Genomic DNA, 115343 nt, shown 5'->3' with positions numbered 1-115343 from the left:
ATTAAAAAAGCACAAGGATATGGTGCAGATATTTTTGGGTTTGGCGATAAACTACATTTATCAGATCCAAAGGTTTTTAAAAAATATGAGAAAAACTGGAATGACCAATTTCAAAAAGCTAAAGTGAAAATTGATGTTGATGTCCAAATAAATAATGTAGGTATGAGAAAAAAAGCTTATCCATTTTAGAAAAGAAGGGAATGCTAATGAATCGAAAATTATCAATTGGTGCCTACCAATTCTTTAGTATTATATTTTTATTTGAAATGGGGAGCGCTACATTAGTAGGGATTGCATCCGGTGCAATGCAGGATGCTTGGATTAGTGTTTTAACAGCTTTGGTTACTGGATGCTTACTATTATGTGTTTACATTAAATTATTTGATCTGTATCCCGAGTTACCATTTACGATATATATTCAATCTATTTTAGGGAAGTTTGCAGGCAAATTACTAGCAATGGTTTATATTCTCTATTTTATTTATATTGGAGCACGAGTGCTTAGAGACTTTGAAGAATTACTAGTGATTACACTCTACAACGCGTCCTCTCTTATTTCAATCGGTATATTATTTATGTTTTTATGTATGTATGCAGTCTTTAAAGGTTTTGAAGTATTCGGTAGAGTATGTGAGTTTCTGTTTATCGTAATCCTCTTCATAATGATATCAATAATTGGTTTTGAAGTAATTGCAGGAATAATAAAGACTGATAATCTAAGACCCGTACTAGAGACGGGGTGGAAAACCATAATAAAAGAAGCGTACCCTTTGACTGTTACATTTCCATTTGGTGAAATGATTGTATTTACAATGATTTTACCTTATTTAAGGAAACCGGATTATGCATGGAAGGTCGGCATTCCTGGACTAATTTTTGCAGGTCTGGTTTTAACATTATTAACAATGCTTAATATTTGTGTTTTAGGAGCAAATACTTTGGTGAGAGCTACTTATCCTATCTTAACTGCAATTAGTTATATCAATATTGCTGATTTTATTCAAAGACTCGATTCAGTCGTTGTCATTGTTATTGCTGTAGGGGGATTTATTAAGATAACGGTTTTCTTCTTTTGTGCAATCATTGGAGCGGCAGATTTATTTAAAGTGAAAAAATCGGATACACTTACATATCCAATTGCAGTAATCATAGTAATTTGTTCCGTATGGATGGCACCTGATTATTTAGAGCACTATAAAGAAGGGCTTGACATTGTGCCTTACTATTTACATATACCTTTACAAATCGTTATTCCTACTGTTCTGTTGGTCATTGCAGTCATCCAAAAAAAAGCAAAAACAAAAACAAAAGAGAATGCAGCATAGAAGCTCTAACTGCATTCTCTTTCGTTTTAATTAGAAGTATTTTGATTTTGTTCTTGATTTCGTTTCTTTTTTAGTTTTTTCATATACTGTAGGACGATTTTGGCAACGCCGAATGGAACAGTAAAGAAGAAAATTAATACATAATCTTCACCTACTAGTTCAGTTTTGCTTAGCATTATATTCGTTAATAAGTGAGGAAATTCATTCCCATTATATAAGTCGATTCCTTCCAATAAGCACATCTCTAGTATAAATAAACATAGAAATACCCAAAACACCTTCAATGCTAAGCACCCCATTTATAATAACTAATTACAATTATTTTGGTATATGGTGGCAGTGATTATACGAAAAGTTGGGGAAACTTCAATAAAAGTCTATGAGATTTTTATCCGAAAATTCTGTATATAATTAAAGAGGTGAGTTAATTGATCCAAATATTTAGCCATAGTCGGCTAGTTTGTCGATTGTTAGTATTAACTATTTATTTTATACTGCCTAAGTTACTTAAAGCTGAGTCTATAAAACCGTAAAGGTTGAAAATTGGTTAATCAAAAATGGAATAAAAAAGAGACAGAATTAAAAGGCGATTACATCTTTTATTTCTGTCTTTTTATTTAAATTTATATTTATAAACTAGCAATCTTTAAAAGGTTTAAGCTAAATAATTAAAGTGCTGATTTATTATTTGAATTTTGTTTGTATAAAATCGATTTACGTCTTTTTTGGATCCAATAGCCAATTGATACTAATATGACCCACGGAACACCAATTTTCCAAGCGGAGTTCCAATCCGGTGAAAATGCCATTGTAATTAAGATACCACTAAGTAGTAGTATTCCGATCCACTGAAGAAACGGAAAGAGCGGTGCTTTAACTGGTAATGGCTCTTTATAATGAAGGTGAACGGTTTTTCTAAAACGAAGATGACTAATTAAAATCATAAGCCATACTAAAATGCCACCAAAGATTGAGATACCAAATAATTTGTTAAATGTATCTGGGTAGTACATAGACAATACAGTTGCGATTAATACACCTGCACTTGAAATGAAAATTGCCGTTACTGGCGTACCATTTTTAGATAATTTACCGAATGATTTTGGAGCATAATCTCCACGAGATAAGGAGAATAACATACGTGATGTTAAGTATAAATTAGTATTCATACTGGATAGTGCAGCGGTTAAGATAACAAAATTCATAATGCCAGCCGCATATCTCACACCAGAACTCTCAAAGACTTTTACAAACGGTGATCCAGAAACCTCATGGGCACCTGCTTGCATCCAAGGAATAACAGCAACTATGATTCCTAACGATAGGATATAGAATAAAAACAAACGTAGAACCATGCTCTTCATTGCTTTAGGAATAGCTGTTTTTGGATCTTTAGATTCCCCTGCTGTTACAGCGACAATCTCTACACCATAAAAACTAAAGATTGCCATAAGTACTGCCATCCAAACACCTTTAAATCCATTAGGTAGGAACCCATGCTGATCGGTATAATGGTGAAATCCTACAGAGTGTGAATGTCCAATTCCAAATAGGAGCGAAACACCAAAAACGATGAATAGTACAATCGCAACGACTTTAATCATTGCAAACCAATACTCGATTTGACCAAAGTTGGAAACAGACCTGCTGTTCACAAGGACTAAAGCAATACCAAATCCAAGTGTCCATAACCAAACAGGAATACTTGGGAACCAATACTGCATGTACAGTCCAACCGCAACAGCTTCTCCACCAATTGCAATTACTTGTGCCGCCCAATATGTGTAGCGAATTAGGAAACCTGCCCAAGGATTTAAATACATCTCTGCATAAGTACCGAATGAACCGGCTGTTGGGTGCACAACTGCCATTTCAGATAAACTAAACATCATTATGACTGCTATGAATGCAGCGATAATATAACTTAGAATAACCCCAGGTCCAGCGTATCCGATTGCAATGCCACTTCCCATAAATAAACCGGTACCAATTGCTCCACCAATCCCAATCATGGTCAACTGTCTACTTGTAAGCGAACGACTTAGTCCTCCTTCTCGTTCAATTACAGTTTTGTTTTCATTCATATTGTTTCGCCACCTTTCTTGAATTGTTTTCTATAAGATAACGTCCAATCAACACTTTTTCCGGCAATCAACATACTAAAAAGCGTGAGGAAAGTTTGCTGTAAACCTTCTCCGATTAAGGAACACAAAAGGACAATTCCATTTATAACCATCATCGTTTTTCCAATAGAAAAATTGGAGAATTTTCTATTGATTACTACACTTGCTATATCAAGTCCTCCAGTTGTACCACCTGCTAAAATCACGATCCCAATCCCGATTCCGGACAAAATCCCACTGAGTATACATCCTATAAACGGAAGATGCGGACCTGGTAGTGAGGAGAAGAGAGTTAAGAAGAATGATAAACTACACATTCCGAGTAAACTAAACAATGCAAATGGTACTCCAACTGCTCGGTATCCAATTAAAAATAGTGGTATGTTTAATAAAAAGTAAAGAATCCCTAGTGGAATAGGTATGAATTTAACAAGCAACATACAAATACCACCAAGTCCAGGAGCCACAATTCCATTTGGCACCTGGAAAAAATAATAGGTAAGTGCGACCAAAATTGTTCCGACAATTACCAGAATTGATTTTTTGAAATATAGTTTTTTGTCAGCTTTTCCTAATTGCATAAGCAATTTCCTCAATCGCGCGTACAACTTCATCTTCTGTATTGTAGAAATGAGGAGCCACGCGCAAAACGTCATTTCGGGCAGAGACAATTATTTTTTTTGTTTTTAAGTATTGCTCAACGACGTTAGCTTGTTGCACTCGAATGGCAGTGTTACTACCTTTTATTGATAAATCTGTTGGGCTAACAACGGTCAATCCGAGTGAATGCGCTGTTTCAATTGCAACAGTAGATAAGTAAGATAGATAATCCTGAATGGCTGGAACACCAATTTGATTTAATAAAGAAATTCCTGCTTCAGCTGCATAAGCGTTTATCATCATTGGAGTTCCAGTATCAAATCTCCTTGTCCCTTCCGCATAATCGAGAAGATGCTGATCAAAAGCAAATGGATTTACTCGACTAAACCAACCAGTCGTTGGGGGGTGGAGAGACTCTGCTAACTCTTTTCTTACATATAAAAAGCTAATCCCAGGTATACCTAGTAAAAACTTTTGTGCGCCAGTTGCGAGTGCATCAACTCCCATTTCCTTTACATCGATTGGAACACTTCCGGCAGATTGATAGGCATCGACAAATAGTAGTGATCCATTCGTTTTGGTAATGTTTGATATAGCTTTGATATCCTGAATAAACCCATTATAATAAGATACATGTGGCACAGATGTAATAAGTGTGTTTGTATCCACTGCTTTTTCATATTGTTCGATTTGAATTTGATGAAGGTTTTCATTTAAAAACGTGACGTTTGCGCCACGTGGTACTTGTGATAGCCAAACGTGACCAATGCAGGGGAAATCAATATCGGTTGTAACAACTTTATTTCGACTTCCAGTAAAATCTAACGAAGCTGCAAATGATGAAGCGGCATCAGATACGCTAGATAACACCGCAATCTCATCAGGAGAAGCATTTATTAAAGTAGCAAAGGCGACTTTTGCTTCATATACTTTGTCCATCCATCCTTCCCAGTCCATACCTTTTTCGGTCCAGCTTGTAAGGTAAGATTGAATACTTTCCTTCACTGGTAATGAGATTGCACTTTGGGAACAACTTGATAAATGAATTGTTTCAGATAAGGTCGGAAAAAAAGAACGTTTCTCTAAAAATGGGCTAGTCATATTAAATTCATCCTTTCACTGTTTTGATAGCGTTTTCATTATTTGATACATAATTAATTTGAGGTGACATATGAATCATCAATCCTTATGGTTTGAACAAGGCGAATGGACAGCAGCACCTTTTATTAAAGTAGGTAAAGAACTGTCATTCTCACGTGAAGTCGTATTATTCCAACAAGATGAACATCATCCATTTGTTTATCTAGTCCTTGAAGGGCGCATTCGTATTTACTTGTTATCATCTAATGGAGCCGAGCGCCATTTATATATCGTAGGCTCTGGTAATATAATTGGAGAATCAAACGTATGGGCAGATGAAGCATATGGATATAACGCTTCTACCTCGTCAATCGCACGTGTCCTTCAAATACCAAAAGCAACGTTTCGCGATATCGTTATGAGTGAGCCAGAGCTCATTCTTAAAACGCTAAGATCGCTAAGTAATAAACAATCAGCTCTACTTCTTCAAACGAGGTTAATGAGTTTTTCAGATGTAGGGGAGCGTGTCTTAACAATGCTGCGCCAATTAGCATCCTCATATGGTAAGGAAACACCTAAGGGTATAACAATTACGATTCCATTCACTCACCAAGAACTAGCTTATGTAATTGGTTCATCACGTGTAAGCGTGTCCTATGTTATGAATGAATTATGTGAAAAAGGATTCATTGAGAAACAAAATGGGCGATACACACTGTTGTCCTAAAGAGCAGCATCTGTTTCTTGTTCTAACTTAATGATAAAAAAACTGGTTCCTTTCGTCTGTCAAATACTTTACAAAATTTCTAATTTTTATAAATTTTCTGTAAATTAAACATATAAATAGTCGAACAGAGTAGGTAGCTTGAATTAGTTTGGGATGACCCTTTGCTTATAGGTGATCACTAATAACTGAACTTTAAAGTAATAGATATATTGAGTTCTAAGGTTGATTTAATTGACTAAGAAACTTACCGTTTTAGCTCTTATAGAGTAATTGGAGTAATACTGGTAAGCAAATGAGCGGTTTCATTATTGGTTTGCGTTAACTTACAAAATAAGATAGTATTATACTAATAGCGCATAGAAGCTGGTCTTAAGACTTGCTTCTTTTTTATTAACATATTGAATCTTTACAAATGGAGGACTACATAAAATGTTAGATATTAAAGCAATTAAGGAAATTCTTCCTCATCGTTACCCATTTTTATTAGTAGATCGTATTATTGAGCACGAAGAAGGTAAACGTGCGATTGGTATTAAAAATGTAACTGCTAACGAAGAGTTTTTTAACGGTCATTTCCCTGATTATCCTGTAATGCCAGGGGTACTAATTGTAGAAGCCCTTGCACAAGTTGGAGGAGTTGCGGCTTTAAGCCTTGAGCAAAATAAAGGAAAACTAGCATTATTTGCTGGTATCGATAATTGCCGCTTTAAAAGACAAGTAGTACCTGGTGATCAGCTAAGACTAGAGGTTGAACTAGTGAAAATGCGTGGACCAATTGGTAAAGGTAAAGCAGTAGCAACAGTTGACGGACAAATAGCTTGTGAAGCTGAACTTACATTTGCACTTAAATAAATAGAGTGAATAAAAAAGAAGCCTATTTCCTGAAAAAATAGGCTTTCTTTTATTCTTAAGAGAAGGGCGAAATTCACTTTTACTTTAAGTGGGGTTTTGCATTATCTTATGATTTCTTCTCTAAGTGTCTCTAAATATGACTCTTTGTCGTCCCTATAAAATAAATTATATGTGTCAAATGGAATCATTTTATCATCTGTCGTTACAAAATGAACACACGATTTTTTTACGCTACGAACATCTAAATCATAATTATCTTGGAATTTCATAATTAATACTCGAAATACATTTTCATATCCCATTCCACTTGGTAAAATAACTTTCGGTAAACAACATAGTAGATCCTTTAAGCCTTGAAATCCACTTTGAGGGGAGTGATTTAAACTAAATAATTTGAAAACCTTGTTTCGTAGCTCTTCATCGCTCTCGAAAACTATTGTATTCCTTTCACCCTCAAGTAGTACATTCTTATCAATGATACTAGTTAAAGGGGTAATTTTACCGCCCATTTTTAAAGCATAGCCCATTGCTAGACTATCAGGGTGACAAGGGACTGGAATAATATCATTTTCAGAATAAAATTCACTTTGTTTAATAATCTCTTGGCGAACTTCACTCAGTGTTAAGCGTTCAGTTGATGGATCATAATTTTCCGTTCTACCAGCGTGTTGAATAGGTTGGAATGTTACACCACGTACACATTTTTGCTCCGTGCCCCATTTAATAATTTTACCGATTTCATGATCATTTAAGCCCTTTTTTAGGACAGCAACCAGTGTTGTACTAATATTATATTTATTTAAATGGTTAATAGCTTTTTGTCGCACCTCTCGTAAATCGCGCCCTCGTAGCTCAAGAAGTGTTTCCTCTTCAAAACTATCAAACTGAAGATAGATTTCAAAGCCAGGCTTGTAACTTGCGAGTCTTTTTACAAAGGCTTCATCAGTGGCAATTCTAATTCCGTTTGTATTGACCATTAGGTGTTTAATGCTTCGCTTTTTTGCCTCATCCAGTATTTCAAAAAATTGAGGGTGGATTGTCGGTTCACCACCGGAGATTTGAACTACATCTGCTTCTTTTTCGTTTTTAATGATTGTATCAAACATCCGTTTAATGGTTTCTAGATCTTTCCAAGTAGTTCGTTTAGGGGAACTTTCTGCATAACAAATTGGACATTGCAAATTACATACATCTGTTATTTCAACAATACTTAAACAACTATGTTGTTCATGATCCGGGCAAAGACCACAATCGTATGGGCAACCGTATTTAATTGGAGTATTCCATCGATGAGGCATTTCACTTGGTTTAATAAATTCCCTACATAATTGATAATAAGGGATATCTGTAGAAATTAAGACTTTCTCCATTCCGTGGTGCATGCAGCGTTTTAACATATAAACGCAATCATTTTCATATATAATTTTTGCTTCTACTTTTCGTAAGCATTTACTACAAATGGATAATGTAAAATCACTGTACGTATACGGACGATTCGGCACGATAATTTCTCCTTCTCTGATAGAAAAAATAAATAGCGTAATACAATACGCCTAATAAACAAGTTAGTTGAATACTGCTAATTTCTCCATATGGCTTGATTGTTGGTTTTAACCACTCAATGAAAAACCTATAAAGAAAATATGAGCTGGAAAATAGAGCGAAATGAAAACCTTCATAAGGTTTTTTTCTAAAAATGTATTTTATAACGAACAGTAGACAGCATAAAAAGGCAATGTCATAAAGTGACGTTGGGTGACGTTTTATTCCATCACCTAAATCAATCCCAAATACACTTGAAGTAGGAATCCCATATGTATCATCATTTATTCCGGTTAAAAAGCAACCAATTCTTCCAATGCACATTGCCAGACAAAGTGGAAGGACCATATCATCTCCGGTTGAACGTGTTTGGTTACAAAGCTTTTTACTTAATTCGACTCCAATGATCCCACCAAGTAACCCTCCGACAATGGTTTTACCTTGAAATATTCCTAATAGACCATGACTATTAATGCTATGTAATAATTTGGGGATGTCCTGTAGTGAAGCGACAATCAGACTACCCAAAAGGGAACCTAGAATTGCTCCTATTAGTACATAAACAGTTTTTTCTTCACTAATTGTTTCCTTTCGGCGGAACTTAATATATATTCTAAATCCTATAAAAAAGGCTAAACTTTCAAAAACTCGATGTGGGTGAAGTTCCATGCCAAAAAGCGGGATCATTACAGGGGTGTTTATAGTATCACTTCCTTTTTTATTTCAAAAGTTTTATTGTCATGTTGCTAACCCTATGATACTATTTTTCTGAATGTTCTACTATCATATATTTATAGGTAGTGTAAATTGGGGAGGGGGGAATCAGATTGTCAGCTAAACGTGATTTTCATCCAGTTGCTGATTTTTTTAAAGGGATTTTTCTTGGGATCCTCACTTCATTCAGTGGGATCCTTGTTACTATAGTGGGAATCGATTTATTAAAATTTTCCATCGCGGCTGGAATAGTTGTTGCTATACCACTTCTAATAGGTATTTCTTGTTGGGGAGTCTCAAAAAGAAAGTTCTTGGCAATAGGGTTTTTCATGTCTCTGCCAATTGTGTTCTTTATATTTTATTCGATTTGTGGAACCTTTTTTTATAATCTTTAATAATGAAATCCAAATAAAAAAACATGCTTATACCCAAAGCATGTTTTTTACTGTTTTATTATCTGTATTAATTAAATCGATTTTCGCCATTCTATTGCTTTTCGCTCAATTTCCTTCACAAAAGCATCTTTTCCGTCCATATATCCATAAATATCTTTTGAAAATTTTTCAGCAAGCTGCGCTTTTAATTCTCCATATGCTTTCATCACATCCTCATGTGCTCTTAAAAAAGCAGGAACCGCAATATGACGCTCAATTTCTTTTTCATTATCAAACTGATACATATGCATTTGATGGGTACGATTCTCGCCACCTTTTCGGAAGTATCTTCTACCTGGAAGACCGAACTCACCAAGTCCCTCATAACCAATTTTAGCCAATTGGTCATTATACAAGTCTATGTTTTCTATGTTTTTAACGACAGGTAATATATCAATAATCGGTTTAGCCTTTAAATTTGGAACTGATGTACTACCAATGTGGTGAATCTCAATAAGCTCATCTTTTAAGATTTCACGTATACGGTTAGCTTCTATTTGAAATAAGTTTTTCCAATTTTCATCATGGTTTTTGACAATTACGTTCATTCCAGTATTTGTGCCCATAATATAACCTCCAATTAATAGAAAATGGGATTATCTCTATACAATAATCCCATTTTCCCTTCATATTAAACACCTAACAAATCAACAAGCTCATCCATAGACAACTCTGTAATCCACTGTTCGCTCGTTATGATTGTATCGTTAAGTGATTGTTTCCGTTGTAGCATTTCATCAATTTTTTCTTCTAGTGTTCCGATTGTTACAAATTTATGGACTTGAACGAACTTTGTTTGTCCAATTCTGTACGCTCGGTCAGTCGCTTGGTTTTCAACTGCTGGATTCCACCAACGGTCAAAGTGCATTACGTGATTTGCTGCTGTTAAGTTTAGTCCTGTTCCACCAGCCTTGAGTGACAGAATAAACACTTTTACCTCACCGTTTTGGAACCGAGAAATCATATTATCACGCGCTGTTTTAGGTACGCTACCGTTTAAGAATAATACTTCTTCACCAAATTTTGCTTGGATTGCCTCTTTTAGCATATCACCCATTCTCACATATTGAGTAAAGATTAGACAGCTTTCTTTTTGTTCAAGGATTGGGTCTATTAATTCGAATAGTCGTTCAACTTTACTTGATCTCTCTTCGAATTCAACAAGCTGTGATTCCTTTAAGAATAAAGAAGGGTGATCACAGATTTGTTTTAATTTATTTAGCATCCATAAAATACGGCCTCGACGTTCAATACCAGTTAATGTATCGATTTGTTTTAAGCTGTCTTGAACAACTTGTTCGTATAATGCCGCTTGTTCAACAGATAACGGGCAAAGCATCTTTTGTTCTTGTTTTGGTGGGAGATTTAATGCCACGTCTTCGTCTTGCTTTGTACGTCTTAGTAAAAAAGGCGAAATTAAACGATGAACAGCATTTATCTTTTCTTCATCTCGGTCCTTCTCAATAGGATTTACATAATTGCTAGCGAAACGGTTTAGTGAACCAAGATATCCTCTATTTATAAAATCAAATATTGTCCAAAGCTCTGTTAAGCGGTTTTCCATTGGAGTACCAGTAAGAGCAATCCGGTGCTCAGATTTTAATCCACGAACTGCACGAGACTGCTTTGTCGCTGGATTTTTTATGTTTTGAGCTTCATCAAGAATGATACTTTTCCAAACATATTGCTTTAGGTCTTCATAATCTAACACGCTTAAAGCATAGGAGGTGATGACAATGTCGACATCTCTCATTATTGAAAATAAATCTTCACCTTTTAAACGGTTACCTCCATAGTGAACATGAACAGTTAAATCAGGATAAAATAATTCAATTTCGCGTTTCCAATTGTTGATAACAGAAGTAGGGCAGACAATCAATGATGCTCCTCGTTTTTCTTCGTTTTCTTTACGATAAGCCAAATAAGAGATCGATTGAATTGTTTTACCAAGCCCCATATCGTCAGCTAGTAGTGCACCAAATCCCATATTTTTCAAATGAACTAACCATTCGAACCCTTTTTGCTGATATGCTCGTAATGTTGCTTGCAGACCATGAGGAACATTAAGCTCAGGAACTTCTGAAATGGATGTTAAACGTTTAGTTAATTCTCGGAATACATCATCTACTTCAATTTCAACTTCAGCAAAAGGTGAGTTATCGTCCTCAGGTTTTTCAGTCCCTTGTAGTAGCTCATGTTGAAGAACTTCGTGAAATCTAAGTCCTTGCTTTTCAGCCTTTACCATCATTTTCTTCATACGTGCAATAAAAGCAGGGTCAAGTGCAATCCACTGACCATTAAATTGAATTAAACGTCTTTGATTTTCAACGAATTGCTGGAATTGTTGTTCTGAAAGCTCCATCCCATTTGTAGAGATTCGCCAGTTGAAGTCAACTAATGTTTCCATATTGAAAAATGAATTTCCAGCAGGTTTACCTTTTACACTTGCTTTTAAAGTCATCTTATTTTGTTTTAAAGCTTGCCACCAGCTTGGTAAAAGAACCTGAATATTTGCGGAAAGTACTTTTTCACTATCCTCTGTTAAAAATGTCCAAGCTTCTTGTTCACTTAAAATTTCTTTTGGCTTATGATCATCGATTAAGTTTGGTGCTAATAATCCTACTCCTTGGAACGTTCGATCTAAATACTCAGCATAAGATGAATGCTTTTTATGTAATGATTCATGCCCGTTATATTCATAAGGTTTTATAGTTTTTCGCTCATCAATTAAATAGGTACGTAAATTCCAGTCATCATGTTCACTCATTGGCTCTTCAAGTACTAATCGAATTGAAAATGGAACATCATCGTCTCTTAGCCCGATTTTCACATGCCAATCGTCTTCATCAATACTATGTGTGAGTTGCTGTTTTATATAACTTGGGTTGTGATATAAGCCCCTAGCAATATCCCAGCGTTTAGACTGTAAAGTTTCTATTTCAAACTGCTGTTTAATTGCAGAAGAAACCAATTCCTGTAAAGTTGGTTCTAATTGTTCAAATCCATCAATTTTCCATAGCTCTTCGCCAGTCTGATAATGAGCAAAACTTGGAGAAACGTGCCCCTCATTAAAATCGTCGTATAAACGTGAGATGACGGAATGAAACTCATTTGCTTCATCTAAATATGTAATCTCTACTAATGAGTTTTCTTGGTGTTCTCTAAAAAAAGTAAGTGCTTCGATTGGAGTTAAAAGAATTCCTTCAATCTGACCGACCCGGGTCGGCTGCAATAATGTCCCATAATATGAAGGTTCATGCCATTGAAACACTAGATGCTTCCATGCGGTTACCGGTAAAATGACACCGTGACTTTGCATTCCATAAATGAGTAAGCCTTTTCGCTCGACCCATTTTACGGCAATACTAAGATTTGCTAGTCGCTTCATTGACTAATTTTCCTTTCTTTAATTCCTCTTGAAGTGCACGTAAACGAATAAATTGAGATTCAACATACTGAATATAATCTTCCCACTCATTCATACGCTTTAATTTTTTATAATTTGTTTTTAGTTTTTTTAAATATCGAACAGCTATTTTATAGTTTGCTCGGCCTTTTAACTCAATGTAATAAAGGACTAAGTGATGGTATATAGGTAATACAGATTGAGGGGAGTACTTATGTACTTCCTGAAGGTCATGTTTATCAATGTAATCAGGATTGTAAGAATATAAGTGCATTTGCAGCTCAGCCCATCGTTTGTATTCACGATTATGCATTAAATAATCAGTGTACTGCATCACACTATATGGAAGTAATGCTTGATAAACTACTTCTAGTCCGGCCGTTTCATTAGTGTAAAAACTATTGTACTCATAATTAGTAAGGAAATGTTTCGCAAAAGTAGTTTTTGCATATTCATCATCGCCATTTTTTAAAAAGAGTAAAAGCATCTCGTAATACAATGGCAAAAATAATGTTAGCCGATCTGTTTCATTGTTTTTTCGAAGACTTTCGATCCAGTAAGTAAAGCAATAGAGAGTACGTTCATTATTACTGTATTGCTTTATAATGGACAGCATTGCTTCATCTTCTTTTAATAAATAATATAGATGAGCTTTTCCTAAATCTGCATAATAATTGTCCTCAACCTTTGATAATGTTTCTAAATCCTTATATAAAATCTTAGGACTATTTAATAGCTCTTTATATACATGACGAAAAGAGTTATATCGAGGAACTAAACAAAGGTTTCTTTCTAATAAAAGAGCCTGCAACTGCTCACGCAGTACTTCTTCGTACTGAGTAGACACGGAACCACCAGTTAAATTATGTAATTGTCTACTTACTGCGTCAATTTGATTTTCTAGCATTGTCATTTCGCGCGGTAAATGCGCATTGTCGTAAACTGTACTTTGAATTTCGATTTGTCCGACCATTTTATTCATTGTAAAAATTGACGCAAGTAACTGATATTGTAGCTTTTCCTTTTCTTGACGTGGTTGTTGATTCAATAATCCATGATAAAACCGTTCATATAATGGATATACAAAATAAACATCTTGGTAAAATGATGTTCTTTGCTGTTCTATATACTCCTTATACTTTTGCTCAAATAAAGCCACTGTCTCTTTCGGTCGATCCTGCTCAAACATACTCATTTGATCTAGCAGTTGACGACCAGTCATGATATTCGGGATACTTTTTAAAGAAGACTGCTTAAACTTCCTCATAATATCTCCGACTAAAGAAAATGAAGCGGCAGCATAGCAAAGAAGGGCAATTTGATGTTGGCATGGAGGAGCTTCGTAGCAATCACATCCATTTTGATCATGGTTTTCAATATGTAGAATTGGTAAATGAATTTGATCCCCTTCTTCGACAACACCAACTAGGCGACCTTCGCGAACCGAAACATTATATACTTGACCTAGTCGATACAACTGCAGGCCAGTTTCAACAAGCTCTGCGTCCCTCGTATTTTGAGGAGAAAGCTTTGAAAAAAGTGAATATGAAAGTTCATAAATAATATCTTTGCTTAAATCACGCTGAAGCATTCGATGCCTCCTTACTCGAAACATTCTTATTGGTAATTATACCCTAAACAAATACGATACACATAGCCGAAAAGGGAAAAAATGAAAGTTGATATAGATTGGTACGATTAAGATTTTGAAATCATAAATAAAAAGAGTGGATGGTAATTAAAATCTAGAACGTAAATAAAAGGTATAAATCGCAATTAAGCTACGGGAACGCAAATAAAAAGTGAGAATCGCAAATAAATTCAGGAAACGCAAATAAAAAGTGAGAATCGCAATTAGAATTCGGGAATCACAAATAAAAAGTGAGAATCGCAAATAAAATTCGGGAATCGCAATTAAAATCCTGAAATCGCAAATAAAAACCATCAAATCAAATAAATTCAACAAATAAATCGCACTTATATGTAAAATCCTCATAGTTTCAACTAAAATCTATAAAAACATACCTATATTTAAAGTAAAAAACGTAACAGGAATGGGCAAGTGTGTAATCCAATTTTAATATGCAAAGAAAATACTAATATTATAAAATATTAATATATTAGACAATTAAAAAAAGCTCCCTGAATGGGGAGCTTTTCGTCTGTTATGAATAAAAAACAATTACTTACATATACACAATTGTTTTTGACTAACTAGAGAGGTGAAGGGTTTGAAAAAAGGTTTTATTAGTTTAATTGTTTTAGTACTTATGTTTAGTATGTTTAAAGATGTATTTGCGGAAACAAAAGCTGCAGACAAATGGGTTGTAACGCTAAAACCTACAGATTTGACGATTCAGACTGAAACTGGAGGAACAACTGGAGGCGCAACAACTGGAGGAACAACCGGAGAAGCAACTGGAGGAACAACCGGAGAAGCAACTGGAGGAACAACCGGAGGCGCAACAACTGGAGGAACAACCGGAGGCGCAACAACTGGAGGAACAACCGGTGGCGCAACAACTGGAGAAACAACCAGCGGCGCAACAACTGGAGAAACAACTGGTAGTGCAACAACAGGAGGAACAACCGGTGGCGCAACAACTGAAGAAACAACTGGTAGTGCAACAACAGGAGGAACAACTGGTAGTGCAACAACAGGAGGAACAACTGGAGAAGCAACTGACGCAACAACTACAATAACAATACCAGCAAACGTTAAGTTAAAAATAGATAAAGAGGAGAATGACCTTTACTATGTTACCTATAATGGGAATGCTGGGACTATTTTGAAAAGTGCGGTCCGAAATGCAACTCCATGGGAAATCTACCCAACGGCGAAAGTATTTAAAGTAACAAACGATACACCTCTATTATTAAGTGAAAATGGTAAATTAGTGAATAGAGGAACAGTTAAAGCAAGTACGGTTTTTAGTAAAACAGGTGAGAAGGATCATTATTTAATGATCCAATATTCTAATCAAACTGCTTATATTGATAAAAATAAAACAACTCCTTTACCAAATGGGACCTTGCCTGTAATCAGTATCGTGACACAGCCTGTTAAAATTACGGCGGGTGTTGCAGTGCGAAATACTAAAATTGTTTTACCGCGCGATCCGAAACCAACAATGGTTAACATACCTGCTAAACAAAAAATAGTAATTGATTCGGCATATTCTTCTTACTATGTCGTTAAAGTTGGAGGACTTAAGGGTCTAATCCCTAAAGCGGATATTTCGTTAAAAACATATAACTATGTTGACCCAAATGGTGATTACTCATATGAAGAATTGACAGCGGATTTACAGGAACTGAATGCTTGGTATCCTGGATTTACTAAAGTTGAAACAATTGGTAAATCGGTAGATGGTAGAAATTTATATGCGTTTAAGCTAGGGACTGGAAAATCTGAAATTAGTATAAATGGTTCGCATCATGCTCGTGAGCATATGACAACAAATGTAATAATGGAAATGCTTGATCAATACGCTAATGCGTATGAAAAAAATACGAAAATTTCTGGTTTTGATGTAAGAAAAACATTATCTCAAACGTCTATTTATTTTGTACCTATGGTTAATCCTGATGGTGTAATGCTTGTACAAAAAGGTGCGAGCAGTGCAAAGAATCCAAATCAGGTCATTAAATTAAATAATGGTAGCAAGAATTTTAAAGCTTGGAAGGCAAATGTACGTGGTGTAGATTTAAATCGTCAATATCCAGCTGGGTGGAGTACAATTTCTGGTAATAAGTCAAAGCCCGGCCCTGATAACTATAAAGGTACTAAGGCTTTAAGTGAACCAGAAGCTAAAGCTTTATATGATTTCACTAATAAACATTCATTCAAAAATACAGTTGCATACCACTCATCAGGAAATATTATTTTCTGGCATTATAATCAAACAGGAACTCAAATGGCTAGAGATAAGGCAATTGCTACAAAATTATCAAAACAAACAGGGTATAGTTTGGTCGCTCCTGCCAAAGGTGGAGGCGGTGGATATAAAGACTGGTATGTTGCTGCAAAAAAACGACCAGGATTTACTATTGAAATTTCTCCTTATGTAGGGAACAAACCAGTACCAAATAGTTACTTTAGTAGTATTATGAAGAAAAACTTACCAGTTGGTTTAATACTTGCTAACGAAAAGTAAAAAATCACATTTTTTATAATAAAATTACTAAATTTAATTAATCTTCGTGCACAATTTGTTTTTCATTTCATTTTATGTTAAGATAGGAACATACTTAATAAGAAATTGGTTAATTCAATTCATGTGTTAAAAGGGACGAATTTTCATCCTGTTCTAATGTGTGTATTTTTTCTTAACAATACTCATTAAGTGTAAAAAAACAGGTATATATGGAGGTTCGTACAATGAACACAGGTACAGTTAAATGGTTTAACGCAGAAAAAGGTTTCGGATTCATCGCTGTTGAAGGTGGAGACGATGTATTCGTACATTTCTCAGCTATCCAAGGCGACGGTTTCAAATCTCTTGAAGAAGGCCAAAAAGTAAGCTTTGAGATCACTCAAGGTAACCGTGGCGCTCAAGCTGAAAACGTAGTTAAATTATAATTTTCACTTCTGAGTGAGTAAAAGGCTGCTAACTTTTTTGTTAGCAGTCTTTTTTTGTTTAGAGAAGTGGTAATGGCGTCGGTTGCAAATAAAAAGTTCACAATCGTAAATAAATTATTTAAAAAATGCAAATCTGAAAAAAATATTAAAACTGAAAATATTTTCCATTTTTTCTATTATAATTGTATTAAATCAACAAATGGTATTAAAACTGGTAAGTACAATAGTAAATCTTACCGAAAAAACACGAAAGGTGGACTCGAAACTATATATTTTATTTTGATCAATTGGTCCTCCTAGGTATTCATGAAAGTATCTAATACGTACGAAAATCAAAAAAAAGAGCTTAAAGTAAGCTCCTTTTCCTAAATAAATCTTTATTTTAATGCTGAATCAATTAATTCGGTTGCTTCAAGCTGCGATATGCCTTTAATTAAGCTAAGTTCACCAACAAACATGCGTTTAGCCATGTCTAGCATTTCTCTTTCACTAGGATTTAAAGGTTTCTCCCTACTTTGAAGTGTTAGATCACGTACCACTTGAGCACCAGCGAGTAATTCGCCAGATTTTAATTTTTTCATGTTTGAATCATATTTTTGTTTCCAAGATAAGGAATCGTCGGGAAGACCATTTGAAAAGTCATCTAATACATTACTTAAATGTTCTTTGTCTTCGACTAAACGAATTTTCGTATTTGACACTTTCCCTTGAGGGACCATCAATTTTAAATTGCTGGATGGTATGTTAATTATATAGTACTGTTGTGTTACACCTTGTATAACTTTCTCTTCGATGGAATCAATTACTGCAGCTCCCTGCATTGGGTAAATAATTTGATCGCCAATTTTGAACAATGTACCCACCTCCGAAAATTCTTATAACTTAAGTATAACATTAATAAATGAAATATCAAAATTTATATGATAACATCTGTAAAATAAAACTGTCAATAATTTTATGTATATTTTTTTACTTTTTTGGGGAAAAGATGAACATGTCATATGGTCGTGGACATAATATGAAGAAAGAGACTGTCGAAAGGAGGTTAGGTTACTAATGAATTTTCGTGTAGTTATTTTTATCGTTACAGTACTTACTTTTTTTACAACGACCACCGGATGTAGCCAACAAGAGCAAAGAGAGCTAGAGAAGCTCCCAGATGGCGTATTACTAGCAGCATCTGAGCTTTCTTATGAAGCATTTCTAAGTAAAGAAATAGGCAAAAGCTTAAGAGAACATAAAGGGATTGCTGATCCATTACTTACCCAAGTTCATAAGAATCTTAGCGATTATAAGCTTGTTTCCATTACATCTGGTAATATTGGATTTTCTGCAATAGCATTAAAAAATAAAAAAAATAATAGTTTACTATTTGCTTTCAGTGGATTAAAGAAAATCAATATACAAGATATATATCAAAGATTAGTTGAATTTGAAACTCCTGAGAATGGTTCACCAGTTGTCGTAGATCAACAAGCTCAGCAAGCATATGCCTGGGTTACATCAATATTAAATAAAAAAGAGAACAATCATTCAAGTGTATATGTTACTGGTCATTCCTTTGGAGGTTATTTGGCTCAATTTGTAGGTTATCAGCTTAAGAATGATAAAAAATTGAAAAATCATCTATTTGTACAGGGCGTTACATTTAACTCATTAGGTGTACTATTAGATGATGGTTCGAAAAAACTTCATGCAAAGTCACAAAAAGTCCAAAAAACGTTTAAACCACTGTTTACAAATTACATTGTAAAGGGTGATCCATTGGACTATGCCAATAAAACCTTCTTTAAACAAATAACTGGGTACTCACTCCAGCATCTCGGTAATGTCAAATATATTACAGTTGATGAGAATTATAAAACGTCTTTAACTGCTTTAGAAAAAACTACAGATTTATGGACAAAAGCAAGATTATTGAAACCTTTGTACCCATATCATGATTTAGTTGAGTTTGAGGGTGCGTTTTGGAAATAATACAGAGAAGTTTAAAAGCTACTATCAACAGATAGTAGCTTTTATTGAATTATTTATTTATATTGTATGTCATCTCTTAGTGATTCTACCTTTGTTAGGGCTTGATCTATGTCTGCCTCGCTTACGCCGAAGTGAGCTAGTGCATCATGGAGATGGGTTGCAATTGCATTAAAATGTTCAGGTTGAATATTCATTCCTTCGTGAGCTTTTGACATAGATTTACCAGTGTAATTTTTAGGTCCACCTAAAGCGAAACTAATAAACTTCGTTTGATGACGACGTTGCTTGTCCATATCCGTTTGATCAAAGAAATGATTAACTGTTTCATCTTTTAGTACTAATTCATCGTAAAAATAATCAACTACTTTTCCAACTGTTTCTTCTCCACCATATTTTTCATAAAGAGTTTGTTCCATTTAGTAGCTTCCTTTCAAAATAAGATATAAGTAGAGTCCCCAAAATTACATGGAAATATTACAATTTATAGCTGAATATTTAACGATTAGGTCATGATCTGAAAATACATTTGTTAAACAATTATGTTTCTTATCATTAAGTTTTTATATGTAAGCCTAATCAATCCGTAAACAAATTGATTAGACCATGATAGATTCAACCACCTATGCATAACTGGATTTTACTTTGTAGAAAGTTTTAAACTGTGTACGAAGTATTATGTGTAATCGTTAGAATGAATATTTTTGTATATTTATATAAAATAAATTAATGGTAGTTGAATTTAATAAATAATTAATGCTCCTATTGAGACTTAGCTCATACTCTTTCAACTATTTCTTTTAAGTGACTGTATTGTTTTTATTAATATCTTTAGATGTTAATGCAAGTGTATTATTGATTAATGTGTTGTCTTCAATATCATAAGGAGGCGCACCGATGCCACCGTTAGTTGTGTCAATTCCAACTCTTTTAATTTTGGATGTTATTTTGTTCCCTTTAACTACTGCCCCTTTAATTTGAGTAGGAGAATCTTTCCATGCGTCACGACCGATTTGAATTATTGGATGATCCGCAGAAGTTGTTACACTATCATTTATTGTATTGTTAAAAAAGGCAAAGCTTGTTGCATTATTTACTAAAATAATATTACCAGATACAGATTTATCAAAGTCGAATGTTGAACTTGATATAGTAACATTTGGATATCCATTGTCGTTATCAAGTATAACAGTACTATTTTTAAACTGTCCCTGGTTAATAGTTACTTTTCCAGGATAGAAATTTATCTTTCCATTTGTAACAATTAGATTGTTATAGTTTCCAGAAGCTAATCGAGATTCAGTAGTATTATTAAATGTAACATTCGAGTATACATTCGAAGCGAGTCCATTGCCACTTAGACCATTGTTTCCTTCTAGATAAATAGTACTCAACGTTATTGGTTTGTCTCCCCATATAGCAAAACCATGTAATTCTGAATCTTGTCCAGAAGATGTAAGAGAAATATTGGATGCGTTTATGCCATTTTCAACAGTCTGAGTAAAGCTGACATCTGAATCAACACCAACGAGACCATCTACAATTATATTTTCTCCACCGTCAAAAACTGCTCCACTTTTTGTTAGTTTGTTATTTGTAAAAGTAATATTAGAAGAGCCGTCAGAACTTACAAATGATGAATTGTCAAAGGTGTTATTGGAAGCAGAAACGCCACCCCAGCTAGTTGAAGCAAAAGCAGCATTAGGACCAAAGTAGTTATTATTTGCTATCGCATGGCCACCATAAGAGAGTACCATATGAATTTTATTATTTAAAAATTCATTTCCGCTTATCTCCGTATTTATACCCGGGTAAAATCCAGGCTCTAAATCAACTCCACTTCCAGGAGCGACTCCACTTATATCGTGAATTTTATTATTTAGTATTTTGACGCCATCTGTACCTACTAAACTTATACCTTGTCTACGGTTATTACCTATATTGCAATTTTGTATCAGTAAATTTTCTGTAACTGCAACAGACATCATTTGAACACCAACATTTGCTGTACTAGTAGCATTAAAAACAGCACGCCATTTAACTGCTTCATCTGGAATCTTAGAATATCCAAATGATGAATTGAAATCTTGATCTTTATCAGTTTTAACTAAACTTCCATCTGAGCGGTAATAATATAAATCGTATTTTCCGGTTACTCCATCAGGATTCCACATCATAATATTTCTAAAATGAGGATTTTGATACGCTGGGTCACTTAGGATATAAGGTTTAGTGCGAATTTTACCTGATTGGCTAATAGGGTTTCCATTTGCATCTAATCCACCTAATTCTAGGTTGGCTGAATCAATCCACTCGCCTGTGACTGTTGTACCACCAGCTTGAACACCATCACCGGTAAAATCTGTAAAATTAATACCATCAATAATGACATTACTTGCTCCCTCTGCTATGATTCCAAATCCCCACTCATGTGTACCCGAAGTGTAAGGACCAACATAAGTGTAATCGTGAGTATATCGGTCACCTTTCAGGGTACCACCTTGTATAGTCACATTTACAATGTCTTTACTTAGCGAAATAATAGCGTATTGTTCCCATTTATTTGTTTCCTTTTGAAGTACCGTATCACTATCCATTAAAAATGTCATATTACTTACCATATTAATTTGAGCATTATTATCTCTATCTTCTACGCCCTTAGCTATTAAGTAAGTACCACCTAATACATGAAAGGTAGTGTACCCGTTGCTAGTTGCCCACTGTAATGCCTGGTTAAATCCATTTGTTGTTTCAATTGGATGAGAATTATCATTATAAATTCCCCATTTAGTTCTTTCTTGTGAAGTTAATTCATATACTCCTCCCGGAGGTGAAACAACCGTAGTATCTTTTGTGACAACTGAGGAACTCGTAGATTGATTGCCATATTGATCATTCGAGACAGCAGTAATTGTAATACTTCCGTTATTTAATGAACTCATATTAAATACCACTGAAAAATTTCCGCTTGTATCAGATGTAGTTACTTTAGATAGTGGACTATGAATACCATCACTAACAGTTACTGTTACTTTTTGGTTTGCTTCCACTTTTCCAGTTACAGGATAAGCACTTTGATTTTGTAATGTAACATTCGAGACATTTAAAAGAATCGCTGGTCCAATGGTGTCTTTTAAAACAGTCTTATTTACCTTTCCACTTGTATTACCTTTTGCGTCCTTTTGATAAGCTTCCAAGTTTAACTGGCCGTCTTTTAGAGTAATGAGATTTAATTTTGTAGAAAAGGTACCACTTGAATTTGCTTTAACGGTAGTAGAAATCGTATTTTTATTAGAATCTTTAAACGTTAAAAAAATAGTAGCATTTGCAATCCCGCTACCACTTACGGTATAAGAGCTTGCGTTTATACTTGTTACAACAGGTAAACTATTAATCTTTGGACTACTAATTGCCAAATAACATGACACTCCTTATAAATTAGTATATTTATAGGAGTAGTATATTTATTTCAGTCCAGATTGCTTGTACTAATTAAGATAAAGCATAAAAGATGGTGAAACTATCTAGTAAATAAATGGAAAATTATTAAAAAATCCTAATTCTTCCTAGTAATTAAGTATGGTAATTGTTCGTTTAAAAGAACATCTTTATTCTTATGTTTAGTACTGAACATAATTTATTAACAATAAATTTACTAGGAATTTATAATTAATTTACTTGAATCTACTATTATTAAAGCATAGTAAAATAGGTATAAATTGGAGTGAAAATGTTATTGACTAGTTCATTATAAAGAATTAAAATTAAGTTCATAATTACCCTAATTTTCAGATTTTACTCAGTCATAAGAGTACTTATTATGCATAATTATATTTGTACATAATATTTTGATAGCTTATTAAAATGTTGTTCGTTATATAGAATCTTTAGTCATGTTTTATATCCAGTAAAAAATACTAAAAAATGAAGGTGAATGGATGAATAGTGTAAGGCCTAAGGAGATTGATATAAAGGAATATTTTGATGTAATTAAAAGTCGATTTTGGATTATTATTGTTTTCTCTATAATAACTACATCAATAGGTTATCTTTATCAAAAATTTTATAATAATTATGTTCCTGTGTATGAATCATCTACGAGGATAATGCTTAATACAAAGGATGACTTGAGTACATTAGCGGTTATGATTGATGATACGTCTGTTTTGGTTAAGGTCATTAATAACTTACAACTAAATATTTCTAAAGACACTTTGGCACAAAAATTAAGCGTGCAAAGAATAGGTGATTCAACTATTTTTAGTATTACAGTACAAGATACAAATCCGATTATTGCTAAAAATATTGCAAATGAAACAGCGAAATCATATAAAGATGAAGTCAGTAATCTATTAAATTTTAAAAACGTTCAATTATTAACCCCAGCAGAGGCAGCTTCAATGCCAATTAATCAACAAAGCAATAAAGTTATTATTTTTGCATTTGTGATGGGAATAGTAATTAGTGTTGCATTAATATTTTTACTAGACTCTTTGGATCAAACAATTAAAAGAAGAAGCGAAGTTGAAGAAATCTTAGGGGTACCTGTAATTGGCATTGTTCCAAATATGAATAAGAAAAAGTTATTAACTGAGAAAAAGAAATATAAATTATTAAAAAATGAAGGTGAGAATGTTGATATTTAATAAAAGAAAACAAACCACAGCCTTTAAAAAAAGAAATCTAGTAACGTTTACAAATCCAAATTCAATTATATCCGACCAATTTCGAACAATACGTACAAATTTACATTTTTTAACTGAGGAAACAAAGAATAAGATCCTCTTAATTACTTCAACTGGTAAAGGTGAAGGAAATTCAACAATTAGCGCTAATTTAGCTGTATCAATGGCTCAGCAGAAAGAGAAAGTCTTATTGATAGATGCTAATTTAAGGGAAGCTTCAATACATACAATTTTTAAATTACAGAACAATGTAGGATTAACAGATTTGTTAACAAAACGTCTAGAGCTTAAAGATGTAGTAACAAGTACTGACTTTGAAAATTTGGATGTATTAACTAGTGGCACAATTAATTTTAATCCTGTAGAACTTTTGGCGAATTCAGCGGTTAAAGAGTTATTTAAAAAATTGATTACCTCTTATGATATTGTACTAATTGATTCGCCTTCAATATTAGACTATACAGAGACAAGAGTGCTTGCAAACCAATGTGATGGTGTAGTTCTAGTACTTAATCGTGGTAAAACTGAATTAGAGAAGACGATTGAGGCTAGTAGAGTAATTGAACTATCACATGGAAGATTGATCGGTGCAATTATAAATGAAAAGTAAGTAAAATTTTTAATTTCTTGTTCTTAATTAAGAATGGTTTTTAATAGAATAGTTTAGGTAATGTCTACTTTCCTTTATCAGTGTAGGCACTCGATCATGCTGTGGGTTGAAATATACCTTAGACGCAAGTCGTCAAGAGTGTGGTGTGAGGGTGGGTTGAATGCCCGTTTTTTATATAAAGTGTTTATTTATGTGCTTTTTATAGAGAGTGCAAAAATAAGCACTTTATTACTAAAGTATGGAGATGTGAATATGAAAAATAAGGATAGTCCACCTAAAACACTAAAGAATAAAGTTAGATTCATTCAACAATTTGAACGGCTAAGTGAAGCTAATTGGATTCCAAATAATAAAAAAATAAAAGACGATGGAAGAAAAAAGCTTGAATTATATAACGTAGGATGGTTTATGGGGGGAGCATTCAAGTGACTTATAGGCAAAGATTATCTCTATTTATAATTATTGATTCATGTATTGTATTCACATCCATTTTTATTAGTACATTTTTGGTTGACGCAACAATTGATATATTTATTAAACCCGTATTTATTAGTTCACTTTTTCTTTTATTAAGCCATCATATTTTTTCATTAATTTTTAAACTTTATAAAAAGGCATGGGAGTATGCAAGTATAGGTGAAATAATTATTATCTTTAATATTGTAACGTCTTCAATCCTTACATCTTTAATTATCCAGCAAATGATTATGCAAAAAACGTATTTCAGGTTATTTGCGGTCGCTTGGTTAATTCATATGTTATTAATAGGTGGTTCAAGATTTACTTGGCGGTTATATCGAGATTCATTTGTTAGAAAAAATATTATTAAGAAGAGAACCTTAATTATTGGTGCTGGAGCAGCAGGCACTATGGTTGCGAGACAGCTTTTAAAGAGTAACGATAATTATAGTCATCTCCATCCTGTTGCTTTTATAGATGATAACGTAAAAAAACATCATTTAGATATACTGGGTATACCCGTCTTAGGAGGGGTTGAAAAAATAGAAAGTGTTGTAAATAAGTATTCAATTGAAAATATTATTATTGCAATTCCTTCTTTACGTAAAAAGGAGTTAAATATTATCTTTCAAGAATGCTCTAAAACAACCGCTAGTACTAAAATATTACCTATGTTAGAAGATCTAATTACTGGTAAGGTTTCAGTCAATCAATTCCGTGATGTTCAAGTAGATGACTTATTAGGAAGGGATCCTGTTGTAATGGATATGGGCAGCATTTCTGAATCGATTACAAATAATGTTGTATTAGTTACAGGTGCGGGAGGATCAATCGGTTCGGAAATATCGCGACAAATTTCTAACTTTAATCCAAAACAATTAATTTTACTTGGTCATGGTGAAAATAGTATTTATTCAATTGAAATGGAATTAAAGAATAGTTTTAAGGATTCTAGTATTGAATTTATTACAGAGATTGCTGATTTACAAGACGAAAAGAAAATGATGTCAATTATGGAACAATATAGTCCGGATGTTGTCTACCATGCAGCAGCACACAAGCATGTACCTTTAATGGAGCGAAATCCAGAGGCAGCAATTAAAAATAATGTAATTGGTACTATGAATGTTGCAAAAGCAGCTAGCTGGCATTGTGTAAAAACATTTGTCATGATTTCAACTGATAAAGCTGTCAACCCAACAAGTGTAATGGGCTCAACAAAAAAACTTGCAGAAATGATTATTCAAGATATGGATAAAAATAGTGATACAAAATTTGTAGCAGTTCGATTTGGAAATGTACTAGGTAGTAGAGGGAGTGTTATTCCACTATTTAAAAAGCAAATCGAAAATGGAGGCCCTGTCACTGTTACTCACCCAGATATGGTGCGTTATTTCATGACAATTCCTGAGGCATCTAGGCTAGTGATTCAAGCCGGAGCATTAGCAAAAGGTGGCGAAATCTTTGTATTAGACATGGGCGATCCGGTAAAAATAGTAGATCTTGCTAGAAATTTAATTTTATTATCAGGTAATTCACTTGATGATATAGAGATTGAATTCTCAGGAATGAGACCGGGAGAGAAGCTATTTGAGGAATTGTTAAAAGAAGAAGAAATTCATGAAGAACAAATTTATCCGAAGATTTATATTGGAAAAACGACAGATTTGCGCATAAGTGAAATACATGAAATTATTGATAACTTTTCAGATTTAGAGAAGGATGATCTTAGGGAAAGATTATTGAATTTGGCTAATAATAGAGTTAATTCTCAAACGAACGCTACAATGCCAATTTTAAATTAAGGGAGAAAAAGATGAAAATAAAAAAAGCCATAATACCTGCTGCTGGATTAGGAACGTTTCTAGATACGGAATTGTACATGGAAGTTTAATAGATAATCATTTTTATAATGTTCATAGTTTGGTAGAAAAACCAAAGCAAGAAGAAGCTCCTTCAAATTTAGCGATTTTAGGCCGCTATATACTAACGCCAAGAATATTTGATATTTTAAGTAATCAGAAGTCAGGGGCTAGAAATGAAATTCAACTGACTGATGCAATTGCTGAACTTAACAAACAAGAAGCAGTTTATGCTGATGAATTTGAAGGAACAAGATACGATTTAGGCGAGAAATTAGGTTTTATTAAAACTACTCTTGAGTTTGCTCTTAAAAGAGATGACTTAAGAAAAAATGTTCTAGATTATTTAACGGAACTAATGAAAAAAGAATTAATCAGCGGGTCGAATGATTAGAAAATAATGTTGATAGGTGAAAAAAATGAAAAAAAAGGTGCTTTTTTGTGCAACTGTGGATTATCATTTTACGGCATTTCATATGCCATATATAAAGTGGTTCAAGGATAATGGCTGGGAAGTTCATATAGCTGCTTTTGGGGAAAACAATATTCATTATGTTGACAAAAAGTTTAATCTACCTATCCAAAGATCGCCTTTTAATTTTAAAAATATAAAGGCACTAAAAGACCTTAAAAATATAATAGATGAAAATAATTATGAGATCATACATTGTCATACACCTATGGGTGGGATACTTGCTCGCCTTGCGGCTCGTAAGTCCAGGGTTAAAGGAACAACAAAATTAATCTACACAGCGCACGGATTCCATTTTTGTAAGGGTGCCCCTATATTAAACTGGCTATTATATTATCCAATTGAAAAAATCATGGCTCCCTTATCAGATTGTTTAATAACGATTAATAAAGAAGATTATGAGTTATCAAATAGAAGTTTTAATGTTAAAAGAATCGTACATATTCATGGGGTTGGAATAGATACAGAGGATTTTAAGCCATTTGATGAATTAAATAAAAAAATAGTAAGAGAGTCATATGGATATCAACCAGATGACTTTTTACTTTTTTATGCAGCAGAATTTAATAAAAACAAAAATCAACAATTTTTACTTAATTCATTGGCCTTAATAAAAGATGAATTGTCGAATGTAAAACTTCTACTTGCTGGTGAAGGTGCTTTACTTAATGAATGTAAACAGTTAGCAAATCAACTTGGAATTTCACATATGGTAGATTTTTTAGGTTTTAGAAAAGATATTAAAGAAATTCTTCCTATGTGTGACGTTGCAGTTGGATCCAGTCTGCGTGAAGGGTTGCCGGTCAATATAATGGAAGCAATGTCTTGTGGCTTACCAATTATAGCAGTAGATAACCGGGGGCATAGAGAGCTTGTAACTAATAATAAAAATGGATGGCTTGTTGAGAGTAATGACTCCATTGGTTTTTCAAGCGCCATAATAGACCTTGTTGAAAGTGAAGGTCTAAAAGAGAGGCTTGGGTCTAATAGTAGAAAGATCATTATGAGAAAATATAGCATTGATAAAGTAATATTGGAAAAAAGTGAGGTATATAAGAGCTATATGAACGAAATGGAGGATACAATGTGGGCGACCCTTTAAGAATCTTACATACCGTTGTTAATATGAACAGAGGTGGAGCGGAAACATTAATAATGAATTTATATCGTAATATTGATCGAACGAAAATACAGTTCGATTTTTTAACGTGTAAAGAAGGGGCATATGACTCTGAAATAATTGCAATGGGTGGAAAGATTCATAGAATTCCATATATAACGGACGTTGGTCTTTTAGGTTATATAAGAAAACTAGATAAGTTTTTTAGGCTAAATCCTAATTATAAAATCGTCCATTCTCATATGGATAAAATGAGTGGCTTAGTTTTAAGAGCAGCAAAAAAAGCTAATATTCCCACAAGAATTGCACATAGCCATAATACAAAAAGTGAAGGTGGATTGGCTTCACAGGTTTTTAAATGGTATGCCGGTAAATACATTGAACCCAATGCTACTCATTTATTTGCTTGTTCAGAGTCTGCAAGTAGGTGGTTATTTACTAAACGTTCTAGTGAATCTCTAATCCTAAAAAATGGAATTGAAAGTGAGAGGTTTCAATTTTCATTAAATTTAAGAAAACAAATTAGGGATCAGTTGGATATCTCAGACAAAGCATTCGTACTTGGCCATGTTGGAAGATTTAATCAACAAAAAAATCATCTATTTTTACTCGAAATTTTCGCTTCACTATTAAAAAAAATGCCGAATGCAGTTCTAATCTTAGTTGGAGGAGGTTCCCTTCAAGCTAAAATAGAATCGAAAATAAAAGAACTTCAAATAGAGAAAAATGTAAAGTTACTTGGTATTAGAGATGATATTCATAAACTTTTACAAGCAATGGATGTATTTGTTTTCCCATCTTTGCATGAAGGTTTACCCGTAACGTTAATAGAAGCACAAGGTGCAGGTTTATCTTGTGTTATTTCAGATGCGATTACAACAGAAGTGGATATGGAGATGGGACTAATCCAATACTGTTCTTTAAATGACAGTGAAAAATGGGTTGAGAAAATCTTGAAAGAAGCAATAAGAAATATTAATAGAGGAAATGCGGAGAGTGCATTGAGCCAAAAAGGATATGATATTCGCAAAACAGCTGAGAATACCCAAAAGACATATATCTCGTTAGGGAGGTAGGATATGAAGAAGTTAACTGTATTTACTCCAACATTCAATCGAGCATACTGCCTTCACAATTGTTACGAGAGTTTAAAAAATCAAACATGCAAAGAATTTATCTGGTTAATTATTGATGATGGTTCAACTGACAATACTAAAGAATTAGTTGAAGGTTGGATCGAAGAAAATAAAATTGAAATAATGTATTATTGGCAGAAAAACCAAGGAATGCATGGTGCCCATAATACCGCTTACAAGAAAATTGTCACAGAACTTAATGTCTGTATTGATTCAGATGATTATATGCCTTTAGATGCAGTTGAAAAAATTATTGAGTACTGGAATCAGTTTGGTAACGATAATGTGAGTGGAATTATTGGGCTAGATGCATATTCAGATGGGAAAATTATTGGTACAAAGTTGCCGGTTAATAGAAAACAGTCTAGATTATTTGATTTATATAATAAATTTGGAGTAACTGGTGATAAAAAGCTTGTATATCGGACAGAGTTAACAAAAGAATTTCCATATCCACTATTTAAAAATGAACGGTATGTTGGTCTAGCATACAAATATCACATGCTAGATAAACAATACGAAATGCTTTTAATGAATGAAATTTTATGCTATGTAGAGTACCTTGCAGATGGATCATCGTTAAATATGTTAAGTCAATATATTATAAATCCGAATGGGTTTGCTTTCTATCGAAAAGAAATGATGAAATTGCCTTTTGCAAGTCAATTGTTTAAATTCAGACAAGCCATTCATTATGTTTCTAGTAGCATTATGAGCAGAAACTGGAGTTTTTTAGACGAGACGCCTAGAAAAGGTTTAACGATTTTAGCGATTCCATTTGGGATAACTTTATATATTTATATTATGACAAAAACAAAAGCCGCCTAAAAAGTGGTTTTGTTTTTTGGAAGGATATTGATATGACTATATTTTGGTTCAATTTAGCAGTTGTATTTGCTTTTTCATTCATGGCACGAGTAGCCTCAAGGGCCAGCATATCTAGCACCGCAACTTTCTCATCAGTCTATATAAAACCTAATAAAACGTTGGCATTTGTTGCATTAGTAACTCTAGTTTGTGTATCGGGACTTAGATCAAATATCGGAGACACATATGCATATGTGGATATCTATAAAAGACATGACTTTACATGGAACTATATTTTAGAGTCTAAGGATATTGGATTCGGCGTTCTGCAAATGATTTTAAAATATTTTTCTTCGAATCCTCAAATATTGTTAATTACAACAGCAATTATCACAAATGTATTAGTTATTTTTACTTTGTATAATTATTCAAGAATTTTTGAATTGAGCGTTTATGTGTATATCACTGGTGGTTTGTTTCTGGTCTCTATGAATGGAATTAGACAAGTACTTGCTGCATCCATTGCTTTTGCAGGCATTAGACTATTGCTGGAAGGTAGTTTTAAACGCTATCTACTTGTTATTTTATTTGCTTCTTTATTCCATCAAACTGCACTTATTTTAATTCCAATTTATTTTCTTGTGCGCTTTAAAGCATGGTCAAAAGTAACAATCGCTCTATTATTATTTTCAATCGTATTCATAATTGGATTTAATCAACTTTCAACTTATTTGTTTAACGCCATTCAAGATACCCAGTATGCAGTTTATAAAAACTTTCAAGAAGGTGGAGCTAGTATTATAAGAGTTGCAGTAACAGCAATTCCACTATTAATTGCTTTTGTGGGGAGAGAGAAGTTAAGAGAAATTAATCCAAAGAGTGATATTGTTGTCAATATGGCTTTACTTGGATTTGTTTTTATGCTTATTTCAACGCAAAACTGGATATTTGCAAGAATTTCAATTTATTTTAGTTTTTATCAGCTAATTTTAATTTCATGGATTGTGAAATTATTTAGAGTAAGAGATCAAAAGTTAATCTATTATGGCATATTAATTTGCTACTTTTTTTATTATTACTATGAAAATGTAATTAGTCTGCAAATACAATATTTCAGCGATTATATTACGATCAACTGGTAAAAATAATCGTTTTTTAGTCTTTTATAGGAGGAAAAATAAATGGCAATTCTTGTAACTGGAGGAGCAGGCTATATAGGGAGTCACACATGCGTAGAGTTGTTACAAAGTGGCAATGAAATTATTGTTCTAGATAATTTTTCAAATAGTAAGCCAGAAGCATTAAAAAGAGTGTCAGAAATAACGGGTGAGTCATTTAAAACATATAATATTGATTTATTAAATAGAGATGAGTTAGAAAATATATTTTCTCAGAATAAAATATCGGCTGTCATTCATTTTGCCGGACTTAAAGCTGTAGGTGAATCAGTCCAAACTCCTATTGAATACTATTATAACAATATTACAGGAACGATTAACCTTTGCGAAATGATGAGAAAATATGAAGTGAAAAAGCTTGTTTTTAGTTCTTCTGCCACAGTCTATGGTTCAACAAATGAATCACCGATATCAGAAAGTAGTATTTTAGGTGCTTCTAATCCATACGGACGAACCAAGCTTATGATTGAGGAATTCCTTAGGGACTTATACGAATCAGACCATACTTGGAAAATAGCATTATTGAGATATTTTAATCCAATCGGTGCACATCATAGTGGTTTAATTGGTGAAGATCCAAATGGCATTCCGAATAACTTAATGCCGTTCATTTCACAAGTAGCAGTAGGTAAATTGGAGCAATTAAATATTTTTGGAAACGACTATCCAACAAAAGACGGCACAGGTGTGAGAGATTACATCCATGTGGTAGATTTAGCAATTGGTCATATTAAAGCACTTAAGAAATTAGAAAGAAATACTGGAATTGAAGCATATAACATTGGTACAGGCACTGGGTATAGTGTTCTAGAAATGATTGAAGCTTTTGAAATAGCATCTGGTAAAAAGATTCCTTATAGAATAAAAGAAAGACGTCCTGGTGATGCGGCAGTTTGTTATGCGAATCCAACAAAGGCTTTGCAAAAACTTGGCTTTAAGGCTACTAAGGGAATTCATTTAATGTGTGAAGATATATGGAGATGGCAAAAATATAATCCGAACGGATATTCTGAAGAGATTGAACAAGTTACAGTGCAATAATGCAGTGTTTTTTTGTTTTGGAGGAAAAAATGGAATCAATTAATTTATCACAACAACAATTAATAGATATTCTAAAACTCTTTTACTATAGAGGAAGCCATTCGAATGAATTAAATACGATTGATTTTATTAATGATATGAAAAAAACGATCTTAATGATTAGTACAAACAATTTTGTAGAAACGAAGTAATTAATTTTTAGGAGTAAACTAAAAATGAAGAGAGTAATAGATTTAGTATTTTCAGTGATAATATTGCTGTTGCTATCGCTACCTCTAATAGTTGTAGCAATTTTTGTTAGATTAAAAATGGGTGCTCCTATATTATTTACTCAACAGCGCCCTGGTTTAAATGGTAAACCATTTTACTTGTATAAATTCCGAACAATGAGTGATTTGCATGATGCAGGTGGAAACCTTTTATCAGATGAATTACGCTTAACTGCCTTCGGGAAGTTTTTAAGAAAGTATAGTATTGATGAGTTTCCACAATTAATAAACGTAGTTAAAGGGGATATGAGTTTAGTTGGACCTAGACCATTTTTAATGGAATATCTATCTTTATATACAGAGGAACAGATGTTAAGACATAATGTAAAACCCGGCATTACAGGTTGGGCCCAAGTAAATGGACGGAATTCACTTACATGGGAGGAGAAATTTAAAATGGACGTATGGTATGTGAAAAATAATAATCTCCTTTTAGACCTGAAAATCCTCATTAAAACAGCCATTAAGGTTATAAAGAAAGAAGGAATTTCACAGGAGGGGCAAGTGACAATGGAAAAATTCACTGGTTCTAATGAAGTGATGTAATATGAGGGTAATTATTTTAGGTAATGGAGGACATAGCAAAGTAATCCAAGATATCATTTATTCAATAAAGGGAATTGAGATTATTGCTATATTAGATGACAAATATAAAGTTGAAAAACATGAAAATAGAATTATATATGCTCCATTTGTTTCTTTAAAAAGTTTTCTAGATCAAGAAGTTAAAGTAGTCATTGCAATAGGGGATAACAAGCTTAGAAAAAATATTGTTAATTCAATTGATATAAAAAAGGAACAGTATTTAACAGTTGTTCATCCTTCAGCGGTTGTTAGCACTTCGACTAGAATTGGATACGGAACAGTGGTCATGCCGAATGTAGTTATTAATGCACAAGCGCAAATTGGCGACCATTGTGTAATTAATACTGGGGCAATCATTGAACATGATAATCAAATCGGAGACTATACGCATGTCTCTCCAAATGCTACTTTAACAGGAAATGTTTTAGTTGAAGAAGGTGCACATATCGGAGCATCAGCGACAATTATTCCCGGTATTAAAGTAGGATGTTGGTCAATTGTAGGGGCTGGTTCAACGGTTATTCATAATATTCCATCGCTTAGTACAGTAGTAGGCTGCCCAGCTAGAATTATTAAAAATTTAAATTTATAGATTGAATTTTTCGAAAAGGTGGTAAGTGAATTGACCTTATCAAGAATTTATTTATCTCCCCCGCATATGAGCGGAGAAGAGATAAAGTATATACAGGAAGCATTTAATACGAATTGGATTGCACCACTTGGACCCAATGTCGATGGATTTGAAAAAGATATTATTAATTATGTAGGAGCCAATGAGGCGTTAGTTGTTAGTTCAGGAACAGCTGCAATTCATTTGGCTCTTTCTTTATTAAATGTCACAACAGGTGATAAGGTATTTTGTTCCAGTCTTACCTTTGTGGCTAGTGCTAACCCAATAATTTATCAAGGAGCCGAACCAATATTCATAGACTCGGAGCCCGAAACATGGAATATGTCACCAAAAGCACTTGAAAGAGCATTGCATGACGCTTATTTAGAAGGAACTCTTCCGAAAGCTGTTATCATTGTTAATCTATATGGACAAGTTGCAAAAATGGATGAAATTCAATCTTTATGCTCTCAATACAATATACCTATTATTGAAGACGCGGCTGAATCACTTGGTTCTACTTATAAAGGAAGAGTTAGTGGTACATTTGGTCATTTTAGTATTTTTTCCTTTAATGGAAATAAAATTATCACGACATCTGGTGGCGGAGCACTTGTCTCAAATAATACTGAGTTAATACAAAGAGCAAGATTTTTAGCCACTCAAGCTAGGGATGAAGCGCGACATTACCAACATAGTGTAGTTGGTTACAATTATAGGATGAGTAATATTTTAGCAGGGGTTGGCAGGGCTCAATTGCAAGTATTAGAGGAGCGAATTGAAGCTAGAAGAAGGATTTTTCAACGCTATTTTGAAGAGCTAAAGGATTTACCAGGTCTAACTTTTATGCCAGAGTTAGCAAATACACGTAGTAACCGATGGCTTACAGCATTAACGATCAAAGAAGAAAAATCTAAGCTATCAGTAAACACTTTATTAGATGCATTAGAAGAGGAAAATATTGAAGCAAGGCCAGTGTGGAAGCCGTTACATATGCAACCTCTATTCAAAGGAGTTCGTTATTATCCTCACGAAGAAAATAACCATGTTGCAGAGAGGATGTTCGAAACTGGAATTTGTTTACCTTCAGGATCGAATCTATCATTTGACGATCAAAGTAGAGTAATAAGCTGTATCAAAAAAGTATTTTATAAAGTAGCTTGTAGGGAGGGCATTCTATGACAGAACAGCTGAGGTGCCAAAAATGATAGGAAAAAACATTCAGGAAATTCGTATCAAAAAGGGACTTACTTTATCAGAACTTGCAGAAAAAGCTAATATTTCTAAGTCTTATTTAAGCAATATTGAGCGTGAATTAAATGATAATCCATCTATTCAAGTTGTAGAAAAGATTTCAAAGGTATTAGGAGTTGATTTTAGAACATTACTGGGGACTAATACAGAAAATAATAAACTCGATAATGACTATATTGATCTTATAAAGGAATTAGTTGAAATTGGCATTGGAAGAGAAGAATTAAGAGAATATAAAAAGGTATTTGAATTTGTAAAATGGAAGAATTCTAAAAATTATTGATAAGAAATGCTAAAGGGAGTTATGTATGGATAAAACAAAGCCCTTAAAGGTCCTTCATGTTGTTGGTGCAATGAATAGAGCAGGGACCGAAACATTGCTAATGAATATATATCGAAATATAGATCGGAACAAAATTCAATTTGATTTTATTTCTTATAGTCAAAAAGAAGCACACTATGATCAAGAAATAGAAAGATTAGGCGGACGCATTATAAGATTGGTAAAAACATACTCAGTAAAAGAAATTTATGCTGCGATTAAAAAGTACGGTCCGTATGATGTAGTTCACGCACATACTTTATTTAATTGTGGTATAGCCAATTTAGCGGCTCAATTAGCAGGTGTAAAGATTAGAATATCACATGCACATACAACCTTAGATACTAATCAATCTATAGTTAGAACAATCTATAAAGGAATAATGCGAAAGCTCATCAATGTAACTTCAACAAAATTATTGGCATGTAGTAATGGTGCGGGACAATATTTATTTGGAGAGAAAGAATTAGTAAAAACAAGATATTCCTATTATCCGAATGTAATAGATTATACAAAATTTCTAGAACCTCCATTAAAAGAAGTGAAGAAATTCAAAGAGGAAGCGGATTTAGAAAATAGTTTTGTAATTGGACATATCGGTAGGTTTATGGATGCAAAAAATCATTTGTTTTTAATTGAGATAATGAAGAACATTTTAAAAAAGGAAAAAAACATTACCTTGTTATTAGTTGGAGATGGGGAATTAAGAGTAAGTATTGAAGAAGAAGTTAAAAAGTTTGGAATCGATGAGAATATTAAATTTCTAGGTGTTAGGGAAGACATACCAACGCTATTACATAGTATGGATTTATTTGTTTTTCCATCTTTGTACGAGGGATTAGGACTTGTTCTTTTAGAGGCGCAAGCAAGTGGTATACCTTGTATTGTATCTGAAGCAATACAGCCTGAGGCAAACTTAAATATTGGACTGGTAAAACAGCTCATGTTAAGCGAAGGACCAGAAATTTGGGCACATACAATATTAATGAATTCTCGGAATAAAGAAGGAAATATTAACCGAATAATTAATGGATTCGAAACTGAGGGATATTCGGTTTCTAAAGGAATATCAAATTTATTGGCTATTTACCAATATTCGACAGGTGAGCTAAATGAAGAAAAATATATTAGTGGCATCCTTTGATCTAGAGATTGGAGGAGTTGAGAGAAGCCTCATCAGTATGTTAAATAACTTTGATTTTAAGAGTTACACAGTTGATTTAATGCTTTATAGTCATACAGGTGAATTTATGAAGCTTTTGCCGAATAAGGCAAATCTACTCGCAGAAAGTAAGGCATATAAGACATTTCGAATGCCAGTACTTGATGTAATAAAAAGTGGGCAAATAAGTCTTGCGCTTTCTAGACTGTTAGCAAAGTATTTGGCAAATAAAAGTCACTCTTCCGAAAATGGATATAAACAAATGCAATATATGTGGAAGTATTCAGTCCCTTTACTACCAAAGCAAAATAAGAAATATGATGTGGCAATTAGTTACTTATGGCCACACTATTTTGTCGCGGAGAAAGTAGATGCTGAGATCAAAATTGCATGGATTCATACAGATTTTTCAACAGTGGAAACAGACATTGCATTGGATGTAAAAATGTGGAGTAAGTTCAATTATATCGTAGCAGTCTCAGATGAATGCAAAAATGCATTCATAAGTAAATATTCAGCATTAGGGGACCGAGTCATCGTAATGGAAAACATTACAACTCCTGAATTGATTAACACATTAGCAAATGAAGAAGTCGATAATCCGATGGTGGAAGATGTTAGATTTAAAATTATAACTGTGGCCAGACTTTCATACGCAAAGGGGATTGATTCTTCGGTTAAAGCATTGAAAATGTTAAATGATCGAGGATACAAAAACATATGTTGGTATGTAGTTGGTTACGGGGGCGATGAACAACAAATTAAAGATTTAATAGAGGAAAATAATTTAACAGATCAGTTTATTCTTTTAGGAAAAAAAATAAATCCCTACCCATATATAAAAGAAGCTGATTTATACGTACAACCATCTAGGTATGAGGGAAAAGCAGTTACAGTGGTCGAAGCGCAAGTTCTTTCGAAGCCGGTTCTTATAACAAATTATCCAACAGCTAAAAGCCAAGTAAAAGATGGATTTGATGGTTCAATCTGTGAGCTCTCAGTTAAAGGTATTGCAGATGGCATTGAAAAACTTTACTTGGATTCCCAAATGAGAGAGCAATTAGTAAACAATTGTAAAGATACAGTTTTTAGTAATTTAAATGAACTAAACAAACTTTATAGCTTAATATAATTTGCAACAGCTTTTCTTAAATATAAACCTGTATAAAGGAGGTTTTTCTAGTGAAAAAAAATATACTCTTTGTTATTGATTCCTTACACATAGCAGGGGCGGAAAAAAGTTTAACAACACTATTGAATTTATTAAATCTAGAAGAATACTCCGTTGATCTAATGTTATTCGCACACGGTGGTGAATTCGAGAAGCTGGTTCCTAAGGATGTAAATATTTTACCCCCCCTTAAATACACAAAATTTACTGAGCTAAGTATGACTGACTCAGTTATCTACTCATTTAAGAAATTTAAATTTGATATGCTATTTTCAAGGCTAAATTATTCCTTTGAAATAAGGCGAAAAAATTATAGTATAGCGGAAGAAGCAAGAATATTTTGGGAAAGTGTTTCCAATGTGATCGAGAAAAATGAAAAAGTATACGATATTGCAATAAGCTATGCACAAGGTATTCCTACTTTTTATGTCGCTGATAAAGTTATAGCTAAGGAAAAATATGCATGGGTAAACGTAAGCTATCATTTAACTGATCATGAAAGGAATTATCAAGTACCATTTTATGATCACTATAAAAAAATTGTAGCTGTATCAAATTCTACACGTGAAATCTTCTTAGAGACCTTTCCTAGTTATTCCAACAAAGTGGAGGTTATTTTTGATATAAATAATCCAGAATTTATCAACCAAATGGCATTAAATGGAGATAGTTATCAGGATAATTATAATGGCATCAAAATTTTAACCATTGGAAGGTTAGCCCATCAAAAAGGTTATGATCTAGCTTTAGAAGCATGCAAAAAGCTGAAAGAACATGGCATTGACTTTAGATGGTATGTCTTAGGAATGGGCCCGTTACAACGAGATATTGAAAAGTATATTGAAGATCATCAGTTACATACAAACTTTATATTATTAGGAGTAAAATCAAACCCTTACCCATATATAAAAGATGCTGATCTTTATGTTCAAACATCGAAGTTTGAAGGATTTGGTCTTGCAATTGCTGAAGCTCGAATGCTAAATATTCCTGTAGTTACAACAAGGTTTGACGCGGTTTATAGTCAAATGATTGATGGGAAAAATGGTTTAGTTGTAGATATGACGGCTGAAGGTGTAACAAAAGGAATATTGAAATTAATCATGGATAATGAACTCAAAGAGAATATAGTAAAATTCTTACGAGTTGAGAAAAAAGGCAATGTCGAAGAACTAGAAAAATTTTATGAGTTAATAGGTTAATGTAAGAAGAGAGAGTGAAGCCTATGAAAATAAAGATATTATTTATGATAATTAATATGAATATTGGTGGAACTGAAAAAGCACTACTAAATATGTTATCTGAGATGCATGAGGATAAATACGAAATAACTGTACTTATGTTAGAAGAGTTTGGTGGTTTTTTAAATGAATTACCAAGTAATATTCGAATTGAATATGTAAAAGATTACGACAAAATAAAAGCTTTACTAAATAATCCACCATTATTGGAAGCAATGGAAATATTAAAAGATGCTAAACCGATTCGCGCTATTAATTTAATTTTTCATCACTTACTTTCAAAGATTAGGAAAGATCGAAGTTCATACTTTAAATATGTATTAAAGGATTATCGCAAATTTGAAAAAGAATATGATATAGCGGTGGCTTATGCAGGTCCAATGGATCTAATAAGCTATTTTGTTATGCACAAAATAAACGCCAAAAAGAAAGTTCAGTGGATTCATTTTGATGTAACTAAAATTTCCTTTAATAACAAGTTTGCTATTAATCTGTATAAAAAGTTTGATCAAATTTTCGTTGTATCAAATGAAGGAAAAGAAAAACTTATAGAGAAGTTATCTGGAATAAAAAACAAAATAAATACATTCGGAAATATTATTTCTTCAAGTTTAATCGAAAAGATGGCGGAAAGAGAGCCAGGATTTGATGAAGATTTTAAAGGAATAAAAATTCTAACGGTTGGAAGACTTTCAATTGAAAAGGGCCAGGATTTGGCAATCAAAGTATTATCGAAACTAAAGCAAGCTGGATACAATGTTAAATGGTATTGCATTGGAGATGGAGAAGGTAAGGCAGAGTATCTCAAATTAATAAATGCGTACAATGTTTCGGAAGACTTTATTTTATTAGGTACGAAAACAAATCCATATCCTTATATGAAGCAATGCGATCTATATGTTCAGCCATCACGACACGAAGGATATTGCATTACTCTTTCTGAGGCAAGATGCTTTAATAATCCAATCGTAACAACAAATTTTACCGGTGCAAACGAACAACTCACAAATCGGGAAACAGGCTTAATTGTTAATTTTGATGAAGAGGAAATGTATAAGGCAGTTAAGGAATTACTAGATAATGAGATTTTAAGAAATGAAATAAAAATAAATTTACAAAAAGAATCTGTAGATACTACAAAGGAAATAGAGAAATTGAATTTACTCTATGTATAAAAAATTTACCTCATTAGTCATCTAGATCGATATTCTGGTTTTTTAATACTCATTTTTGGGGTGAAATATGAAGAAAAAAATTTTATTTATGCTTAGTAGTATGAATATAGGCGGTGTGGAGAAATCTTTTCTATCATTATTATCAGTAATTCCAAAAGATAAATATGATATAACGCTCCTACTTTTAGAGAAAAAAGGCGGATTTTTCGGTAATATCCCAGATTGGGTTAAAGTAGTAGAAGCTACATGGTTTGCTACAATTAAAGATATTATATTACAACCTCCACACAAAACTTTGAAAGATTACTTTGATAATAAGCAATACGTAAAAATGCTATCTTTTTTGAGTAAATACTTAATTTCCAAAAAAACTGCAGATCGAAATATTTATTATCATCATATTTTTAAGGATGTTCCAAAAGATTTTACTTTGTATGATGTAGCTATCGCATATCAAGGTCCTACTGACATCATTGATTATTATATCGCCAACAGAGTAACTGCTAAAAAAAAGGTGTCATGGGTTCACTTCGATGTTTCAAAACATCTAATAAATACGAAATTATATAAAAATCTTCATAAAAAGTTCGATAAGATCTTTGTCGTTTCAGAGGAAGCAAAGAAAAGGCTAATTGAAAAATTACCACAAGATGTAAAGAAAACAGAAGTATTTAAAAATATACTTTCTTCAAGTGTAATTAATAATATGTCTTTAGCAAAGGTTGACTTTGATAATAGTTTCATAGGAATGAAAATTTTGACGGTTGGAAGACTCTCGATGGAAAAGGGTCAAGATATGGCTATAAAAGTATTATCAAAATTAATTGAAAATGGATATAACGTGAGATGGTATTGCATTGGCGAAGGTGAGGATCGCAAGGAATACGAGGCGTTAATTCATAAACTTGGTTTAGAATCCAATTTTATCTTGTTAGGTGCAAAACAAAATCCATATCCGTATGTAGCAAATGCCGATCTTTATGTACAAACTTCTAGACATGAAGGTTTCTGTCTTACTTTAGCTGAAGCTAGGTGTTTGCATAAACCAATCGTTACTACAAATTTTACAGGGGCGTATGAGCAAATTACTGATAATTATGATGGGTTAATTGTAAAATTTGACCAAGATGAGTTATATGAAAAAATAACATATTTAATTAACAACCCTGGAAAAAGCGAGGAATTATCTAGAAATCTATTAAACGAAATTGTAGATACTACTTCTGAAATAGATAAGTTATATCAATATATTGGATAAGATGGAGTGAAATGAATGAATCCAAAAATCAGTATTATTGTTCCTGTATATAATGTAGAACCCTATCTTTATAAGTGTATAAATTCACTATTGGATCAGACGTTTGCTGATTTCGAATTAATTCTAGTTAACGATGGATCACCAGATAAAAGTGGAGAAATTTGTGATCATTATGCCTCTAAAGATAATAGAATTAAAGTAATTCATAAAGAAAATGGTGGGCAGGCTAGCGCAAGAAATATGGGATTGGATATAGCAAAGGGAGATTATATAGGATTTGTTGATAGTGATGATTATGTCGAAAGTGATATGTTTGAATTGTTATTTCAAAATGCAATGAAATACGGAGCGGATGTTGTTGAATGCGGCATGAAAATTGTAAATGGAAACAAGGTAGAAGAAATTCAAAATAATAACCAAGTTGAAATTGGTGATAATATATTCGCTCTAAAAGGACTATTAAACAATGGTTACAGGAATTCAGTTTGTAATAAGTTATATAAAAAAGAAATTTTTGATGATCTTAGATTTCCAAATAAGCTATATGAAGATGGTTTTTTAGCATTTAAAATATATTATTTGGTAAAGAAATACGTATTTATTGGTGTAAGTAAATATTATTACGTACAAAGAAACGAGAGTACAATGTCAAAGCAAGAAATATTCACTTTAAGGAACCTAGATGGCTTAGAGTGTGATGAAGAGAGATTTCATTTTATACGTGAACGGGTTAGTGAACAATCATTACTTACTTTATCAGAATCTTATTTTTTTACCCGTATTTTATTTTTTTATCAAAAACTACTTAACAATAAAGAAATTGATCCAAAAAAGAAATATAGAAATGAATTAAAAAATAAAATACTAAAAAGTTACCGAGAATTTTTAGTAAATCCAAATCTAAAGAAATTTTATCCTATAGTAAAGACTTCGAAGTTAAATATTAACAAGTTTAACTTTATATTTACGAATTATATGTGGGGATTAAATTACCTTTTAAGAACATACTCTAATATTCGTAAAGTAATAATAATGGAAAGGGTAGTGAACAAATGAATCCCAAAATAAGTATTATTGTTCCTGTGTATAAAGTAGAGCCATATATACATAAATGTGTGGATTCAATCTTAGCTCAAACGCTAACTGACTTTGAACTTATCCTTGTCGATGATGGATCACCCGATCAATGCGGAATAATATGCGATGAGTATGCTAAAAAGGATAACCGAATAAAAGTAATTCATAAAAAAAATGGCGGGCAGGCAAGTGCTAGAAATGCTGCTTTAAACATAGCTAAAGGCGATTATATAGGGTTTGTAGATAGTGATGACTGGATTGAACCGGATATGTATGAACTACTTTATAATATCTGTATTGTGAATGACTGTGATATTGCAAACTGTACGAGTATCGTTCATTATAACGACAAAACAATCGTAAATGGATCAGAGCCATTAACGATACATAATAGAAGTCAGGCAATGAAGGCATTATTTGAAGGTGCATTATATGATGAAGTTGTTTGGTCGAAATTAATAAAAAGAAAGCTTTTGGAAAATCTTAGATTTCCAGAAGGGATTATGTATGAGGATACAGCATTTACTTATAAAGTAATTAATGAGAGTGAAAAAGTATGCTATATTGGTGAACCAAAATATCATTATATTAAGCGCGAAAATAGCACAATGGATCTGGCAGTAAAAAATAAAAGTATTGATGCAGTACTGATTTACGACGAAATCTATAGTTATGTAAGTCGATATTATCCAGAACTAAAACCAATCATAACACTAAAACTGGCTAATAATGCAATGGCCGTTTTAAACACCATTTCACTAGATCCAAATCATATTTTATATCAAAAAGAATATAAAAAAGTAACCGAGATTTTAAACAATTACTTCACTGAAACAATCAGACTAAAAGAGTATGTTACAAATGTAAAAATATTATTATTTGCAACACGTATTCACCCAATTTTGTATAAGTTAATTATTAATTTCCTTTCAAGGAGAAAAAATGGATGAGCATATACCGAAGAATGTATGTGTTAGGTTCAAAAATAAAAATAAGAAGTATTGAACAGATTACCACCCTATTTAATGGAATGGTTTTTTTATTTTCTAGCCAACCTTCTGTAAAAACAACTGATGAAAGTTTAAACCTAATTGTTCAAAATAAATGTTCTATAAGTAGGTATGGCGATGGTGAGTTCAATTTAATGAACGGAAAAAGCTTAAGGTTTCAGCCGTATTCAGAGGAGTTAAGCTTAAGATTAAGGGAAATTATCAAAAGTAATCAAGAAAATCACGAAGTCTTTATTCCAAATGTTTTTAAAAATGTTGACTGGTGTACAGACAGATCAAGAAATTATTGGATAAGTTACTTAAATTTAAATCGATATAAGATTTATAAACTACTACAAAAGAACAAGGTCTATTATGATTCATTAGTCACTCGCCTTTATATAGACTATAAGGATAAAAGTCAGGCTGAGTTCAGATTTAAGACCTTTAAAAAACTGTGGGATCAAAAAGAAGTCATTATTATCGAAGGAGAGCAAAGTAGACTAGGGATTGGAAATAATTTGTTCGATAATATCAAATCTATAAAAAGAATTTTATGTCCAGCTATTGACGCATTTGCAAAGTATGATCAAATATTTGAAGAAGTAATAAAAAATGATAAGTCAAAACTAGTGTTAATTGCGCTTGGGCCTACAGCTACGGTATTAGCTTATGACTTAGCTAATTATGGCTATCATGCAATTGATATTGGTCATATTGATATTGAATATGAATGGTTTTTAAATAAAGCTGTAGAAAAAGAAGCAATTAAAAATAAATATGTAGGTGAAGTTCCAGATGGTACTGATGTTCACGGAATTAACGACATTAAGTATGAAGAGGAAATCATTTCTAGAATATCGTAAATTCTAAAACAAGGGATATTGAATGGCCTTTGAGGTTTCTATAATTGTTTCTATATATAAAGTAGAAAAGTATCTAATAAATATAAGATTTATAACAAGGGAAAGACTTAGTAATCCTTTCTAAGTATTAGGGATTACTTATTTTATTTTTAAAGGGTGATATAATTTGAAGTCTTCGTTAAGTAAATTACTAATGCTTTTTAACAAAAAGGAAAAGAAGAAACTAATAATTTTATTTATCATGATGATAGTAGCAGCGGTATTTGAAACAATTGGAATTGGAGCAATTTTCCCTTTTGTAGGGATTTTAACTGATCCAAAGGTAATTAAAGAACAAGCTATTTTATCGTTTTTATATAATTTTTTTCATTTCAATTCAATTAATGGATTTATCGTATTTGCAGGCATAGCATTGCTTTCAATCTTTTTTATTAAAAACATATATCTATTATTTTTTAACTATATACAAGTACGTGTCATTCTAAATCAACAAGTAAGACTATCTAGAAGCCTGTTTAAGGAGTATTTAACGAAACCTTATGTATTTCATTTACAAAGAAATACATCAGAATTACTCCGAAACATAAATTCAGAAATCACAAAACTTTTCCAAGGAATTATCATATCGGGTTTTCAACTATTAACAGAAATTCTAGTAACATCATTTATTTTAGCTTTGTTAATTTTTACGGCTCCTTTAGCAACTATTATTGCTTCAACACTACTAGGTGGAAGTGTATTTATCTTTTTTAGATTTTTTCGTAAAAAGATTAGCCACCTAGGTACGGAACAACAAATAGTAAACGCTGCAATGATTAAGTGGGTAAACCAAGGGTTAGGTGCAAGTAAAGAAGTAAAAGTTTCAGGAAAAGAAGATTTCTTTGTTAATGCCTTTACTGCTCAAAGTCAAATAGGCGCAAGAAATAGTCGACAATTAGGAATGTTAAATCAAGTGCCGAGATACTTTATCGAAACGATTATGGTAACAATCGTACTGATTACGATGTTAATCATCGTTTTTAAAGGTAGTAATACTACAAGTTTAGTTTCAACAATGGCACTCTTTGCTATGGCAGCATTTCGTTTAATGCCTTCAATTACTCGTATTGTAGGATTTATAACTGCAATTCGATACTCTCAACCTGCTTTATCAACTATTTATGACGATTTGTTTTTAAATAAAGATCAACATTTAAGCAGTGACCATCCGGTTCTTGAGGATCCTTCAAAAATACTTGACCAAAATGAAAGAGTTTTTACAGATTCTATTATATTGAAGGATATTTCTTTTAAATATCCTAATCAGAAAGACTTTTCAGTTAGAGATGTATCTTTAAAGATTCCTATCGGTCAATCTGTTGCATTTATTGGTGAATCTGGTGCTGGAAAAACAACTTTAGTTGATATCATTCTTGGGTTATTTCACCCTGAAAACGGAGAAATCTTAATTGATGGAAAAAACTTAAATGATCAAAGAGCAACATGGAAGCAAAAAATTGGTTATATTCCACAATCGATTTTTTTATCTGATGATACAATTCGCGGAAATATTGCATTTGGTTTAGATGAGAACCAAATAGATGATTATGCTGTATGGAGAGCACTAGAGCAGGCACAATTAAAAGAATTTGTTGAATCACTTCCTGATCAATTAAACACAACTGTAGGTGAAAGAGGAGTAAGACTTTCGGGCGGACAACGTCAACGTATTGGAATTGCAAGGGCACTATACCACAATCCAGAAATAATTTTTATGGATGAAGCAACATCTGCATTGGATAATGAAACAGAAAAAGAAATTATGAAAGCGATTGATGGCTTAAAGGGAGAAAAAACGTTAATTATTATTGCGCATCGTCTGAGTACAATTGAGAACTGTGATATTGTTTTCAAATTGAATAAAGGTAGATTAGTGACAGTTGACCATAAATTAAAGCACTCAGTTATTTAATAGTGGTAAATATCTAATTTAAACTATTCTTAAAGGAGGTACGTAATGTTTAGGAGAGGATTAGAAAAAATAAAAAATAAAGCAGCCCAAACTTGGTACTGGCATGGATTTTATGGGAATTTAATTAGGGAGATGGAAAGGAAAGTAAAACCAAAAAATGGTGAAAATGAAGTTTCTTTCATAAATAGACCTGGCATTGCATTTTCATTTGATGACAGTTTTAGAGTTGAGCAATGGTATAAATATGGAATGGATTTATTTGGGTATTACGATGTTAAAGTAACATTTAATATTAACGCCTTTCACCATTTTGAAGGTGAAAGGGAACATAATCAAAAGGAAATAGATCTGTTACTAGAATTACAAGCAAATGGTCATGAACTTGCTCACCATAGCTTAACGCACCAAAATGCTAAAACATATATTGAGGAACATGGTTTAACAAAATGGATTGAAGATGAAATAGAATCATTATTTAAATGGGTGGAGAAACAAACTCATTCTAAAACAAAAGAAAAGTTTAAATTGCCTGTGACTTATTCATTTCCATTTGCAGCATATAATGATGAAATGATAAACGAGATCGTTCCAAAGTATTTTAAAGTTGTGAGGGGACATTCGGCTGCTGATCATTTAACTCCTTTCAATCATTCTGGATTTGCACCTGCAATTTGTATAGATAGTATATTTTTAAAAAATAAAAAGTATATAAAAAGAATTTTGAGAGTTGTTAAGAAAACTGGGCTAAATTTAATTTTAATGTCGCATTCTATATTACCTGAAGATGTAAAGTGGGTAGATTTTGGTTGGGGAGAAGAATCGGAACTCGCTGGAACGTGGAGAACCTCCCCTAAAATGATCGAAGAAATTATTAAAGAAGCAAAATCATTAGGGTTGGAATTCTATACTACTGCTGAAATAGCTGGAATCGCCACATTTATAGATCGAAATTTAGAACGTTGTATTAGACAGCAGCTTCATAATCCAAATGTAAAATGGATAACGATTTCTGAATTGAGCTCGATAAAAGAATTAGATCTAAGCGGTCAAAATATTTCTAACCTAGATGGAGTACAATATCTATCTAATTTAGAGAAAATTAATCTATATGGTAATAATATATCGGATTATAGGTTGTTAGAAAGACTTAGTAAGTTAAAGGAAATAAAAATAAATAATGACCAAATCGAGGCTAAAACGGGGACTTTCTTTTAAAAAAATTGAAAAATAATAAGGGAATGGGAAATATGACAATAAGAAATATCTTAAAAGACATCCTAAAAAGTAATAAGGTTACATTGTACTTTTATGACTGTATTAGAAAAACAAGATATGATTTTATTCCTATCATTAGACCAGTCATTATACCAAATATTATATTCAACTTTAAAAAGTTTTTAAGAGTAACTCGTATTGACAGAAAAAGTCGTTTCGAAAAATTAAAAAGTATAAAAAATAAACATTTAGGTGAAAGATGTTTTATAGTCGCAACGGGACCAAGTCTGAAAGTTGAGGATTTGGAAAAACTTCGTAACGAAATAACATTTAGTATGAATTCAATTTGCCTCGCGTTTAACGAAACAGATTGGAGGCCAACCTATTACGGTATTCAAGATATTAGAAATTATTTTAAGTTCAAAGATGATATTAAAGAATTGGATTCTGAATGCAAATTTATTGGTGAATCTATTTTAAAACGTGATACTGTTTCAGAAGAATTTTACGTTTATCCAATGAACATGCTAAACCATAATTGGATGCATAAAAAATATAATACAAAATTTAGCGATGATGCATTTGCAGTTGTGTATGATGGATATACAATTACTTACTCGCTTATACAAATTGCAGTTTACATGGGATTTAAGGAGATCTATTTACTTGGAGCAGATAGTAATTATTCTAGTGATTTGAACCACCATTTTAAAAACTATAATTACTATGATTCTAATTATTCAGTTGCTGGATTAAAAATGATTGATGCGTACAAAGTGGCAAGGGAATATGCGGATAAGAAAAACATTAAAATCTTTAATGCTACTAGAGGAGGTATGCTAGAAATATTTGAAAGAGTCAATCTTGATAATGTTTTAGCAGACAATAATAAAGAAGAATCTTTAATTACTTTAACTAATTAAAATCCAAATTGACAGGTATTTAAAAAGATGATAATTTTTGTGTTAAGTAGTTCTTAATAAAGAAAATATGTTTTGTTAATTGCTAGACTACACCTCCTTATGTAATATTTTTTTTAGTCAATGTTCAATATAATGAACAGCTACTTTTAAACTTAAAAATTAAGGATCTTACATCAAAGGACAAAAAGAGGGAGCTTTAAATGGAGGAGTTTACTTATATTTATATAGATAACTTTCTATATAGTTCGCTTTACTTTAACTTAGAACAAAGTTTAATTGGCCTTATATTCTTCCTGTATTTTAAAGGGAAACCTTTTGGTTTTCTAGAAAGGGAAACTAAAATTGGCTTTATTAATTTTTTTATACCAATTGTTAGACTTATTCGAGTATTGGAATTTGCATACTTATATTATAAAAAAAGGAGAATTAATAAAGTAAAGCCTGGTACTTTTCCAACATTGTCGTCATCGCATTATGGAAATTGTTTAATTTTGGTGGGGCACGGTGAGCATAAAATTGTAAATCTTAGAGAGCAAAGTGTTACGACCATATTTCCTAACAATTTTTCAAGTAATGTAATGGAGGATAAAATTTATAAACTAATCGAAGCTCAAAATTGTAAATTATCACAAAGTTTACTAGATTGGAATATTAGTAATAGATTTATGAAAGAATCTTATATAAATTTAAAACCGGCTTTCTTTAGTCTTCAGAATGTTCATACAGAGGCTTTACCTATATTAAGAGATATTTTATTAAGTAAAAACTACCAAGTAATCTCATTGGGGCAACATCTCCAAAACATTACAAAGAGAATAGATGAATTGTTAAATCCTTTATTACAAAAAGATTTCACATTAATTAATAGTATAAAACCTATTTTTGAATTTATTTCAGATATAAATAAAGAATTGAAAAAAAATTGTTTAAAAACAGAAATTCTTTTAGGATTCACCCATGGGGATTTTTGGGAAGGAAATGTTCTTAAGAATAAAAAGATAACTAAGGTTATAGATTGGAATACTTTAGAAATTAGAAGTTCATTTTTTGATCTTTACTTTCTTATATTTGAAAAGTTTTCAAACGTAAGTGAAATAAAGTTGCACGAAACAAGTGGTGAATTTGAAAACGTATTTCACATTTTTATTCGGAATTACTTAGAAGACAATTTTATTAATTCAGAAATGGCAGCAATTCTTTTAAATCAGTCGGAAATATATAGATATATATTTTACTTAGAATTTATTCTTCGAAAGATAAAGGGAAATCTTAAAGGAGAACGAATATATTTTGAATATCTAGTAGAGCGAATTAAGTTTTTTCAAGCATATGAAAGTCAACTATACGAAAATAAATACAATAATTTTATAGTAGAAAAAATTTAGTAGAAATATTTTATGTGAACGTTCTTTAAAATGAACAAGGCCTTTTAATCTATAAGATGATATCAGGAGGAAGATAATTTATGAAAATCATTGGTGTTATTCCAGCTAGATATAACTCGTCAAGATTCCCAGGTAAGCCATTAGCAGATATTTGTGGAAAACCAATGATTTGGTGGGTTCACGAACGATTAAAAGGATTAGAGGGACTAAGTGAGGTATATGTAGCAACAGATGATATACGAATTAAAGAAGTTTGTGAAAGCTATGGAATAAAAACGATTATGACTTCTGAAAATCATAAAACACATCTAGATCGTCTATACGAAGTTTCTACATTAGTAGATGCTGATTTTTATATTAATGTAAACGGTGATGAACCTTTAATTGAAACTGAGGCGATTAGTAGAATTCTACCTAATGGGGTTGATTCGAAGTCATTATATGTATCAAATTTAATGACAGAATTAAAGAATCCTTTAGAGGCTGTGGACTTCTCTAAAATAAAAATTGCAACAGATGTTTTTGGATATGGATTATATTTAGCTAGAAGTCCAATTCCTTATCCAAAAGGGACATACGATTTCTATTATAAAAAGTTTGTTGGAGTACAATGTTTTACAAAAAGTGCATTGGAGTTCTGTTATTCAGCACCACGAGGCCCTTTGGAAGCAGCCGAAGACATTGATGAGTTTAGATTTATTGAGAATGGTCAAAAGATAAAATTTGTGGAAGCAAATGTGACGACTCTTTCCGTAGATACTCCAAAAGATTTAGATAAAGTAAGAGATATCATCAAAAGTCGTTTAGAAAGTGTGGTATTTGAGTGAACAATATAAAGCTACTCGATTGTACTTTACGCGATGGTGGATACATCAACGATTGGAATTTTGGTAAGAGGACAGTTAAAAAAGTAATTGAAAAGTTGACGCAATCTAATATAGACATTATCGAATGTGGATTTCTTAGAGATGTGGATTATGATAATGATACTACAATTTTCAATGATATTGAAAAAATAAAAGAACTGATTCAGCCAAAAAATAAAGATACTATTTACGTAGCTATGATTGATCAACCATTCATCTCAATCGATAAAATAAAAGTATATGATGGTACTTCAATTGATGGAATTCGATTAACATTCCATGATAATGAAAAAGAAATTGCTGAAGCATTAGAATATGGAAAAATGTTAATTGAAAAAGGGTATAAAGTGTTTATTCAACCAGTTGGTACTACTAGTTATACTGATGCAAATCTGTTAGCTTTGATTGAAAAAGTTAATGAGTTAAAACCATATGCATTTTACTTAGTAGATACACTTGGAATCATGTACAAAAATAATTTACTAAGAATGTACCACCTACTAGATCATAATCTTGATAAAACAATTAATATCGGATTCCATTCTCATAATAATTTACAATTATCTTTTTCAAATGCCCAAGAATTACTAACAATGCACACTAAAAGAAATATAATAATAGATTCTTCGGTATTTGGTATGGGAAGAGGAGCTGGAAATTTATGCACGGAGCTAATTTCCGAGTACATTAATGAAAATATTGAGGAAAAATATAATATAGTACCGTTATTGGAAATTGTAGATGAACATTTGAGTAGATTTTTTAATGAGCCTAAATGGGGTTATTCAGTTCCCTATTTCATAGCGGCAATCAATAATTGTCACCCTAACTATGCATCATATCTAATGAATAAACAGACGATTTCTGTTAAGTCAATCAATACAATATTGAGGCAAATCCCGAACAAAAAACGTGATCTCTATGATGAAAATTATATTGAAGATTTATACATAAGTCATCAAATGCAATTGGTAGACGATACAGAAAGTTTGAAGAGATTAAGGAAGCTAATTGGCAATAAAAAAGTACTTATCTTAGCACCAGGTAAATCAATCGAAAAAGAATTAGAGAATATTAAAACGTTTATAAACGAAGAGGATCCATTTATTATTAGCGTAAATTTTTTACCAAGTACTTTTAACTGTAATGCCATTTTTATTAGCAATAGTAAGAGATTTAAGAGTATGGAAGATGTGATAAAAGATTTATCATTTACAACAACCTTAATAACAACATCTAACATTACAAACATAAAAGTCGATTCATCAATAGTCGTTAATTATTCGGATTTACTGCTAGAAAACTCCTTAATTTCAGATAACGCAGGATTAATGGCTATTAATCTATTAAATCGTTTATTTATTGATCATGTTTATCTTGCGGGATTTGATGGATTCAGTTTAAACAAGGCTAAAAACTACTATTCAACAGAATTAATTAATCATATTGAAATGGTTGAGCTAGTTAAGAAGAATGAAGAAATAAAAAATTACTTAGCCAATATAGAAAATCATATGGGAATTCACTATGTAACGTCTACGATTTATAAAGATGTTCATTTGTATAGTAAGACATATTAAAGCGGAGGGCATATGAAATATTCTACAATCATTTTTGACTTAGATGGAACATTATTAGATACAGCGGAAGGAATCATGATTGGTGCGAATCATACTGCAATTCTAATGGGGGCACCCGAATTAACAGTTCAACAGCAGAGACGATTTATTGGTCCACCACCTGTCGAATCATTTATGCGAGAGTGCGGTTTTAATGAAGAGAAGGCAAGAGAAGCTGTGAAAATATATAGAAGTAGATACAAAGAAAAGGGTAAATTTGAAGCTAAGCAATATAGCTATATTAAAGAGTTACTATTTTCATTAAAAGAGAAAAAATGTACTACGGCAGTTGCAACACTAAAGAGGGATGATTTAGCAAAAGAAATTTTGGAAAATTTCGAATTAAGAAAGCACTTTGATGTTATTTTCGGAGTAGATGATGCCGATACGCTTAGTAAATCAGATTTAATTTTAATGTGTTTAGAAGAGATAGGTCAAAATGATTTATCAAAAGTAGTATTGATCGGTGATAGCATGCATGATGCAATCGGTGCAGAGAAAGTGGGAATTGATTTTATTGCCGTGACTTATGGTTACGGGTTTGAAAGTAAAGTTGATGCAAGTAAATGTAAGTATGTTTATGTAACTGAAAGCGTTGAGGAGCTCTTTGATTTTTTGGAATTAAAGCAGACGATCAAGTATTAATTTGAACGGGTTATCAATACTTTGTATAAAAAGTGGATAATGGAGCGGTTACTTTGAAAAATAAACTAGCAAAAGTAGTTGCCGGGTTAATCATATTATTTATCTGTGCTCTAGTAATTTATATAATTTGGGATAATAACCGAATTACAATAGCAAAACAAGATGTTTTAGTAGACCACTTACCAAAAGAATTTGAGGGATATAAAATTCTTCAAATTACAGACTTGCATAGTAAAGAGTTTGGTAAAAATCAAAGTCGCTTGTTAAAATCCATTAATTCCACCGATTATGATGCCATTGTTTTTACTGGGGATATGATTCTTAAAAGCAAAAGTACGAATATTAAGCCTTTTTATCAATTATTAGAAGGAATACAAAACAAAGAGAATGCCATTTATATACCTGGAAATGAAGATCCAGAGGCATATTATGTAAATTCAAAAGGTGTATTAGTAAAAAGTAAGTTCATAAAAGGAATTGAAAAACGTGGTGTCAAATTCTTGGAATCTGTTTATTCAGTCAAAAAAAACAATTCCACAATTAACTTCGTTGACTTTGAAACGTCGATCCTGAACGTTACTCAAAATGAAAAACAAACAAATGGAATCTTTTTACCTGAATATGTACAAACCAAGCAGTATATTAAGTACCGTAAATCATTAATTAAAGAGATGTCTAGTATTAATCATTTAAAAAAGAATGATGTCTTAATTGCGCTTAATCACTATCCCATAGTTGACATGAGAATTGATAGTCTTTTAAATGATTCTAGTCTGAAGTTTAGAGATCGGAAATACGATTTAATAATTGCTGGACATTATCATGGAGGACAAATTCGCTTACCTTTTATAGGAGCACCATTCGTTCCAGAGGGATGGTATAAGTGGGGTGGTCTGTTTCCTCCACAAAACCGCGTTAAAGGTCTTTGGGAGTACAAACATACTAAACAATATGTGAGTACAGGTCTTGGAAGTAGCAATTTTATTCGGTTCCTAAAGTTTCGTTTATTTAACTCACCTGAAATTAATGTTTTAACATTAAAACAAAAAAAATAGTCTAACTACATTTTAATTTTTACTAAAAGGAGCAATATCCGTGAGCTGGAAAAAAATAATGTTGCGCATTGGAATTGTTTTGACCGTACTGGTAGTTATAGCTGGGGCTACTGGATTTTATATTTATCATGAAGTAACGAAAACGACAAGCGTTATCTATCACCCAATTGAAAAGACGGAGAAAAGGGACGAACCCATCAGCGTTAAGGAAAAAAATCCATTCTCAGTTTTACTCCTAGGAGTAGACAAACGTCCAGGTGACCAAGGGCGCTCTGATTCGCTAATGGTCATAACCGTAAATCCTACAAAACATACGACGAAAATTATTAGTATTCCACGCGATACTCGTACTGAAATAGTAGGGAAAAATCGTACTGATAAGATTAATCATGCATTTGCATTCGGTGGTATACAGATGAGTGTAAACACCGTAGAGAAATTTTTAAACATACCTATTGATTACTATTTAGAGGTCAATATGGAGGGATTTAAGGGCATTGTAGATGCAATTGGTGGAGTAGAGGTTATGAATACTCTAGACTTCACAAATGATGGTTATCACTTTAAAAAGGGTTTATTGACTTTAAATGGAGAAAAGGCATTAAGTTTCTCACGAATGCGTTATGAGGATCCACAAGGAGATTTTGGACGAGAAGCTAGACAACGTCAAATTATTCAGGAAGTAATTAACAAAGGAACAAAAGTTAAAAATTTAGTTAGTTATAAGGATATATTAAATTTGATTAGTAAAAACCTTGAAACTAATTTAACCTTAGATGAAATGTTCGATATTCAGAAAAGCTACCGCGGTGCCACGGCCAGTATTGAACAACAGCAACTAGAGGGAAGTGGGAAAATGATTAAGGGAATCTACTATTATTTAGTACCGGAAGAAAATCGTTTAGCACTTTCAAATGAACTACGCGATCAGTTAGGATTAACACAATAGCGTGAATAGAAAAAAACCCGATCTGTAATATAGTTTGTCTATATTACGGATCGGTTTTTTTTGCTTTGATCTATCTAGTGATTAAATCTTTAATCTGAACGAAAAGACTACACCTCCCATTTATCCTCTGTGGTTTCTACAAATTTCTACATATTGATATTCGCTCGCAAATCTTTGAGTTACTAAAGACCTAGTACTTAATCCTGTTTTTTCCTTTAAAATATGAAAAAAAATAGAGAATGAACAGTATTTACGTTTAATTAATTTTGTATTTTATATGTAAAAGGTACTAATTAATAGAGTAATAGTTAGTAAAGTTCTGTTTTGACAACAGAAAATAACAAATAAATACAGTTTTCATCAAAAAGCGATTTAAAAAAACAATATTCACGTCGTTTTTTGTCAAAATAACACTTTTCATAAAGGTTCAACTCAATTGTTAGATTATTTAGTCTTTTGTATAGTTAAATTGTATACGTTCTCACGGGAGAACAGAATACAAAATATATACAATTTAGGGAGAGAGAAAGAAATGAAAAAGGTTAAGAGTAAAGTTGTAATAGGTATTGTATCTGCTGGTTTAGTTATTTCTGGAGGGATTGCATTCGCAAGTACTGATGCAGGGGAGTTATTAACAAACTGGGCTAATTCAAAAACTTCTGATGCGAAAACAGAGCTTTCTTCATCATACAAACCAAAATATGATTCTTCAGTTGCAGATATGAAAACTAACGTAAATAATTACAAAGTTGATGCTGCAAACACGATCGAATCAGTAGGAGATGCTCAAACAAAATTGGCAAATCAACAAATTAGTGCGGCATTAAATGAGCATATTGCTGCAATTTCTGAAGCTATGGCAGTTTTAAACATGAGCATACCTGCTGATTTTGCTAACTATGTTTCAACAACAAATGGTCAAACAACTTCTGATTTAAATGCGTTAGCAGATACATTAAATAGTAGCTTTAATGCACAGCTTTCAGCTGTTGCTAAAAGTGCGGATTCAAAACTTCAGTCTAATTTAAATTCTTCTCGTACAACAGCTGTGAACACTTTAACACAAAAAATTCAAGATGCTAAAGCTGAAATTACTACACTAATTAATACTCAAGCATCTGATTCTGAAAAAGCTGTTTTAGAGCACTTATCTTCAGAAATTGACCGTATTGAAGCTTCATTAAAAACTGAAATTGACACGCAAAAAGAAGCAGCATTTAAAACTTTAGAAGATACACAATCAAAAACTACTAATGATGCGATTAAAGATATGCAAGATTTAGTTGACGCGATTAATAAATAAGAAATAACTTAGATAATTTCCATTAATAACAGTAAACATGACTTTTAAATTCATAAAATTAAAGAGTTTGTTTTTTTCATGTAGTCATTAGGAGGTAAATTATGCAGAATCGTACTGAAAAAACAGAAAAACAAACATTGGTCTCCAAAAAATTTAAAAAGCTTTTAATTGGATCTGTTACGTTAAGTGGTGGTTTGCTAATCGCAACGACGTTTTCATTTGCCGATACAAATTTACCTGCAGCAATGACTGCATGGACAAGCCAACAAACTAAGCAAGCAAGTGATTATATTATTGGAATGACCGAAGCAGAGTCTACTAAGCAAAAAGCACGCTTAATTCAAGAGGTGCAAGAAAAAGCTAAGGAATCTGCTGATGAAATACAAAAATATTCGACACAAAAAAGCTTAGAATCACAAGCAGAGCTTCAAAAATATGGAGATCAATTGATTAAACAAATTGATAGTAAGAACGAAAAAGATGTACAAGAAGCAAAAGAGAGAATTGATAAAATTATACAAAACGCTCAGGAGCAAGCAAAAGAAGAAATTAAACAGCAGGTTCCTAAGGTGAACTCAAATAATGGGAATAATTCCGATGAAACATCTAACTCGAAAAATGATGATTCACAACATACAAACAGCCAAGATCAGTCTAGTGAGGAAGGTCAACAGTAATGAATGCTTCAAAAATTGAAGAACAAAAAGCGATGGAAGATAAAAACGTACAAACTTTTAGTCAGTCATTAGTTGAATGGATGAAGTTCTTTCTAATTTTAGGTGTTCTTTTAGTTATTTTACTAAACACAGTTGGACTTACAAAAGTTAGCGGATTTTCAATGTACCCTACTTTAAACGATGGGGATGTAGTCTTTGTGAATAAATTAGCTCGTTTTACTCATGATCCTGAACTTGGAGATGTTGCGATTATGAAATTAAGAGCTGAAGGATTTGATGTTGTAAAACGAATAATTGGAGTTCCTGGGGACACAGTTTTTATAAAAAATGGAATTATTTATGTGAATAACCAACCGGTTCCAGAAATCTCTACAAATGGGACTTCTGAAGATATGGAAAAAATAACGGTTCCTAAAAACAAGGTATTTGTTGTTGGTGATAATCGAGAGCCGGGAATAAGCTTCGATAGTCGAAGTAAAGAATTTGGATTTATACCTATTAATGACATAAAAGGTTATGTACTAGTTTCAATCTTACCTATTCATAAAATAGCAAAACCACTTAAAGTGTAATCTGTCTAATGGAGGCACGAAAGAAAATGGAAAAAAAATCAATGAAAAAGAAAATTGCAGTTGGAATACTGGCAGCTGGAATCCTAACATCTTCTAGTTTGGCATTTGCATCTACTAATGCCGGGGAGTTATTTACAAATTATGCCGCTCAATTATTAAATGATGCGAAGTCAACTGTTAGTAACACATTAGGTTCAAAAACTTCAGATATGATTGGGGCATTAAAGAATAAATTAAATGCATATGCTTCTGATACAGAAAATGGCGTTAATAATAAACAAGGCGAGTTAGAACAAACAGGTGTTAATAAAATTAACGGTCAATCAGATGAGCATATTAACGCAATCAACAATGCTTTACCTGGAATTAATCAAAATACTACTGACCAATTTTCGCAGCTAGTAGCACAATTAAATGCTCAAACTACTGCTGGAGTTGAAGGTGAAGTTAACGGATTAAAACCTGACTTTAGTTCACAAGTTACAAATGGGCAACAAAAAATTACTGCTGAGCAAGCTAAGGCGCTTAATGATTTAGAAGACGCAATAAATGCGGCTAAAGTAACTTTAGGCCAATTAATTGATCTGCAAAAACAAACAGCTGATCAACAAGTAAAAACTTACTTACAAGATCAAATTGATAAAGTAACACAAATTATCAATGATGCAACAAGCGATTTAGAATTCAAAAAATCGAAAGCATTAGCTACTAAGGCAACAAATATTAAAAATGATACACTTAATGATTTAGATTCTTTAGCTAGTGGATTATATACTCCGCAAAATAGTTATCTAGCAGACTTTGAAAGTGCAAGTTCACCATTTACAATCGCTGGTGATTGGGAAAGAATTAATTCAAAAGTAGATGGGAAAGCTGACTATTATTTAATCAGCAATAACGTTTCTAATAATAGTTCTTCTACTGCTGAGGTAACAATTAATGTACCAGATAACGCATACAACGCATTCTTATCTTTTGATTATTTAGTTCTTTCGCAACTAAGTAAAGATATCTTAACGATTTCATTAGATGGCAATGTACTAGTTAGTGATTCAGGTATAGATAACCATTGGACAAATAAGAAGCTTACTATTCAACCAGGTAAACATGTGTTAAAACTTACGTATGCAAAAGATAAATCTGGCAGCTCTAGTAAAGATGCTGGTTATATCGATAACATTTCTCTAAAATATGATTTGCGTAAATAAATGATAAGAAGGGCACTCTTCGTTTGAAGAGCGCCCTTCTTATTTTCTTGGGAAAAAAAATCTTCAAATTAAAATGGTTACATTTTAATTCGAAGGTTTATTTGCCTTGCTTATACTTATTAAACTCAATAAATTTTAATAATTCATCTTTTGGTATACCTGAATTAATTGCTTCTTGAAGGATATCCATCCATTCAGAATCAATAATTTTTGTTGGATCAATATCATCTTTCAGGAGGCTTTCTGCCGTTGTATTGAAGACGCCAGCAATTTTTTCAAGTACTTGAATTGAAGGATTGCTTTGTAGATTTCGTTCAATCGAACTTATGTAGGATTTTGCGATACCAGCACGTTCTGCAAGCTCTGTAAGTGACATTCCATGTTGTAAACGTAGTTTTTTAATTCGTTCTCCAATCATATAAGCTACTCCATATCTTTTTGACTATTACAAAAAGTATATCATAGTAGGGAGTAGTTCTCCTAGTTTTGACATGAATCTTTAACGCAATTGTAAAGAAATGATCGCACTTCATCAGGACTTATGCCTACTTCAATGCATTCTAGTAGCAAGTCGATCCAGTTTAATTCTGCAGAATGTTTTTTCAATTCACTGTACATGGATAATGGCCTCCTAAAATTAAGGTATAAAATACCTAGGTAACCCTGCTATCTTAGTTCGTTTAAGAGTTAAAAAATACAGTGAAATAGTTCTTTTTCCCTATGTTCAAAACTAAGATCAGTGGCTTTGCGTCCCAATCTCTCAATTGGTTTGCCTTTTTCTAGAGAGAGTTCAGGTAGATTTATTACAATTTTTAAAAAATTTATATAACAATTATATAATGAATCCAATACATAGTTTGTAGTAATTTGTAGTTTCAAAAAAAACAATAATATTACTAATATTTCAATTATATTAAAAGGTTTAGATAAATCAAGGCGTTTTTTTATATTTGAAACAATTGGAAAAATTTTAACAGAAAACATTTCGACATTCGTAAAAAAAATGTCGAAACTACAAAAAAATATTGGAAGAATTTAGTAATTTTAGAATAATATTCTAGACTGGGCCAAAATAGAAGAGAATGTTAAAAAATGTGTGAAGTTCTACTTAAAATGGCACAGTTTTGAAATTTGTAAAAGTAGGAGGAAAGTAATGGTTTATTTGGTTTGAATTGGAATGCAGATTGAAGCTAATAAAAAAATACAGTAATCAATAAATGGATTACTGTATTTTTTAGTTTTATTTTGATTCTCTTAATCTTTTTAATGCATAACGATAACTAGAGCGTACACTAGATTCTTTCATATTTAAATTTTTAGCAATTTGAGGAAAGTCATGATTGAAATAAAAACGTTTTATAAGAATTTGCTTCTGTAAGGGGGAAATTCCATCTAGAAAACTCATAAAATTAACAAGTGAAAATATCTCATCAAAATAGATTAAATCTTCTATACCTTGCTCGGAGAGTACGTTTCGTTCATCATATTTAATTGCTTTGGATAGCTCGTTTAATAAATAGCCTCTTACTGTAATATAAGCATAACTTGAAAAACTCCCTTTCTCGGTTTGATACTGCTGGTAAGCCTTCCATAATGCTATTTGACCAATTTGATAATATTCATCAAAGTTTTTATATATATGTAACTTCTTCATAGTTGCTTTTATCATTCGGGAATACTGGCTTAAACATTCCTCGAATGTACTTGGCTTCAATTTTCCTGAAATAACTTGATCATCTACATGTTCTTCACTACATTTCATGCTTACTGCCTTTCTTAAAGGCATGCCCTTATGTGTATTCCGCGGTGAAGTAACTATATAAAAATATAAGAAATATATCATATTTTGAAACATCAATTATGAATAAAAAAAATAAAGTGAAATGTGAGTATTGAATTTAAAACTTTAAATTTGCCAGAATTAATTAAATGAAGTCTTATCTATTTATATTTTTAAAAGAAGTAAAGTTTACTAAAACACAGGCTAAACGGTCATAGAAGTTTCAAAAATACTGAAAGATAATTTTGATATAATCGAAATGTAAAAAATCCTCAAAGGAGGCACATATGTCAAAATTAGATTATGTTGTATCTTATGAAACAATGATGATTGAAGCTGCGGATCATCCAGAGTATTTAACCAAAATAACAGATAAAAACAAAGGAGTAATCTATTCAAAGCGGCCAATGAAAGCAATCTTGAAAGAATCCGCCCTCTACCATAATCAATCAATTAAAGGTCATCTCGAAGTCGTAAAAAGTAAATATCCAACTATGAAAAAGATTCCTCTTATGATTAATCCCACATTATCAATTATTATGATTCCTACATCTTCGCAAAATAACATATCTTGCAAATGGCTAAATTTTATCCAAATAAATAAATATATAAAAGAAAAAAGAAAAACAAAAATACAGTTTAGGAATGGAGAAGAGAGGATATTCCCAATTTCTTATTACATTTTTGATAAACAAATTAGTAAAGCCACAAAGATTATTAGTATGTATTTAAGTCAGAAAGTAGAATATAAGCTAAAATCAGATGAAGAAAAGTTAATGATGATTAAGGAATTAATAGAAGGATATTCTTCTGATGGGTAGGGTAGAGGCAAGTTGTTTTTAGGAAAGCAGGGGCAGAAAAGACAAAAAGCAGGCCTTAAGATCTTAATTGATCATAATTCCTGCTTTTAAACTTAGTGAATCTATTCTTTAATTATGCCTTAAATAACTTCTTGATCAGGTATTCTGATTGTCCATTGTGAGAACGCATTTATTTCTACTAGTTCTTTAGGGAAGATAAATGTCCATGGTTTACTCGTATTTGCTTGGATTGTTAATGGAGGTAGTGTGAATAAACCTTTCGCAATTATTTCGCCATTCTCATTTAACATTTCTAGTGGTAGTAATTCTAGACTAACGGCTTGTGTTGATCCATTTCGAACTAAAATGTTAACGCCTAAGTTTCCTTCTTCATTATAGCTTGCTCTTAAAGCATGTAAGCTCACTTCATTTATACGTAATTTAGGTAAAGAATTTACAAGATTGCTTAATTCTGTAATTTGTTCTTCAGTAAGTCGGCCTTCCCATGTTGGATCTATATCTAATCGGTGGATAGTTTTTGATAAATCAAATGCTAACTCAAAACCTTTTTCAGGCAAGTCCTCTTTTAGTAAATACTCTCGTTCAAATACAAAGCGCCATGGGCGGCTACTGCAAGGAGGCATTTCACCAAGCTCTTCCAATCTAAAGCCTTTTTTAGCTAATAGTTCTCCTTCTTCACTAATCAATAATAGAATAGCATCTTCTAAACGAACTAATTTTTCTAAACTGTTACGAACAAATGCTGTAACAGTTGCACTTCCGTCATCATTAGTTTCAAGTTCGATTGCAGATAATGATAATTGATTTGGTTTTAAAGGAGAAAGCTCGTTATTTAAAAATTGATAAACATAACGCTTTTCATCTTCAATATGCATTAATGGATGGAATGAAATTTTAGGAAAAATTTCAGCCACTTCATTTCCTTCAACTTGAACTGCTTGATCAGTAGATGTTTGTTGCAATAAATCACTCGATGAAACTGTTGAATCTTTACCCTTTTGTAATAAACGCTTAATCGACGATAACATTTTGTTTTTCTACCCCCTGTGGACAAGATAATTCTTGGAATGTTGAAGCAAGACTTGCTGATATTTCTTGTTGTATTGAGTTATAAGTATGTTCAAACAGAGTAAATCCATCAAATTCATATAGTCGAATTGGATCTTCTTGTTGATACTGTCTTAAGTGTATCCCTTCAATCAATTGTTGTAAATGCTCTAAATGTTCAGTCCAATATAAATCTATATTACTTAATGCCGTGCTTTTTAAAATACTAATAAGTTTTACTTTTTTCTCTTCCTCTATACCGTTTAATACATCTTTATATACTGAAAAAGCTTCTTTTACGTTAAGCCAAATCTCTTGTTCAGTATTAAAATGTTCAATATCTATTCGAAGTGGTGGTATAAGTTGTTCAAGTGCTGTTTTTCCTTCAAGTAGATCCCAATCTTCAGGTGTACTATCTTTAGGATAGAATTGCATTAATAAGTGATTGACCGTTTCTTCAGCTTGACCAATAAACCAGTCTAAATCAGTTTCATTTTGTAAAAAGTTATTTCTTAATTTATAAATAATACGGCGATGTTCATTTGCAACACCATCTAATTTAAGCTGCCATTCACGAATTGAAGATTGATTTCCTTCACAGAGCTTTTGTGTAGATGAAACAAAGTCTTGAATCGTAGAATTTATTACTTTACCAAATTGATCAGTCTGTAGATTCTTATATAATTTATCTAGCTTTTCTGTATTGTATTTTACAAATAATTCATCTTCTAATGACAGATAGAATTGAGATGAACCAGTGTCCCCTTGTCGCCCTGCTCGCCCTTTTAATTGTAAATCAATGCGCTCACTTTCATGACGTTCTGTTCCAATTACATGAAGACCTCCTAAATCTGATACACCTTCAGCTAAGAAGATATCAGTCCCTCGACCCGCCATATTGGTTGAAATGGTAATCATACCTATTTGACCAGCTATGGCAATCATCTTTGCCTCTTCTTCAACATTTTTTGCATTAAGGAGCTGAAACTTTATCGATTCTTTTTCTAATAATCCTGCGAATACTTCAGATTGACGAATGGAGGTTGTTCCAATTAGAATTGGTTGTCCCTTTTCATGTCGGAATTTTACATCAGCCAGAACTGCTCTGAGTTTTTCTTCTGTTTTTTCAAACACGATATCCTCGTGGTCAATCCGAATTACCGGTTTATTAGTAGGAATTCGAATAACTTCCATGTTATAAACATGTAGAAGTTCCTTTTCTTCTGTTTTTGCAGTTCCAGTCATGCCAGAAAGAATTGGGTACATACGGAAATAATTTTGTATTGTTACGGATGCAACGGTATGATTTTCTTCAGTTGTTTTTAACTCTTCTTTTGCCTCGATTGCTTGATGGAGACCGTTACTTAATGAGCGTCCTTCCATAATTCGGCCAGTAAATAAGTCAATTAGTCTAATCTCACCTTCGTGAATAATATAATCAACATCGCGTTGAAATATTAAATCGGCTCGCAATGCGTTGTGAACAAAGTGGAAAAGCGTTGTATGTTCTAGGTCATATAAATTTTCAATCATAAAGGCTTTTTCAATTTTTGAAATACCTTCTTCAGTTAAAGTAATTGCTTTAGTTTCTTGATCTAAAAAATAATCCCTACCTTTTATAAACGTACGAATAAAGCGTGCACAAAGCGAGTATAAGTGTGATTGTGCGGTTTTTTTTCCTGCAATAATTAGTGGTGTTTTTGCTTCATCTATTAATACTGAGTCAACTTCATCAATAATTGCATAATGATATGGGCGTTGAACTTGTTCAACTAAAGAAGTAACCATATTATCGCGTAAGTAATCAAAACCAAATTCGGTTCCGATTCCATAAGTAATATCTGCATTGTATGCAGCTTTTTTAGCCTCCAAAGGTAAATTGGGAATGTTCAAACCTACGGTAAGACCTAAAAATTCGTGAATTTGCCCAATTTGATCCGCATCGCGTCGGGCCAAATATTCGTTTATGGTAATAATATGTACGCCTTTTCCCTCAAGCGCACGAGTATAAGCAGGTAATGAAGAAACCAATGTTTTTCCTTCCCCAGTTGGCATTTCAGCAATATTTCCATCTAGTAATGCAAGTCCACCAATTAATTGAACATCATAAGGGCGCATCCCTAAAACACGTTTTGATGCTTCACGGACTAGAGCAAAAGCATCTATCGTAATTTCATGAATTACAGCTTCGTTATTAGAAATTTTTTGCTTTAATAGATAAGTAAATTTACGCAAATCTTCATCTAGAAGACTTTCAAAGAATGGCTCCTTTGTATTTATCTCCTGAACTATTTTTTCATACTCCTTTAATTTCCGATTGCCAATAATTTTTTGCAAAGTCTGGATCAAGGATGTTCCCTCCTGAGCTGGTAATCTATCATGTCTCTTCTTTAAATGTATCATAAGTTTTAAGGGACTCAAGGTGTAAATAGTGGGAATTTATAGAAAAGATTGAAAATTATATTATTAATACTAAAGTAAAAATTATTAGGAATCAAAATGTAGCGATTGATCTTTAAGTAAAAATAACTAGTTAATTTCAAAATGTGACAAATTGCTTACTTCCTATTATATATAATCTTAGTAGTTTCATATTAATAGTCTACTAAGATATGAGGGAGAGAGCTTAATTGAAGACAAAGATCGGTATAATCTTTTCTGCTGCAATACTTTTAACAAGTATATTTAGTTCACCATCGTTGAAACATAGAGGCACTAAACATGAGACCAATTTAATAAGTAATAACGAAGTAAAAGCTGCAACAAATCAAAAGAGTAGTGGACAATCAACACTTCAAAAGGATGAGACAAATCAACAAAAAAAGTGGGAAGCACTACAACTGAATCCACTCCCTAGTAGTAAAAACCTATCGTATAGTTTCAGTAATAGTACAAAAGTGTTTACAAAACCTTTCCCAGAGCAGTATCAAACCATTAATGGAATATTGAGCTTTCGAGGCGGACCTTTCCGAAATAATGGTTCGATGGGAACGACAGTTATTTCAAAGCAAAAGTTAATTAAGAGTTGGTCTTTTCAAACTTCTTCTTCATCTGGATGGGGCGGGGGCTCAGGATGGACTGGCCAACCTAGTGTAATTGAATGGAAACCACAAGAACAAAAAATTATGAATTTATATTCTCAATTTAAAACAAAGTCAAATTTTAAAGAAGTAGTTTATGGATCTTTAGATGGAAGAGTTTACTTTTTAGACTTAGCAACAGGTAAGAAAACAAGAAATCCAATTAATATTCAAAATCCAATTAAAGGTAGCGTGGCTCTTGATCCACGTGGTTATCCTCTTTTATACGTTGGGCAAGGTATACCACAAACAGGAAAAATAGGTATGAGGATTTTTAGTCTAATTGATGGCTCCCAATTAGCATTTATTCCTGGAATTGATTCTTATTCTTTTCGTGGTTGGGGAGCTTTTGATGGTTCTGCGTTATTTAACCGAGAAGATGATGCTATGTTAGTTGGCGGGGAAAATGGACTAGTTTATTTTATCAAACTAAATACTAAATATGATCCAAATGCTAAAAAGATAAAAATTTCTCCAGTAATTTCAAAATATCGATATAAACTTAAAAATAATTCTTACCAAGGTATTGAAAATTCAGTAGCGGTATTTAAAAATATTGCATACTTCTCCGATAATGGTGGTGGTATTCAAGCGCTGGATATTATTAAGAAAAGGCCAATTTGGGCAAATAATGCATATGATGATACAGATGCGTCAATTGTCATTGAGAATTCCAATGGTACACCGTTTTTATACACAGGTTCTGAAATTGATAAACAAGGTACTAAAGGCTATGCACGCATTCAAAAGTTAAATGGGCTTACTGGGAAAGTAATTTGGGAGAAGAAAATACCGGGTTATTCGATAAAAGGTAATCATCCTGTTAATGGTGGACTGTTAGCGACTCCAATTGTTGGAACTGGGCCATTAAAAGGGCAGGTTATTTTTAATATTTCAAGATATAAAACGATGAATGGGGGCTTATTAATTAGTTATGATACTGTTACTGGAAAAGAAAAATGGCATTTAGACTTACAAAACTATGCGTGGTCATCTACAGTAGCGGTGTATACAAAGGATAATAAAGCTTACTTAATTCAAGGTGATTCTGTTGGTAACTTGTACTTAATAAGTGGTAGCGGAAAAATTATCAATAAGATTAACCTAGGTGCCAATATTGAGGCGTCTCCAGTTGTAGTTGGACAACAAGTAATTGTTGGAACTAGAGGAGGTAAATATATAAGCGTCAATATACAATAAATATAGTGATGAATGATCCCTAATTCCGTTTACGGAGCTAGGGATTTCTTGTTAATTTGATATAGTCTTTTCAATTGTGTTAATAACGTATTAAACTTCTATTAAAAGAATTGGATTTTAAGCAAATAGATTAGATAATATGATAAGTGTATTTATTTATAACTGTATTAGGGGAGTGAAAGGATTTGGCTAAAAAGGCAGAAAATAAAGTTGGAAGTCGTTCAGAACATAGAAAACTTAAGAATAAGGAAGATGGTTTTAGTAGTAAACGGTACTTTTCGTTAATACTCTCAATAGCTGGAGTACTAATAATAGGTGCTACAGCAATTTTTTATGTCTACCCTAAAATCATGAATGAAGGGAATATTCATCCGGAAAATGCTTCTACAAAGGCAGTGGAAGATAAGGATGTAAAAAAAGAAACAAAGAGTGAAAAGGCGACTGAAACAAAAACTAAGGAAGTTGCTAAAGAAACAACCACTAAGGAAACAAAGGTTACCGATGAAGAAAAACAATCAAAAGATTATGTTTTACCGGAAAGTAATAGTAGAAAACTAACGAATGCAGATCTAACTAAATTAGCTCCAAATGATTTACGTTTAGCCAGAAATGAAATCTATGCTAGGCATGGTTTAGTATTTAAATCTAGTGACTTGACGATTTATTTCAGCTCGAAGTCTTGGTATAAACCTAATCCAGCATATGGCGGACAACTTAATGATGTAGAACAATATAATTTAAATTTAATTAAATCAAAGGAATAATTGGATATACGAGCTATTAAAAAAAGCAAAGTTCAGTGATTAATGAACTTTGCTTTTTTATTTGCTATCATACAATGCTTTTGATAGGAAAATAGATACATGTGTAGGTCTTAAAGGTTAATCTCGGTTCCTTGACTAGCTAACCATTTTACTATTTTCGTTGCTCCATTTTCCTTTGCTACTTCTTTTACTGTCATTCCATCCACATTCTTTATTGATAAGTCTGCACCTTTTTTAATAAGGTACTGGAATGTTTTTACATCATCTACTTCATATGTTGTATCAAAAATAGGTGATTCCCCAGAACTGTCTTGCTGGTTAATATTTGCTCCGTATTTTAGTAGTAAGTCAATTGCTTGCTTGTCTCCCATAGAAGCAGCGGCATGTAAGATTGTCCAATCATCTGCATCTCCTATAGAAGGATCAGCTCCGTTATCAAGTAATAACTTTAACATCTCTAAGTTAAGATGGTCTTCATCAGTATATGAAGTCTTGAGAAGTGGAGACTCGTAGTTATCGTTCAACTCATTTACGTCTGCTCCTTCGTCAATTAACTCTTTAACTTGTTCAATATCGTTATCAAGAACTGCTTGCGTTAATGGTGTTTCCGCAGCTAAATAGCCATCAACGAATGATTGTGCTAGTGGAATCGCTTTCTCTATTAATAGACCTACACCGACTATAAGCCCGAATGACAACCCAAATACAATTACAGCAATTCCGTATACGCGTTTTGGTGTTTTAAATTTAATATCGCTTTCTACATTATTAAAATGATGCAAAGCGTTAATACGTTTTGGTAAAGTTGGATGGAACATTAATCGTTCACTTAACCAAATTAAAAAGCCTTTTTCATTGCTACTATTTAATAAATATTCACGTTGATCAATTTGTTGATAATATTTGCGACCAACGGCTAACATTGTAAGTGCTTGAGTCGATGCTTCAAAATCATTTATATAATGACTAGCCATTCGATCACTTGTATACTCACATGCACGTGAATATGCCGAACCTAAAAAAGGAACCCAATTTGCAGGCAATACTAAAGCCTGTTTTAGAATATGATTTCGTTTAATATGTGCAAGCTCGTGTGCAATCACGAAATCAATTACTTTTGGATTTGATTCAATCTCTTCGAATAGATCTGAATATAAAACAATCATATTCCGTCCAAAGAAACGCGTAGCAAAGGCATTTAACAGTCCCCCAGATTGGACTACATAAACATCTGGTAGGAAATAAAAGCCCATTTCCTTTGAAATTTCTCTTGTTCTGAAATATACTTCTGGAAATTGTTTTTCAGTTATCTTAACGCCATTTATACGTATGTGGGCAGTGAAAATTAAATGGGCAAAGAGTGGTAAAATGATTAAAATTCCTAAAATAATAAGACCAACAACGCTTAAAATAAGTAATAAATAAATTGGAATACTAATAAGTAAAAGTAATATAAAATAAATCGATTCTTTCCGATTAACTAAAGGTTTCAATATCTCTCCTCCTATATCTCAATTCTTATAGTTTAACAAGTAAATGGAAAGGATGTCATACATATATTTAAGAGAAATGAAACCAATTACTTCCACTAAATAATAAAAAAATTTCTTTTTACCCTTTAAATAAAAAATAGTATGATAGACTATAGTTTACTTTTTTAAGTATTTATTTAGATTCAATTTATATATTAAAAACATGTACTATATAGAATGAAAATTTAAGGGGAAGTTAAAAATAAATGGAAACTCAGTTAAGAGAACAAAATTCCTTGTCAAGAGCGGGTATACGAACAATGCGAAAAGAACGAATACCTAGTTTTAAAAGAAAATGGATGTTTATTTTACTACCAATTATCGCGATATTAATTACACATTTAACATTAAATTACTTAAATTCGCCTAAAAGATTAGTGAAGATTTTTGATAAAGCTGTGTCAGATAATAATTATAAAGAAGTCACACATATGCTACAAAAAGGCGGTACTGGGGCGTCCCTAGATGAAGACTCAGTAATCGCATTTATGGATTACTTAAATAGCTATGATGTTTTAGATAAATTAGACGATATGATTCAAAATAATAAAATAATTCATAGTAAATTAATAGATAGTCGTGGAAATTATGTGCTTTCAATTAAAAAGGGCGGTAAATTTTTAGGAATTTATCAAACGTATTTAATAAGTGCCCAACCATTCGAATTAAAGATTTCTTCTCCAATTGACGACATTGAATTAAAATTAAATAATCATATTACACATTTGAATAAAGACGAGTACGAAACAACATATCACAAAATTTTACCTGGAAAGTACACTTTGGCTGTTTCATATAAAGGTGTTTATAGTGATGTTAAGGATGCAGTTGATATAGATTTTTCTTCGGCTTCGAAAAATAAGTTATCTCAAGAATTAACTTTTAATGTTAGTTATGTCCAAATATACTCAAACGAACCTGAGTCAGAACTTTTTGTAAATGGAAAAGATACTGGGCAAAAAGTAAGTGGACTAGATCGCTTTGGTCCGTTTTTATTAAATGGTAAAACAGTAGTTCACGCTGAAATTGAAAAGAATGGTGAATTATTTAAAACGGATGATATTCCAGTTACCGGAAAATATGTGGATTTAATGTTTGATACGCCAGTTGAAAACCAGGACGAGACAAATCAAAAAGATGGTTTCTTTGCAGGACTTAAACGTTTTTTTGATAAGTATTTACCAAGTCCTAAGCCTTCATCTGATTTAGAAGAAAAGCAACTAATCAACGGCTTGTTTAATCAAAATGGCCAAGCATTCTTACAGTCTAAGGAATATCAAGACAAAATTAAGAAAAAGGATACAACGCAAAAACTCACAAGCTTTTCTATGAAAAATTCAAAGCAAGATGATTCAGGTATGATCATTACAACAAATGAGTCGTATGAGATAACTGATAAACATGGTAAAACTAAAATGAAATCATTTGAAATTACTTACCACTTCTCAAGAGAAAATGATGAATTAAAAATGGATCGTATAGTAGAAGTAAAAGAGATAAAGTAAATTGTAGTAAAGAGTCCATTTTAGTTTGGACTCTTTTTTTGTTGATTCAGGGTTAGAGGAGTCCGCAATTATTAAGCTAGTGTTAAAAGGGCACAATTCTTATTAAATGTTTATTATAAGAAATATTTCTTTTTTCACATTTTAATGTCAAATATATGTAGTTTTTGCACATTGCTTTTCTAAATAGGAATATTCGTTATAATGTATTAAAGAGAAATGTTTGGAGGTAATGAAAAAGAATAGAATGTGGAAATTTATTAAAAGACTTCTTTTATTTACACTTCTGATGTCAATTATTGGGTTATTTGCGATCTATCGTTACTATTTCCAAAATGTGTTGAAGTATGAAACACAAGTTTACACTGAATTAAAGACGTCTAATTTAGAAGAATACACACCTTTATTACTAGGGTTAATGATGCAAGAAACGAAGGGTAAAGGAAAAGATCCAATGCAGGCTTCAGAATCACTAGGACTAGCAAAGGATAGTATTCAAGATACTTCAAAAAGCATACAACAAGGGGTCTCACACTTTAAAGACGTGTATTCCTATGGTAAAAAGCAAGGCGTTGATTTACAAACCATAATACAAAGTTACAATATGGGGATTGCTTATATTGATTTTGTAAAAACACATGGAGGTAAACATACAGATCAACTTGCTAAAACTTATTCTCTATCGATGGTGGAGACGAATCCTGAGCTTTATACGTGTAATAATAATAAGAAAAATTTCAGATATCCATATTGTTATGGTGACTTCACATATAGTCAAAAAGTAATGAAGAAAACAAAGTACTTCGAGATTTTAGTCCCACTTAAACATAATATAGTAGGAAAACCATAGTCCATGAAGAAGAGATAAATGTCTTCTTTATGGACTTTTTAACTTTTTTTTTAGAATTGTGTCATTTTAATTACAAAATGGTTGTCGTTTCGATAAAATTAAACAATTTCCTTTTTTTACCGATATAATTATTGAAAAAACAATTCAAATTCCGACATTTTATGACTTATACTTAATTTTAGTGTTAATTTTTTGTTAATGTCATTTTAAAAAAATTATAGTTTATTAATTTTACTAGTTTAATAGAATTGAATTGTTTTATTCTACGGTTTAAATGTAAAAATGGTAGGAAAGGAAAATTTGATACATGAAAAAAATGGGAAGAGTACTTTTGGTATCAACAGGCATATTAGTAGGCACCTCCAGCATTTCCTGTCCTAATATAGGTTTGGAAACATCAAAAGCGAGTGCAGCGATCGTAAATATTAAAACGAAGTATCAAACGAGTGCAAATCTAAATTTAAGACAGGGTGCAGGTACAACTTATAAATCACTTGTGATTATTCCAAAAGGAAAAGTAATTACCGCTACTCAAAGAAATGGTAATTGGTACAAAGTGACTTATAGTTCTAAAACTGGTTGGGTAAGTGGTACGTATTTAAAGGAATATTATAAATATACTACTCAAGCGACCGCTTATTATTTTACAAATAAAACTACTAAGCTATATCCAACGCCTGATACAAAAAAAGCTGCAGTATATTCTGTAGTTGTTAATAATGGATTTTATAGTACTCAAAACATTGTAAATAGCATTGGCCAAACATGGTTCCGCGTTAGTTATAATGGCAAAACCTTGTATGTAAATAGTGCAGATATTACGAAAAGTGCTGTAGCTACATTTGCCCAAACAAAATATAAAGCAATTAAAAATACAAGTTTATATCAAACCTATGGTGTATCTTCTAAAGTACTATCAAGTATTCCAAGTGGTACAGTCATATCATCATCAAAACGTGTTGGTAATTGGTATATCGTCACGCTTAATGGTAAAACAGGATATGTTTATATTAATAATTTTACAAAAGTAAATGAAATAAAATATGAAACAACCAGTACTGCATATTATTTTACGAAAGCAGTCACTAACTTATACGCAACTCCAGATGCGACAAAACCTGTAGTAACTACAGTTAATGGAGATAATGGCTTTGCTTCAACTCAAAAAGCGACAGATTTAGTAGGGAAGATATGGTATCGAATTAATTACAATGGAAAAAATCTTTATGTTAAGAGTGAAGATGTAACTGCAAATAGCTTCACAACATTTACTACTACAAATTATAAAGCGCTTAATTCAACCTATTTATATGAATCGTTCGGCAATGCATCAAAACAACTTATTCAAATTCCAAAAGATACAGTTATCCCGATTAGCAAAAAAATTGGTAATTGGTATAGTGTGTCTTATAAAGGTGTAAATGGATATGTAAGAGCAGCGGATTTCGGAAAAAGTGATGTCGTGACGATAACTAATATAACGGATACGACTTATATTACGACTTCAGAATTAAATCTACGTCAGTCGTATAATGCTTCTTCACCGTTGCTTACAGTAATTCCCGTTAATATGGTTTTAATTGCGACTGATAAAACGTCTAACAATTGGTATAAGGTTAGTTACAATGGGAAAACGGGATATGTGTCAGGAACATATATCAAGCAAGTAAAAACTGGTGACCCAATGACATCAAGAGATAGCTATCAGTTTATTGATCTGCGTACACCTTCACCTGTAACTGCTGCGCAAATTAATACCTATATTGCTAGTAATGTAAAAAGTGGAGTTAAGAGTATACTAACTGGTCAAGGACAATTATTTATTGATGCTGGAAATAAATATGGTATAAATGCACTTTATTTAGCAGCACATGCAATTCATGAAAGTGGATTTGGTACTTCTCAAATTTCATTAGGAAAAAATAACTTATTTGGCTTTGGTTCATATGATTCAACGCCATATATAGCGTCATACAAATTTATGAGTGTACAAGAAAATGTAGAGTATATTGCACGCTCGATTAAATCTACTTACTTAAATCCAAGTAACTGGAAATATAAAGGTGCATATCTTGGTTTTAGTACAAAAGATATGAGCAATGTAAGAATAGATGCAGCGAGTGAAGGGATGAATTTTTATTACGCGACTGATCCAAGCTGGGGTAAATTGATTGCTCAACATATGCAAAAAATTCTACCGTTTGATAAAGCGTACTATGATAAAGCACAACCGAATATTACGATTCCAGGCAGTCCATCTACTCCTGTTGGTAGTGATGTTTTCCCTGCTAATATCCAAGCAGTTGCAAAAGGAAACATAGATCTATACACCGCAAAGGGAGATACCGCTAAAGTGAAATCGATAGCAGCTGGTACCGCCTTCCTTCTTCTTGAAAAAACAAATAATTATTGGATTAAATTATCAATTGATGGGAAGGTTTTTTGGACAAACAGTATCAAATTAAATGCATATAGCCAAACTTTATCTGTTAAAAACTTAGGTAGGATAACAACAGATGGTTTAAACGTGCGCTCAGCAGCAACTACAACTGTAAACAATGTAATTGGTACATTAAACCTTAATAATTACGTAAGTATTGCTACAAACACAGATGGTACTTTAACAATGGATAGTACAAAAAAATGGTATAAAATCCAACTAGCGAATGGAAGCTTTGGATGGGTATCTTCAAGTTATGTCAAACAAGAATTAAAATAATTTTTTGATGGTTCAGGAAAAACTGAGCCATTTTTTTTATGAGTTTTATAGAGAAATAGAAAGTTAAGAAATGAAATATGATAAAATAGATACATTGTTTCATATTTAGGTAGATTGGAGAATAAACAATGAAATCTTTTTTACTGAAATTTGGCTTAATAGCTTTAACAGTAAGTTTGTTTAATGGAAAAGCTAGTGCAGAAACAAACACGGATTGGGCTTCAAAGTGTAACTCAAGTAAAACGATAATTCCATCAAATCAACGTATAAATTGTTTGCTTACTTATGCGGCAATCAATGCTGATACTCCGCCTGAGGTCGTAAAGGCAATTGCGTTGAAGGAATCTGGTTGGAATCAATCAGAAGAGGCTTCTGATGGTGGAATTGGGATTATGCAAATTACAAATCAACTTAGATATGACCAAAACAGATTAAAAACTGATATTGCATATAATATTCAAGCTGGTGTTGAGATTTTAAACGAGAAATATAATTGGAAAAATCCAGATGGCACGTACAGATTACCAAGGATTAAAGATGCGAATCGTCATATTATTGAGAATTGGTATTTTCCTACTATGGGTTATAATGGTGTGAAGCGAGTGAATAGTCCTATTGTCAAGACACCAGGAGAAAACTACGGAAAAGTAAATAGTAATGCTTATCAAGAAAAAGTTTTTAATATGATTGAAGATCAAAGTTACTTAAGAGGTGAAAAAGCTCCTCCTATTTTAGCTAGATTCCCGTTTACGCCTGATGATTTTTACTATAGCCCGGACAGCGATGAGGATATTGAGTTCAAAATTCCTCTTTATACTATCAATGAAGGACTTCATGAATCACCATATTTCATGAAAAAAGGAGACATTGCATACGTAACAGCAGATGGAGCTAAATTACGATCAGAACCAAAAACTTCGACAAAGGAATTAGAGATACTTCCTAAATACATGACATTAACAATCTATGATGAATTTCAGTTTGATACAAGTAAGTACGAAAACCAATTCGTCTGGTTTAAAGTGAAAAAGGCAGATGGGAAAATTGGATTTATTTCATCAGCGTACATTACAAAAAAGTATGATTTAGCTAATCCGGTTGTAACTGGTGTTGCCAATGGTAAATTCTATAATAAAGATTTAAAAATCCACTTTAATGAAGGAATCGCGACATTAAATGGAACTCGTATTAATAACGACTATTTAGTTTCAAAAGCAGGTAGCTATACACTTGTAGTGAAAGATTCAGTTATGAATACAACAACTATTAAATTTACTATCGATAAAACAAAACCAACAACACCAACAATGAATACAGTTTCAGATCAATCAACTACTATTACCGGAACAGCAGAAGCAGGTTCTACAGTTAAACTATATATTAATAGCAAGCTTCAAAAAAGCACGACAGCTGCTTCAAATAAAAGCTATAAATTTACAATTCCAAAGCAAAAAAGTGGAACGACAGTTAGTGTAACTGCTACGGATAAAGCTGGAAATGTAAGTGCAACAAAGTCTTTAAAGGTATTAGATAAAACACCACCAGCTCTTCCAGTTGTTAATAAAGTTACTTCAAAATCAAAAACTGTAACAGGTAGTGCTGAGAAATATGCTTCAGTGAAGATTTATCGAGGAAGTACATTAATAGGTCAAAGCTCGGTTAATTCCAGTGGTAAATTTTCTGTATCAATAAAAGTACAGAAAGCAAACACATATTTAAAGGTTTATGTCATTGATAAATCGGGAAACAAAAGTGTTCGTACAATTAAAGTTGTAAAATAGTTAAAATACGATGCAATAAGTTTTTTTCTTATTGCATTGTATTTTTTTTTATTTTTCAAATTCTTTTTGGAAAGAGTAAATTTATTTGTTACGAACTATACAATTGCTTCATTTCTAATGCTCGATAATTAAGTAGACGAGGATCTGTTTTTACAAAATATTTTTAAGATGGATGCAATCTGTTTTTAATATGTGGATAACTTGTGAATAAAATTAATACTTATCGACAGGAAGAAAAGATTAACAATTTTCATTTTGGTAGAATTTTGTCGTATCTTTATATTTCTTAGCTACTTGAATTAATTTATAAACAAGCGGTTTGTGGATAAGTATTATACGTTATCCACAAATTGTTAATAAACTTCTGAAATTGTGGGTAATTTTCGGAATTTAAAATGTTTTTTACCTTTACAATTATTTTAATGATCAATACTACTTATTATTAAAGAAATTAAAAGGCCATTTCCCAATTGAGAAAAGGCCTTTTGTTAAATTATTCTTATTTTTGATAAAGAGAATTTTAAACTTGTCTTACATTACTTAACGAGCACCTTCACCAGTCAAGACAACTTTAATTGTTTTAAACATAATTCGAATGTCCAACATGATTGATCGATGTTCGATATAGTGTAAATCCAAAACTAACTTCTCTTTTGGTGTTAATTCATAGCCGCCATTCACTTGTGCCCAACCAGTTAACCCTGGTTTGACTGTTAAGCGATTAGTGAAGCCTGGTACTTCATGATTAAATTTTACTAAAAAAAACGCTCTTTCTGGTCTAGGACCAACAAGACTCATATCTCCACGTAAGACATTGACGAACTGCGGTAATTCATCGATACGAGTTTTTCGAAGGAAGTGACCAAGTTTTGTAATACGCGGATCATCCGTACTAGCCCATTGTGGTCCATTTATCTCTGCATCCATACGCATTGTTCTTAACTTGTAAATATTAAAAATCTTCCCATTTAATCCAACTCGTTCTTGGATGAAAAGAGCAGGACCAGGAGAATCAATTTTAATTAATGCGATAAAGAACAATACAAATGGTAAAGAAATGACAAACGCGAGCGACGCAAAGACTACATCCAATGTTCTTTTTATAAATGAATAAAAAATACTTTTCTTTTTTAATGACTCAAGTTGTTGAATTGAGTAGCGGCTTTCAACCTTTTGTTGAGTATTCTGTAAGGCCATTTAAACACCCCAGTTTATAATTTAGGCCCATCCTTGCAAGTGCATTGCAACATGTCCTAATGTATAACGTTTACGTTTTATAACATCATAACAATTATAAATGTTCGCAGAAAAAAATCAAATTATTTTTATGTTACAAGCTTATTACTCCACATAAAAAGTTCACAAGGGTACCTTACACTTATAGTGTGTGCAAGAATGATTTATTAATCGGCATTACATTAATTAGTAATTGATCAAACTTTTGTCCAGGTCGACTTTTTAGGTATTATTATTTTAACATAAAGTTAGTGGAAAAATACGTCGCGTTAAAATAGCACTTTCCTAAAGAAATAAAAACCCCATATAGTTATAGCAGAGTTTTGGTCTCCATACTTTTTTCCATACGTTATTGTAAGAAAATTTATGGACAAAAAATCTTACTATAATCTAATAACATTTAAATTTGTTTAATTTGTGGGGATTAATCCTTTTTATAACCTTGGTTTTGTAATTGGGTATGTAATAACAATATTTTGATGATTCTCCTTATAATTTATTATGAATAAATTTAGTTTTTTTATCCTTCCTTTAAAATCTTGTTTTTTTGTTTCTCCAAAAATCAACTCCCTCTTCGTAATTGCTCAAGAATTTTTTTACTTATAGCAAACCTCTTTTTCATTGCTGTTATATTTGATTTTGATTTAAGTGGGCGCAATTTATAATTTATGTAGTTTCATTAAGGACTATATTTAATAATCAGAGTGGAGTATTGAAAATGCTCTTATTAACTGCTTTTTAATTACCGCATTATTAAACTTATTACCGCAGAAGAAATATGATTCTAATATTTTTGATCATTTAGGATAATCTTCTTTTTCAAAAAAGCGTAAACTTTAATTTTTAAATGAAAAAACATATAAATTAATGGGGATATGGCTGGATATGACCAAAGATGGAATGGATTTATCACTTAGTATTCAATATTGTTAAATTTAATTTAAATTGAGAAGAAATCTCTTGATGTGGAATTAGTATTGATATAAATTTTTTTATGCATAGTGGATTTACAGTTTGATAATCGTGTAAATGAAAACTTTACTTTTTCGTATGAAATGATTAGTTCATATTGGCTGATTATATTGTAGTTGCTTAAAGTTTAAAACCAAATTATAAGCATTATTTCTAATGTTACTGTATAAAATCTTGTCAGTAAATACTTACTTTTGAAGAATGTTAGTGTTTTTTAAGGAATGGAATGAATAATTGTAGTAATATATTGAAGTGAGTCGAAATTTTGTTTAATTTAGTCGAAAGGTTAGGTGTTAAATGCTAGCGAATTATTTCACTGTTTGTGGCTTTGGTAGTCATGAGATTGAGATTGAAAAATCGAAATTTATTTGTTACATAAATGAAGCGAAAACTGAAGTTGATGCGCAACGATTCATTTCAGAAATTAAAAAAAAGCATTTTGATGCATCTCATAATTGCTCAGCTTATTTAATCGGTGAAAATGATGAAATTCAAAAAGCCAATGATGATGGTGAACCGAGTGGTACGGCTGGAGTTCCAATGTTAGAAGTTTTGAAAAAGAGAGGATTAAAAGATACTGTTGTTGTTGTAACAAGGTATTTTGGCGGTAAAAAGCTTGGAGCAGGAGGATTAATTCGTGCTTATGGACAGTCAGTCAGTGAAGGGCTAAACTCTGTTGGAATTGTTGAGCGTTCATTAGTTAAAGTATTGAATGTAAAGATTAATTATAAATTGTTAGGTAAAGTAGAGTTCGCTTTACGGAATTCACATTATCACTTAGAAAATGTTAACCACATGGAAGAAGTAAGCTTCGAACTTTGGATTAAGGTTGATGAAGTAGATAGCTTCAAAAACTGGATGATTGAGTTAACAAATGGTAGTTGCCATATAAATGAAAGTATTGTTAAATACATGTAGTAGTCTAGCTTTATAAATAGTAAATTTATGACTAATTTCAAATAGAACAATCATACTAACTTTAAAGGAGGTCTATTCGAACATATGAATCAGAATCATTCTCGAAAAATGGCCAAGAAAAGAAGAAAGAAAAAGAGAGGCTTAATTGCTAGAGTATTATTACTTATCATTATAGTAGCCTTAGTGTTTGTAGGATATAAAGGCGTTAGAACATATCTTGAATTAAATAAAGCAACAAAAGGAGAAGATATTTCTTCAAACTTAAGAAATGAAAAAGTTGCTATATCTAAAGATCCAATATCTATTCTCTTCTTAGGGATTGAGAACTATTCAACTGGTGGAAAAGGTGGACGAACTGACTCGATGATCCTTGCTACCTTTAATCCAAAAGAGGAGACAATTAAAACAATGAGTATTCCTCGTGATACATATGTAAGTATCCCAGGACATGCAGACAAAACTAAAATAAACCATGCATATTCATATGGTGGTTTACAATTAACAGTTGATACAGTTGAACAATTCTTAAATGTACCAATTGATTACTATGTTACAGTGGACTTTAATGGCTTTAAAAACATAGTTGATGCAGTTGGTGGAATAGATGTTGATGTACCTTTTGATTTCTGGGAAAATACAGATACTACACCAAGGAAAAAGGTTTACTTTACAAAAGGAATGATGCATTTAAATGGACAACAGGCGTTAGCATATTCTCGTATGCGTAAACGTGATCCTCGTGGGGATTTTGGACGTGAAGAAAGACAGCAACAAGTAATTAAAGCGATATTAAATGAAATTAAATCACCTGAAACAATCATGAAAATGGATCAATACGCGAAAGTGTTCAGTAAAAATATTAGTACAAACATGAAAATGAGCGGTGGTATTTCACTTGCGAAACATTTACCTAATATCACTGAAAATGACTTAGAAACTATAAAATTAAAAGGTCATGATGATACGATTCACGGTATTTACTATTATGTTCCTGAAGAGGAAAGTGTAAGTGAAATTACTAGCAAATTCCGTGTTCACTTAGGTTTAGAAAAACCACCTGCAAAAAATACAAATAATACAATTAATTCAGATAGTAGTTCTGAAAATGAAAATAGTACCAATCAATAAATAGGCAGAAAGCTGATTCTTTTACAGGAATCAGCTTTTTTATTGGGTCAATCGTAATATATTTGTAATACTTGTTAACATTGTGTTAAGGATGTTATAGAAGGGTATGTATTTTTTAAAATATATAATAAAATACCAATATATATTGGTAATATAAGGTTTGAATCGGAAAAATTAAAATTTTTGCTTATTTCAAATTTTTGTACAATTATAATCCTAATTACATTATAATATTAGATATACATAAATTTATTAGTCATTTAGTAATAGGCTAATGGGGGAAAAGGTGAATGACAGCTAGGAAAATGGACAATCAGACACTAGACGAAATCATGGATAATATGCTCTCATCTGTTATAGATAGTAAGTCCCATGTGTTTGGAATTGTTGAAGATACTCGCTCAGAATATGAGAAATTAAGAGTAGAGCTTGAAGAAGTAAAAGTACAAGTAGTAGAAAAGATTGAAAATACAGTTAGATTAGATTTATTAGCTCGAGCGGCACGCCAAAAATTAACTGAAGTTAATGGGGATTTTAATCGGTATACTGAATCTCAAGTAAATGAAGTATATGAAACTGCCCAAAATATTCAGGAACAGCATTTTCTTTCTTTAAAGGAAGAAAAACTTCTAAATCATCGTAGAAAAGAATTAGAAAATAGACTTCAAACTTTGTTAGAGAAACTACAAAAAGCCGAATTATTAGTTGCCCGTATTTCAATTGTTTTAAACTACCTTAATACAGACTTTAAGCAAGTTAGTCATTTACTTGAAGATGCAAAGCAAAAACAAGAGTTCGGATTTCAACTGATACAAGCTCAGGAAGAAGAGCGTATAAAGTTATCACGCGAAATTCATGATGGACCTGCCCAAACGTTAGCCAGTATATTAATGCAGTCAGATTTTTTAATAAAAACATATCGCCAAAGGCCAGAAGAAGATGCAAGAAAAGAATTGGGTGATATAAAGGAACAAGTCCGTAGTGCATTAGGGGAAGTTAGAAGAATTATATACGATCTACGCCCAATGACATTAGATGATTTAGGTTTAGTTCCAGCCCTTAATAAATATTTAAAATCGCTTGAGTCGTATAAGCATATTGAAATTAAATTTGAATATTACGGTCAAAGCAAAAAAAGACTTAATTCAAAAATAGAAGTTGCGATTTTTAGGATCATCCAAGAGGCAGTTCAAAACGCATGTAAGCATGCCAATCCATCAACAATTTATGTAAGATTAGAGTTTTTAAGAAATAAAATTAATGTTTTCGTTCAGGACGATGGAATTGGTTTTACTGTTGGAGAAGGCCAAAGTGAAAACTCTTTTGGATTAATAGGAATGAAAGAACGCGTTGAGTTATTAAATGGAGATTTTATAATCGAATCTATATTAGACGTAGGTACGACAATTAGGATTAGTTTAGATGTAGAAATAGAGAATATATTAGAAATGTCATTTCAAAATGAAACGTCTGAAAATTTCTAAAAGTAAAATTTTATTTCACGCTTTTCGGAGATTTGCGTCGTAACAAATAATAAAATATGTTAAAATATACTATAATTTAGAAAAAAATACCAATTTCTACAAATTTCGATAGATTAGCAAACTAGAACAAATAAACAGAGGAGTAATGAAATGAAAACTAGAATTGCAATTGTAGATGATCATAAATTGTTTCGTGAAGGAATTAAGAGAATCCTAGACTTTGAAGAGAGTTTTGAAGTTGTTGCTGAAGGTTCAGACGGCACAGAGGTTGTAAATATCATGGATCAACATCAAGTAGATATATTTATTGTTGATATAAACATGCCAATAATGAACGGAGTAACTGCTACAAAAGCATTACTAGAAAAACATCCTGATGCAAAAGTAATTATTTTATCAATTCATGATGATGAATCGTATGTGACTCACGTGCTAAAAGTAGGTGCAAGAGGCTATTTATTAAAAGAAATGGACTCAGATACACTAATTGAAGCGATTAAAGTCGTTACAAAAGGTGGATGTTATTTACACCCGAAGATTACTCACAACCTAGTAGAAGAATTTAGAAGACTATCACTTAAAGAACAGTTATTTAAATCTCGCGAAGTAGAAGTTCGCCGTCCATTACATTTACTTACTAGAAGAGAATGTGAAGTACTTCAAATGTTAGCAGATGGTAAAAGTAATCGTGCTATTGGTGAAGCTCTCTTTATTAGTGAAAAAACTGTCAAAAACCATGTAAGTAATATTCTACAAAAGTTAGAAGTAAATGACCGTACACATGCTGTAGTAACGGCAATTCGAAATGCTTGGGTAGAAGTCAAATAGTTAAGTGCAAAAAGCAGAGTATCGGATAATCGGTACTCTGTTTTAGTTTGTAAACAAAGAACAATAAAGTTAATTTTTCACTTTTAGTCTGAAACAAAGATTCAATAAAATGCCCAATTTTTCTTTTCAATAAATAGGCTTTTAAGTATAATAAGTCTTTCTAAGACTAACTGAATTGTCGAATTGGCTCAGAGTAAAGAGAATGAAATGCAATGATTTTACTAAATTAGTTGTGTAAAATTAAACCAATAAATACATAGTTAAACGTTAATATATATATAAGAAAGGATACGACAATGAGAACTGCAATTGTTACAGATAGTACATCCTATATCCCAAAGGAAGTAAGAGATTCTTTAGATATACATATGTTGCCTCTTAATGTAATCTTCGGAGATGCATCCTACCAAGAAGAAGTTGAAATTACAGCTGAACAATTTTTTCTCAAGGTCCGTGAACAAAAGGAGCTTCCAAAAACTTCACAGCCTGCATATGGCACGATTATTGAAAAATTTGAACAGCTATCAAAAGAATATGAGGCTGTTGTTGCTATCACTTTATCAAGTGGAATTAGTGGAACTTATCAAAGTATTGTATCAGCTGGTTCAATGATTGATAACTTAGAAGTAGTCGCTTACGATTCAGAAATTAGCTGCATGGTCCAAGGATTTTATGTCATTGAAGCTGCGAAAATGGCAAAGAGCGGTGCTGGACCAACTGAAATCATTGAGCGTCTAGATGAAATAAAAAAATCTGCAAATGCTTACTTTATGGTTTTTGATTTAGATCACCTGCAACGCGGTGGAAGACTTTCAAGTGCACAAGCATTTGTAGGAAGTTTACTACAAGTAAAGCCAATTCTAACATTTGTAGACAAACAAATTGTTGCCTTTGAAAAAATTCGAACTGAAAAAAAGGCAATGAAACGAATTACAGATTTATTTGGCGAAGTTGCATCAAAAGGCGAAAAAATGAAAGCAGTAGTTATTCACTCAAATCGTGAAGACGATGCAAAAAAGTTAGCCCAACAACTTAGTGAAACATATCCGAATGTTGAATTAGAAACTTCATATTTTGGCCCAGTAATTGGAACGCATCTTGGTGAAGGTGCTTTAGGATTGGGTTGGTATGTTGTTTGAGTAAGAGCTCCTTTGATTAGGGGCTCTTTTGTTTTTTGCAGTAAAAAATTGTTATCGTAATTAAAAAGTGAAAATCGCTATAAAAAATAGTGTGGTCCTTAAAAAATCGTCACAATATATCTATATATTTGACAAGGAAATTTCACTGGATTTTTCGTCGTTAGTGACTAATTGGATGTACTATTTGAAGATGGCCATATTTATTTGATCCCTCGAAATAATTATTAAAAGAAAGTAGGTTGAAAATGGACAAATTTTACGGTAGAAAACTCCAACTTCCCCCCACAATAAACCTTCAGGACATCCCTTCAACAAGTCTAATCATTCAATCGGTTCAAAAAGTTAAAAATCGCTATCAATGCTTTCGTTGTGGTAATCAAAATCAACACTTTTTCGCTACTCATTTTTGTGCTAAATGTTCATCACAGTGTACGTATTGTCGAAAATGTATCACTATGGGAAAGATGTCGACATGTACTGAGCTAGTCATTAATGAAGTTGATATGAAATTCGATACCTCAATTTCTGGATTCGAATGGGATGGTAAACTTTCACCACAACAAAAAGAAGCATCTATTAAAGTAGTTGAAGCTGTGAACGAAAATCAGAATTTGTTACTTTGGGCAGTTTGTGGTGCAGGAAAAACGGAAATGTTGTTTGAAGGGATTGAAGCTGCACTACAGCAAGGGAAGTTTGTTTGCATCACAACTCCTCGAGTAGATGTTGTTTTAGAGCTATCGATTCGATTCAGACAAGCCTTCCCTACTATTTCAATTGCAGTACTTTATGGAGGAAGTGAAGAGATATGGGATGGAAATAGGATAACGATTTGTACAGTACATCAGTTAATGAGATTTAGACATACCTTCCACTTATTAATTATCGATGAAGTTGATGCTTTTCCTTATAATATTGAAACACATTTGCACTGGGTTGCAAATGAATCAAGAACAGTTAAAGGTTCTACAGTGCAAATGACAGCTACTCCTTCTAGTGAACAACAACTACTTGCGCTAAAAAATAAAATCAAAAATGTAATGGTCCCCGCAAGATACCATAGGCAACCCCTGCCAGTACCGAGCTTTGAATGGATTGGTAACTGGCGTAAAACGATCCGTAAATCACGAAAACTTCCAAATTCCTTAGAAAAATGGATAAAATTATTTATTCAAAAAGGCTGCCCTATCTTTTTGTTTGTCCCTACAATTAATGAATGTGTTTTTATAGAAGAGGCTGTTAAAAAGCTAACAGTTAAATCGGCATCAGTTCATAGTCAAGATCCACAAAGACATGAAAAAGTGAGTGCTTTTCGAAATGGTGATACTCAAGTTTTAATTACAACGACAATTTTAGAGAGAGGCGTTACGATTTCGAATAGCCAAATTGCAGTACTAGGAGCTGATGAAGAGATTTTTACTGAAAGTGCACTAGTTCAAATTGCTGGACGTGCTGGTAGGCATATTAATTATGCAAATGGAGAGGTGATCTTCTTTCATAATGGAATTAGCGAAGAAATGGTCAAAGCTAAAAAGCAAATACTTCTAATGAATCATTTAGGTAGCGAGAAAGGCTGGTTGGATAATAAGTGATTTGTGTCTATTGTGGTGTTCGATTTGTTGAGAAGTTTTCCTTGCATAAATTGTTTTTTCTAAGCAATGAGTCAGCTTGTTCACAATGTCTAGCGAAATTCAAAAAAATTATTGCCCCTATTTGTGAAATTTGTTGTGGTTACATTTTGGAGAATCAAAAGCATTGTGAAAATTGTAAAGAGTATATGAGTTTAAATCTAGATATGCCTTTAATTATTAATAAGTCGATATTTCATTACACAAATGAAGTAAAAGAGTGGCTCAATAAATTTAAATTTTGTGGTGATGTTCAGTTAGCATCTATATTTGAGAATGATTTGAGGGAATACTATGAAAATTCTTTCAAAAATTATAAAATAGTTCCAGTACCTCTAAGTGATGCGAGACTAAAGGAACGAGGTTTTAATCAAGTTGAAGTGCTCGCACAATATGCAGGTTTAAACTTAACAAAATGTTTAGAAAGAATTCATACCGAAAAACAAAGTAAGTTAAGCCGTTATGAAAGACTAAGCCGAGAACAAGTTTTTTCTTTTTGCGGTGAGGAAAAAATCGATAACGAACCGATTGTATTACTTGACGATGTGTATACAACTGGTAAAACTGTGCAAGATGCCGCAGCGATATTGTTACAAAATGGTGCTACTGAAGTACATTCTCTCACATTAATTCGGGCATAAAGCTTGGCGGCTTGTTAATTATATAAGAACTAAATTTTACTACGAGTTTTACCGATATAAATAATGGTCATTGGACAGAATAAAACAAAAATATAGATAAAGGATCGTAATAATAAAGCCGAGGTATAAGACGATTAGCGATGAGGTGAGAAAAATGAAGGGTAATACATCTGATGAGGATAAAGTTCATTTACATCAATACAACGTAGAAAAAATTGAACAAAATAAACGAGAAGAAGAAGGAAAAATAGAAATCTCCCCTCAAGCGAAGGATAATCAAAACGCCAATCAGATAATCGCAAAACGTGATGAACGTATTCAGCAATTAAAAAAACAAATTGACGAGGGAACATACAAAGTTCAACCAATGAAAGTGGCTGAAAAAATGCTTAGCTATTTTAATAAGAATTAAGGGGGAACAACCGAACTGGGTTGTTACCACAATTGTTAATTATAGTAGAAAATAGGAAAGAACTTAGCAAAAATGTTAAGTTCTTTCTGTGTGAAGGCAAGGGATTAAAAAATGATTTTCATACGAAACGAAAGCGTCTGTTATTTGAGTCGTGAAGTTTTTAAAGTGGTCTTTCATTTTATTGTATTTTAATTTGATTTAGAGGGAAGTTAATATTAATTATTTTGAAAAAACTTAATAAAATTATGGAAAGATTTTCTTAGTATATCACACAATTTTTTCTAATAATGTGATAAACTCAAATGGTTTAGTTTTTTACTTTTTATGTAGAGGTGTACATATGTTATCGATTTTAAAACGATACTTAATTGGTAAACCACTTAAGTCAACAGAGTTAAGTGAACAAAGGTTATCGAATACGAAGGCCTTGGCAATCCTATCGTCAGATGCGCTTTCTTCAGTAGCATACGGTCCAGAGCAGATTCTGATCGTTTTAACTACGGTTGGAGCGGTAGCTTATTGGTATTCGGTTCCGATTGGTATAGGCGTATTGATTTTATTATTAGCATTAATTTTATCTTATCGCCAAATTATTTTTAGTTATCCTCATGGTGGCGGCGCTTATGTCGTATCTAAACAAAACCTCGGTGTTATTCCAGGTTTAGTTGCCGGTGGATCCTTGCTAGTTGACTATATTTTGACAGTAGCAGTTAGTGTGTCAGCAGGAACGGACGCGATTACGTCCGCCTTTCCAGTCTTGCATGCTCATACAGTCTTTATTGCTGTAATTTTGGTTATATGTATTACAATTTTAAACTTACGCGGACTAACTGAATCTGCTTCGATTTTGGCATATCCAGTTTATTTATTCGTTGTAGCACTTGTTATTATCATTATCGTAGGTTTATATAATGTATTTACAGGCCATGCGCCACAAACTGCACATTCAGCGGTTGGTACTGTTGTTCCAGGGATTTCACTCTTTATTCTTTTAAAAGCATTTTCATCTGGTTGCTCAGCCTTAACTGGTGTAGAAGCAATTTCAAATGCTATTCCGAATTTTAAAGTGCCTTCAGATAAAAATGCTGCAAAAACACTATTGATGATGGGTTCAATTTTGGCAGTATTATTCTCAGGCATAATGTTTTTAGCTTACTGGTATGGAATCGTACCAAATGCAGAAGAAACGGTTATGTCCCAATTAGGTTCTGATATTTTCGGACGAAATGTAATCTATTTCTTTATACAAGGGACAACGGCGCTAATCCTTGTATTAGCAGCTAATACAGGATTTTCAGCATTCCCTTTACTTGCTTATAACTTAGCAAGTGATAAATTTATGCCTAGAATGTATTTACTTCGAGGAGATCGTCTAGGATATTCAAATGGTATTATTACACTTGGTGTAGCATCAATTTTATTAATTATTGCTTTCCAAGGTAAAACAGAAGAATTAATTCCATTATATGCGGTTGGTGTATTCGTACCATTTACACTTTCTCAAACAGGTATGGTAATCAAATGGATTAGAGAAAAACCGGCTGGCTGGTTCCCGAAATTAATTGCAAACTTCGTGGGAGCATTTATTTCAGCAACAGTTTCGATTATTTTCTTAACTACTAAGTTAAATCAAGTTTGGTCAATATTTGTTTTCTTACCTTTAATTGTTATTCTGTTCTTAAGAATACGTAAGCATTATGAAGCAGTAGGTGACCAATTAAGATTAAATAATGATATTCCTGAAAAAATTAGTGGAAATATCATGGTAGTTCCTGTCGCTGGGATCACAAAAGTAGTTGAGCGTACAATGCAATATGCTCAAGGGATTGCTGATGAAGTCTATGCTGTTTACATTTCTTTTGATAAAGATAGTGAAGAGCAAATGAGAGAAAAATGGGAGGCTTGGAATCCTAATGTAAAACTCATTGTTGAGCATTCGGAGTATCGAGAAATTACTAGACCACTTTTAAAAGTAATAGATGAAATGGAAGCCAAAGCTCATGAACAAGGCTTTGAAATTACAGTTTTAATACCACAGTTTATTACGAGGAAAAATTGGCATAATGTTTTACATAATCAATCAAGCTTATTATTACGAGCGTATTTACTTCATAAACGAAGCGTTATTGTAACGACTGTACCTTATAGATTTAAGGTGTAGAGGGCAGGGGTTTTGAAGAAGGAAAAAGCTTTGTAAATGATAAAAATTTTCTTTTTATAAAAATAGGAAAAAAATAATGGGACAAGTCAGAAGGTAAGCGAATATGATAGGTAAGGAAATAATTAGAATTTTTCGTTATTTGTCGAATTCGTGAAAAAAAAGGCGATAAGCTACTTTTGACTTGTCCTAGTTTTATGATGTATAGTTGAATTGTGGAGAAGATTCACAAGTTTTCGACTGAAGGGAATGGATTTGAATGCAAGGTAAAGTAAAATGGTTTAATGCAGAAAAAGGTTTTGGATTTATCGAGCGTGAAGATGGAGACGATGTATTCGTACATTTCTCAGCTATCAACGCAGAAGGTTACAAATCTTTAGAAGAAGGCCAAGCAGTTAGCTTCGAAATCGTTGAAGGTAACCGTGGACCTCAAGCTGCTAATGTTACTAAAATTTAATTTTTTCCGTTAATAAGTAAGTATTTGCTTATATAGATTCGGACCACGAGGGCTTACTCATTTGAGTAAGCCTTTGTTTGTTTTGGAAAATTTTTGAGTATTTTTAAATTATTATAAAAATATAATCCGTTATAAAACATAAAAGTTTATTAAATGGACACAGAGATTTCTCATATTTGACAAAAATTTCAAGGAGGAGATCGAGATAGAAGTGTAGAATATAAGTATGACAGCTTTCATTTTTGGAGCTTGATGAAGGAGGAAACCCATATGATGCTAAACATCCGAGGCGAAAATATTGAAATTACTCCAGCAATTCGTGATTACGTAGATAAAAAATTATCGCGATTTGATCGTTATTTTGATGAAGAGTTAACGGCGAGAGTTAATGCTAAGGTATTCCACGACAAGCAAAGAATTGAAGTAACTATTCCTGGAACGTATATGTTATTACGTGCAGAAGAAGAGCATGCAGATTTGTATGCAGCTGTCGATTTAGTTATTGATAAACTAGATCGTCAAATTCGAAAACACAAAACAAAAGTAAATCGCAAGTTAAGAGAAAAAGGTTCATTAAAATTTATGTTTGCACCATCAACTACTGAATCAGCTGTTGCAGTAGAGGAGCACGAAAATGATATTGAGTTAGTTCGAACAAAGCAATTTGATTTAAAACCTATGGATGCAGAAGAAGCAGTGCTACAAATGAATATGTTAGGTCATAACTTCTTTGTATTCTTAAACGGAGAAACGAATAAAACGAACATCGTTTACGCTAGAAAAGATGGGCGTTATGGTTTAATTGAAGCCAAATAAAAATTAAATAAAATAATAATAAAAGGACTGAGCTGAACAATTAGCTTAGTCCTTTTTTGGTTTTTTTGCTTATTTTCTAAAATATTAATTAATTCTAATGGAACATTCTCGACATAAGGTTGTCACGTATCTTCATTTAATGATAAAATTAGAAATAGTATCTACTAACTTAATGACATTTTAGTTTATGACTTTATAATAGAGGAGCGTTACGAATGCTTGGAATGATAAAAAAGGTTTTTGATCTTAATCAGCGACAATTAAATAAAATGCAAAAACAAGTTGATCAAGTGGTATCTTTACAGGATCAGTATGCAAAATTATCTGATGATGAACTTAGAGGTAAAACATTTGAATTTAAAGAGCGTATTCAAAAAGGCGAAACTCTTGATGATATTTTAGTTGAAGCATTTGCCGTTGTTCGTGAAGGTGCTACTCGTGTGCTTGGTATGACTCCATATCCTGTACAGTTATTAGGTGGAATTTCCTTACATGAAGGTAATATTTCAGAAATGAAAACTGGGGAAGGTAAAACGTTAACTTCCACTTTACCTGTTTACTTAAATGCATTAAGTAGCGAAGGTGTTCACGTTGTTACAGTCAATGAATACTTAGCTAGTCGTGATGCACGTGAAATGGGTCAATTATATGAGTTCTTAGGACTTACTGTTGGTCTAAATTTAAATAGTATGGAACCAGATGAAAAGCGTGAAGCATATGCTTGTGATATTACGTATAGTACAAATAATGAATTAGGATTTGACTATCTACGTGATAACATGGTTGTATACGCTGAACAACGAGTTCAACGTCCACTAAACTATGCTATTATCGATGAGGTTGACTCAATTTTAATTGACGAAGCACGTACTCCATTAATTATTTCTGGACAAGCAAAACAGTCTGCACAATCATATATTGCAGCGAATGCATTTGTTGGCATGCTTAAGCTAGATAAAGATTATACGTACGATGTAAAAACAAAATCAGTTTTATTAACTGAAGATGGTATTTCACGTGCAGAAAAAGCTTTTGGCGTTGAAAACCTATTTGATTTGAAAAATGTTAACTTAAACCATCATATTACTCAGGCATTACGTGCTCATGTGACGATGACTCATGATGTAGATTATGTAGTTCAAGATGGTGAAATTGTAATCGTTGACCAATTTACTGGTCGTTTAATGAAAGGCCGCCGATACAGTGAAGGTCTTCACCAAGCGATCGAAGCAAAAGAAGGATTAAAAATTCAAAACGAAAGTATGACGCTTGCGACAATTACTTTCCAAAACTACTTCCGTATGTACAAAAAACTTTCGGGTATGACAGGTACAGCTAAAACTGAGGAAGAAGAATTCCGTAATATTTACAATATGAATGTTCTAGTTATTCCTACGAACCGACCAATCGCTCGTATGGATAAACCTGATCTAGTATACAAAACAATGACTGGAAAATTTAATGCTGTTGTTGATGAAATCGTTGAGCGTCACAAAGCTGGGCAACCAGTTCTAGTTGGTACAGTAGCGATCGAGACTTCAGAGTTAATATCTCAATTGTTAAAACGTAAAGGTGTTAAACACGAAGTATTAAATGCGAAAAACCATGAACGTGAGGCTGATATTATCGCATTAGCTGGCCACCGTGGCGCAGTTACTATTGCGACAAACATGGCTGGTCGTGGTACAGATATTAAATTAGGTGAAGGTATTCGTGAGCTTGGTGGATTAGCTGTTATTGGTACAGAGCGTCATGAAAGCCGTCGTATTGATAATCAGTTACGTGGTCGTTCTGGTCGTCAAGGTGACCCTGGTGTGACAACTTTCTATTTATCAATGGAAGATGAATTAATGCGTCGTTTTGGTTCAGAAAACTTATCAGTTATGATGGACCGTTTAGGATTAGATGATTCTCAACCGATTGAAAGTAAAATGGTTTCTCGTGCAGTTGAATCTGCACAAAAACGAGTAGAGGGTAATAACTTTGATGCTCGTAAACAATTACTTCAATATGATGATGTATTACGTCAACAACGTGAAGTTATTTATGCTCAACGTTCTGAAGTTATTGATTCAAATGATTTACAACCAATTGTTAAGAATATGATTGAAGGTACTATTAACAGAGTAGTTCAAGCCCATACTCCAAACGAGCAGCTTCAAGAAGAGTGGAATATAGAAGGAATCATTGATTTCTTAGAAGCAAACTTATTAAATGAAGATGAAATCACAGTTGAACAATTACGTGTAATTGAACCGGATGAAATGGTTGAATTAATTCAAAAAACAGTATTCGAGCGTTATGAAGAAAAACAGGTAGCTTTACCAGTTGAACAAATGCGTGAGTTTGAAAAAGTTGTATTATTACGTACTGTTGATAACAAGTGGATGGCTCATATCGATTCAATGGATCAACTTCGTGAAGGAATCCATTTACGTGCATATGCACAAATCGATCCACTACGTGAATACCAAATGGAAGGCTTCGCAATGTTTGAAGAGATGATTGCTTCAATTGAAGAAGAAGTATCTCGCATTATTATGAAAGCTGAAATTGAAGCTGATGTAGAGCGTGAAGCTGTACAAGGCGATGCAATTCATGTAAGTAATGATGGTGATGGTGAAGTAAAGAAAAAACCAATCGTAAAAGGCGAAGAAACTGGCCGTAATGAAGATTGTCCTTGTGGATCAGGTAAGAAGTATAAAAATTGCCACGGTAAAGGAATCTAATATAATAGAAACTATATGAAAAGGGGCAAGGGCAAGTAGTTATTAGCAAAGAGGAGTGACTTTCAAAGGTTATTCTTCCTTTACTACTTGTCTTTACCTGCTTTTTATTGTTCGTAAAATTTAATCGAGGTGTTATGTAATGGAATTAGTAGAAGTAAAGCAAGAACTAGAAAAGATGGCGAAACGCCTTCAAGCATTTAGGGGGTCTCTTTGACGTCGAAACAAAACAAGCAAGACTAGATGAGCTTGAAGCGTTCATGTCAGAGCCAGATTTTTGGGATGATCAAAAAGCTGCACAAGTAGTAATTAGTGAAGTAAATGGTTTAAAAGAGGTCATTAATGAATTCAATGATTTAAATGATGGATATGAGAATCTTGAAGTAACATACGAGTTAGTAAAAGAAGAAAATGACGATGAACTATTTGAAGAACTAGTAACTGAAGTAAAATCTTTAACTGGAAAACTGAATGATTTTGAACTTCAATTATTATTAAGCGAGCCATATGATAAAAATAATGCAATTCTTGAGCTTCACCCAGGAGCAGGTGGAACTGAGTCTCAAGATTGGGGCTCAATGTTATTACGTATGTACACTAGATGGGCTGAAAAACGTGGGTTTAAAGTCGAAACTTTAGATTATCTACCTGGTGATGAGGCTGGTATTAAGAGCGTAACTTTAGCAATTAAAGGCCATAATGCTTATGGCTATTTAAAAGCAGAAAAAGGCGTTCATCGCTTAGTACGTATATCTCCATTCGATTCATCGGGTCGTCGTCATACTTCGTTCGTTTCTTGCGAAGTAATGCCTGAGTTTAATGAAGAAATTGAAATCGATATACGTACAGAAGATTTAAAAATTGATACGTATCGTGCAAGTGGAGCGGGTGGTCAGCACATTAATACAACTGACTCAGCAGTACGTATTACACATGTTCCAACTAACACTGTAGTAACATGTCAAACAGAGCGTTCACAAATTAAAAACCGTGAACATGCAATGAAAATGTTAAAAGCAAAACTATATCAACGTAAAATAGAAGAGCAACAAGCTCAACTTGATGAAATCCGTGGAGAGCAAAAAGAAATTGGCTGGGGAAGTCAAATTCGTTCATATGTTTTCCACCCATACTCAATGGTTAAAGATCATCGAACAAACACAGAGGTTGGTAATGTACATGCAGTAATGGATGGAGATCTTGATCCATTTATTGATGCTTACTTACGTTCTAAGATTTAATGTTGAAAAATGGGCTGATAAGATCGGGGGAAACTTCTTTCTTACCAGCCCTAATCTTTGGGGACAAAAGAGGTATATTTTATCATTTCGGTAGCTGTAAATCCATCTTTTAACCTAAAACATCTACTATCAGACTGCAATTAGTCTGATCATCAAGTTCTTTGGACTTTGTCTAAACGGACATCTTCAAATTATGAAGATGTTATTCTTTTGAGCTTTTTTCTTTAGGGGATTAATAAGGATTTTCCTTACTAATGTGAAGGAGTTACATGAATCATATTTATTTTTAAGTTGTTTTACAAATAGAAGAAAGTAAATTTTGTTTATATGTAATTAAATCTTATTGTTTTTTTCATAATAAAAAATAGAGAGAGTATCCGATAATAAGGATATAAAATAGAAAAGTTGTCTGTAAGTGTGAAATATTGAGGGGGATAAGTTTGAAAAAGGTCAGATATTCTACTGCTCTAACTGTAGGGTGGGGAAAAACGTTTTTTGAGTACTTTTTTGTATTAGTTGGTTCTGCAATTATTGCTGTCGCGTTTTGTGTGTTTTTATTACCAAATCATATTGCTTCTGGTGGGGTAAGCGGTATTTCGACGATTCTAAAGAGTACAATGGGATTTAATCCTGCATTTGTACAATGGGCATTTAATATTCCATTATTTATAGCAGGTGTAATTTTCTTAGGTAGACAATTTGGAGCTAAAACATTAGTTGGAACAATCTTTATTCCACTTGTTGTTTATTTAGTTGATTTATACAATATAAAACCTGCAACTGATAATCCACTTTTAGCATCAATTTTTGGTGGACTATTTATTGGTTTAGGTCTAGGAATCGTGTTCCGTGGTAAAGCATCTACTGGTGGAACAGATTTAGCAGCTCAAATTGTTCATAAATATACTGGTTTATCACTTGGGATTTGTGTAGCATTTATTGACGGATTAATTGTTCTTACATCTGCAATCGTGTTTAATCTTGAAAGTGGTATGTATGCACTGATTGCACTTTTTGTTACGAGTAAAACAATCGATTTAGTTCAAATTGGTCTTGCTAGATCAAAAATGGCACTAATTATTACTTCAGAAGTAGAGCCTGTAACAACGGCAATTGTTCACCAATTAGATCGTGGAGTAACAAAGCTAACTGGTGTTGGTGGATATACAAATGAAGACCGTTTAGTATTAATGTGTGTACTTGATCAAACTGAATTTTCTTCTCTACGTGATATCGTTCGGTCAGTTGATCGAAATGCTTTCATTACAGTTGTAGATGCAACAGAAGTTCTTGGAGAAGGTTTCACAAATTTGACATAAAAAGGAAAAATAAATACTTTTATTAGTAGTAGACTATAGTTATGGGATGTTTAAAGGGGCGATGATTTTTGTGAAAAAGCTACTTCTTGCTTTTATAACTGGTGGTATGTTGTTAACGATTACTGCATGTGGATCAAATAATGATACAAGTAAAAATAATGATTCAGGTGCGCCGGTTTCGGTTGATAATGGAGAAAAGTTATTTAAACAAAGCTGTGCTAGCTGCCACGGTGGAGAATTAGAAGGTATAATTGGACCAAGCTTAAAAAAGGTCGGAGCAAAATATTCTGAAAAAGATATAGAAAATATTATCCATGATGGTAGAGGATCAATGCCTAGTGGAGTTATTCAAGGAAATGACGCGAAAAGTGTAGCGAAATGGCTTGCGACTAAAAAGTAAAATGTTTTAATAGAAAAAATTAAAGAAACAGACAATTTTCTGTTAATTAGAAAAGGTCTGTTTCTTTTCATTTTAGTTACATTTTCCCATAATTTGTTAAGCAAACCCATAAATCGTTCGGAAATAATCTTGACTATTATTAAAATGTAACATAAATTTATCAATTTTGACATTTTTTAAGTGGTATAATAGAGGAGCTTAGCTGAAATTATCGAAATATGTAAATAGCAGGCGAAATAATAAGATCAAGATCAAGTAAAGTAAAGTTAATTATAATTTCATCCAGAATGGATCTTATATAGTTTGATAGAAGAAAACGGAACAAAAATTAAGGAGAATGTCATGATTGAGTTAAAAGATGTTTATAAGACTTATCCTAATGGTGTTCTTGCGGTAGATGGTATTAATGTAAAAATTCGCCAAGGTGAATTTGTGTATGTCGTGGGACCGAGTGGTGCCGGAAAGTCGACATTCATTAAAATGATGTATCGCGAAGAAAGACCATCAAAGGGTGCAATCTTAATTAATGGAATTGATTTAAGCCATATGAAGGATAAAAAAGTTCCTTTATTACGTAGAAATATTGGGGTAGTTTTCCAAGACTATAAATTATTACCGACTTTATCAGTTTATGAAAATATTGCATTTGCACTTGAAGTTATTGAAGAAAATCCGAAAACAATAAAGAAGAGAGTTATGGAAGTACTTGACCTTGTTAAGTTAAAACATAAAGCGCGATTCTTACCAACAGAGCTATCTGGTGGTGAACAGCAACGTGTTTCGATTGCCCGTTCTATTGTAAATAAACCACAAGTAGTGATCGCCGATGAGCCAACGGGTAACCTAGACCCTGAAACTACATGGGAGATTATGGATATATTTAAAGAAATCAATGATCGTGGAACAACTGTAGTAATGGCAACTCATAATAAAGAGATCGTAAATACGATAAAGCGACGTGTTATTGCAATTGAATCTGGAAAAATTGTACGCGACCAAGCGAGAGGAGTGTACGGTTATGAAAGCTAGAACTGCAAGAAGACATGTTCGTGAGGGTCTACGTAGTTTAAAACGAAATGGTTGGATGACGTTTGCATCGATAAGTGCTGTTGCAGTTACTTTAATGCTTGTTGGCGTATTTTTAACCGTAATTTTGAATGTTAATCATATTGGAACAACGCTAGAAAAAGATGTTGAAGTACGTGTTTTAGTTGATTTAACAGCAAACAAAGAGCAACAAGCTACTTTAAAAGACGAAATCAAAAAATTAGATCATGTAACTACTGTAAAGTTCTCGTCGAAAGATCAAGAATTAAATAATCTAATCAAAAGTATGGGAGAAGATGGGAAAGCATTTAAACTGTTTGAACAGCAAAATCCATTAAATGATACGTATATTGTTAAAACAGATTCTCCAGAACAAATCGCACCAGTAGCCAAAAAAATTGAAGGCTTAAAATATATTGATGAAGTAATTTATGGTAAAAAACAAGTTCAAAAATTATTTAATGCAGTTTCGGTAGGTCGTAATATCGGTTTAGTACTGATTTTCGGACTATTATTTACTGCGATGTTCTTAATCTCTAATACTATCAAAATAACGATCATGGCAAGACGACGTGAAATTGAGATTATGAGATTGGTAGGGGCAACTAATAACTTTATTCGTTGGCCGTTCTTATTAGAAGGTTTACTGCTAGGTGTGTTAGGATCGGTTATTCCGATTGTTTTACTATTAACTGGTTATAAGGTTATTTATAATATGTTGATGCCAAAATTAGCAGGAACAATGTTTACATTATTACCATTTTCACCGTTTGTGTACCAGCTATCTGCAATATTAATAGGTATTGGTGCAATAATCGGGATGTGGGGTTCTGTCATGTCAATTCGTAAGTTTTTACGTAAATAAGATTAAATTTTTCATTTATAGTTCTATTGTTTTAATAGTGTAATTCGATTGATAAGCTCTAGTTCCCAATTTAACGTCTGTCTGAGTTGAACAGGTACTAGGGCTTTTCTATATACATATAAGGAGGGATCTTAGATGAATAAGAGAAAATCATCGAAAGTAATAACAATTATGTTATGCAGTACTTTCATCATCGGTGCTATCCCATCCGTTTCTTTTGCTGAAAGTAAATACCAATCAGAAATTGACCGCATTAAAAAGAAGCGTAGTGAAGTTAAGGATAAGACTGATGCAACAAACAACAAAATTGCTGATATAAAGCATGACCAGCAAGAAGTTGTTGCGGAGCTTGAGAAACTTGATGCTCGGATGAAATTGACTAAGCAAAAAGTTAACCAAACTGAAGATGCAGTTAGTGATGGGAAAAAGCAAATTTCAAAACTAAAGGAAGAAATTAAGTTTATTGAAGAACGCATTAAATCTCGTGAAGAATTATTGAAAAACCGTATGCGTTCTCTTCAAAAAGCTGGTGGAATGGTATCATACATTGATGTCATTTTAGGCGCTAATAGTTTCGGAGATTTAATTCAACGAATGAGTGCCGTACAAATTATCATGAAGGCTGACGAGGACATTATTAATCAGCAAAACTTAGACTTAAAAGAAGTTAGTGCTAAAAAAGATGATTTGACTATAAAACAAGCAAAAATCGAAAGAGATTTAGCGAACCTAAAGAGTCTAAATAATCAACTTGCAAGTCAGGTTAGCGAAAAGAACAAATTAATGGCTTCATTAAAAGCTAAAGAAAGCGAAGCTCATGAAGATGTTTTAGATTTAAAAGAACAAGATCAATTATTAGCAAGTCAGCAGGCTGCAATGCAAAAAGCTCTTGAAATCGCTAAAAAACAAGCTGCTGAAAGAGCTGCGGCAGAAGCTAGACGTAAAGCAGAGGCTAAACGTAAAGCAGAAGCTGCTGCAAAAAGTAAAAAGCAATCTACTAGTACAAGTCATTCAAGTGAATCTGGAAGCTCTAGTAGCTCAGGCAATTCTAGTAACTCTAGTAACTCAGATAGTACTGGTAGTTCTGATAATACACCAACCGTATCTAGTGGCAACTTTACAAGACCAGCAAACGGTTATGTCTCTTCTGGATTTGGACAACGTTCATTTGAGGGTGGAGAGTTCCATGAAGGTGTTGATATTGCCTCAGCAGGAAGTGTACCAGTTGTAGCAGCAGGCGATGGGGTTGTAATTCGTGCTTATGTCTCATCTTCTTATGGAAATTGTGTGTTTATTACGCATAATATTGATGGACAAGTATGGACAACCGTATATGCTCACTTAGCTAGTTTTAATGTATCAACTGGACAAACTGTTTCAAAAGGTATGAAAATTGGTTATATGGGAAATTCAGGTCATTCTACTGGACAACATTTACACTTTGAATTGCATAAAGGTGAATGGAATTATGCTAAATCAAATGCAGTAGATCCTATGAAATATATTAGTTTTTAATTTACTAAAAACCTATCCTAAAACATTAGGATAGGTTTTTTTCATTATCTGCTATATAAATCCCAAATGATTTATAAAACTACAAGTCATACCTACATAGTTAAGAGGAGATTAAATAAATTACTAGATTATAATTATTATAATTTGATATTGATTTTCATTACTGGTTAGATTATTATATAATTATTACTAGATTATAATAATTACAATTAAGGAGAAATGATATGACAAATAACCGACTAACAACAAATCAAGGCGTGCCAATTGGAGATAATCAAAATTCACTTACAGCTGGACGTAGAGGCCCAACTTTATTAGAGGATTATCAATTAATTGAAAAACTAGCTCATTTTGACCGTGAAAGAGTACCAGAGCGTGTTGTGCATGCACGTGGAGTTGGAGCACACGGTGTTTTCATAACTAAAAATAGTATGAAAAAATATACGAAAGCTAAGTTCTTACAAGATGCCGGAACAGAAACACCAGTATTTGCTCGTTTCTCAACAGTTATTCATGGATTACATTCTCCTGAAACATTACGAGATCCTCGGGGATTTGCTGTGAAATTTTATACTGAAGATGGTAACTATGATTTTGTAGGTAATAATCTTCCTATATTCTTTATTCGTGATGCAATGAAATTCCCCGATATGGTTCATTCATTAAAGCCGGATCCTAGGACTAATTTACAAACACCTAACAGATATTGGGATTTTATGTCTCTAACACCTGAGTCAACAAATATGTTATTACATGTATTTTCTGATGAAGGTATTCCAGCGAACTATCGTCAAATGAGAGGTTCAAGTGTTCATGCATATAAATGGGTAAATGAATACGGTAATACTGTTTATATAAAACTTCGTTGGGTACCAAAGCAAGGAATTGAAAATCTTTTAATGGAAGAAGCTAGTGAAGTTCAAGGTAAAGACTTTAACCATGCAAGCCGAGATTTATACGATTCAATTGAAAACGGAGATTTCCCAGAATGGGACTTATATGTTCAAGTATTGAATCCAGCAGATATGAATGATTTCGACTTTGATCCATTAGACCCTACAAAAGATTGGTTTGAAGATGTGATTCCTCGACAATTTGTTGGAACGATGGTCCTTAATCGAAACCCTGAAAATGTATTTGCAGAAACTGAATCAGTTGGATTTAATCCAGGTGTGTTAGTTCCTGGTATATTACCATCTGAGGACAAGTTACTACAAGGAAGATTATTCTCTTATTCAGATACCCAAAGATATCGTATTGGAGCAAATTATTTACAACTTCCAATTAACTGTCCTTTTGCGAAAGTAGCGAATGGTCAACGAGATGGTCATATGCCTTTTAGTCAGCAAACACATCAAGTTAACTTTGAGCCAAATAGCTACTCAGATACGCCAAAAGAGGATACAGAATATGTTGAAGTAGTTCAGCCATTAAGTGGTGTTTCTGAGCGCAAAAAAATAGAAAAAACAAATGACTTCGGCCAAGCGGGAGAAGTGTGGAATAGATTTAGTAAAGCGGAGCAGGATGCTGTTATTAAAAATATTAGTGCTGATTTAGCAGATGTAGATGAAAAAATTAAGCTTCGTGCAGTTTGTAACTTCTATCGTGCAGATGCAAAATTAGGTGAGAGACTTGCGAGTAAAATAGGTATTAATCTAACACCATACTTGCAACATCTACCAAAATAAATTAAACTCTTCTAATAAAAATTTATTAAATCGTGTTCTACTTGCAAACATAAGTGATACAGGCTTATCATATAATAGAACAGAAATGGCATCGCACGTCTGTGTGATGCTTTTTAAGGTACATACACTATTTAATAGATTGGTACGTTCTTAAGGAACGAAAAATAGGAGGTTCTGTATGAATCGTAAAACAACAGCTCTACTTGCAACAGCAACATTTGTTGTTGGTATGGGGGTGGGTACATTTGCAATTGGTGACGGTACAAGTACAATCGTTTCAAAATTCTCTGAGAGTAAAGAAGTAAAAGCTTCTGAAGATGAAAATATTGCTAAAATACAAAAAGCTTACGAAATTATTGCAAATCAATATGTGAAAAAAATTGATCCGGATAAATTAACTGAAGGTGCAATCCAAGGGATGGTAACAACTTTAGATGATCCGTTCTCTACTTATATGGATGGAAGGACAGCTAAACAGTTCCATGAATCATTAGGTTCATCATTCCAAGGAATTGGGGCGGAGGTTTCTAAAGATGGTGATAAACTAATTATTGTATCTCCAATTAAGAACTCACCTGCGGAAAAGGCTGGTCTGAAACCAAAGGATGAAATTTTATCAGTAGATGGTAAAAGTGTAAAAGGTTTATCTCAATATGATGCAGTGTTAAAAATCCGTGGTAAAAAAGGAACAAATGTTACGATTGAAATACAACGTCCAGGAGTTCCAGATCCAATTAAATTTACAATTAAACGTGATGATATTCCAATGTATACAGTATTTAGTTCAGTAAAAGACGTAAACAACGAAAAAATTGGTTATATTCACATTACCTCGTTTAATGAAAAGACAGCTGACGAGTTTAAGAAAGAATTGAAAAAGCTAGAGGATCAAAATATCCAAGGTTTAACAATTGACGTTCGAGGAAATCCTGGCGGGTACCTACAAGCTGTAGAAGGCGTTTTAGGAGAATTAGTTGTAAAAAGTGAGCCATACCTACAAGTTGAAAATAGAAATGGCCAACGTGAGAAGTATTATACTAAATTAAATAAAGCGAAACCATATCCAATTGATGTATTAATTGATAAAGGAAGTGCATCTGCGGCTGAAATTTTAGCAGCGGCATTAAGTGAAGCAGGACATTATGAATTAATTGGGGAAAAATCTTATGGTAAAGGTACTGTACAATCCACATTAGATTTCAAAGATGGTAGTAATATTAAGTTAACACAATTTAAATGGTTAACTCCAGATGGTACTTGGATTCACAAAAAAGGTATTAAACCAGATGTTGCTGTGAAACAACCTGATTATTTCTACGCTACACCAATTGATAAAAAGAAAACATTTAAATTCGATGATAATGATGAAAATATTAAACAAGCGCAAATCATGTTAAAAGGTTTAGGATACGACCCAGGTCGTAAAGATGGATATTTCAGCAAGCAAACAGAGACAGCAGTTAAGAACTATCAAAAAGCTGTTGGGATTACTGTTAACGGTGAGATTGATCCTCTAACTTCAGAAAAACTTGAATCATCATTAATTGATAAAATTAAAAATGAAAAGAATGATCTTCAGTTAGAAAAAGCTTTAGATATGGTAGCTCAATAATGATCCAAAAAGAGGACAATTTTGTATTGTCCTCTTTTTATAGTAAAGTCCAATCTTAGAGGGCGAAACTTATTTCGTCCTCATTTGACATAATTCCCGGGAAATAGATTTGAAATTACAATCCATGCAGGAGTTTTAGTTTAGTATGTCGAAAGTACACTTTATGGAGAAGTGTGCTTTTTTTATTGTTTTGTAGCATATTCTCTTTGAAAAAACATTAATAAACCGATAACATAAGTATATCAATCTATTATATAAAGAAGGTGGTGAATGTTATGTGGTCAAATTTATTATCTGAACTATTAGTTGGATTAGGTAAACTATTTTTAAATCCATTTACTTATATATTTTTCATCGCATCAATTTTCTGTGGCAATTTACGTGTAAAACGAGAACGTAAGCATTTTTCAGTTCGAAATTTTAATGTAACGTTCGAGTGGAAAACTTCACTATGGTATGGATTACTGATTGGATTAATTCTTTCAGTTATAACATTGGTAGCTGGAATTAGCATTCCGATTGAAATGGTTTATTTACTAAGTGTATTAACGATTATTTGTGCACTAGTTTTACAATTCAGATGGATGTCTCCTGCTTATCTTTTTGGACTAGCATTAGTAGCTCTGCCTTTACTAAATAGAGGGCAAGATTCATTACCTTTGTTGAAAAACTTTATACCTAATGATCTGAATGCGATGCTTCCAGCTATAACGATTCTATTGGCTTTACTTTTATTGGCTGAAGGAATTTTAGTTCAACGTAATGCTGCAAATCATACAACTCCTTTATTTATTGAGAGTAAACGTGGAAAAAGAGTAGGGGCACATGAGGCAAATAGATTATGGATGGTGCCACTATTTTTACTAATACCAAGTGGTTCGATCGTTAGTGACTATTCATGGTGGCCTACACTTGCTTTAGGTGATAGTGGGTATTCGATTTTTTGTGTACCATTTGGAATTGGATTTTACCAGTTAATTCAAGGAATGCTACCAAAGGAATCAATTAAGCTTGTCGGTAAACAAATAGTAGCTTTAGCAATTATAGTTTGTGCAGGTGGAATATTAAGTCATTTCATTGGTTTTATAGCATTTATAGCTGTAGCAATCGCAGTAGTTGGACGAGAAGCTATAAACTATATTCATAAAAATAAGGATATTAATACACCATCTTACTTTACAGTTAAATCAACTGGCCTAATTGTTTTAGGGATTTTACCAAACTCTGTAGCGGATAAAATGAACATAAAAGTAGGCGAAAGCATTACAAAAGTAAATGGACAAAATGTCTCTACTGTTAATGAGTTTTATGAAGCACTACAAATTAATCGTGCATACTGTAAATTAGAAGTAGTTGATTTGAATTCTGAAATCCGTATAACTCAATCTTCAGTTTATGAAGGTGAACACCATGAGTTAGGATTTTTATTCCCAGAAGAAGAATCTAAATATAGTGGACAGGTCGGATAAGGGTAGTAGGTTGGAAGCTTTAACTTCTACATTATAAAATCAAAGGAACATATTCATAACTTGAATATGTTCCTTTTTTATACCGGTTTATGAGTCTATTGTAGGGGTGTTTTTGTAGGTAGTATGTCATGTTTTTGAGTGTGTTTAAAGACCTATTGCTCAGGTGGATGGAATCTAGCATTCTATTAAAAGTAGAGATTATAGAAAATGGTTATTTCTTTTTTTAACTCTTTTAAATTTTGTCACCTTAGTAAGCGACAAATACGAATATTCATTTCATTGTTTTGGTACTGTAAGCGTTTTATCATTTGTATATAAGCTTCACAGGGGAGGTAAGATTTTGAATACAGATAAAAACAGTAATATAAAAGTAAAAATACAACGCTTTGGTAGCTTTCTAAGCGGTATGGTGATGCCAAACATTGGTGCTTTTATTGCATGGGGATTAATAACGGCACTGTTTATACCTACTGGATGGATCCCTAATGCAAAGTTGGCGGTATTAGTAAGTCCAATGATTACTTACTTATTACCATTGCTAATTGGTTTTACCGGCGGAAGAATGGTCCATGATATTCGAGGCGGAGTTGTTGGTGCTATTGCAACAATGGGGGTAATTGTTGGTGCAGAGATGCCGATGTTCTTAGGCGCTATGATTATGGGACCGCTTGGCGGTTTGGCTATTAAGAAATTTGACCAAGCTATACAAGGAAAAGTTAAGTCAGGATTTGAGATGTTAGTTAATAATTTCTCGGCGGGTATTTTAGGGGCAATTTTAGCAATAATTGCCTTGATAGGTGTTAATCCAGTTGTTTCGACGCTAACAGAAGCATTAGCTAATGGCGTAGATATGATGGTAAGAGCAAATGTCATTCCTTTGGCAAACATATTTATTGAACCAGCAAAAATCTTATTTTTAAACAATGCAATTAACCATGGGATTTTAAGTCCAATTGGTCTTGAGCAAGCAAAATCAGCTGGGAAGTCACTTTTATTCTTACTAGAAGCCAATCCTGGACCGGGCTTAGGCGTACTATTAGCATATACAATATTCGGAAAAGGTACAGCGAAACAAACAGCGCCAGGAGCAGTGATTATCCATTTCCTAGGTGGAATCCACGAGATTTATTTCCCATATATCTTAATGAGACCTTTGTTAATCTTTTCGGTTATCGCTGGTGGTGTAGCTGGTACATTTACTTTTAATATATTAGGCGCAGGTCTAGTAGCAGCAGCTTCTCCAGGTAGTATTATTGCAATATTAGCAATGGCTCCAAAAGGAGGATACTTACCAATTCTTGCAGGAGTATTTGTTGCAACAGCTGTTTCATTTATTGTTTCAGCAGTAGTTCTAAAATCATCTAAGTCAATTTCATCAGATGAAGTTTTAGAAAGAGCGGCTCAAAAAACACAAGATTTAAAGGGTAAAGAAAGTAAAGCAGCTAGTCTATTACAGACTGAAAAAGAAGTTGCTAGTTCTCTTGGTATTGATAAAGAAGTGAAGAAGATTATTTTTGCCTGTGATGCTGGTATGGGATCAAGTGCGATGGGAGCATCAATATTACGCAAAAAGGTAAAAACAGTGGGGATAGAATTAGAGGTTACGAATGTAGCAATTAATAATTTACCAAATGATGTGGATGTTGTCATAACTCATAAAGATTTAACTGATCGAGCAAAAGCAAAAGTACCGAATGCAGTTCATATCTCAGTAGAGAACTTCTTAAACAGCCCAAAGTATGATGAATTAGTGAATTCTTTAGTAAAATAAAAAATTTAAAGAGGTATATATGTATATATCAGCAAGAGAAAGAGAAATCATTAATTTGTTGTTGGATCATTCAAACGGAATCAATGTTCAAGAAATTGCAGTGAACTTAAATGTTAGTAGCCGAACCGTGCAACGGGAACTAAAAGGAGTCGAAAGTATTGCCTCTGCTCATAACCTTTCCTTAAGAAAGGTATTAGGTGTTGGAATGCATATAGAAGGGACACCTGAGCAAAAAAATGAGCTCCAAATTGCAATATTAAAAAGTGGGCAGGAGTTTACTCAAAAAGAAAGACAGGAGTTAATTCTATGTTCCTTATTAAAAGAACCAGAATCTATTAAACTAAGCTCACTAGCAAATGATTTGCATGTTACCGTTGCTACGGTTAGTAACGATCTCAATAAAGTAGAAGAATGGTTAAAAGACTTCGATTTGGATCTTATCAGAAAGAAAGGGTACGGCATTGCTTTACTAGGTTCGGAACGGAAAAAAAGAAAAGCCCTAGGACATCTAATCGCACAGCAATTAAATGAATATGAGTTTTTATCTGTAGTGGAAGATGAGTATGAATCAAAGAATAGATTCTCAAATGGATTATTAGAAATAATAAAACTAGAAAAACTCACCATGATTGGAAAAATGATTCGTGATATTGAACAACAATTACCTTATTCTCTAGCTGATAGTGCGTTTATGACATTTACAATTCACTTATCTCTTGCCATCGAAAGAATTATTCAAGGTGAAGTAGTAAAAATGGATCAAGTGGTTCTTGAGGAATTAAGTACCACTAAAGAATTTAATATTGCAAGTCAGATTGTTAATGAATTAGAAGAAGTGTTTAAAGTTAATATCCCAAATGCTGAAAAAGGGTATATTACAATGCATTTATTAGGTGCAAGGCAGCGTCAAGAGAAAAATGATTGGCTAGAAGAGAGCAGTACGGAAATAGTCGCAGGCTCAAAAAAGTTAATCAATTATGTATCGAAGGAACTTGAAATAAATTTTGAAGAAGACCAAGCCTTATTTGAAGGACTAATTACTCATATTGAACCAGCAATCTATCGAATTCAAAAAAAACTAGATGCAAATAATCCTTTAGCAAGTCAAATTCAAGAGGATTATCCTGCAATGTTTAAGATCATTCAAGAAGGATTAAAAGAAGCTCTTCCAAAGATTGTTTTTCCAACTGAAGAGATCGCTTATCTTGTCCTACATTTTGGATCATCTCAAGTAATCTATGATAACAGTAAAGAGGTTAGAGCACTTGTATTATGTTCAAGTGGAATCGGTTCTTCTAAAATGTTAGCGAGTCGAATCAAAAAAGAGATAAAAGAAATAACGGAGATCGAAGTATCGTCTTTAGCGAACTTAAGAAATATTCAAATTGAACAATATGACATTATTTTATCTACAGTTGAGATGCCGGGATTTTTAAAAAAATATATTACCGTAAATCCTTTATTGCCAAAGAAAGAGTCTGAGCAGATTCGTGATGAAATAAGACGAAACTCACTTACAACGGAAGCAACGCTATTAAGGAAGCTCCAAAACAAAAAATTTCAAAAGCAGATAAAGATAGAAACGCCAGAATTAATTAAACAAAATCTTGAAGTGATTCATCAGTACTCAGAAACTGTACTCCATATTTTGAATACATTTGAGACAATTTCATTACCATTTATTCCAACCTCTTCTATTTTGTTATTGGAAGTATGCAAACAAGCAAATGTTAGGGGATTAATAGGTGATTATTTTGAGGTAACTAATCAACTTTCAGAAAGAGAAAAGACGGGTGGACTAGGAATACCAGGTACTAGCATAGCACTTTATCATTGTCGTTCAGAATATGTTATGCAACCAGTGTTTTTATCCTTTTTGCTTCATGAGCCAATAGTAGTCAAGGCAATGGACCACTCGTCAATAAAAATCAATACATTATTATTATTACTAGCTCCAGTTGATTTGCAAACAGGTCAATTAGAAGTGTTGAGTACAATTAGTTCAACAATTATTGAAGATGAAGAATCAACACGGATTTTTACATCTAATAACTATACAGATATATATAACAAATTAAGCTATGCATTATATGAAAATTTACAAAAAAGATTTAAGAATTGAGGGATTAATAAATGATTCAGACAGTATTACCAACAGATAATGTTTTATTAAATGTAGATGTGAAAACAAAAGACGAAGCTATTCGTTTAGCAGGAAATCTTTTAGTAAAAAACGGTTATGTAAATGAAAGCTATATTGAAAAAATGATTGAAAGAGAAGAGTCTTTAACAACTTATATGGGGAACTTTATAGCGATTCCACACGGAACTGAGGAGTCAAAGCAAGAGGTAATCTCATCTGGAATTTCGATTCTTCAAATTCCTAATGGAGTAGACTTTGGGAACGGAAATATTGTAAAGGTAGTATTCGGTATTGCAGGCAAAGATAATGAGCATCTTGATCTGTTATCCCAAATTGCGATCCTTTGTTCAGAGGAAGAAAATGTACATAAATTGGTCGCAGCCACATCAAAAGAGGAACTAATTTTAATGTTTAGCGAGGAGGAGTAAGATGTTAGCTGTACACTTTGGCGCTGGAAATATTGGAAGAGGATTTATAGGACAATTATTACACAAGGCAGGGTATGAGATTTGCTTTGTTGATGTAAATGAAGAGATTATTAACGAACTGAATGAGAAGAAATCATATACTGTCGTGCTAGCAGATGGTACTCAGGAAGAAATAAGGATAACAAATGTAAGAGGTATTAACAGCCTGAAAGATCCAGGAGATGTTACAAAAGTAATTTCACAGGCTGATATTGTAACAACAGCAGTAGGTCCCTCAATTCTTCCTAAAATAGCAAAGCTAATTGCAGAGGGATTAATTGAAAGAGTTGAGAACTCAGATAAAGCGTTAAATATAATTGCATGTGAAAATATGATAGGTGGAAGTACTTTTTTAAGAGACGAAGTTTATTTAAATATGACATTATCTCAGAAGAAAAAAACTGAACAGTCGGTCAGTTTTCCAGATGCTGCAGTAGATCGAATCGTACCAATTCAAAGTCATGAAGATAAATTATTAGTAGCAGTAGAACCATTTTATGAATGGGTAATTGACCAATCAAAAATGATAGGTGAGGTTCCAACAATTAATGGTGTGACTTATGTAGAGGATTTACTTCCTTATATTGAAAGAAAACTATTTACCGTAAACACTGGTCACGCGGCGACTGCATATTTAGGCAATTTCTACGGATATAAAACGATTAAAGAAGCAATTTCTGATGAGAATATTAGAAATACTGTTAGTTCTATTTTAGATGAAACAGGTAAGCTATTAGTTAAAAAATATAACTTTGATTTAGACGAACATAACGCCTATATTAATAAAATAATTGGTAGATTCGATAATGAATATATTTCAGATGAATTATCTCGTGTTGCTCGTTCTCCAATTCGTAAATTAGGAGCAAATGATCGTTTTATTAAGCCAGCAAGAGAATTAATAAACTTTGGGATAACACCTAACTATTTAGTTAAAGCAATTGCAGTTGCACTATTCTATAAAAATAATGATGATCATGAAGCAGTTGAACTACAAAGCTTCCTCCAAGATCATTCTGTGGAAGAGTTGCTTGTTAAATATTCAGAATTATCAGATTGCAAAGGGCTAATTAGTTTAATTCTTGATGAATACAATCAATTAGAGAAGGACTTACTTGTACATTAATTCTACTAGAATAATAGACTCTCCATAATCATTGAAAGGGACAGATTCAATAGAATCAGTCCCTTTTAACTATTCTTTCTTATTCATTTTATCTAATTACCATTAATAAACATATCTCCAGCATGAACTGCTTTCTCATATTGCTTAGTCTTAACATAGTACGAGTAGAGCAACTTTGCATACTTACTTGAATGTGTGACATGATGGTGATCCTTAAAGAAAGGAAATGCAGTTTGTTCCATGAAATCATAATATTCGTCAAAATTTTTGTTAAAACGTAAAATTAAAAGCTTAAAGAGAATTCTATATAAATCATTTGTAGCTTTTTCTGAAAGAGCAAGGCCTTCATTTGCTTCTTCTAGCAATTCATTTGTTGATAGGAGCTTTCCTTCCTCAGCATTATCTAAATAGTTGTATAAACGATTTAAATATGGCAATGATTGTTTATCAGCTTCTTCAATGGATTTTTTATAAAAGATATGTGCATTTTTAAAGTCTTGCTTCCAAAAATACATTAGACCTAAATTGTGTAAGATCATTCCTCTTTTATCTAAAAGTCCTAAAGCTTCGCTATGCTCAATTAAACTTTCATACCTTACTACTATTTCTTCAAAATCTAGTTGTGTACTATCTTTTAATTGTACTAACATTAGGGATTCTGCCAAAATTGCTCTTGTATAATTATTTGTTTTATTAAAATATCTAAATGCCTTTTCACCGTAGAAATATGCCATAACCTTAGACTGGGTCCAATGATAAGCTGACCCGAGATGATAGTAATATTCTTTATTTCCATATTCCTCTATATTGACCTTCTTTAATTCTTGTAGTGCAATTTGTCTATTTACATTTTCTAGTCGTGTATATTGATTTAAATAATAGATCCCTCTAACGTGATGGAGTAGGTTCTTTTCATATGTTGACATAGGAGGAGAATCTTTTTCGATCCGTTTAATTATGCGATCTGCTTTATCTGTATTTTTACTTAAAATAAAGTAGCGGGCTAATAATAGCTGATAATAGGTAGCATAGTTGGATGCGTTAATATAGTGAATGCTTTCTAATTCTTCCTTGATTATTATGACATCCTTCATTCGCTCTAATATGATTGCATTATGCCACTTTTGTAGTTTCTTTTCGATATTTTGAACAGTGGCTATCTCATTTTTAATGTCAATTTGAAGACGTTGAGAGAACAGTTGAATGATTTCTTCAGAATATCGAGTTTCCCCTCTTTCAATTCTACTTACATGGGTAGCGGTACAAATGTCTTTTCCTAATTCCTCTTGGGTCAATCCCGCTTTTTTACGATAAAATTTAATGATTTCGCCTTCAAGCATATGTTCTCTCCTTTTCTAATTCCAGATGATTAACTATGAAGTTTATTGCGTCAGTGCAAGATTACATTCCTACAATTTGCGAATGTCGATTGCAACGCAAATCTAAGAAACTAGAAAGTACAAAGACTTTGAAATACCTATTCATTTATTATAACTAGAAATTTTTAAAGTCAAATACTTTCATTTCAAATTAAAAATAACACAAATTTTTCAGCAAAATTTCATGCTTTTTTTATATTTAATGAAATTTCCTTTCAATTTTCAATACTTTTTAGTAAAAATATCCTACAAAATGACCAGAATTTCGATTAAAAATAACACAATATGCTTTTTCCCTAAATGCTATTACTATTGATTGTAATAGTAAGAATTTTTTAACAATAAAGAGAAAAACGGGGGATGAAGTCTATGAAGGTAACAACATTAGCAAAGCACTCGGCAGTACTTGCCCTTTCAACAAGTCTGCTTATTTCACCTTTCAGTGCAAGGTCTTACATAACGGCAAAAGCAGCAACTTCTAAAGCAGAAGAAATTTTAGCTTCAATTACACCTGAACAAAGAGAAGCATTAAATCAACTAAAATTAAATAATCAAGAAGGACTTCAAGGCTTTCAAGAAGGTGAACTGAATTCTGATAAAAAAGTCTCTGTCATCGTTCAGTTTAATTCAGATCCTAGTAATGTTGCAGTATTAGAAGCTGCAGTTGATGGAAAGTCATTAACGAAAACATCAGCACAAGCACAAGTTGATAAAGAGCACAAGGTTTTTAAAGAAGATGTAGGAAAGTTTGTTAAGGTTAAGGAAAAGAAAAACGCTCCTATTATTACAAAAACGTATGAAACAGCATTTAACGGTGCAGCGATTACACTTCCTGCAAATCAAGTAAAAGAACTTTTAAAATCAGATGCTGTTAAAACAATATATAAAGATGTAACCTTTAATATTGATCCAATTAAAGAAGATGTTCCAACCGATGTTGCAAGAAAAACAACTACATCAGTAGATAGTATTCCTTATTTAAAGGTGGACAAGCTACATAAAGAGGGAATAACAGGTAAAGGTGTCAAAGTAGGGGTTCTAGATACTGGTATTGACTATAACCATCCTGATTTAAAAGACGCTTTTAAAGGCGGATACGATTTTGTAAATAATGATAATGATCCAATGGAAGCTACTTACAAAGACTGGCAGGCATCAAACCAACCTGAAAGTAATGGTAATGGCACTTACTATACAGAGCATGGTACGCATGTATCAGGGACAATTGTTGGACAAAATAAAAATGATAGTGGAGTTTCGGTAGAAGGGGTTGCTCCTGAAGCGGATCTATATATGTACCGTGTACTTGGTCCTTACGGAAGTGGATCATCTGAAAATGTAATTGCGGGGATTGATAAAGCAGTTCAAGATGATATGGATGTTATTAACCTTTCATTAGGAGCAGGGATCAATGATCCATATTATCCAACTAGTACGGCAATAAATTATGCAGTATTAAATGGCGTAACAGCGGTGGTTTCAGCAGGTAACAGTGGACCTAATGCTTATACTTTAGGATCACCAGGTACCGCAGCATTTGCTTTAACAGTAGGAGCAAGTGATGTACCAACGACAATTTCAACATTTGAAGGAAAAGTGGAAGGCGGATGGTCAACTGATCTTGTTAGTATGGCTAGGAGCTTCGCTGATAGTTTTAATAGTTTAGAAGGAAAATCTCTTGAACTAGTAGATGTTGGATTAGGAACACTAGATGATTACAAAAATAAAAATGTTGCAGGAAAAATTGCTTTCGTTCAGCGTGGAAACTTTGCTCTAGTAGATAAAGTGAAGTTTGCAAAGCAAAATGGGGCAAAAGCTGTCATTATGTATAACAATGTTGACGGCCATGTTGGATATAACTTAGGTGAATCAATGGAATATATTCCTGCATTCTCAATGACAAAGAAAGCAGGAGAAGAATTAAAGGCGAAAATTGCAAATGGAAATACAACGTTCACTTTTACAAATTTAAAGGAAAAGTCTACTGAGGGTGATAAGCTAGCGGACTTCAGCTCAAGAGGACCAGTTAATGGAAACTACCAAATGAAGCCTGAAATCACAGCACCTGGTGTAAGTGTTCTATCTACTGTTCCTTCTTATATTGCAAATCATGATACACCAGAGGACTATAGATATGCTTACCAAAGAATGGATGGAACGTCTATGGCATCACCATTTGCAGCTGGTGTGGCGGCATTATTAATTGGACAGAATCCAAACCTTGAGCCAGCAGACGTTAAATCAATTATGATGAACACTGCTAATCAACTTAATGGAGACTATAGCGTTTTTGAAGTAGGAGCAGGTCGTGTAAATCCTTATCAAGCTCTTCACACTCAAACAGAAATAAAAGTACAAGATGAAACATTAATCCCAGTTGGTAACAAATTATTAAAAGCAGAGAATGAAACTGGGGGACTAAGTTTCGGTAGACAATTTGTTAAAGATGATTCTCAATTGAAGTTAAAGAAGGAGATTGAATTTACAAACAATAGTAATAAAAAGCAAACATTCGATGTCAAGGTTGTAGATAACACACAAGGAGCAAAAGGATTAGAAGAGAATGGCGTAGTAGTAGATTTAGGTGACTCAATTAAACTTAATCCAAATTCTGCTAAAACGATAAAAGCAACATTAACTGTACCGTCTACTGCTAAAAAAGGTTTTTATGAAGGGTATGTTTTAATCACAAATAGTGGGGATAAATCAGAACAATACCGTATACCGTTTAGTTTTAAGAAATCGGATGAAGGCTTTGACACGCTAAGCATTTCATCGCATGCTATCTCTCCATTGTTTTATGGAACATATGACGCGTTTAAAACATTAGCAACATCGTTAAAATTCAATTTAGGTTCTCCCATTAACACGTTAGATGTTGTATTACAAGACGGTAATACAAATGAAGATCTAGGACTAGTTGGTACGCTTAATTTGAAAAGTACAACGCCAGATGTAGACCACTTCATACAACAAGCATTTTATGGATCATATTACAAGTTTACAGGTGATAAAAAACAGCCAGTATCAACAGAAGAAAGTCAGGCTAAACCTGGACATTATAAACTGAAATTCATAACAACATTACCAAATGGGAAACAAAAAGTTAAATTTGATGATATCTTTATTGATATTGACACACCAACAGTAAAAAGTTCCCTAGATGGAGATTCACCTTTTATTGAGTACAAGTCAGGACAAGAGACTTATCCTTTTGAAATGGAAGTAAAAGACACTGCTTTAACAGATATGCAACAAGCTGGTATTGGTCTAGATGAAACATCAAACTTTGCAGTATATACATATGGATTCCCAATTCCTAACGGTCCAATCCATATGGACAAGAACGGTAAGTGGGTTGATGAAGTACAAATGAATGAAAGTACTCCAGCACTGTCATTCAACTTAATTGGGTATGATGCTGCAGGAAATCAAGCAAATTGGAAAGAATACTACTTTGTTAAAGAAGGTACATCAGTTGCATATGCTAAGCATAACGTACAGCTAGCTAGATCAGGAGATATCCTATCTGCATCTTTAGTACTAGACAACGTACAAGGTATAAAAGAAGCAACTTGGAATTTTGATGATGCTGGTGCTGTAGGTATTCCCTACGTAAATCTTGTAGAGGCGTCTTTAACAAATAAATTTAAGGATAAAGCAGAAATTCAAGTAACTGGTAATAAAATTAAAGTGACTTTTAAAGAAATGATGGTATTTGACCGTGCAGAAATAGTAAATGTAAAAGTAAAAGTACAAGATCAACTTTTTTACCCAATCGGATATATTAACCCATCAGCTACGATCGTAGATGCTAATGGTCAAACCGTTAAGTTGTTAAACGCAGGTAAACGATTCCAAGTAAAACCAAAATTTAACCGAGTTCAAGGAAATATAATTCCTGAAGGGTATTTAGTACAGGAAGAAGGTCAAATACCTTATTTAGGTTCTCGCGATTGGACAAAAGTGGGAGCAACATTAAAAGTAACAAATGGTGCTTATAGTTTAGACGCTACTAGTTTGATTAGTAGAGGTAAATTTAATCTTGAACCACTTGCGTTAAGCAAAGATGCATATACATTTGAAGTAAATGTACCAGGACATTTTATTACAAGGAAAACACAGAAATTCGGTTTTGAATACAAAGGCGTATTATACGGAAAATCGGAATCAACAAACATTAACTTAGTTGGCGGGGATGTTAACCAAGACAACGTAATCGACGTTCAAGATGCACTTTACATTCAAACATATTGGGGCACAAACAAACGAAGCGCTGATATTAATTTTGATGGAACTGTAGACGCAAAAGATTTCGCATTCGTAGAGAAAAATTACTTACAGCAAAATCCATCAATACAAAATGCGCCGACACCGAAAACGATCTACAAAGACCAAACATTAGAAACAATTAAGAGTCAATTAGGCTTATAATCTTAAATCCCAAAGGAGCTGCTATTAAAACTTATTTAATAGTGGTTTCTTTTTTATGGGAGCCTTTATTTTTTAAAAGAAGGAATATGAAATTAGTAACTCATAAGAGGTTCATGAGTAAGTAAGGAAAAAGATGAAATATAGTGACTCATAAGGAGTTCATGAGTAAGTAAAA

Annotated in this window: 97 protein-coding genes and 1 riboswitch (1 of these 98 running past the window's edge); of the genes, 77 read left to right on the top strand and 20 right to left on the bottom strand. The window is 32.7% G+C overall.

Annotated features, from left to right (window positions below; translation table 11 throughout):
- Nucleotides 1–189 carry the end of a Ger(x)C family spore germination protein gene (locus CN946_RS02660; RefSeq protein ID WP_098859790.1) on the top strand. 993 nt of this gene lie to the left of the window's left edge, so only the last 189 of its 1182 coding nucleotides appear in the window; the start codon falls outside the window, past its left edge; it ends in the stop codon at nt 187–189.
- A gap of 17 nt (nt 190–206) precedes the next feature.
- Entirely contained in the window at nt 207–1325 is a 1119-nt protein-coding gene (locus tag CN946_RS02655; protein ID WP_176547180.1) for a GerAB/ArcD/ProY family transporter, read from the top strand.
- Nucleotides 1326–1351: 26 nt separating this feature from the next.
- On the opposite strand, the gene CN946_RS02650 is transcribed toward CN946_RS02655, so the two are convergent.
- From CN946_RS02650 to CN946_RS02635, 4 genes are all read right to left on the bottom strand, one after another.
- Nucleotides 1352–1609 carry a hypothetical protein gene (locus CN946_RS02650; RefSeq protein ID WP_141546849.1) on the bottom strand — a complete coding sequence of 86 codons (258 nt, stop codon included), beginning with the start codon at nt 1607–1609 and terminating at the stop codon, nt 1352–1354.
- 384 nt (nt 1610–1993) lie between these two features.
- Nucleotides 1994–3409: an amino acid permease gene (locus CN946_RS02645; RefSeq protein WP_098859787.1), complete on the bottom strand. Its 1416-nt coding sequence runs from the start codon at nt 3407–3409 to the stop codon at nt 1994–1996.
- Nucleotides 3406–4029 carry a YitT family protein gene (locus CN946_RS02640; protein WP_176547179.1) on the bottom strand — a complete coding sequence of 208 codons (624 nt, stop codon included), beginning with the start codon at nt 4027–4029 and terminating at the stop codon, nt 3406–3408. The genes CN946_RS02645 and CN946_RS02640 overlap by 4 nt, the downstream gene beginning before the upstream one ends.
- Nucleotides 4010–5149, bottom strand: a complete 1140-nt coding sequence (locus CN946_RS02635; protein WP_098859785.1) for an aminotransferase class V-fold PLP-dependent enzyme — start codon at nt 5147–5149, stop codon at nt 4010–4012. Before CN946_RS02635 ends, CN946_RS02640 begins: the two co-directional genes overlap by 20 nt.
- A gap of 70 nt (nt 5150–5219) precedes the next feature.
- On the opposite strand from CN946_RS02635, the gene CN946_RS02630 reads away from it, so the two are divergent.
- Together CN946_RS02630 and fabZ are read left to right on the top strand one after the other, a co-directional pair.
- Nucleotides 5220–5855: a Crp/Fnr family transcriptional regulator gene (locus CN946_RS02630; RefSeq protein WP_098859784.1), complete on the top strand. Its 636-nt coding sequence runs from the start codon at nt 5220–5222 to the stop codon at nt 5853–5855.
- Between the two features lie 429 nt (nt 5856–6284).
- Nucleotides 6285–6707 carry a 3-hydroxyacyl-ACP dehydratase FabZ gene (gene fabZ, locus CN946_RS02625; protein ID WP_056469377.1) on the top strand — a complete coding sequence of 141 codons (423 nt, stop codon included), beginning with the start codon at nt 6285–6287 and terminating at the stop codon, nt 6705–6707.
- A gap of 101 nt (nt 6708–6808) precedes the next feature.
- Here fabZ and CN946_RS02620 read toward each other — a convergent pair whose 3' ends face one another.
- On the bottom strand, nt 6809–8212 hold the full coding sequence (locus CN946_RS02620; RefSeq protein ID WP_176547191.1) for a radical SAM protein: 1404 nt from the start codon (nt 8210–8212) through the stop codon (nt 6809–6811).
- Nucleotides 8181–8936, bottom strand: a complete 756-nt coding sequence (locus tag CN946_RS02615) for a prolipoprotein diacylglyceryl transferase (protein ID WP_286133797.1) — start codon at nt 8934–8936, stop codon at nt 8181–8183. Before CN946_RS02615 ends, CN946_RS02620 begins: the two co-directional genes overlap by 32 nt.
- 140 nt (nt 8937–9076) lie before the next feature.
- Here CN946_RS02615 and CN946_RS02610 point away from each other — a divergent pair, with 140 nt between their 5' ends.
- Nucleotides 9077–9358 carry a hypothetical protein gene (locus tag CN946_RS02610; RefSeq protein ID WP_098859781.1) on the top strand — a complete coding sequence of 94 codons (282 nt, stop codon included), beginning with the start codon at nt 9077–9079 and terminating at the stop codon, nt 9356–9358.
- 71 nt (nt 9359–9429) lie between these two features.
- Here the strand turns inward: CN946_RS02610 and CN946_RS02605 are convergent, their stop codons facing one another.
- The 3 genes from CN946_RS02605 to CN946_RS02595 form a co-directional block, all read right to left on the bottom strand.
- Nucleotides 9430–9963 (bottom strand): GrpB family protein, encoded by a 534-nt coding sequence (locus CN946_RS02605; RefSeq protein WP_286133796.1) that lies wholly within the window; start codon nt 9961–9963, stop codon nt 9430–9432.
- Nucleotides 9964–10028: 65 nt separating this feature from the next.
- On the bottom strand, nt 10029–12785 hold the full coding sequence (locus tag CN946_RS02600) for a DEAD/DEAH box helicase (RefSeq protein ID WP_098859780.1): 2757 nt from the start codon (nt 12783–12785) through the stop codon (nt 10029–10031).
- Nucleotides 12763–14394: a hypothetical protein gene (locus tag CN946_RS02595; RefSeq protein ID WP_098859779.1), complete on the bottom strand. Its 1632-nt coding sequence runs from the start codon at nt 14392–14394 to the stop codon at nt 12763–12765. The genes CN946_RS02600 and CN946_RS02595 overlap by 23 nt, the downstream gene beginning before the upstream one ends.
- 640 nt (nt 14395–15034) lie before the next feature.
- Here CN946_RS02595 and CN946_RS02590 point away from each other — a divergent pair.
- Together CN946_RS02590 and cspD (CN946_RS02585) are read left to right on the top strand one after the other, a co-directional pair.
- Nucleotides 15035–16960: a M14 family metallopeptidase gene (locus CN946_RS02590; protein ID WP_098859778.1), complete on the top strand. Its 1926-nt coding sequence runs from the start codon at nt 15035–15037 to the stop codon at nt 16958–16960.
- A gap of 224 nt (nt 16961–17184) precedes the next feature.
- Nucleotides 17185–17385 (top strand): cold-shock protein CspD, encoded by a 201-nt coding sequence (gene cspD, locus CN946_RS02585; protein ID WP_025568675.1) that lies wholly within the window; start codon nt 17185–17187, stop codon nt 17383–17385.
- A gap of 377 nt (nt 17386–17762) precedes the next feature.
- Here cspD (CN946_RS02585) and CN946_RS02575 read toward each other — a convergent pair whose 3' ends face one another.
- Nucleotides 17763–18248 (bottom strand): CarD family transcriptional regulator, encoded by a 486-nt coding sequence (locus CN946_RS02575; protein WP_286133795.1) that lies wholly within the window; start codon nt 18246–18248, stop codon nt 17763–17765.
- A gap of 193 nt (nt 18249–18441) precedes the next feature.
- Here CN946_RS02575 and CN946_RS02570 point away from each other — a divergent pair, with 193 nt between their 5' ends.
- Nucleotides 18442–19362, top strand: coding sequence for a lipase family protein (locus tag CN946_RS02570; RefSeq protein ID WP_098859776.1), 921 nt, complete (start codon nt 18442–18444; stop codon nt 19360–19362).
- A 53-nt stretch (nt 19363–19415) separates the two neighbouring features.
- Here CN946_RS02570 and CN946_RS02565 read toward each other — a convergent pair whose 3' ends face one another.
- Both CN946_RS02565 and CN946_RS02560 read right to left on the bottom strand, forming a co-directional pair.
- Nucleotides 19416–19778 (bottom strand): group I truncated hemoglobin, encoded by a 363-nt coding sequence (locus tag CN946_RS02565; protein WP_098859775.1) that lies wholly within the window; start codon nt 19776–19778, stop codon nt 19416–19418.
- 381 nt (nt 19779–20159) lie between these two features.
- Nucleotides 20160–22775: an Ig-like domain-containing protein gene (locus CN946_RS02560; protein WP_098859774.1), complete on the bottom strand. Its 2616-nt coding sequence runs from the start codon at nt 22773–22775 to the stop codon at nt 20160–20162.
- A 522-nt stretch (nt 22776–23297) separates the two neighbouring features.
- Between CN946_RS02560 and CN946_RS02555 the strand changes: the two genes are divergently transcribed.
- The 36 genes from CN946_RS02555 to CN946_RS02385 all read left to right on the top strand — a co-directional run bounded on the left by CN946_RS02555 (nt 23298) and on the right by CN946_RS02385 (nt 59076).
- Nucleotides 23298–24005, top strand: a complete 708-nt coding sequence (locus CN946_RS02555; protein ID WP_098859773.1) for a YveK family protein — start codon at nt 23298–23300, stop codon at nt 24003–24005.
- Complete coding sequence (locus CN946_RS02550; RefSeq protein ID WP_286133794.1) at nt 23992–24654, top strand: CpsD/CapB family tyrosine-protein kinase; 663 nt, start codon at nt 23992–23994, stop codon at nt 24652–24654. The genes CN946_RS02555 and CN946_RS02550 overlap by 14 nt, the downstream gene beginning before the upstream one ends.
- 252 nt (nt 24655–24906) lie before the next feature.
- Nucleotides 24907–25083, top strand: a complete 177-nt coding sequence (locus CN946_RS23285; protein WP_176547178.1) for a hypothetical protein — start codon at nt 24907–24909, stop codon at nt 25081–25083.
- Nucleotides 25080–26918: a polysaccharide biosynthesis protein gene (locus CN946_RS02540; RefSeq protein ID WP_098859770.1), complete on the top strand. Its 1839-nt coding sequence runs from the start codon at nt 25080–25082 to the stop codon at nt 26916–26918. The genes CN946_RS23285 and CN946_RS02540 overlap by 4 nt, the downstream gene beginning before the upstream one ends.
- Nucleotides 26914–27369, top strand: a complete 456-nt coding sequence (locus CN946_RS02535) for a sugar phosphate nucleotidyltransferase (protein WP_098859769.1) — start codon at nt 26914–26916, stop codon at nt 27367–27369. The genes CN946_RS02540 and CN946_RS02535 overlap by 5 nt, the downstream gene beginning before the upstream one ends.
- 25 nt (nt 27370–27394) lie before the next feature.
- Nucleotides 27395–28549, top strand: a complete 1155-nt coding sequence (locus CN946_RS02530; RefSeq protein ID WP_098859768.1) for a glycosyltransferase family 4 protein — start codon at nt 27395–27397, stop codon at nt 28547–28549.
- Nucleotides 28534–29643: a glycosyltransferase family 1 protein gene (locus tag CN946_RS02525; RefSeq protein WP_098859767.1), complete on the top strand. Its 1110-nt coding sequence runs from the start codon at nt 28534–28536 to the stop codon at nt 29641–29643. The genes CN946_RS02530 and CN946_RS02525 overlap by 16 nt, the downstream gene beginning before the upstream one ends.
- A 3-nt stretch (nt 29644–29646) precedes the next feature.
- Nucleotides 29647–30531, top strand: a complete 885-nt coding sequence (locus tag CN946_RS02520; RefSeq protein WP_098859766.1) for a glycosyltransferase family 2 protein — start codon at nt 29647–29649, stop codon at nt 30529–30531.
- Between the two features lie 32 nt (nt 30532–30563).
- On the top strand, nt 30564–31652 hold the full coding sequence (locus CN946_RS02515; RefSeq protein ID WP_098859765.1) for an EpsG family protein: 1089 nt from the start codon (nt 30564–30566) through the stop codon (nt 31650–31652).
- A gap of 39 nt (nt 31653–31691) precedes the next feature.
- Entirely contained in the window at nt 31692–32729 is a 1038-nt protein-coding gene (gene galE / locus CN946_RS02510) for a UDP-glucose 4-epimerase GalE (RefSeq protein ID WP_098859764.1), read from the top strand.
- A gap of 29 nt (nt 32730–32758) precedes the next feature.
- Nucleotides 32759–32920 (top strand): YwzD family small protein, encoded by a 162-nt coding sequence (locus CN946_RS23280; protein WP_176547177.1) that lies wholly within the window; start codon nt 32759–32761, stop codon nt 32918–32920.
- 24 nt (nt 32921–32944) lie between these two features.
- Entirely contained in the window at nt 32945–33544 is a 600-nt protein-coding gene (locus tag CN946_RS02505) for a sugar transferase (protein WP_098859763.1), read from the top strand.
- Nucleotide 33545: 1 nt separating this feature from the next.
- Nucleotides 33546–34175 carry an acetyltransferase gene (locus CN946_RS02500; protein ID WP_098859762.1) on the top strand — a complete coding sequence of 210 codons (630 nt, stop codon included), beginning with the start codon at nt 33546–33548 and terminating at the stop codon, nt 34173–34175.
- 18 nt (nt 34176–34193) lie between these two features.
- Entirely contained in the window at nt 34194–35375 is a 1182-nt protein-coding gene (locus CN946_RS02495; RefSeq protein ID WP_483295364.1) for a DegT/DnrJ/EryC1/StrS family aminotransferase, read from the top strand.
- 22 nt (nt 35376–35397) lie between these two features.
- Entirely contained in the window at nt 35398–35730 is a 333-nt protein-coding gene (locus tag CN946_RS02490) for a helix-turn-helix domain-containing protein (protein ID WP_098428390.1), read from the top strand.
- Between the two features lie 25 nt (nt 35731–35755).
- On the top strand, nt 35756–36913 hold the full coding sequence (locus CN946_RS02485) for a glycosyltransferase family 1 protein (RefSeq protein WP_098859761.1): 1158 nt from the start codon (nt 35756–35758) through the stop codon (nt 36911–36913).
- Nucleotides 36882–38063: a glycosyltransferase gene (locus CN946_RS02480; RefSeq protein ID WP_098859760.1), complete on the top strand. Its 1182-nt coding sequence runs from the start codon at nt 36882–36884 to the stop codon at nt 38061–38063. The genes CN946_RS02485 and CN946_RS02480 overlap by 32 nt, the downstream gene beginning before the upstream one ends.
- A gap of 50 nt (nt 38064–38113) precedes the next feature.
- Nucleotides 38114–39304, top strand: a complete 1191-nt coding sequence (locus tag CN946_RS02475; RefSeq protein ID WP_098859759.1) for a glycosyltransferase — start codon at nt 38114–38116, stop codon at nt 39302–39304.
- Between the two features lie 23 nt (nt 39305–39327).
- Nucleotides 39328–40518 carry a glycosyltransferase gene (locus CN946_RS02470; RefSeq protein ID WP_098859758.1) on the top strand — a complete coding sequence of 397 codons (1191 nt, stop codon included), beginning with the start codon at nt 39328–39330 and terminating at the stop codon, nt 40516–40518.
- Between the two features lie 67 nt (nt 40519–40585).
- Nucleotides 40586–41776 carry a glycosyltransferase gene (locus tag CN946_RS02465; protein WP_286133792.1) on the top strand — a complete coding sequence of 397 codons (1191 nt, stop codon included), beginning with the start codon at nt 40586–40588 and terminating at the stop codon, nt 41774–41776.
- A gap of 15 nt (nt 41777–41791) precedes the next feature.
- The gene (locus tag CN946_RS02460) at nt 41792–42832 is read left to right on the top strand and encodes a glycosyltransferase family 2 protein (protein ID WP_098859757.1); all 1041 of its coding nucleotides are present in this window, start codon (nt 41792–41794) and stop codon (nt 42830–42832) included.
- A complete protein-coding gene (locus CN946_RS02455; protein ID WP_098859756.1) occupies nt 42829–43803 on the top strand; it encodes a glycosyltransferase family 2 protein in 975 nt (324 codons plus the stop codon). The genes CN946_RS02460 and CN946_RS02455 overlap by 4 nt, the downstream gene beginning before the upstream one ends.
- Nucleotides 43800–44708, top strand: a complete 909-nt coding sequence (locus CN946_RS02450; RefSeq protein WP_098859755.1) for an SP_1767 family glycosyltransferase — start codon at nt 43800–43802, stop codon at nt 44706–44708. The genes CN946_RS02455 and CN946_RS02450 overlap by 4 nt, the downstream gene beginning before the upstream one ends.
- Before the next feature lie 166 nt (nt 44709–44874).
- A complete protein-coding gene (locus CN946_RS02445; RefSeq protein WP_098859754.1) occupies nt 44875–46659 on the top strand; it encodes an ABC transporter ATP-binding protein in 1785 nt (594 codons plus the stop codon).
- Between the two features lie 45 nt (nt 46660–46704).
- A complete protein-coding gene (locus CN946_RS02440) occupies nt 46705–47874 on the top strand; it encodes a polysaccharide deacetylase family protein (RefSeq protein ID WP_098859753.1) in 1170 nt (389 codons plus the stop codon).
- A 32-nt stretch (nt 47875–47906) separates the two neighbouring features.
- Nucleotides 47907–48797, top strand: a complete 891-nt coding sequence (locus tag CN946_RS02435) for a 6-hydroxymethylpterin diphosphokinase MptE-like protein (RefSeq protein ID WP_098859752.1) — start codon at nt 47907–47909, stop codon at nt 48795–48797.
- A 200-nt stretch (nt 48798–48997) separates the two neighbouring features.
- On the top strand, nt 48998–50182 hold the full coding sequence (locus CN946_RS02430) for a protein kinase family protein (RefSeq protein ID WP_098859751.1): 1185 nt from the start codon (nt 48998–49000) through the stop codon (nt 50180–50182).
- 80 nt (nt 50183–50262) lie between these two features.
- Nucleotides 50263–51009, top strand: coding sequence for a 3-deoxy-manno-octulosonate cytidylyltransferase (locus CN946_RS02425; protein WP_098859750.1), 747 nt, complete (start codon nt 50263–50265; stop codon nt 51007–51009).
- The gene (locus CN946_RS02420) at nt 51006–52628 is read left to right on the top strand and encodes an aldolase catalytic domain-containing protein (RefSeq protein WP_098859749.1); all 1623 of its coding nucleotides are present in this window, start codon (nt 51006–51008) and stop codon (nt 52626–52628) included. Before CN946_RS02425 ends, CN946_RS02420 begins: the two co-directional genes overlap by 4 nt.
- A gap of 12 nt (nt 52629–52640) precedes the next feature.
- A complete protein-coding gene (locus CN946_RS02415) occupies nt 52641–53312 on the top strand; it encodes an HAD hydrolase-like protein (RefSeq protein ID WP_098859748.1) in 672 nt (223 codons plus the stop codon).
- A gap of 53 nt (nt 53313–53365) precedes the next feature.
- Entirely contained in the window at nt 53366–54367 is a 1002-nt protein-coding gene (locus CN946_RS02410; RefSeq protein WP_176547176.1) for a metallophosphoesterase, read from the top strand.
- 58 nt (nt 54368–54425) lie between these two features.
- Complete coding sequence (locus CN946_RS02405; RefSeq protein ID WP_098859940.1) at nt 54426–55316, top strand: LCP family glycopolymer transferase; 891 nt, start codon at nt 54426–54428, stop codon at nt 55314–55316.
- A gap of 532 nt (nt 55317–55848) precedes the next feature.
- Entirely contained in the window at nt 55849–56619 is a 771-nt protein-coding gene (locus CN946_RS02400; RefSeq protein ID WP_098859746.1) for a hypothetical protein, read from the top strand.
- A gap of 101 nt (nt 56620–56720) precedes the next feature.
- On the top strand, nt 56721–57296 hold the full coding sequence (locus tag CN946_RS02395) for a hypothetical protein (RefSeq protein ID WP_098859745.1): 576 nt from the start codon (nt 56721–56723) through the stop codon (nt 57294–57296).
- Complete coding sequence (gene lepB / locus CN946_RS02390) at nt 57296–57868, top strand: signal peptidase I (protein ID WP_098859744.1); 573 nt, start codon at nt 57296–57298, stop codon at nt 57866–57868. The genes CN946_RS02395 and lepB overlap by 1 nt, the downstream gene beginning before the upstream one ends.
- 26 nt (nt 57869–57894) lie before the next feature.
- Nucleotides 57895–59076, top strand: a complete 1182-nt coding sequence (locus tag CN946_RS02385; protein WP_098859743.1) for a hypothetical protein — start codon at nt 57895–57897, stop codon at nt 59074–59076.
- Between the two features lie 97 nt (nt 59077–59173).
- On the opposite strand, the gene CN946_RS02380 is transcribed toward CN946_RS02385, so the two are convergent.
- The 3 genes from CN946_RS02380 to CN946_RS02375 all read right to left on the bottom strand — a co-directional run bounded on the left by CN946_RS02380 (nt 59174) and on the right by CN946_RS02375 (nt 60838).
- Complete coding sequence (locus CN946_RS02380; RefSeq protein WP_025671315.1) at nt 59174–59494, bottom strand: helix-turn-helix domain-containing protein; 321 nt, start codon at nt 59492–59494, stop codon at nt 59174–59176.
- A 62-nt stretch (nt 59495–59556) separates the two neighbouring features.
- Nucleotides 59557–59694: an anti-repressor SinI family protein gene (locus CN946_RS23275; RefSeq protein ID WP_176547175.1), complete on the bottom strand. Its 138-nt coding sequence runs from the start codon at nt 59692–59694 to the stop codon at nt 59557–59559.
- Nucleotides 59695–59729: 35 nt separating this feature from the next.
- Nucleotides 59730–59860, bottom strand: a riboswitch (cyclic di-GMP riboswitch).
- A 456-nt stretch (nt 59861–60316) separates the two neighbouring features.
- Nucleotides 60317–60838 carry a sigma-70 family RNA polymerase sigma factor gene (locus CN946_RS02375; protein WP_218012636.1) on the bottom strand — a complete coding sequence of 174 codons (522 nt, stop codon included), beginning with the start codon at nt 60836–60838 and terminating at the stop codon, nt 60317–60319.
- A gap of 305 nt (nt 60839–61143) precedes the next feature.
- Between CN946_RS02375 and CN946_RS02370 the strand changes: the two genes are divergently transcribed.
- Entirely contained in the window at nt 61144–61677 is a 534-nt protein-coding gene (locus CN946_RS02370; protein ID WP_098859741.1) for a competence protein ComK, read from the top strand.
- A gap of 119 nt (nt 61678–61796) precedes the next feature.
- On the opposite strand, the gene CN946_RS02365 is transcribed toward CN946_RS02370, so the two are convergent.
- Nucleotides 61797–62705, bottom strand: coding sequence for an accessory Sec system S-layer assembly protein (locus CN946_RS02365; protein ID WP_098859740.1), 909 nt, complete (start codon nt 62703–62705; stop codon nt 61797–61799).
- On the bottom strand, nt 62689–65073 hold the full coding sequence (gene secA2 / locus CN946_RS02360; RefSeq protein ID WP_098859739.1) for an accessory Sec system translocase SecA2: 2385 nt from the start codon (nt 65071–65073) through the stop codon (nt 62689–62691). Before secA2 ends, CN946_RS02365 begins: the two co-directional genes overlap by 17 nt.
- Before the next feature lie 281 nt (nt 65074–65354).
- Here secA2 and CN946_RS02355 point away from each other — a divergent pair, with 281 nt between their 5' ends.
- Nucleotides 65355–67004 carry a PQQ-binding-like beta-propeller repeat protein gene (locus CN946_RS02355; protein ID WP_098859738.1) on the top strand — a complete coding sequence of 550 codons (1650 nt, stop codon included), beginning with the start codon at nt 65355–65357 and terminating at the stop codon, nt 67002–67004.
- Nucleotides 67005–67189: 185 nt separating this feature from the next.
- Nucleotides 67190–67768, top strand: a complete 579-nt coding sequence (locus tag CN946_RS02350) for a YARHG domain-containing protein (protein WP_098859737.1) — start codon at nt 67190–67192, stop codon at nt 67766–67768.
- 110 nt (nt 67769–67878) lie between these two features.
- Here CN946_RS02350 and CN946_RS02345 read toward each other — a convergent pair whose 3' ends face one another.
- Complete coding sequence (locus tag CN946_RS02345; protein ID WP_098859736.1) at nt 67879–69261, bottom strand: M48 family metallopeptidase; 1383 nt, start codon at nt 69259–69261, stop codon at nt 67879–67881.
- Between the two features lie 245 nt (nt 69262–69506).
- Between CN946_RS02345 and CN946_RS02340 the strand changes: the two genes are divergently transcribed.
- The 4 genes from CN946_RS02340 to CN946_RS02325 all read left to right on the top strand — a co-directional run bounded on the left by CN946_RS02340 (nt 69507) and on the right by CN946_RS02325 (nt 76152).
- The gene (locus CN946_RS02340; protein ID WP_098859735.1) at nt 69507–70805 is read left to right on the top strand and encodes a TcaA 3rd/4th domain-containing protein; all 1299 of its coding nucleotides are present in this window, start codon (nt 69507–69509) and stop codon (nt 70803–70805) included.
- 229 nt (nt 70806–71034) lie between these two features.
- Nucleotides 71035–71652 carry a lysozyme family protein gene (locus tag CN946_RS02335; protein WP_098859734.1) on the top strand — a complete coding sequence of 206 codons (618 nt, stop codon included), beginning with the start codon at nt 71035–71037 and terminating at the stop codon, nt 71650–71652.
- Between the two features lie 331 nt (nt 71653–71983).
- Nucleotides 71984–74371 (top strand): SH3 domain-containing protein, encoded by a 2388-nt coding sequence (locus CN946_RS02330; protein ID WP_176547173.1) that lies wholly within the window; start codon nt 71984–71986, stop codon nt 74369–74371.
- Between the two features lie 128 nt (nt 74372–74499).
- Complete coding sequence (locus CN946_RS02325; RefSeq protein ID WP_098859732.1) at nt 74500–76152, top strand: Ig-like domain-containing protein; 1653 nt, start codon at nt 74500–74502, stop codon at nt 76150–76152.
- A 540-nt stretch (nt 76153–76692) separates the two neighbouring features.
- Here CN946_RS02325 and CN946_RS02320 read toward each other — a convergent pair.
- On the bottom strand, nt 76693–77349 hold the full coding sequence (locus CN946_RS02320) for a sugar transferase (protein WP_098234034.1): 657 nt from the start codon (nt 77347–77349) through the stop codon (nt 76693–76695).
- A gap of 1308 nt (nt 77350–78657) precedes the next feature.
- On the opposite strand from CN946_RS02320, the gene CN946_RS02315 reads away from it, so the two are divergent.
- The 25 genes from CN946_RS02315 to CN946_RS02195 all read left to right on the top strand — a co-directional run bounded on the left by CN946_RS02315 (nt 78658) and on the right by CN946_RS02195 (nt 109355).
- Nucleotides 78658–79278, top strand: coding sequence for a YigZ family protein (locus CN946_RS02315; protein ID WP_098859731.1), 621 nt, complete (start codon nt 78658–78660; stop codon nt 79276–79278).
- A gap of 84 nt (nt 79279–79362) precedes the next feature.
- Nucleotides 79363–80406: an LCP family protein gene (locus CN946_RS02310; RefSeq protein ID WP_098859730.1), complete on the top strand. Its 1044-nt coding sequence runs from the start codon at nt 79363–79365 to the stop codon at nt 80404–80406.
- Nucleotides 80407–80696: 290 nt separating this feature from the next.
- Nucleotides 80697–81890 carry a sensor histidine kinase gene (locus tag CN946_RS02305; RefSeq protein WP_098859729.1) on the top strand — a complete coding sequence of 398 codons (1194 nt, stop codon included), beginning with the start codon at nt 80697–80699 and terminating at the stop codon, nt 81888–81890.
- 150 nt (nt 81891–82040) lie between these two features.
- Nucleotides 82041–82718: a response regulator gene (locus tag CN946_RS02300; protein WP_098859728.1), complete on the top strand. Its 678-nt coding sequence runs from the start codon at nt 82041–82043 to the stop codon at nt 82716–82718.
- A gap of 296 nt (nt 82719–83014) precedes the next feature.
- Complete coding sequence (locus CN946_RS02295) at nt 83015–83857, top strand: DegV family protein (protein ID WP_098859727.1); 843 nt, start codon at nt 83015–83017, stop codon at nt 83855–83857.
- A gap of 455 nt (nt 83858–84312) precedes the next feature.
- Complete coding sequence (locus tag CN946_RS02290) at nt 84313–85446, top strand: ATP-dependent helicase ComFA (protein ID WP_176547172.1); 1134 nt, start codon at nt 84313–84315, stop codon at nt 85444–85446.
- Nucleotides 85447–85592: 146 nt separating this feature from the next.
- A complete protein-coding gene (locus CN946_RS02285) occupies nt 85593–86123 on the top strand; it encodes a ComF family protein (RefSeq protein ID WP_141546848.1) in 531 nt (176 codons plus the stop codon).
- A 154-nt stretch (nt 86124–86277) separates the two neighbouring features.
- Nucleotides 86278–86535: a flagellar biosynthesis anti-sigma factor FlgM gene (flgM, locus tag CN946_RS02280; protein ID WP_098859724.1), complete on the top strand. Its 258-nt coding sequence runs from the start codon at nt 86278–86280 to the stop codon at nt 86533–86535.
- Nucleotides 86536–86875: 340 nt separating this feature from the next.
- Nucleotides 86876–88696, top strand: coding sequence for an APC family permease (locus CN946_RS02275; RefSeq protein WP_098859723.1), 1821 nt, complete (start codon nt 86876–86878; stop codon nt 88694–88696).
- A 256-nt stretch (nt 88697–88952) separates the two neighbouring features.
- Nucleotides 88953–89150: a cold-shock protein CspD gene (gene cspD, locus CN946_RS02270; protein ID WP_056469532.1), complete on the top strand. Its 198-nt coding sequence runs from the start codon at nt 88953–88955 to the stop codon at nt 89148–89150.
- A 270-nt stretch (nt 89151–89420) separates the two neighbouring features.
- The gene (gene hpf / locus CN946_RS02265; protein ID WP_056469534.1) at nt 89421–89966 is read left to right on the top strand and encodes a ribosome hibernation-promoting factor, HPF/YfiA family; all 546 of its coding nucleotides are present in this window, start codon (nt 89421–89423) and stop codon (nt 89964–89966) included.
- Between the two features lie 215 nt (nt 89967–90181).
- Nucleotides 90182–92695 carry a preprotein translocase subunit SecA gene (secA, locus tag CN946_RS02260; protein WP_098859722.1) on the top strand — a complete coding sequence of 838 codons (2514 nt, stop codon included), beginning with the start codon at nt 90182–90184 and terminating at the stop codon, nt 92693–92695.
- Nucleotides 92696–92834: 139 nt separating this feature from the next.
- Nucleotides 92835–93933 (top strand): peptide chain release factor 2 gene (gene prfB, locus CN946_RS02255; RefSeq protein WP_248267333.1). Its coding sequence is split into 2 segments (ribosomal slippage): nt 92835–92897 and nt 92899–93933, totalling 1098 coding nucleotides; the frame shifts between segments, so codons are not numbered across the junction.
- 440 nt (nt 93934–94373) lie between these two features.
- The gene (locus CN946_RS02250; RefSeq protein WP_098859721.1) at nt 94374–95252 is read left to right on the top strand and encodes a YitT family protein; all 879 of its coding nucleotides are present in this window, start codon (nt 94374–94376) and stop codon (nt 95250–95252) included.
- A gap of 70 nt (nt 95253–95322) precedes the next feature.
- The gene (gene cccB, locus CN946_RS02245; protein ID WP_218012635.1) at nt 95323–95652 is read left to right on the top strand and encodes a cytochrome c551; all 330 of its coding nucleotides are present in this window, start codon (nt 95323–95325) and stop codon (nt 95650–95652) included.
- 342 nt (nt 95653–95994) lie between these two features.
- On the top strand, nt 95995–96681 hold the full coding sequence (gene ftsE, locus CN946_RS02240; protein WP_098859720.1) for a cell division ATP-binding protein FtsE: 687 nt from the start codon (nt 95995–95997) through the stop codon (nt 96679–96681).
- The gene (gene ftsX / locus CN946_RS02235) at nt 96671–97564 is read left to right on the top strand and encodes a permease-like cell division protein FtsX (protein WP_098859719.1); all 894 of its coding nucleotides are present in this window, start codon (nt 96671–96673) and stop codon (nt 97562–97564) included. The genes ftsE and ftsX overlap by 11 nt, the downstream gene beginning before the upstream one ends.
- Nucleotides 97565–97699: 135 nt before the next feature.
- On the top strand, nt 97700–99079 hold the full coding sequence (locus tag CN946_RS02230) for a murein hydrolase activator EnvC family protein (protein WP_098859718.1): 1380 nt from the start codon (nt 97700–97702) through the stop codon (nt 99077–99079).
- Between the two features lie 224 nt (nt 99080–99303).
- On the top strand, nt 99304–100767 hold the full coding sequence (locus CN946_RS02225; protein ID WP_098859717.1) for a catalase: 1464 nt from the start codon (nt 99304–99306) through the stop codon (nt 100765–100767).
- Between the two features lie 178 nt (nt 100768–100945).
- Nucleotides 100946–102379, top strand: coding sequence for a S41 family peptidase (locus CN946_RS02220; RefSeq protein ID WP_098859716.1), 1434 nt, complete (start codon nt 100946–100948; stop codon nt 102377–102379).
- Between the two features lie 275 nt (nt 102380–102654).
- On the top strand, nt 102655–103848 hold the full coding sequence (locus tag CN946_RS02215) for a PDZ domain-containing protein (protein WP_098859715.1): 1194 nt from the start codon (nt 102655–102657) through the stop codon (nt 103846–103848).
- Nucleotides 103849–104185: 337 nt separating this feature from the next.
- Nucleotides 104186–105619, top strand: coding sequence for a PTS mannitol transporter subunit IIBC (locus tag CN946_RS02210; RefSeq protein ID WP_098859714.1), 1434 nt, complete (start codon nt 104186–104188; stop codon nt 105617–105619).
- Between the two features lie 19 nt (nt 105620–105638).
- Entirely contained in the window at nt 105639–107741 is a 2103-nt protein-coding gene (locus tag CN946_RS02205) for a BglG family transcription antiterminator (protein WP_098859713.1), read from the top strand.
- 11 nt (nt 107742–107752) lie between these two features.
- Entirely contained in the window at nt 107753–108190 is a 438-nt protein-coding gene (locus CN946_RS02200; RefSeq protein ID WP_098859712.1) for a PTS mannitol transporter subunit IIA, read from the top strand.
- Between the two features lies 1 nt (nt 108191).
- On the top strand, nt 108192–109355 hold the full coding sequence (locus CN946_RS02195; RefSeq protein WP_098859711.1) for a mannitol-1-phosphate 5-dehydrogenase: 1164 nt from the start codon (nt 108192–108194) through the stop codon (nt 109353–109355).
- Nucleotides 109356–109447: 92 nt separating this feature from the next.
- On the opposite strand, the gene CN946_RS02190 is transcribed toward CN946_RS02195, so the two are convergent.
- Nucleotides 109448–110695: a helix-turn-helix transcriptional regulator gene (locus tag CN946_RS02190; RefSeq protein WP_098859710.1), complete on the bottom strand. Its 1248-nt coding sequence runs from the start codon at nt 110693–110695 to the stop codon at nt 109448–109450.
- Between the two features lie 408 nt (nt 110696–111103).
- On the opposite strand from CN946_RS02190, the gene CN946_RS02185 reads away from it, so the two are divergent.
- The gene (locus CN946_RS02185; RefSeq protein WP_098859709.1) at nt 111104–115168 is read left to right on the top strand and encodes a S8 family serine peptidase; all 4065 of its coding nucleotides are present in this window, start codon (nt 111104–111106) and stop codon (nt 115166–115168) included.
- Nucleotides 115169–115343: the final 175 nt, after the last annotated feature.

The sequence above is a fragment of the Bacillus sp. AFS053548 genome (genome assembly GCF_002575105.1).
Lineage (GTDB): Bacteria > Bacillota > Bacilli > Bacillales > Bacillaceae_G > Gottfriedia.
This window is presented reverse-complemented; position numbering and strand designations above follow the sequence as displayed.

Coding starts and splice junctions, on each gene's coding strand:
- CN946_RS02315 (WP_098859731.1), top strand. CDS start 78,658: ATGCTAGCGAATTATTTCACTGTTTGTGGCTTTGGTAGTCATGAGATT.
- CN946_RS02550 (WP_286133794.1), top strand. CDS start 23,992: ATGTTGATATTTAATAAAAGAAAACAAACCACAGCCTTTAAAAAAAGA.
- CN946_RS02465 (WP_286133792.1), top strand. CDS start 40,586: ATGAAGAAAAAAATTTTATTTATGCTTAGTAGTATGAATATAGGCGGT.
- cspD (WP_056469532.1), top strand. CDS start 88,953: ATGCAAGGTAAAGTAAAATGGTTTAATGCAGAAAAAGGTTTTGGATTT.
- lepB (WP_098859744.1), top strand. CDS start 57,296: ATGAATGCTTCAAAAATTGAAGAACAAAAAGCGATGGAAGATAAAAAC.
- CN946_RS02490 (WP_098428390.1), top strand. CDS start 35,398: ATGATAGGAAAAAACATTCAGGAAATTCGTATCAAAAAGGGACTTACT.
- CN946_RS02335 (WP_098859734.1), top strand. CDS start 71,035: ATGAAAAAGAATAGAATGTGGAAATTTATTAAAAGACTTCTTTTATTT.
- CN946_RS02450 (WP_098859755.1), top strand. CDS start 43,800: ATGAGCATATACCGAAGAATGTATGTGTTAGGTTCAAAAATAAAAATA.
- CN946_RS02375 (WP_218012636.1), bottom strand. CDS start 60,838: ATGAAATGTAGTGAAGAACATGTAGATGATCAAGTTATTTCAGGAAAA.
- CN946_RS02480 (WP_098859760.1), top strand. CDS start 36,882: ATGAAGAAAAATATATTAGTGGCATCCTTTGATCTAGAGATTGGAGGA.
- CN946_RS02655 (WP_176547180.1), top strand. CDS start 207: ATGAATCGAAAATTATCAATTGGTGCCTACCAATTCTTTAGTATTATA.
- CN946_RS02205 (WP_098859713.1), top strand. CDS start 105,639: ATGTATATATCAGCAAGAGAAAGAGAAATCATTAATTTGTTGTTGGAT.
- hpf (WP_056469534.1), top strand. CDS start 89,421: ATGATGCTAAACATCCGAGGCGAAAATATTGAAATTACTCCAGCAATT.
- CN946_RS02220 (WP_098859716.1), top strand. CDS start 100,946: ATGAATCGTAAAACAACAGCTCTACTTGCAACAGCAACATTTGTTGTT.
- CN946_RS02440 (WP_098859753.1), top strand. CDS start 46,705: ATGTTTAGGAGAGGATTAGAAAAAATAAAAAATAAAGCAGCCCAAACT.
- CN946_RS02645 (WP_098859787.1), bottom strand. CDS start 3,409: ATGAATGAAAACAAAACTGTAATTGAACGAGAAGGAGGACTAAGTCGT.
- CN946_RS02460 (WP_098859757.1), top strand. CDS start 41,792: ATGAATCCAAAAATCAGTATTATTGTTCCTGTATATAATGTAGAACCC.
- CN946_RS02300 (WP_098859728.1), top strand. CDS start 82,041: ATGAAAACTAGAATTGCAATTGTAGATGATCATAAATTGTTTCGTGAA.
- CN946_RS02275 (WP_098859723.1), top strand. CDS start 86,876: ATGTTATCGATTTTAAAACGATACTTAATTGGTAAACCACTTAAGTCA.
- CN946_RS02505 (WP_098859763.1), top strand. CDS start 32,945: ATGAAGAGAGTAATAGATTTAGTATTTTCAGTGATAATATTGCTGTTG.
- CN946_RS02485 (WP_098859761.1), top strand. CDS start 35,756: ATGGATAAAACAAAGCCCTTAAAGGTCCTTCATGTTGTTGGTGCAATG.
- CN946_RS02305 (WP_098859729.1), top strand. CDS start 80,697: ATGACAGCTAGGAAAATGGACAATCAGACACTAGACGAAATCATGGAT.
- CN946_RS02365 (WP_098859740.1), bottom strand. CDS start 62,705: ATGTTATCGTCGATTAAGCGTTTATTACAAAAGGGTAAAGATTCAACA.
- CN946_RS02400 (WP_098859746.1), top strand. CDS start 55,849: ATGAAAAAGGTTAAGAGTAAAGTTGTAATAGGTATTGTATCTGCTGGT.
- CN946_RS02635 (WP_098859785.1), bottom strand. CDS start 5,149: ATGACTAGCCCATTTTTAGAGAAACGTTCTTTTTTTCCGACCTTATCT.
- CN946_RS02565 (WP_098859775.1), bottom strand. CDS start 19,778: ATGGAACAAACTCTTTATGAAAAATATGGTGGAGAAGAAACAGTTGGA.
- CN946_RS02515 (WP_098859765.1), top strand. CDS start 30,564: ATGACTATATTTTGGTTCAATTTAGCAGTTGTATTTGCTTTTTCATTC.
- CN946_RS02455 (WP_098859756.1), top strand. CDS start 42,829: ATGAATCCCAAAATAAGTATTATTGTTCCTGTGTATAAAGTAGAGCCA.
- CN946_RS02190 (WP_098859710.1), bottom strand. CDS start 110,695: ATGCTTGAAGGCGAAATCATTAAATTTTATCGTAAAAAAGCGGGATTG.
- CN946_RS02340 (WP_098859735.1), top strand. CDS start 69,507: ATGGAAACTCAGTTAAGAGAACAAAATTCCTTGTCAAGAGCGGGTATA.
- CN946_RS02200 (WP_098859712.1), top strand. CDS start 107,753: ATGATTCAGACAGTATTACCAACAGATAATGTTTTATTAAATGTAGAT.
- CN946_RS02325 (WP_098859732.1), top strand. CDS start 74,500: ATGAAATCTTTTTTACTGAAATTTGGCTTAATAGCTTTAACAGTAAGT.
- CN946_RS02295 (WP_098859727.1), top strand. CDS start 83,015: ATGAGAACTGCAATTGTTACAGATAGTACATCCTATATCCCAAAGGAA.
- CN946_RS02595 (WP_098859779.1), bottom strand. CDS start 14,394: ATGCTTCAGCGTGATTTAAGCAAAGATATTATTTATGAACTTTCATAT.
- CN946_RS02185 (WP_098859709.1), top strand. CDS start 111,104: ATGAAGGTAACAACATTAGCAAAGCACTCGGCAGTACTTGCCCTTTCA.
- secA (WP_098859722.1), top strand. CDS start 90,182: ATGCTTGGAATGATAAAAAAGGTTTTTGATCTTAATCAGCGACAATTA.
- CN946_RS23280 (WP_176547177.1), top strand. CDS start 32,759: ATGGAATCAATTAATTTATCACAACAACAATTAATAGATATTCTAAAA.
- CN946_RS02640 (WP_176547179.1), bottom strand. CDS start 4,029: ATGCAATTAGGAAAAGCTGACAAAAAACTATATTTCAAAAAATCAATT.
- CN946_RS02470 (WP_098859758.1), top strand. CDS start 39,328: ATGAAAATAAAGATATTATTTATGATAATTAATATGAATATTGGTGGA.
- ftsX (WP_098859719.1), top strand. CDS start 96,671: ATGAAAGCTAGAACTGCAAGAAGACATGTTCGTGAGGGTCTACGTAGT.
- CN946_RS02385 (WP_098859743.1), top strand. CDS start 57,895: ATGGAAAAAAAATCAATGAAAAAGAAAATTGCAGTTGGAATACTGGCA.
- CN946_RS02605 (WP_286133796.1), bottom strand. CDS start 9,963: ATGGGCACAAATACTGGAATGAACGTAATTGTCAAAAACCATGATGAA.
- CN946_RS02425 (WP_098859750.1), top strand. CDS start 50,263: ATGAAAATCATTGGTGTTATTCCAGCTAGATATAACTCGTCAAGATTC.
- CN946_RS02415 (WP_098859748.1), top strand. CDS start 52,641: ATGAAATATTCTACAATCATTTTTGACTTAGATGGAACATTATTAGAT.
- CN946_RS02430 (WP_098859751.1), top strand. CDS start 48,998: ATGGAGGAGTTTACTTATATTTATATAGATAACTTTCTATATAGTTCG.
- CN946_RS23285 (WP_176547178.1), top strand. CDS start 24,907: ATGAAAAATAAGGATAGTCCACCTAAAACACTAAAGAATAAAGTTAGA.
- CN946_RS02555 (WP_098859773.1), top strand. CDS start 23,298: ATGAATAGTGTAAGGCCTAAGGAGATTGATATAAAGGAATATTTTGAT.
- flgM (WP_098859724.1), top strand. CDS start 86,278: ATGAAGGGTAATACATCTGATGAGGATAAAGTTCATTTACATCAATAC.
- CN946_RS02215 (WP_098859715.1), top strand. CDS start 102,655: ATGTGGTCAAATTTATTATCTGAACTATTAGTTGGATTAGGTAAACTA.
- CN946_RS02225 (WP_098859717.1), top strand. CDS start 99,304: ATGACAAATAACCGACTAACAACAAATCAAGGCGTGCCAATTGGAGAT.
- CN946_RS23275 (WP_176547175.1), bottom strand. CDS start 59,694: ATGTACAGTGAATTGAAAAAACATTCTGCAGAATTAAACTGGATCGAC.
- CN946_RS02320 (WP_098234034.1), bottom strand. CDS start 77,349: ATGGCCTTACAGAATACTCAACAAAAGGTTGAAAGCCGCTACTCAATT.
- CN946_RS02395 (WP_098859745.1), top strand. CDS start 56,721: ATGCAGAATCGTACTGAAAAAACAGAAAAACAAACATTGGTCTCCAAA.
- cspD (WP_025568675.1), top strand. CDS start 17,185: ATGAACACAGGTACAGTTAAATGGTTTAACGCAGAAAAAGGTTTCGGA.
- CN946_RS02615 (WP_286133797.1), bottom strand. CDS start 8,936: ATGATCCCGCTTTTTGGCATGGAACTTCACCCACATCGAGTTTTTGAA.
- CN946_RS02630 (WP_098859784.1), top strand. CDS start 5,220: ATGAATCATCAATCCTTATGGTTTGAACAAGGCGAATGGACAGCAGCA.
- CN946_RS02600 (WP_098859780.1), bottom strand. CDS start 12,785: ATGAAGCGACTAGCAAATCTTAGTATTGCCGTAAAATGGGTCGAGCGA.
- CN946_RS02405 (WP_098859940.1), top strand. CDS start 54,426: ATGTTGCGCATTGGAATTGTTTTGACCGTACTGGTAGTTATAGCTGGG.
- CN946_RS02435 (WP_098859752.1), top strand. CDS start 47,907: ATGACAATAAGAAATATCTTAAAAGACATCCTAAAAAGTAATAAGGTT.
- CN946_RS02570 (WP_098859776.1), top strand. CDS start 18,442: ATGAATTTTCGTGTAGTTATTTTTATCGTTACAGTACTTACTTTTTTT.
- CN946_RS02500 (WP_098859762.1), top strand. CDS start 33,546: ATGAGGGTAATTATTTTAGGTAATGGAGGACATAGCAAAGTAATCCAA.
- CN946_RS02310 (WP_098859730.1), top strand. CDS start 79,363: ATGAATCAGAATCATTCTCGAAAAATGGCCAAGAAAAGAAGAAAGAAA.
- CN946_RS02520 (WP_098859766.1), top strand. CDS start 29,647: ATGAAGAAGTTAACTGTATTTACTCCAACATTCAATCGAGCATACTGC.
- fabZ (WP_056469377.1), top strand. CDS start 6,285: ATGTTAGATATTAAAGCAATTAAGGAAATTCTTCCTCATCGTTACCCA.
- CN946_RS02195 (WP_098859711.1), top strand. CDS start 108,192: ATGTTAGCTGTACACTTTGGCGCTGGAAATATTGGAAGAGGATTTATA.
- ftsE (WP_098859720.1), top strand. CDS start 95,995: ATGATTGAGTTAAAAGATGTTTATAAGACTTATCCTAATGGTGTTCTT.
- galE (WP_098859764.1), top strand. CDS start 31,692: ATGGCAATTCTTGTAACTGGAGGAGCAGGCTATATAGGGAGTCACACA.
- CN946_RS02290 (WP_176547172.1), top strand. CDS start 84,313: ATGGGAAAGATGTCGACATGTACTGAGCTAGTCATTAATGAAGTTGAT.
- CN946_RS02530 (WP_098859768.1), top strand. CDS start 27,395: ATGAAAAAAAAGGTGCTTTTTTGTGCAACTGTGGATTATCATTTTACG.
- CN946_RS02370 (WP_098859741.1), top strand. CDS start 61,144: ATGTCAAAATTAGATTATGTTGTATCTTATGAAACAATGATGATTGAA.
- CN946_RS02380 (WP_025671315.1), bottom strand. CDS start 59,494: ATGATTGGAGAACGAATTAAAAAACTACGTTTACAACATGGAATGTCA.
- CN946_RS02230 (WP_098859718.1), top strand. CDS start 97,700: ATGAATAAGAGAAAATCATCGAAAGTAATAACAATTATGTTATGCAGT.